This is a genomic window from Maricaulis virginensis, from assembly GCF_027922185.1.
Lineage (GTDB): Bacteria > Pseudomonadota > Alphaproteobacteria > Caulobacterales > Maricaulaceae > Maricaulis > Maricaulis virginensis.
The window spans coordinates 1-95,675 of record NZ_BSFE01000013.1 but is presented as its reverse complement, the minus strand read 5'-3'; the positions used below and the strand labels follow the sequence as shown (position 1 = coordinate 95,675).

89 protein-coding genes and 1 pseudogene are annotated in these 95,675 nt (G+C 66.0%); 42 read left to right on the top strand and 48 right to left on the bottom strand.

Going from position 1 to position 95,675, the window contains the following annotated elements; all coding sequences use genetic code 11:
• Positions 1-252: 252 nt before the first annotated feature.
• Positions 253-1,533 carry a cation:proton antiporter gene (locus PKE71_RS16510; protein WP_271188109.1) on the top strand — a complete coding sequence of 427 codons (1,281 nt, stop codon included), beginning with the start codon at positions 253-255 and terminating at the stop codon, positions 1,531-1,533.
• Positions 1,534-1,641: 108 nt separating this feature from the next.
• On the opposite strand, the gene mutL is transcribed toward PKE71_RS16510, so the two are convergent.
• The 6 genes from mutL to PKE71_RS16480 form a co-directional block, all read right to left on the bottom strand.
• The gene (gene mutL, locus PKE71_RS16505) at positions 1,642-3,534 is read right to left on the bottom strand and encodes a DNA mismatch repair endonuclease MutL (protein WP_271188108.1); all 1,893 of its coding nucleotides are present in this window, start codon (positions 3,532-3,534) and stop codon (positions 1,642-1,644) included.
• A 259-nt stretch (positions 3,535-3,793) separates the two neighbouring features.
• The gene (locus PKE71_RS16500) at positions 3,794-4,342 is read right to left on the bottom strand and encodes a DUF3035 domain-containing protein (RefSeq protein ID WP_271188107.1); all 549 of its coding nucleotides are present in this window, start codon (positions 4,340-4,342) and stop codon (positions 3,794-3,796) included.
• Between the two features lie 74 nt (positions 4,343-4,416).
• Positions 4,417-5,016 (bottom strand): signal peptidase II, encoded by a 600-nt coding sequence (lspA, locus tag PKE71_RS16495; RefSeq protein WP_271188106.1) that lies wholly within the window; start codon positions 5,014-5,016, stop codon positions 4,417-4,419.
• Entirely contained in the window at positions 5,009-7,981 is a 2,973-nt protein-coding gene (ileS, locus tag PKE71_RS16490) for an isoleucine--tRNA ligase (RefSeq protein ID WP_271188105.1), read from the bottom strand. The genes lspA and ileS overlap by 8 nt, the downstream gene beginning before the upstream one ends.
• 181 nt (positions 7,982-8,162) lie before the next feature.
• A complete protein-coding gene (locus PKE71_RS16485; RefSeq protein ID WP_271188111.1) occupies positions 8,163-9,107 on the bottom strand; it encodes a bifunctional riboflavin kinase/FAD synthetase in 945 nt (314 codons plus the stop codon).
• Positions 9,108-9,114: 7 nt separating this feature from the next.
• Positions 9,115-9,558, bottom strand: coding sequence for a MaoC family dehydratase (locus tag PKE71_RS16480; RefSeq protein WP_271188104.1), 444 nt, complete (start codon positions 9,556-9,558; stop codon positions 9,115-9,117).
• Between the two features lie 123 nt (positions 9,559-9,681).
• Here PKE71_RS16480 and PKE71_RS16475 point away from each other — a divergent pair, with 123 nt between their 5' ends.
• Complete coding sequence (locus PKE71_RS16475; protein WP_271188103.1) at positions 9,682-10,068, top strand: response regulator; 387 nt, start codon at positions 9,682-9,684, stop codon at positions 10,066-10,068.
• A 51-nt stretch (positions 10,069-10,119) separates the two neighbouring features.
• Positions 10,120-10,818 (top strand): protein phosphatase CheZ, encoded by a 699-nt coding sequence (locus tag PKE71_RS16470; protein ID WP_271188102.1) that lies wholly within the window; start codon positions 10,120-10,122, stop codon positions 10,816-10,818.
• Between the two features lie 63 nt (positions 10,819-10,881).
• Here the strand turns inward: PKE71_RS16470 and PKE71_RS16465 are convergent, their stop codons facing one another.
• The 3 genes from PKE71_RS16465 to PKE71_RS16455 all read right to left on the bottom strand — a co-directional run bounded on the left by PKE71_RS16465 (position 10,882) and on the right by PKE71_RS16455 (position 14,134).
• Entirely contained in the window at positions 10,882-11,730 is an 849-nt protein-coding gene (locus tag PKE71_RS16465; RefSeq protein WP_271188101.1) for a TIGR01459 family HAD-type hydrolase, read from the bottom strand.
• Between the two features lie 242 nt (positions 11,731-11,972).
• Positions 11,973-13,190 carry an EAL domain-containing protein gene (locus PKE71_RS16460; protein WP_271188100.1) on the bottom strand — a complete coding sequence of 406 codons (1,218 nt, stop codon included), beginning with the start codon at positions 13,188-13,190 and terminating at the stop codon, positions 11,973-11,975.
• Between the two features lie 272 nt (positions 13,191-13,462).
• Positions 13,463-14,134 carry an OmpA family protein gene (locus PKE71_RS16455; RefSeq protein WP_271188099.1) on the bottom strand — a complete coding sequence of 224 codons (672 nt, stop codon included), beginning with the start codon at positions 14,132-14,134 and terminating at the stop codon, positions 13,463-13,465.
• 269 nt (positions 14,135-14,403) lie between these two features.
• Here PKE71_RS16455 and groES point away from each other — a divergent pair, with 269 nt between their 5' ends.
• From groES to PKE71_RS16440, 3 genes are all read left to right on the top strand, one after another.
• On the top strand, positions 14,404-14,694 hold the full coding sequence (groES, locus tag PKE71_RS16450) for a co-chaperone GroES (protein WP_271188098.1): 291 nt from the start codon (positions 14,404-14,406) through the stop codon (positions 14,692-14,694).
• Positions 14,695-14,748: 54 nt separating this feature from the next.
• On the top strand, positions 14,749-16,389 hold the full coding sequence (groL, locus tag PKE71_RS16445; protein WP_271188097.1) for a chaperonin GroEL: 1,641 nt from the start codon (positions 14,749-14,751) through the stop codon (positions 16,387-16,389).
• A gap of 222 nt (positions 16,390-16,611) precedes the next feature.
• On the top strand, positions 16,612-18,579 hold the full coding sequence (locus tag PKE71_RS16440) for a S9 family peptidase (RefSeq protein ID WP_271188096.1): 1,968 nt from the start codon (positions 16,612-16,614) through the stop codon (positions 18,577-18,579).
• Between the two features lie 174 nt (positions 18,580-18,753).
• Here PKE71_RS16440 and PKE71_RS16435 read toward each other — a convergent pair whose 3' ends face one another.
• The gene (locus tag PKE71_RS16435) at positions 18,754-19,851 is read right to left on the bottom strand and encodes a glycoside hydrolase family 3 protein (RefSeq protein ID WP_271188110.1); all 1,098 of its coding nucleotides are present in this window, start codon (positions 19,849-19,851) and stop codon (positions 18,754-18,756) included.
• Positions 19,852-20,196: 345 nt separating this feature from the next.
• Between PKE71_RS16435 and PKE71_RS16430 the strand changes: the two genes are divergently transcribed.
• Entirely contained in the window at positions 20,197-21,363 is a 1,167-nt protein-coding gene (locus PKE71_RS16430; protein WP_271188095.1) for a coiled-coil domain-containing protein, read from the top strand.
• 251 nt (positions 21,364-21,614) lie between these two features.
• Here PKE71_RS16430 and hisS read toward each other — a convergent pair whose 3' ends face one another.
• Positions 21,615-23,099, bottom strand: coding sequence for a histidine--tRNA ligase (gene hisS, locus PKE71_RS16425; protein WP_271188094.1), 1,485 nt, complete (start codon positions 23,097-23,099; stop codon positions 21,615-21,617).
• Between the two features lie 189 nt (positions 23,100-23,288).
• On the opposite strand from hisS, the gene PKE71_RS16420 reads away from it, so the two are divergent.
• Positions 23,289-23,765: a hypothetical protein gene (locus PKE71_RS16420; protein ID WP_271188093.1), complete on the top strand. Its 477-nt coding sequence runs from the start codon at positions 23,289-23,291 to the stop codon at positions 23,763-23,765.
• On the opposite strand, the gene PKE71_RS16415 is transcribed toward PKE71_RS16420, so the two are convergent.
• The 4 genes from PKE71_RS16415 to PKE71_RS16400 form a co-directional block, all read right to left on the bottom strand.
• Positions 23,762-25,885, bottom strand: a complete 2,124-nt coding sequence (locus tag PKE71_RS16415; protein WP_271188092.1) for a protein-disulfide reductase DsbD family protein — start codon at positions 25,883-25,885, stop codon at positions 23,762-23,764. The genes PKE71_RS16420 and PKE71_RS16415 overlap by 4 nt on opposite strands.
• A gap of 157 nt (positions 25,886-26,042) precedes the next feature.
• Positions 26,043-26,828 (bottom strand): SapC family protein, encoded by a 786-nt coding sequence (locus tag PKE71_RS16410; protein ID WP_271188091.1) that lies wholly within the window; start codon positions 26,826-26,828, stop codon positions 26,043-26,045.
• Positions 26,829-26,981: 153 nt separating this feature from the next.
• On the bottom strand, positions 26,982-27,602 hold the full coding sequence (locus PKE71_RS16405; protein ID WP_271188090.1) for an OmpW/AlkL family protein: 621 nt from the start codon (positions 27,600-27,602) through the stop codon (positions 26,982-26,984).
• A gap of 135 nt (positions 27,603-27,737) precedes the next feature.
• The gene (locus tag PKE71_RS16400; protein WP_271188089.1) at positions 27,738-29,900 is read right to left on the bottom strand and encodes a TonB-dependent receptor; all 2,163 of its coding nucleotides are present in this window, start codon (positions 29,898-29,900) and stop codon (positions 27,738-27,740) included.
• 114 nt (positions 29,901-30,014) lie between these two features.
• On the opposite strand from PKE71_RS16400, the gene PKE71_RS16395 reads away from it, so the two are divergent.
• The 6 genes from PKE71_RS16395 (at position 30,015) to PKE71_RS16370 (ending at position 37,366) form a co-directional block, all read left to right on the top strand.
• Entirely contained in the window at positions 30,015-30,443 is a 429-nt protein-coding gene (locus PKE71_RS16395; RefSeq protein ID WP_271188088.1) for a transcriptional repressor, read from the top strand.
• A 29-nt stretch (positions 30,444-30,472) separates the two neighbouring features.
• Positions 30,473-31,399, top strand: a complete 927-nt coding sequence (locus tag PKE71_RS16390) for a thioesterase family protein (RefSeq protein WP_271188087.1) — start codon at positions 30,473-30,475, stop codon at positions 31,397-31,399.
• Positions 31,400-31,658: 259 nt separating this feature from the next.
• The gene (locus PKE71_RS16385; RefSeq protein WP_271188086.1) at positions 31,659-33,356 is read left to right on the top strand and encodes a methyl-accepting chemotaxis protein; all 1,698 of its coding nucleotides are present in this window, start codon (positions 31,659-31,661) and stop codon (positions 33,354-33,356) included.
• A gap of 327 nt (positions 33,357-33,683) precedes the next feature.
• Entirely contained in the window at positions 33,684-35,468 is a 1,785-nt protein-coding gene (locus PKE71_RS16380) for an ABC transporter ATP-binding protein (RefSeq protein WP_271188085.1), read from the top strand.
• A 227-nt stretch (positions 35,469-35,695) separates the two neighbouring features.
• A complete protein-coding gene (locus PKE71_RS16375; RefSeq protein WP_271188084.1) occupies positions 35,696-36,535 on the top strand; it encodes a thioredoxin family protein in 840 nt (279 codons plus the stop codon).
• A gap of 6 nt (positions 36,536-36,541) precedes the next feature.
• Positions 36,542-37,366, top strand: coding sequence for a PhzF family phenazine biosynthesis protein (locus PKE71_RS16370; RefSeq protein WP_271188083.1), 825 nt, complete (start codon positions 36,542-36,544; stop codon positions 37,364-37,366).
• Here the strand turns inward: PKE71_RS16370 and PKE71_RS16365 are convergent.
• Positions 37,363-37,794 (bottom strand): hypothetical protein, encoded by a 432-nt coding sequence (locus PKE71_RS16365; RefSeq protein ID WP_271188082.1) that lies wholly within the window; start codon positions 37,792-37,794, stop codon positions 37,363-37,365. The genes PKE71_RS16370 and PKE71_RS16365 overlap by 4 nt on opposite strands.
• A 204-nt stretch (positions 37,795-37,998) precedes the next feature.
• Between PKE71_RS16365 and PKE71_RS16360 the strand changes: the two genes are divergently transcribed.
• Positions 37,999-39,297 carry a trypsin-like serine peptidase gene (locus tag PKE71_RS16360; protein WP_271188081.1) on the top strand — a complete coding sequence of 433 codons (1,299 nt, stop codon included), beginning with the start codon at positions 37,999-38,001 and terminating at the stop codon, positions 39,295-39,297.
• A gap of 177 nt (positions 39,298-39,474) precedes the next feature.
• Here PKE71_RS16360 and PKE71_RS16355 read toward each other — a convergent pair whose 3' ends face one another.
• Positions 39,475-40,722 (bottom strand): alpha/beta hydrolase-fold protein, encoded by a 1,248-nt coding sequence (locus PKE71_RS16355; protein WP_271188080.1) that lies wholly within the window; start codon positions 40,720-40,722, stop codon positions 39,475-39,477.
• A gap of 67 nt (positions 40,723-40,789) precedes the next feature.
• Here PKE71_RS16355 and PKE71_RS16350 point away from each other — a divergent pair, with 67 nt between their 5' ends.
• Positions 40,790-41,473 (top strand): lysoplasmalogenase, encoded by a 684-nt coding sequence (locus PKE71_RS16350; RefSeq protein WP_271188079.1) that lies wholly within the window; start codon positions 40,790-40,792, stop codon positions 41,471-41,473.
• A gap of 39 nt (positions 41,474-41,512) precedes the next feature.
• Here PKE71_RS16350 and PKE71_RS16345 read toward each other — a convergent pair whose 3' ends face one another.
• From PKE71_RS16345 to PKE71_RS16325, 5 genes are all read right to left on the bottom strand, one after another.
• The gene (locus tag PKE71_RS16345; RefSeq protein ID WP_271188078.1) at positions 41,513-42,625 is read right to left on the bottom strand and encodes a DUF481 domain-containing protein; all 1,113 of its coding nucleotides are present in this window, start codon (positions 42,623-42,625) and stop codon (positions 41,513-41,515) included.
• A 131-nt stretch (positions 42,626-42,756) separates the two neighbouring features.
• The gene (rpoH, locus tag PKE71_RS16340; protein ID WP_271188077.1) at positions 42,757-43,644 is read right to left on the bottom strand and encodes an RNA polymerase sigma factor RpoH; all 888 of its coding nucleotides are present in this window, start codon (positions 43,642-43,644) and stop codon (positions 42,757-42,759) included.
• A gap of 161 nt (positions 43,645-43,805) precedes the next feature.
• Positions 43,806-44,195: a DUF6768 family protein gene (locus PKE71_RS16335; protein WP_271188076.1), complete on the bottom strand. Its 390-nt coding sequence runs from the start codon at positions 44,193-44,195 to the stop codon at positions 43,806-43,808.
• Positions 44,182-44,760, bottom strand: coding sequence for an RNA polymerase sigma factor (locus PKE71_RS16330; protein WP_271188075.1), 579 nt, complete (start codon positions 44,758-44,760; stop codon positions 44,182-44,184). The genes PKE71_RS16335 and PKE71_RS16330 overlap by 14 nt, the downstream gene beginning before the upstream one ends.
• A gap of 65 nt (positions 44,761-44,825) precedes the next feature.
• Positions 44,826-45,227, bottom strand: a complete 402-nt coding sequence (locus PKE71_RS16325) for a hypothetical protein (protein WP_271188074.1) — start codon at positions 45,225-45,227, stop codon at positions 44,826-44,828.
• Positions 45,228-45,396: 169 nt separating this feature from the next.
• Here PKE71_RS16325 and PKE71_RS16320 point away from each other — a divergent pair, with 169 nt between their 5' ends.
• Positions 45,397-46,227: a penicillin-binding transpeptidase domain-containing protein gene (locus tag PKE71_RS16320; protein WP_271188073.1), complete on the top strand. Its 831-nt coding sequence runs from the start codon at positions 45,397-45,399 to the stop codon at positions 46,225-46,227.
• A 302-nt stretch (positions 46,228-46,529) separates the two neighbouring features.
• Here the strand turns inward: PKE71_RS16320 and PKE71_RS16315 are convergent, their stop codons facing one another.
• The 4 genes from PKE71_RS16315 to PKE71_RS16300 all read right to left on the bottom strand — a co-directional run bounded on the left by PKE71_RS16315 (position 46,530) and on the right by PKE71_RS16300 (position 48,996).
• Positions 46,530-46,922 (bottom strand): RcnB family protein, encoded by a 393-nt coding sequence (locus tag PKE71_RS16315; protein ID WP_271188072.1) that lies wholly within the window; start codon positions 46,920-46,922, stop codon positions 46,530-46,532.
• Between the two features lie 88 nt (positions 46,923-47,010).
• Entirely contained in the window at positions 47,011-47,523 is a 513-nt protein-coding gene (locus tag PKE71_RS16310; RefSeq protein ID WP_271188071.1) for a DUF1697 domain-containing protein, read from the bottom strand.
• Between the two features lie 22 nt (positions 47,524-47,545).
• Complete coding sequence (locus PKE71_RS16305; RefSeq protein ID WP_271188070.1) at positions 47,546-48,112, bottom strand: HNH endonuclease; 567 nt, start codon at positions 48,110-48,112, stop codon at positions 47,546-47,548.
• Positions 48,113-48,330: 218 nt separating this feature from the next.
• Positions 48,331-48,996 carry an alpha/beta hydrolase gene (locus PKE71_RS16300; RefSeq protein ID WP_271188069.1) on the bottom strand — a complete coding sequence of 222 codons (666 nt, stop codon included), beginning with the start codon at positions 48,994-48,996 and terminating at the stop codon, positions 48,331-48,333.
• A 171-nt stretch (positions 48,997-49,167) separates the two neighbouring features.
• Here PKE71_RS16300 and gluQRS point away from each other — a divergent pair, with 171 nt between their 5' ends.
• Positions 49,168-50,037, top strand: coding sequence for a tRNA glutamyl-Q(34) synthetase GluQRS (gene gluQRS, locus PKE71_RS16295; RefSeq protein WP_271188068.1), 870 nt, complete (start codon positions 49,168-49,170; stop codon positions 50,035-50,037).
• Between the two features lie 99 nt (positions 50,038-50,136).
• Positions 50,137-51,069 (top strand): hypothetical protein, encoded by a 933-nt coding sequence (locus PKE71_RS16290; protein WP_271188067.1) that lies wholly within the window; start codon positions 50,137-50,139, stop codon positions 51,067-51,069.
• On the opposite strand, the gene PKE71_RS16285 is transcribed toward PKE71_RS16290, so the two are convergent.
• Positions 51,066-51,620, bottom strand: a complete 555-nt coding sequence (locus PKE71_RS16285) for a hypothetical protein (RefSeq protein WP_271188066.1) — start codon at positions 51,618-51,620, stop codon at positions 51,066-51,068. The genes PKE71_RS16290 and PKE71_RS16285 overlap by 4 nt on opposite strands.
• Positions 51,621-51,757: 137 nt before the next feature.
• Here PKE71_RS16285 and PKE71_RS16280 point away from each other — a divergent pair, with 137 nt between their 5' ends.
• Positions 51,758-52,807 carry a Rieske 2Fe-2S domain-containing protein gene (locus PKE71_RS16280; protein ID WP_271188065.1) on the top strand — a complete coding sequence of 350 codons (1,050 nt, stop codon included), beginning with the start codon at positions 51,758-51,760 and terminating at the stop codon, positions 52,805-52,807.
• The gene (locus PKE71_RS16275) at positions 52,807-53,022 is read left to right on the top strand and encodes a twin transmembrane helix small protein (protein ID WP_271188064.1); all 216 of its coding nucleotides are present in this window, start codon (positions 52,807-52,809) and stop codon (positions 53,020-53,022) included. Before PKE71_RS16280 ends, PKE71_RS16275 begins: the two co-directional genes overlap by 1 nt.
• A gap of 5 nt (positions 53,023-53,027) precedes the next feature.
• On the opposite strand, the gene PKE71_RS16270 is transcribed toward PKE71_RS16275, so the two are convergent.
• Positions 53,028-54,113 (bottom strand): serine hydrolase domain-containing protein, encoded by a 1,086-nt coding sequence (locus tag PKE71_RS16270; RefSeq protein ID WP_271188063.1) that lies wholly within the window; start codon positions 54,111-54,113, stop codon positions 53,028-53,030.
• Between the two features lie 63 nt (positions 54,114-54,176).
• Here PKE71_RS16270 and PKE71_RS16265 point away from each other — a divergent pair, with 63 nt between their 5' ends.
• The 4 genes from PKE71_RS16265 to PKE71_RS16250 all read left to right on the top strand — a co-directional run bounded on the left by PKE71_RS16265 (position 54,177) and on the right by PKE71_RS16250 (position 57,458).
• A complete protein-coding gene (locus PKE71_RS16265) occupies positions 54,177-54,752 on the top strand; it encodes a cob(I)yrinic acid a,c-diamide adenosyltransferase (protein WP_271188062.1) in 576 nt (191 codons plus the stop codon).
• A gap of 110 nt (positions 54,753-54,862) precedes the next feature.
• A complete protein-coding gene (locus PKE71_RS16260) occupies positions 54,863-55,447 on the top strand; it encodes a YceI family protein (RefSeq protein ID WP_271188061.1) in 585 nt (194 codons plus the stop codon).
• Positions 55,448-55,776: 329 nt separating this feature from the next.
• Entirely contained in the window at positions 55,777-56,526 is a 750-nt protein-coding gene (locus PKE71_RS16255; protein WP_271188060.1) for an electron transfer flavoprotein subunit beta/FixA family protein, read from the top strand.
• A 2-nt stretch (positions 56,527-56,528) separates the two neighbouring features.
• On the top strand, positions 56,529-57,458 hold the full coding sequence (locus PKE71_RS16250; RefSeq protein WP_271188059.1) for an electron transfer flavoprotein subunit alpha/FixB family protein: 930 nt from the start codon (positions 56,529-56,531) through the stop codon (positions 57,456-57,458).
• A gap of 80 nt (positions 57,459-57,538) precedes the next feature.
• Here the strand turns inward: PKE71_RS16250 and PKE71_RS16245 are convergent, their stop codons facing one another.
• The 4 genes from PKE71_RS16245 to PKE71_RS16230 all read right to left on the bottom strand — a co-directional run bounded on the left by PKE71_RS16245 (position 57,539) and on the right by PKE71_RS16230 (position 61,562).
• On the bottom strand, positions 57,539-58,951 hold the full coding sequence (locus PKE71_RS16245) for an amidohydrolase family protein (protein ID WP_271188058.1): 1,413 nt from the start codon (positions 58,949-58,951) through the stop codon (positions 57,539-57,541).
• An 88-nt stretch (positions 58,952-59,039) separates the two neighbouring features.
• Positions 59,040-60,137 carry a helix-turn-helix domain-containing protein gene (locus tag PKE71_RS16240; RefSeq protein WP_271188057.1) on the bottom strand — a complete coding sequence of 366 codons (1,098 nt, stop codon included), beginning with the start codon at positions 60,135-60,137 and terminating at the stop codon, positions 59,040-59,042.
• A gap of 32 nt (positions 60,138-60,169) precedes the next feature.
• On the bottom strand, positions 60,170-60,514 hold the full coding sequence (locus PKE71_RS16235) for a hypothetical protein (protein ID WP_271188056.1): 345 nt from the start codon (positions 60,512-60,514) through the stop codon (positions 60,170-60,172).
• A 10-nt stretch (positions 60,515-60,524) separates the two neighbouring features.
• Complete coding sequence (locus tag PKE71_RS16230; RefSeq protein WP_271188055.1) at positions 60,525-61,562, bottom strand: phytase; 1,038 nt, start codon at positions 61,560-61,562, stop codon at positions 60,525-60,527.
• Positions 61,563-61,805: 243 nt separating this feature from the next.
• On the opposite strand from PKE71_RS16230, the gene PKE71_RS16225 reads away from it, so the two are divergent.
• Both PKE71_RS16225 and PKE71_RS16220 read left to right on the top strand, forming a co-directional pair.
• A complete protein-coding gene (locus tag PKE71_RS16225; protein ID WP_271188054.1) occupies positions 61,806-64,616 on the top strand; it encodes a TonB-dependent receptor in 2,811 nt (936 codons plus the stop codon).
• A gap of 363 nt (positions 64,617-64,979) precedes the next feature.
• Complete coding sequence (locus PKE71_RS16220; RefSeq protein ID WP_271188053.1) at positions 64,980-66,410, top strand: serine hydrolase domain-containing protein; 1,431 nt, start codon at positions 64,980-64,982, stop codon at positions 66,408-66,410.
• 11 nt (positions 66,411-66,421) lie between these two features.
• Here PKE71_RS16220 and PKE71_RS16215 read toward each other — a convergent pair whose 3' ends face one another.
• Positions 66,422-66,973 carry a TlpA family protein disulfide reductase gene (locus PKE71_RS16215; protein ID WP_271188052.1) on the bottom strand — a complete coding sequence of 184 codons (552 nt, stop codon included), beginning with the start codon at positions 66,971-66,973 and terminating at the stop codon, positions 66,422-66,424.
• Between the two features lie 66 nt (positions 66,974-67,039).
• Here PKE71_RS16215 and argH point away from each other — a divergent pair, with 66 nt between their 5' ends.
• The 3 genes from argH to PKE71_RS16200 all read left to right on the top strand — a co-directional run bounded on the left by argH (position 67,040) and on the right by PKE71_RS16200 (position 71,252).
• On the top strand, positions 67,040-68,446 hold the full coding sequence (gene argH / locus PKE71_RS16210; protein WP_271188051.1) for an argininosuccinate lyase: 1,407 nt from the start codon (positions 67,040-67,042) through the stop codon (positions 68,444-68,446).
• A 35-nt stretch (positions 68,447-68,481) separates the two neighbouring features.
• A complete protein-coding gene (lptM, locus tag PKE71_RS16205; RefSeq protein WP_271188050.1) occupies positions 68,482-68,634 on the top strand; it encodes an LPS translocon maturation chaperone LptM in 153 nt (50 codons plus the stop codon).
• 68 nt (positions 68,635-68,702) lie between these two features.
• Entirely contained in the window at positions 68,703-71,252 is a 2,550-nt protein-coding gene (locus tag PKE71_RS16200) for a DUF4175 domain-containing protein (protein WP_271188049.1), read from the top strand.
• Between the two features lie 52 nt (positions 71,253-71,304).
• On the opposite strand, the gene PKE71_RS16195 is transcribed toward PKE71_RS16200, so the two are convergent.
• From PKE71_RS16195 to PKE71_RS17670, 3 genes and pseudogenes are all read right to left on the bottom strand, one after another.
• Complete coding sequence (locus tag PKE71_RS16195) at positions 71,305-72,483, bottom strand: ATP-binding protein (protein ID WP_271188048.1); 1,179 nt, start codon at positions 72,481-72,483, stop codon at positions 71,305-71,307.
• Positions 72,484-72,560: 77 nt separating this feature from the next.
• Positions 72,561-73,256: a DUF3426 domain-containing protein gene (locus PKE71_RS16190; RefSeq protein ID WP_271188047.1), complete on the bottom strand. Its 696-nt coding sequence runs from the start codon at positions 73,254-73,256 to the stop codon at positions 72,561-72,563.
• Positions 73,257-73,307: 51 nt separating this feature from the next.
• Positions 73,308-73,412, bottom strand: a pseudogene (locus PKE71_RS17670) (MJ0042-type zinc finger domain-containing protein); the annotation flags it as partial.
• A gap of 63 nt (positions 73,413-73,475) precedes the next feature.
• Between PKE71_RS17670 and ftsE the strand changes: the two are divergent.
• The 5 genes from ftsE (at position 73,476) to PKE71_RS16165 (ending at position 77,611) form a co-directional block, all read left to right on the top strand.
• Positions 73,476-74,267 carry a cell division ATP-binding protein FtsE gene (ftsE, locus tag PKE71_RS16185; RefSeq protein ID WP_271188046.1) on the top strand — a complete coding sequence of 264 codons (792 nt, stop codon included), beginning with the start codon at positions 73,476-73,478 and terminating at the stop codon, positions 74,265-74,267.
• Positions 74,260-75,180, top strand: a complete 921-nt coding sequence (locus PKE71_RS16180) for a cell division protein FtsX (protein ID WP_271188045.1) — start codon at positions 74,260-74,262, stop codon at positions 75,178-75,180. The genes ftsE and PKE71_RS16180 overlap by 8 nt, the downstream gene beginning before the upstream one ends.
• Before the next feature lie 93 nt (positions 75,181-75,273).
• Complete coding sequence (locus tag PKE71_RS16175) at positions 75,274-75,861, top strand: YdcF family protein (protein ID WP_271188044.1); 588 nt, start codon at positions 75,274-75,276, stop codon at positions 75,859-75,861.
• A complete protein-coding gene (locus tag PKE71_RS16170) occupies positions 75,861-76,604 on the top strand; it encodes a lysophospholipid acyltransferase family protein (protein WP_271188043.1) in 744 nt (247 codons plus the stop codon). The genes PKE71_RS16175 and PKE71_RS16170 overlap by 1 nt, the downstream gene beginning before the upstream one ends.
• A gap of 2 nt (positions 76,605-76,606) precedes the next feature.
• A complete protein-coding gene (locus tag PKE71_RS16165) occupies positions 76,607-77,611 on the top strand; it encodes a DUF2125 domain-containing protein (protein ID WP_271188042.1) in 1,005 nt (334 codons plus the stop codon).
• A gap of 19 nt (positions 77,612-77,630) precedes the next feature.
• Here the strand turns inward: PKE71_RS16165 and hisC are convergent, their stop codons facing one another.
• A complete protein-coding gene (gene hisC / locus PKE71_RS16160; protein ID WP_271188041.1) occupies positions 77,631-78,719 on the bottom strand; it encodes a histidinol-phosphate transaminase in 1,089 nt (362 codons plus the stop codon).
• Positions 78,709-79,503: a class I SAM-dependent methyltransferase gene (locus PKE71_RS16155; RefSeq protein ID WP_271188040.1), complete on the bottom strand. Its 795-nt coding sequence runs from the start codon at positions 79,501-79,503 to the stop codon at positions 78,709-78,711. Before PKE71_RS16155 ends, hisC begins: the two co-directional genes overlap by 11 nt.
• A gap of 73 nt (positions 79,504-79,576) precedes the next feature.
• On the opposite strand from PKE71_RS16155, the gene gloB reads away from it, so the two are divergent.
• The 3 genes from gloB (at position 79,577) to PKE71_RS16140 (ending at position 82,645) form a co-directional block, all read left to right on the top strand.
• Positions 79,577-80,347 carry a hydroxyacylglutathione hydrolase gene (gene gloB / locus PKE71_RS16150; RefSeq protein WP_271188039.1) on the top strand — a complete coding sequence of 257 codons (771 nt, stop codon included), beginning with the start codon at positions 79,577-79,579 and terminating at the stop codon, positions 80,345-80,347.
• Positions 80,348-80,468: 121 nt separating this feature from the next.
• Complete coding sequence (locus PKE71_RS16145) at positions 80,469-82,205, top strand: SulP family inorganic anion transporter (protein WP_271188038.1); 1,737 nt, start codon at positions 80,469-80,471, stop codon at positions 82,203-82,205.
• A complete protein-coding gene (locus PKE71_RS16140; protein WP_271188037.1) occupies positions 82,202-82,645 on the top strand; it encodes a cupin domain-containing protein in 444 nt (147 codons plus the stop codon). Before PKE71_RS16145 ends, PKE71_RS16140 begins: the two co-directional genes overlap by 4 nt.
• Here the strand turns inward: PKE71_RS16140 and PKE71_RS16135 are convergent.
• On the bottom strand, positions 82,642-83,370 hold the full coding sequence (locus PKE71_RS16135) for a DUF4908 domain-containing protein (RefSeq protein WP_271188036.1): 729 nt from the start codon (positions 83,368-83,370) through the stop codon (positions 82,642-82,644). The two genes, PKE71_RS16140 and PKE71_RS16135, sit on opposite strands and share 4 nt — an antisense overlap.
• Positions 83,371-83,439: 69 nt before the next feature.
• The gene (gene phbB, locus PKE71_RS16130; protein ID WP_271188035.1) at positions 83,440-84,165 is read right to left on the bottom strand and encodes an acetoacetyl-CoA reductase; all 726 of its coding nucleotides are present in this window, start codon (positions 84,163-84,165) and stop codon (positions 83,440-83,442) included.
• 161 nt (positions 84,166-84,326) lie between these two features.
• Here phbB and phaR point away from each other — a divergent pair, with 161 nt between their 5' ends.
• Positions 84,327-84,920, top strand: coding sequence for a polyhydroxyalkanoate synthesis repressor PhaR (gene phaR, locus PKE71_RS16125; protein WP_271188034.1), 594 nt, complete (start codon positions 84,327-84,329; stop codon positions 84,918-84,920).
• Between the two features lie 160 nt (positions 84,921-85,080).
• Positions 85,081-85,413, top strand: a complete 333-nt coding sequence (locus tag PKE71_RS16120; protein ID WP_271188033.1) for a hypothetical protein — start codon at positions 85,081-85,083, stop codon at positions 85,411-85,413.
• Between the two features lie 229 nt (positions 85,414-85,642).
• Here the strand turns inward: PKE71_RS16120 and PKE71_RS16115 are convergent, their stop codons facing one another.
• A complete protein-coding gene (locus PKE71_RS16115) occupies positions 85,643-86,056 on the bottom strand; it encodes a hypothetical protein (protein WP_271188032.1) in 414 nt (137 codons plus the stop codon).
• 138 nt (positions 86,057-86,194) lie between these two features.
• Entirely contained in the window at positions 86,195-86,941 is a 747-nt protein-coding gene (locus tag PKE71_RS16110; RefSeq protein ID WP_271188031.1) for a glycosyltransferase family 2 protein, read from the bottom strand.
• Positions 86,942-87,044: 103 nt separating this feature from the next.
• Between PKE71_RS16110 and PKE71_RS16105 the strand changes: the two genes are divergently transcribed.
• Together PKE71_RS16105 and PKE71_RS16100 are read left to right on the top strand one after the other, a co-directional pair.
• On the top strand, positions 87,045-88,859 hold the full coding sequence (locus PKE71_RS16105; protein WP_271188030.1) for an ArnT family glycosyltransferase: 1,815 nt from the start codon (positions 87,045-87,047) through the stop codon (positions 88,857-88,859).
• A complete protein-coding gene (locus PKE71_RS16100; RefSeq protein ID WP_271188029.1) occupies positions 88,856-89,764 on the top strand; it encodes a hydroxymethylglutaryl-CoA lyase in 909 nt (302 codons plus the stop codon). Before PKE71_RS16105 ends, PKE71_RS16100 begins: the two co-directional genes overlap by 4 nt.
• A 218-nt stretch (positions 89,765-89,982) precedes the next feature.
• Here PKE71_RS16100 and PKE71_RS16095 read toward each other — a convergent pair whose 3' ends face one another.
• The 6 genes from PKE71_RS16095 to PKE71_RS16070 form a co-directional block, all read right to left on the bottom strand.
• A complete protein-coding gene (locus tag PKE71_RS16095; protein WP_271188028.1) occupies positions 89,983-90,993 on the bottom strand; it encodes a glycosyltransferase family 2 protein in 1,011 nt (336 codons plus the stop codon).
• A complete protein-coding gene (locus PKE71_RS16090) occupies positions 90,906-92,129 on the bottom strand; it encodes an O-antigen ligase family protein (RefSeq protein ID WP_271188027.1) in 1,224 nt (407 codons plus the stop codon). The genes PKE71_RS16095 and PKE71_RS16090 overlap by 88 nt, the downstream gene beginning before the upstream one ends.
• Positions 92,130-92,152: 23 nt before the next feature.
• On the bottom strand, positions 92,153-94,087 hold the full coding sequence (gene thrS, locus PKE71_RS16085) for a threonine--tRNA ligase (protein ID WP_271188026.1): 1,935 nt from the start codon (positions 94,085-94,087) through the stop codon (positions 92,153-92,155).
• A gap of 3 nt (positions 94,088-94,090) precedes the next feature.
• Positions 94,091-94,462 (bottom strand): membrane protein insertion efficiency factor YidD, encoded by a 372-nt coding sequence (gene yidD / locus PKE71_RS16080; protein WP_271188025.1) that lies wholly within the window; start codon positions 94,460-94,462, stop codon positions 94,091-94,093.
• Positions 94,463-94,613: 151 nt separating this feature from the next.
• A complete protein-coding gene (locus tag PKE71_RS16075; RefSeq protein ID WP_271188024.1) occupies positions 94,614-95,066 on the bottom strand; it encodes an iron-sulfur cluster assembly scaffold protein in 453 nt (150 codons plus the stop codon).
• Between the two features lie 391 nt (positions 95,067-95,457).
• A partial coding sequence (locus tag PKE71_RS16070; protein ID WP_271188023.1) for a hypothetical protein occupies positions 95,458-95,675 on the bottom strand: 218 nt, incomplete at its 5' end.

The window sequence follows — 95,675 nt, the reverse complement described above, 5'->3', positions numbered from 1 at the left end:
GGGTGACGGTGTTTGGTGCGGCGCTCTCACTCTGTCTTCCACCCTCCAAATTTTTCCCGGACGAAGGCCCGCAGAAGCGGGCCGCAGATCCGGGACCGACCGGGCAACGTGAAGCGTGAGCCGCTTCCAGTCGGTCCCGGACAGCGCTGCGCGCTTCCGGGAAAAACGGGGTGTTGTTCAGGGGAAGAGCGCTCCTCATCGCCAAAAAGGGAGAAGGAAGACGCTGTTCATTCCGCGCGCTAACCTTGAGCTATGGAATCGCCTGCCCTGCTCCTGATCGCGCTGGCCATACTGGGTTACGGCCTGGTGGCGCGGCATCTGCGCCGGATCAGTCTGACGGCGCCGATCGTGTTTGCTGCACTGGGCGTGCTGATCGGCACGGCCGCGCTCGACCTGTTCGATGTCAATATCGCCTCGCACCAGATCGCGGTGCTGGCCGAGCTGACCCTTGTGCTGGTGCTGTTTGCGGACGCGGCCGGGATCGATCTGCGGCTCCTGCATGCCGATCAGGCCGTACCGGCGCGCATGCTGCTGATCGGCATCCCGCTGGCCGTGCTGATCGGGACGGGGGCGGCGCTTGTCTTGCTGCCGGATCTCGACCTGTGGCAGGCGGCCCTCCTGGCAACCATGCTGGCGCCGACCGATGCGGCGCTGGCGCGCTCGGTGCTGGTCGACGAGCGGCTGCCGGTGCGGATCAAACAGACAATCAATGCCGAGAGCGGGCTGAATGACGGGCTCGCCCTGCCGCTGGTCTTCATCTTCCTGGCGCTGGCGGGGGCGTCGGCCGAGACCCCGGACAGCCATCCGCTGGCGCACTGGTCCGGCTTCCTGCTGGCCCAGATCGGGCTGGGCGTTCTGGTCGGCCTTGCCGCCGGCGGGCTGGGCGGGCGCCTGGTCGAGCGCGCGGTGAAAGCCGGCGAGATGGACAAGGTGTTCGAGCGTCTCAGCGCCGTCGCCCTGGCGGTCGCGGCCTATGCCGGGGCCAGCCTGATCGGCGGCAATGGCTTCATCGCCGCCTTCACCGGCGGCATGGCCTTCGGACGGTTTGCCCGGCGCGCCCGCCAGCCCGTGATCTCCTTCGGCGAGACCGAGGGGCAATTGCTGGCCCTCATCACTTTCGTGATCTTCGGCGCCATCCTCCTGCCCGATGCGCTGGAAGCGCCGGACTGGCGCGCTGTGGCCTATGCCCTCGTCAGCCTTGTCCTGGTGCGCCCCCTGGCGATCTGGCTGAGCCTCACCGGAACGGGCCTTCTGACCAGTACCCGGCTTTTCTTCGGCTGGTTCGGCCCGCGCGGCCTCGCCTCGATCGTCTTCGCACTGATCGTGGAAGGCCGGCTGGGCAGCAGCGACGCAGCCCCGCTGGTCGCGGCGGTCTCGATCACGGTGGGGCTGAGCATCATCCTGCACGGGCTGAGCGCAGGGCCGCTGGCCGCCCTCTATGCCCGCCGGCTGGACGCCCGCGGCGACCGCGACGCCCTGGCCGAATTCGCGCAGGTGGAGCACGGTTCGGATCTGAAGCGCTCACGGTTCTAGTGCGCGCTTTTCTAGTGCGCGCTTCGCGCTCCGCGGCGCTTATGCGCCGCCCCCCTCAGTCCGCTTCGCGGACAGCTCCCCCGCAAGCGGGGCGAGCCCTGATTTTGCCTACCGCCGCCCGAACAGGCGTTCGATGTCGGCGAGTTTCAGTTCGACATAGGTGGGGCGGCCGTGATTGCACTGGCCGGAATGGGGGGTGGCCTCCATTTCGCGCAGGAGAGCGTTCATTTCCTCCCCGGTGAGGCGGCGGCCGGAGCGGACGGAGCCGTGGCAGGCCATGGTGCCGACGACGTCTTCCAGCTTTTCCTTCAGCGACAGGGCCTGGTCGGTTTCCGCCAGATCGTCGGCGAGGTCGCGGATCAGGCCCTGCACGTCGAGGCGTTTGAGAAGGGCCGGCGTTTCGCGCACCGCGACAGCGCCCGGACCGAAGGACTCGACCACGAGGCCCAGCTCTTCCAGCTCTTCGGCGCGTTCGAGAATGCGGCGGACCTCGGCCTCGTCGAGATCGACGATCTCGGGCACCAGCAATTGCTGACGCTGTACCCCGGTTTCCGCGATCATCTTTTTCATGCGCTCATAGACAAGGCGTTCATGGGCGGCGTGCTGGTCGACGATAACAATGCCGTCGCGCGTCTGGGCGACGACATAGGTCTCGTGCAATTGCGCGCGGGCGATGCCGAGCGGCCAGTCCGGCGACGGCGCGGCGGCCTGGGCCTGGTGCTCGGCGACCTCGAGACCCGGCTCCGGTGCAGATGGTGAGGACCAGGGCGCATCGGGTTCGACACGGGCCGACATGCCCGGATCGAAAACCTGGCCCTGGACGGGCTCGGCGGGCGCCGGCGGGCGGCCCCAGGCAGCGACATGATGCGCGGCGGACTGGTAGGGCTGGCCCGGCGGCGGCGCCCCTTCCGGACGCACCCGCCCCAGCGCGAAGCCGGCGACAGTGGTCGAGGCCCGGTGGCCGGCGGCAGCCAGCGCATGGCGGAGAGAGCCGACGATCAGGCCGCGCACCAGTCCGGCATCGCGGAAGCGCACCTCGGCCTTGGCCGGATGGACATTGACGTCGACCAGATGCGTCGGCAGGTCGACATTCAGCGCCACGACGGGATGCCGGTCGCGGGCGAGGAAGTCCTGGTAGGCGCCGCGGATGGCACCGTGCAGCAGCTTGTCGCGTACCGGCCGGCCATTGACGAAGAGATACTGGTGCTGGGCGGAGCCGCGCGAGAAGGTGGGCAGGCTGGCAAAACCGTGCACGCGCACGCCCTCGCGCTCCTGGTCGACCGCCAGCGCATTATCGCCGAAATCGGCGCCGAGCATGGCCGACATGCGCGCCTTGCCCGCCTCGGCCTCATCGCCGCGCTCGGCGGCGACACCGAAACGCTTGCGCCCGTCGAGGGTGAGGTGGAAGCCGACATCCGGCCGCGACATGGCCAGGCGTTTGACCACATCGGTGATGGCCTGGTTTTCCGAGCGCTCGCTCTTGAGGAATTTCAGCCGCGCCGGCGTGGCGTAGAAAAGATCGCGCACCTCGATCCGCGTGCCGCCACGGCCCAGCGGTGCCGCCGGGGCGGTGCCATGGGTCTGGCCGCCCTCGACACCGATGGTGAAGGCATCGCCCTCGCCCTTCGCCTGGCTGGTGATGGACAGGCGCGCAATGGAGCCGATCGAGGGCAGCGCCTCGCCGCGAAAGCCCATGGTGCCGATATTGAGAAGATCGTCGCGCCCGTCCTCGCCGACGGGCAGTTTCGAGGTGGCGTGGCGTTCGATGCACAGGGCGAGCTCGGCCTCGCTCATCCCCTTGCCGTCATCCTCGATCACGAGACGCACCAGACCGCCACCCTCGGCGGCGATGTCGATCCGCGTCGCCCCGGCGTCCAGCGCATTCTCGGCGAGTTCCTTGACCACGGAGGCCGGCCGCTCGACCACCTCGCCGGCGGCGATGCGGTTGACGGTTTCCGGCGGCAGGCGGCGGATGATCGGCTTGGAAGCGGTCAGGGACATGGCACCAAGGTCGGCACGCCGCCCGAGTCGGTCAAGGGCGGGGCATGGGCAATTTCGCGCTCCACCCGTAGTATTTTCCCCGGGCTGAACAAGGTGTCAGCCATGTCCCCGGGCTGAACACCTGTTCCGGGGTGTGGTAGCGCGGGCGCGTTTTCACGAAGGTGAACAAGAAACACCGGCGCCGGGACCGGCACCGGTGTCTCTCGTCAACTCGGGCAGGCCCCGGAACAGGTCCGGGGAAACTGCGAGATGTGTCGTCCTAAAGCCCCGGCAGCTTCGGCAGGAGGCGGCGGTCGCGTTCGATTTCGACATTGCCGCCGCCGGTGACGTTCTGGATCCGCTCCTGGCGTTCGGCCTCGTGCTCGGGGTCGAGCGGCGTGGCGTCGACATCCGGCGGCGGGGCGTATTCGCCATCACGCCAGAACAGGATGCGGTCGGCAAAGCTGCGCGACTTGCGCACGATGCTGGCCTCTTCACCGTCGATGATCGAGCGGATGAAGGGATCGGCTGCGCCACCGCCGGCGCGGGCGACAAGGAGGGCTTCGGCGTCGGAACCTTCAAATGCACCGGCAGAGCCGAGCAGCGCGGCGCGCGCCTGCTGGTCCGGATAGATCTCGTCCGGGCGCGGCTGGCCGGGGGCCGGCGGGCGCAGATTGTATTCCGGCGGCACCGTCAGCGGTGCGATCGTGACCGTGCGGAATTCGTCCGGCGTGACCTTGTTGGCACCCAGCGCCGAACGGACGCCGGAACAGCCGGTAAGGGCGAAAGCGGCGGTCGAGGCCACCAGAAGAGCAGTACGCAAACGCATCTCGACGAAGCTCCGTAAAATCGTGAACCCTGTTTTAGCGAAGAGCGGCGTTCATCTCCACCCCGCTTGCCACCCTATCTTACCGCGCGGTCTTTCCGGTCGTTGAGAAGAACGTCGAGAATGACGGCGGCGACGCCCAGATTGATGCCGACATCGGCAATATTGAAGACATAGGGGAAGTAGACGTCGGAAAAATTGAGGAAGTCGACGACGGCGCCATAGAGCGTCCGGTCGACAGCATTGCCGATCGCGCCGCCGATGATGAAGCCGAAGGCGACCGCCTGCAGCCGGCGCGCCGCCTTGACCGGGCCATAGCCCAGAAGTCCGGCGATCAGGAGACAGGCAACCGCAATCGAAAACGCCACCAGGATGAAGCGGCCGAGCGGGCCGTCGGCGCCGAACAGGCCGAAACTCACCCCCTTGTTCCACACCATGGTGAGGTCGAAGACGGGCGAGAGTTCGATATGACCGCAGGTATTGGGCAGAGCGATGCGTTCGACACCGCTGGCCCGCTGGAATTCCAGACAGCCCGGCGGCGAGAAGTGCAGCACGTTGAGGACCAGCCATTTGCTGATCTGGTCCAGAACGATGATGAGAACGGCCAGGCCCAGCCCGATCCGGGGCGCCGGCGACGCCGTCGCGCGACGCCGGATTTCACCCCAAAGATCAGCCATGCGTCGCGTCCCAGTAGGCCACCGCATCGGCATCGCGCGGCGAGAGTTCCGGATAGCGCTTGTCCGCACCGATCTGCGTGGAATATTTCCACGAGCGGGCACACTTGCCGCCTTCGGCGCGGCCCGGCACGACGGCGATGTCCGCGATATCGTCGATGCGGAAGGCTCCCTCCGGCGCAGCCCCGTCGATCAGGACAGCCTGGCTGGTAATGGCGATCTCGGCGAGGAAATCGTCGATATCGCCCGGCGCCTCGGCCTTCATCGCCGCGCGATAGGCCGGATCGGCGACATAGACCCGCGGTGCGGCCTCGAGGCTGGAGCCGATGCGCTTTTCGCGGCGTTCGACTTCCAGCGCGCCCGTCACCACACGGCGCAGGCGGCGCAGGGTGCGCCAGTTCTCGGCCAGCGCGCCATTGTGCCAGTCCTGCGGCGTTTTCGGGAAGGTGCGCAGGTGCACGCTGTCATCCTCGGACGGGAAGCGTGACAGCCAGACCTCTTCCATGGTGAAGGGCATGATCGGCGCCAGCCAGGCGGTCAGGCGCATGAAGACCTCGTGCATCACCGTGCGGCAGGCGCGGCGGCGGTCGGCGTCCGGACGGTCGCAATACAGGCTGTCCTTGCGCACATCGAGATAGAAGGCCGACAGGTCGACGACACAGAAATTGAACAGCGCCGAATAGACTTTCTTGAAGTCGTAGGCGGCGTAGCCTGCCTTCACCACACCATCGAGTTCCTGCAGCCGGTGCAGCACCCAGCGTTCCAGCGAGGGCATGCGCTCGAGCGGCAGGTGCTCCACCGTCTCGTCATAGCCGTGCAGCGCGCCGAGCAGGTAGCGCAGCGTGTTGCGCATCTTGCGATAGGCATCGACCGAGGTCTGCAGGATCTCCTCGGAGATGCGCAGATCGTCGGTGAAGTCCTGGGCCGCGACCCACAGGCGCATGATCTCGATGCCGTACTTCCTCGCGATCTCGTTCGGCGCGAGCGTATTGCCGAGCGATTTGGACATCTTGCGTCCGTCGCCGGCCATCACGAAACCATGGGTGAGCACATTGTCGTAGGGCGCCCGGCCGCGCGTGCCGCAGCTTTGCAGCAGCGAGGACTGGAACCAGCCGCGGTGCTGGTCGGAACCTTCCAGATAGAGATCGGCCGGCCATTTCTGGTCCGCCCGCGGCTCCAGCGCGAAGGCGTGGGTGCAGCCACTGTCGAACCAGACATCGAGGATGTCGGTGACCTTCTCGTAGTCATCGGCCGCGTATTCGTCGCCGAGGAATTCGGAAGCCGGCCGTTCGAACCAGGCATCGGCGCCGTCTTCCGCAACCGCCTTGACGATGCGCGCATTGACCTTGTGATCATTGAGCACGCGCGTGGTGCCCTTCTCCACGAACAGGGTCAGCGGCACGCCCCAGGCGCGCTGGCGCGAGACGAGCCAGTCCGGCCGCTGTTCGACCATGGAGCGGATACGGTTCTCCGCCGCCTTCGGCGTCCAGCCAGTCTCGGCAATGGCCCCCAGCGCCTTTTCGCGCAGCGTGCCGCCGGACTTCATCGGCCGGTCGATGGCGACGAACCATTGCGGCGTGTTGCGGAAGATGACCGGTGCCTTGGAGCGCCAGGAATGCGGATAGGAGTGCTCCAGCCGCCCGCGCGCCAGCAGCATGTTCAGCTCGATGAGCTTGTCCATCACGGCCTTGTTGGCCGGACCGTCCTGGCCCTGCTTCTTGCCGTCCAGGCGAATGATGTGCAGGCCGGCGAACAGCGGGATGTGGTCGTAATAGGCGCCGTCCGGACCGACGATGTGCGGCACGGCCTCGTGCTTGTCATGCCATTCCGGGAAGTCCATCCAGGCGGCATAGTCTTCCGCACCATGGCTGGGCGCGGTGTGCACGAAGCCGGTACCGGCCTCGTCGGTGACATGTTCGCCCGGCAGCAGCGGCACCGGATAATTCCAGTAGCGGTCGGCCTCGGCCAGCGGGTGCGAGCAGACGAAACCGGCCGGGTCGACGGTTTCCAGCCGGTCCCAGCCGACGATATTGGCGGCCTTCGCCGTTTCGTCCCACAGCGCATCGGCGACGATCAGCGTATCGCCGGGCATGGCCCAGGGGGTGAAACCCTCGGCCTCGACGCCGGTCACCTTGTAGAGGCCGTAGCGGATCTCGGGCGAGAAGCAGATGGCGCGGTTGCCCGGGATCGTCCAGGGCGTGGTGGTCCAGATCACCACATGTGCGCCGATGCAGTCCCTCGGGATGGCGGTGCCGTCCTTGCGCACGCCGCGCAGCGGGAATTTGACGTGGATCGTGGTGGAGATCTTGTCGTGATACTCGACCTCGGCCTCGGCCAGCGCGGTCTGTTCGACCGGCGACCACATCACCGGCGCCGAGCCGCAATACACCAGCCCCTGCTCGGCGAATTTCAGGAATTCGGCGACGATTGCCGCTTCGGCGTCAAAAGACATGGTCAGATAGGGATCGTCCCACTCGCCCGACACGCCCAGACGCTGGAACTCGCCGGACTGCACGCCCACCCATTCCTCGGCATAGGCGCGGCATTCGGCGCGGAATTCCTTGACCGGGATATCGTCCTTGTTGCGGCCCTTGGCGCGGAAATTCTGCTCGACCTTCCATTCGATCGGCAGGCCGTGACAGTCCCAGCCCGGACGATACGGCGCGTCGAAGCCCATCATCTGGTGCGAACGGACAACGATATCCTTGAGGATCTTGTTCTGGCCGGTGCCGATATGGATGTGGCCGTTCGCATAGGGCGGGCCGTCATGCAGCACGAAGCGTTCGCGGCCTTCGGCGCGTTGACGCATCTTGCGGTACAGGTCGAGCTTGCCCCAGCGTTCCAGCCATTCCGGTTCGCGCTGCGGCAGGCCGGCGCGCATGGGAAAGTCGGTGGTCGGGAGGAAAAGCGTTTCGCGATAGTCGCGGGAAGCGGTCTCATTGCCGGTTTCGGCGGGGGTATCCGTCATCGGATCGGTCCTTGCGGTCTGGATCGTCTAGGGGTCAAGGCAGGACATATCCCGGCACCGCTCGGATCTATTCCTCGCGGCCCGGGCCGGTAATTCGCCCCGTCGTCGGCGACGGCATCAGCGCCGCGCGGCGTATGAACACATGTGTGCAGACCATGGTCATGGCGTGTAACAGAGCCTGTCAGGCCGGTCCAGACGCGTCGGTCAGCGCCGCCCGCGCGGCCTGGGCATCTTTCGCGATCTGGTCCTTGAGCGCCTCGATCCCGTCGAAGCGGCGTTCCGGTCGCAGGAATTCGTGGAACTCGACCTCCAGCGTCTTGTCGTAGAGATCGCCGGCAAAATCGAAGAGGTGGATTTCCAGCAATTCAGTGGCGCCATCGACCGTCGGCCGCTTGCCGAAATTGGCGACACCCGGCCGCGCCGGCGTCTCGCCATCGATCCCGGCCCGCACGGCGTAGACGCCATAGGCCGGGCGCGCATAATCGCCCAGGGTCAGATTGGCGGTCGGAAAACCGATGGTGCGGCCGCGTGCATCGCCATGCTTCACGACGCCCTCGACAGCCCAGGGGGCGCCCAGCAGCGTCTCGGCGGCTTTCATGTCGCCATCGAGAATGGCCTTGCGGATCCGGGTCGAGGAGACCTTGTCGGCACCATTGCCGTGCAGTTCGGCAAAGGACGTGCGGATGCCGTGTTCCGCACACAGGCGCTCCAGGTCGCCGGTCGAGCCGGCGCGTCCCGCACCGAAGCGGAAATCGGCGCCGGTGACGACACCCTTCACGCCGAGGCCCTCGACCAGCACCGTCTCGACGAATTGCCGCGGCGTCATCTTCGCCATGGCCGCATCGAAGGGCAGGATATGCAGACGCTTCACGCCCAGCGCTTCCAGCGTGAGATTGCGGCGGTGCGCACTCATCAGGCGAAAGGCCGGCGCTTCGGGCGCGAAGAAGCGGCGCGGATGCGGATCGAACAGGGCGACGCCGAGTTCGCCGCCTGTCCCGTCCGCCAGATCGCGCGCCAGCGCGATGACATGCCGGTGCCCCTGATGCACGCCATCGAAATTGCCCAGCGCGATCACCGAACCGCGGGCGTCTTCGGGAATGGATGTGAAACCGTGGACGACCTGCATCAATCGATCAGTCCGCTGTCTTGCGCCGGCGCTTGCGGACCATGACCTCGGCCTCGGCCTGCATGGTCACATTGCCTTTGACCTGGCACACGCACTCCATGACGGCCTTGCGGGCCTTCAGGTCGACGGATTTCACCGAAACCCGGGTGGTCACCTCGTCGCCGATCCGCACGGGATGGAAGAAGCGCATATTGAGACCGAGGAAGATCGCGCCCGGTCCGGGCAGCTCGTTTCCGAGCACGCCGGAAATATAGGATGCGACCAGTGCACCGTGCGCGATCCGGCCGCGGAACGGCGTCGCGCGGGCGAATTCTTCATCCATATGCACGGGATTATAGTCGCCGGAGACCTTGGCAAACATGTCCAGATCGGCCTCTGTGACGGTTCTAACCGCCTCTGCCGATTGGCCAATTTCCATTTCTTCCAGAGCGATACCGAGCACTTCCGCCATGAGCGACTCCCTCTTTGCAACCGCTTTAACCGATTTTTATCGGCGATTGTCTAGGGTCCTCGCTGAAGACGGCAGAACAAGCTGTCACCCTAGTGTAACGCACCGAGTGGATGGAGACTACGCATGGCTGTCGAGATGACGATGCCGATCCTGGTTGTGGACGACTACAAGACCATGATCCGTATCATTCGCAACCTGCTCAAGCAGATTGGCTTCGAAAACGTGGACGAGGCCTCTGACGGCCAGGAAGCGTATGAGAAGATGCAGAAGAACAAGTACGGTCTGGTTATTTCCGACTGGAATATGGAACCGATGACCGGCTACGAGCTGCTTCAGAAGGTCCGGGCCGACGAGTCCATGAAGGCGACCCCCTTCATCATGGTGACCGCAGAGTCCAAGACCGAGAACGTGGTCGCGGCCAAGCGCGCCGGTGTGAACAACTACATCGTGAAACCCTTCAACGCCGGTACGCTGAAGGCGAAGATGTCCGCGGTGCTCGGCGACTTCTAGGAGTCCATGACCGCCCCTTCGCCGATCGAGACCCCAAGGAAGGAGGGCCCCATGCCCGCCGCCAATGTTGCTGCGCAAGTCCGCACGTCCCTGGCTTCCCTGAAAGCCAGCGACCTGAAGGACGCACAGATCATGGAAGTCCTGAAGCTGGCTCACCAGCTGACGGACACGATGAAGCTGTTCTTCAGCTCTCTCGACCAGTCGATCTGTCAGGAATTCAATTATATCGCCGACTATATCTCGCGCACCCGCGACGAGATCGCCGCCCTGCGCCCCAATGACATCAAGACCGAGCGCATCCCCTCGGCCGGTGTCGAGCTGGAAGCCGTCGTGGGCGACACGGAAAAGGCGACCGAGACGATCATGAGTGCGGCCGAAGCCGTGCTGTGCGAGGACGCCACGGATTACGACGAGTACCGGGCCAATGTGGAAGCGCGCATGATGACGATCATCGAAGCGTGTTCCTTCCAGGACCTGGCCGGCCAGCGCGTCTCCAAGGTCGTCAACTCGCTGCGTCACGTGGAAAGCCGCGTCTCGCGCTTTGCCGAAGTGATGGGCGTGCGCGACGCCGACGGATACGAATCCGAAGCCGAGAAGGCCGAAAAGGCCCGGGCCGAGAAGAACCTGCTCAACGGTCCCGCCATCGGCGGTCCGGAAACGAGCCAGGACGATATCGACGCCATGTTCGCCGATGCCGGCGGCGCGGCGCCGGATCTCGACCAGTCCTCGATCGACTCGCTGTTCGACTAGGTTTGCCGGTCGCGTTTTCGAACCGCGAAACCGGTACCCGCTTTCGCTGAAAACGCTCCGGATCTACCAGACAAGTCTCGGCGCCTGCCATCGCGCCGAGACGCCATACTCATCGAGTGCGCGGGCGACGGCTTCTTCATCGAAGCCGTCGCTTTTCATGTCGGCGCCCAGAATGCCGTCGGCAATGAACAGCGCATCGACGCCGATACGGATGGCCCCGGCCACATCGGTTTCCGGCCCATCGCCGATGGCGAGAACCCGGTCCGGCTCGACCGTGAAGCCCCGCTCCTGCAGCGCTGCCCGGGCCAGATCATAGATCGGCTTGTGCGGCTTGCCGGCCACCACGCTCGTCCCGCCCATTTCGCGATACCGCCGTGCAATCGCCCCGGCGCAGAAAATCAGGCGGTCACCCGCCTGCACCACGATGTCCGGATTGGCGCATACCAGGTCGAGGCCGCGCTCGCGCGCGACGGCCAGCCGTTCGGCATATTCGTCCGGCGTGCCGTTCCAGTAGTCGTCCGGCCCTGTGCAGGTGATGAAGTCGGCCTCGCCGACATCGGTGAAGATGATGTCCAGCCCGTCATAAAGGCCCAGATCATGGTCCGGGCCGATCCGCCAGGCGCGGCCCGGCGTGCGCGCGACGAGTTCGGCACGGATCGCATCGCCGGAGGTCACCATCGCGTCGGTCGCATCGTCCGGCAGGCCCATCTGCGCGAGCATGGTCGCCAGGCTGGGGCTGCGGCGCGGCGAATTGGAGACGAGGCAGACCGCACCGCCCGAGCGCCGGAAGGCCTGCAGCGCCTCGACGGCTTCGGGCAAAAGCGCCTTGCCGTCCCGGATCACGCCCCAGACGTCGCAATAGAGAATATCGTAGTGATCGCGCAGCGCACCAAGGCGGGGAAAACCGGTCATGGCGCGCTTGAAGCAGGGGGGAGTTCCGGCGTCAATCGGGCATTGGCGCTGCCGGGACTCCATCCGCCTCCCTACGGTCGTCATCCCCCGGCTTGTCCGGGGGACCTCTGCTAGCCAGTGGGAAAACAGATAAGTCGCGCCGCGGCAGCAATATCGCCCTGCGGTTGGTCGGGGTCCCCCGGACAAGCCGGGGGATGACGATGGGAAAGGGCTGAAGCTAGCAAAGGAGCGGCCCGAAGGCCTCAGCCAGCCAGGCGAACCGCCGGCTGCTGGCCGGTCTCTTCCAGCACGTCGTCACGAACCGGACGCGGCTCGCCGAAGAGGTGGCCCTGACCGTAGGCGACATCGAGTTCGAGGACTTCGACGACCGTGTTTTCGGTCTCGATCTTGTCGACGATCAGCTCGATACCATGGCGCGCAAACAGGCCGGCCAGGTCCTCGTGAGCGATCGAGCCCGCCTCATAGCCGGCGATCGACTCGTAATTATTGATGGCGTCGAGCAGGCGCTTGCCGCCGATCTTCACGAAGCGCACGCCGGCGCGTTCCATCTCGCTCAGGTCGAGATCGACATGATTGATCTGGTCGACGGAGAAGCGGAAACCGAAATCGGCCATGCGGGCCATGTTGCGGGCCGCGATCGCATCGCGCTCCTCGAAGGCACGCTGGGAGATCTCGAAGATCAGAGAGCCGGAGAGATCCTTGTTCTGGCGGACAAAGTCGAGGAATTCGGGGAAGAAGTCCTCGTCCGACAGCGAGTTCAGCGAGACATTGCAGAAGATGCCGACCTTGCGGTCCTGGCCGGTCAGACGGCGCACGATCTGCACGCATCGGAACAGGAGGAGATTGTCGACCTCGGTCATCACGCCGGCCTCCTCGGCGGCGGCGATGAAGGAGGCGGGTGTCAGCACGCGGCCGGTCGCATCGCGCAGCCGGGTATAGCCCTCATAAAAGGCGACGCGGCGCTGCGGCAGGGTGACGACGGGCTGGAGATAGAGATCGACCCGGTTGGCGCTGAGCGCATCGCGCACGGTGTCGATATCGGTCGAGCCGCCGCTTGCGGCCTGTCCGGTACCGGTACGGGCGCCAACCTCGCGGGGACCGCCGACACGGCGGACGAGGTCTTCGAGCACTTTCACCTCGTGCACCAGCGCATTGTCGCGCTCGACCGCTTCGGCGCGCAGCTCGTCGGTGATCGCGTCGATCCGCTTCTGGGCTGCCTCGAACTCCTCGGCGAGCGCCAGGTTGGAGGCCTTGAGATTGTGGATTTCCTTTTCCAGCGTGCGACGCTCCTGCGAGCGCGACGCTGCGGAATGGGCCATGCCGGCGACGATGAACACGATCGCGCCCATCATCCAGGCGGTCATGCCGGACATCAGGCCGAGCCACTCGAAACCGATCGCGGCCACGGTCGCGATGGCGACGTAGGTCATGAGGATAAGAATATCGAGCGCGCGGGGCATGCTGGCCTTCCGATGCAGCGAATCGTCACGAATGCTTGAAGGTTAATCTGCGTCGCTGCCGGTTGTCGTTTGGTTAACGAAGGTAAACCCTGACCCGGCACATCTATCCAACATATTGATCTTTATTGGAATGCATAAACTAAAACGGCCCGCCGAAGCGGGCCGTGTTGTTTCTTCCCCACCACGTGGGGAAGTGGGCCGGTGCGCGGCGCCCCTCCACCGCTGCGCGGTCCCCCTCCCCGCTGACCGCGGGGAGGAGAGACGGCAACGCCCTACGACGTCGTGTGCGGCCGGATTAGGATTTCCACGCGGCGGTTCTGCTGGCGGCCCGACGGCGTGTCGTTCGACGCGATCGGCGAGCGCTCGCCCATGCCGGCGACGTAGAAGCGGTCGCGCATCACGCCCTGGGCGATCAGATAGTTGGCGACGGACAGCGCCCGGTTTTCCGAAAGCGTCTGGTTGTAGTCCGCCGGACCGGTCGAGTCGGCATGGCCGACCACGTCGACATAGGTCGCCGGATAACGGTTCAGCACCGTCGAGACATCGCTGAGAATGCCATAGAACTGGCCCTGGATGTCGGCCGAGTTGGTGGCGAAGGTGACATCGCCCGGCATGATCAGGCGAAGATCATTGCCTTCACGGCGCACGCCGACGCCGGTATCGCTCAGCGCCTCGCGCATGGCCGCCTCCTGACGGTCCATGTAATTGCCGATGGCACCACCGGCCAGCGCGCCGATACCGGCGCCGATCAGGGCGTTGGTGCGGCCTTCCTCGCTGTCATTGGTATTGGTGAGATAGCCCAGGGCCGCGCCTGCGGCCGCACCCAGGAGCACGCCGCGCCCGGTGTAGTTGGGGCGGGTCTCGCCGGTATAGGGGTCGGTGGTGGTGCAGGCGGTTACCGCCAGCGCCGCCAGGGACGTGACGACTGCAGTGCGAAGTTTCATCGGGTTTCCCTCTCAGCTACGCAACCGGTTGCGATCATAACCTGAAATGTGACAGGCGTTGCAACGTCGGATGTATGGTCCATCACATGAACGCGCGATGACCGCAATTCGTTCGCGCCGCACTGCGCGCAGTCGCATTTTTTGCAATCGGCGCCTCTTGACGCTTCGCACCCCGCGCCTTATCTGCCCGCTGTTAGCAGTCGGCCGGGGTGAGTGCTAAGTCCCGGCCCTGCCAGGAACCACAGTCCTCTTTTTGGAGATAGACCAAGATGACCTTTCGTCCTCTGCACGACCGCGTGCTGGTGAAGCGCGTCGAAGAAGAGTCCACGACCAAGGGCGGGATCATCATCCCGGATACGGCCAAGGAAAAGCCCCAGGAAGGCGAGATCGTGGCCGTCGGCGGTGGCGCGATCAAGGAAGACGGCACGGTCCGCCCGCTCGACGTGAAGGCCGGTGACCGCGTCCTGTTCGGCAAGTGGTCGGGCACCGAAGTCACGCTGAACGGCGAAGAACTCCTGATCATGAAAGAATCCGACATCCTCGGCATCATGGGCGCCTAAGGCGGCCGCCCTTCCGAAGATCCCTCGAGACACCCAACACACAGGAATAAAGCAATGGCTGCTAAAGACGTACATTTCGGTACCGATGCCCGCGAGCGCATGCTGCGCGGCGTCGATATCCTCGCCAACGCCGTGAAGGTCACGCTCGGTCCGAAGGGCCGCAATGTCGTGATCGAGAAATCCTTCGGCGCTCCGCGCACCACGAAGGACGGCGTCTCCGTCGCCAAGGAAATCGAACTGGCCGACAGGTTCGAGAACATGGGCGCGCAAATGCTGCGCGAAGTGGCGTCCAAGACCAATGACGTCGCCGGCGACGGCACCACGACCGCCACGGTCCTGGCCCAGTCCATCGTCCGCGAAGGCATGAAGTCGGTTGCCGCCGGCATGAACCCGATGGACCTGAAGCGCGGCATCGACAAGGCCGTCGCCCTGGTCATCGAGGAAATCAAGGCCGTCTCCACCCCGATCAAGGGCTCTGACGAAGTCGCCCAGGTCGGCACCATCTCCGCCAACGGCGCCACGGAAATCGGCGAGATGATCGCCAAGGCCATGGCCAAGGTCGGCAATGAAGGCGTGATCACGGTCGAAGAAGCCAAGTCGCTGGAAACCGAGCTGGATGTCGTGGAAGGCATGCAGTTCGACCGCGGCTACCTGTCGCCCTACTTCATCACCGATGCCGACAAGATGCAGGCCGAGCTGGAAGAGCCCTATATCCTGCTCTTCGAAAAGAAGCTGACCTCGCTGCAGCCGATGCTGCCGATCCTCGAGTCGGTCGTGCAGTCCGGCCGTCCGCTGCTGATCATCGCGGAAGACGTCGAAGGCGAAGCGCTGGCCACCCTCGTGGTCAACAAGCTGCGTGGCGGCCTGAAGATCGCAGCCGTGAAGGCTCCGGGCTTCGGCGATCGCCGCAAGGCCATGCTGGAAGACATCGCTATCCTGACCGGCGGCCAGGTCATCTCCGAAGACCTCGGCATCAAGCTGGAAACGGTGACGCTCGACATGCTGGGCTCGGCCAAGCGCGTCAACATCACCAAGGATGACACGACGATCGTCGACGGCACCGGCGCGAAGGCCGACATCGAGGCGCGCGTCAGCCAGATCCGCCGCCAGGTCGAGGAAACCACCTCCGATTATGACCGCGAGAAGCTGCAGGAACGCCTGGCGAAGCTCGCCGGCGGCGTGGCCGTGATCAAGGTCGGCGGTGCCACCGAGATCGAAGTGAAAGAGAAGAAGGACCGTGTTGACGACGCCCTGAACGCCACCCGCGCTGCGGTGGAAGAAGGCATCGTGCCGGGCGGCGGCGTCGCCCTGCTGAAAGCCTCGGCCAAGCTGGCCGGCCTGGAAGGCGACAATGCCGACCAGACCCAGGGCATCGCGATCATCGCCCGTGCCCTGCAGGCTCCGATCCGCCAGATCTCGGAAAACTCCGGTGTCGAAGGCTCGATCGTGGTCGGCAAGGTCATGGAAAACCCCAGCGCGACCTTCGGCTTCAACGCCCAGACCGAAGAATACGGCGACATGCTGGCCTTCGGCGTGATCGACCCGGCCAAGGTCGTCCGCACGGCCCTGCAGGACGCTGCCTCGGTCGCTTCGCTGCTGATCACGACGGAAGCTGCCGTCGCGGAAGCGCCGAAGGAAGAAGGCGCCGGCATGCCGGACATGGGTGGCATGGGCGGTATGGGCGGCATGATGTAGTCTTGCCGTTCAGCTGAACGCTTAAAGGAAGGCCCGCTCGGATGAGCGGGCCTTTTCTTTTGCTGAATCGAGGGACACGTACCAGAGGTACATGTCCCTCAAAGAGGAAAGGATCAGCAGAGCCGGTTGCCCGGCACTCCGAGCCGCCCCAACGGCCCACTTCCCCATGGGATTGGGAGGAAAGTCGCGCTAAACTCCGCGCAGCTTATCGAGGGGACAGACATGACATACCGGATCACGGGTTCCAGCCTGGTGCTGGCCGGCCTTCTGGCCGCCTGCCAGCCGGCAGATACCGGCACGCAGGCTGCATCGGGCGAAACAGATGCTGCCGGACCGGCTGCCACCGTCACGCAATACGACGCCGCCACCTTCCATCAGACCACGAGTTTCGGTCTCGCCTCCTCGGCGGGCTTTGCCTGGTCGGCGGATGACAGCCGGATCCTGATCTCCTCGGACGAGACCGGCGTGTTCAACGCCTATGCGGTCGACCCGGCCAGCGGGGCGCGTGAGGCACTGACCGCTTCGGAGACGAACGCGACCTACGCCCTGAGCTGGTTCCCGAATGATGATCGCGCCGTGGTCACCGCCGACAGCGGCGGCAACGAGATCAGCCATATCTATGTGCGCGAGCTCGACGGGCGCCTCAACGACATCACGCCGGGCGAGGAGGTGCGCGCGCAATTCCTCGGCTGGTCGCCGGACGGCAATGACATGTGGGTGCTGACCAATGAGCGCGACCAGAGCGCCATGGATATCTACGCCTATGACACGCTGAGCTATGAGAGCGGCGTGGTGTTCCAGAATGACGATGCGCTGGAGATCGGCGATGTCAGCCCGGACGGCCGCTGGCTCGCCCTGGTACGCAACCGCACCTCCGCCGACAGCGATATCCTGCTGGTCGACCTGGCCTCCGGCGATGCCACACCGCGGCTGATCACAGAGCACGAGGGCAATATCGCCCACGGCGTCTACACCTTCACGCCCGACAGCACGGCCCTCGTCTATGCCACCGATGAGCATGGCGAGTTCAACCAGGCCTGGACCTATGATCTGGCGAGCGGCCACACCGCGCCGCTGATCGAGGCCGACTGGGACGTCTCCTTCGTCACCTATTCGCCCTCGGGCCGCTATCGCGTCTCCGGCATCAATGCCGATGCGCGCACGGAAGTCTCGATCATCGACACGCAGAGCGGCGCGGCGCTGGACCTGCCCGAGCTGCCGGCCGGCGATCTCGGCTCGGTGCGTTTCTCGCGCGACGAGGGCCGGATCGCTTTCCTGATCGACAGCGCGACCTCGCCGGCGAACCTGCATGTCGTCGACCTGGCCAGCCAGGATCACGCCCAGCTGACCAATGCCCTCAACCCGGCGATTTCCGAGGCCGAAATGGTGGAAGCCGAAGTCGTTCGCTTTGAAAGCTTCGACGGGCTGGAAATCCCCGGTATTCTCTACCGGCCGCATGGCGCCAGTGCCGACAATCCGGTGCCGGCCCTGGTCTGGGTGCATGGCGGTCCGGGCGGGCAGAGCCGGATCGGCTATTCCGCCACCATCCAGCACCTGGTCAATCACGGCTATGCCGTCTACGCCGCCAATAATCGCGGCTCGTCCGGTTACGGCAAGACCTTCTACCATATGGACGACCGCCGCCATGGCGAGGAAGACCTGCGCGACATCGTTGCCGCAGGCGACTGGCTGCGCCAGCAGGACTGGGTCGATGCCGACAGGGTCGGCGTGATCGGCGGCTCCTATGGCGGCTTCATGACCGCGGCGGCCCTCACCTTCCACCCGGACGCTTTCGAGGTCGGGATCAATATCTTCGGTGTTACCAACTGGGAGCGCACCCTCGCCTCCATCCCGCCCTGGTGGGAAAGCTTCCGCGAGGCGCTGTACGACGAGATGGGCGATCCGGCGACCGATGCCGAACGCCACCGCGCCATCTCGCCGCTCTTCCATGCCGAGAATGTCACCAAGCCGCTGCTGGTGATCCAGGGCGCCAATGATCCGCGCGTGCTGCAGGTGGAAAGCGACGAGCTGGTCGAGGCCGTCCGCGCCAATGGCGTGCCGGTCGAATACGTCCTCTTCCCCGATGAAGGCCACGGCTTCCGCCGCCGCGAGAACCGGATCGCGGCGTCGGAAGCGTATGTGAGTTTCCTGGATACGTATCTGACGGGTGAGGAGACGGTGGAGGAGTAGGTTTTCCACTTTCCTCTCCCACACTTCGTCATCCCCCGGCTTGTCCGGGGGACCTCAACTCACGACGTGGCGATTTCACCGATATAACCGGCCCGCGCGGTCCACAAACGGGATGGACGAGGTCCCCCGGACAAGCCGGGGGATGACGGCAGAGAAGAAAAGGGTATCGCGCCTCTAAGCCACCCGCGCCCGCAGCACATCGAGCCGCGCGACAGACGCGTCGATCCGGGCCTCTGTCAGGCGGCCCTCGGAAATCGCGGCGATGACCCAGTCGACGATGCGCTGGGGCAGTTCCGGATCGGGTGCGGCCGAGTTGGACAGCATGATGATGTCATTGCCGGCTTCGATCGAGCGGATCACGGCTTCGCGCTGATCGTAGTTCTGGCGGATCGCCGCCATGTCGAGATCGTCCGTCATGATCACGCCGCGATAGCCCATACGCTCACGCAACACGCCTTCCAGGATCGGCTGCGACACCGTGACCGGCGCACCGCTGGGATCGAGCGCGCGCAGGGTGAGATGGCCGCCCATGATGATGTGAGCCCGGCCCATCGCGATGAGCTGTTCGAACGGGGCCAGCTCGGCCTCGCTCCAGGTCTGCGAAATATCGACAAACCCGTCATGGCTGTCGCCGCGCGACCGGCCATGGCCGGGGAAATGCTTGATGGCACACACAGTACCGGCGGCCTCGTAGGCCTCGATGAAGGCGCCGGCATAGGCGGCGATCGTGCTGCCATCCGTACCGTAGGCGCGGCCATGGCGGCCGATCACGGCATTGTCCGGATCGTGCAGGTCGGCGACCGGCGCGAGATTCATGTTGAAGCCTGCTGTGCGGAATTCCGCCGCGCCCATCGCATAGAGTTCACCCGCCTCGTCCGGCGTGCGGTTCTCGGCCACCTGCATGGCGCGCGGGATGTGGGTATAGCCCAGATCGCGGGACAGGCGCTGCACCAGCCCGCCCTCCTGGTCGATCGCCATCCAGGCGGCCGGATCGATCTCGCCGAAGCGCCGGGCCGAGCTTTCGGCCCCTTCGCGCGAGCGGACATTGTGGCGCAGGAAGAGCACCCCGCCGATGCGCCGGTGAGCGAGATGGTCGGCGATCACGTCGGCGCCCTCCGTTTCCGCACTCGACCCGATAAAGCCGAGCAGCAGCATCCGGCCGATCCGCTCCGCCAGCGGCATGGCCGCGATATCGGCCAGCGCCGCCGGGCAGGCTGCAGCCATGGCGCCTGCCGCACCCCATTTGAGAATGTCACGCCGGTCCGGTCTCACCAATTCACGCTCCCGCTACGCCCGTAGCCATTGACCATGCAAACCCCGCTCCATGCAGGCAAGCCCCTATGGCCGCGACGTGTCGAATTCGTCATGCTCCGGCATAATTCCGGCATTCTTTGACGCCATAGTATGTCTTGGCCGTTTTCGCTCACGATTGCGGCCCCTAACCATAACTGGCGCGGCGAGCCGAATTCGGCTGCCGCGTCTTTTCTTTTCGGGCGTCTTTTCCCCGATCCGGATTGCGGCAAGAGTGTGACGAAATATTCAGGCGACCGCACAGGCGCCGTAAGGCACGGCCTGCAAGACTGAGCGCTCACAAGGGGCCTTCAGCGAGGGATTAACATGAAACGCATTCTTCTGGCCGGCGGCGCGATCGCCACTCTGGGCGCAGCCGCCTGGGCCATCGACGACGACAAGCAGCACACGCGTATCCTGGTCAGCGACGGCCGCCAGGTCATCATGAATGCCGAAGGCCGCGGGCCGGTGGTCGAGATCCGCGGCGAAAACGGCGAACGCACCATCCACATGGAGCGCGACGGACGCGACACCACACTGCGTATTGACGGTCAGACCGTCGAGATCGCCGATGGCGTTGTCACCGTCGACGGCGAGCGGATCGAGGCCGGCGCCGACAGCGTGATCATCGTCGGCGAGGGCAGTATCCGCGTCGTCGAGCGCGACTTCGAGATGGCCTTCGACACCGAGTTCGCGGCCCATATGGCCGAGCGCGCCGAACACCTGGCCCGTATGCAGACCGAACTCGCCGGCAATTTCGATATCGAACTCGATTTCGACGGCGAGGAAGTACAGGCCGAGGTCATGCGCTCGCTCGAGGAGGCGCTTTCCAACCTGGAGCGCAGCGATTTCCACCATGACGGTGACTGGGACGATCTGTCCGCCGAAGAGCAGGCCGAGGTCCGCGAAGCGCTGCGCGAAGCACGTGAGGAAATCCGCGAGGCGATGGCCGACGTGCGCATCGAACTGGCCGAGGTCGAGCGCGAGATGGAAGGCGAGCGCCGCCGCGTCCGGATCGAGCTGCGCGAAGCCGAGCGTGATATGGCCCAGGCCCAACGCGATATGGTCCGGGCCGAACGCGATATCGCCCGCGCCGCCCGGGACGCCGCCCGCGAGGAACGCCGCCGGGTCGAGATCCACCGCCGGCGCGACGAAGAGGCCGCGCGAGGCGAGGAAAGCCGTCACCGGGCCTTGGCCTGGCGCGAGCGTACAGAACGTCTCGATCTGGACGAGAACCGCAGTGTCCGGATCGAACAGGACAATGACGGCCGCCGCCGCGTCTGGGTCGATGGCGAGGAGCAGACCGGCGACGCCCTGATCGACTGGCTCAATCGTCTGGAAGCCGACCGGCTCGCCGGCAATAGCGAAGGCGACCGCGTACGCCGTCATGTCGAACGCCTGCATCTGGAAGGCGACCGGGAACGTCGGGTGATCGAGAGCGATGACGGCGAACGCGTCGTGATTCTCGAATTCCAGAGCCGCGATGACGAATAGCCGGATCGCGAAATCTGCCATGAGAAGCGGGCCGGTTCTCCGGCCCGTTTTTCTTTTGGCGAGCAAAAAAAAGAGGCTGGCACAGGGCCAGCCTCAAGATAACGGTTGGTCGATAAAGGGCGTCTCCTCCCCGAAACGCCAAAGGGACAGGACGGTCAGGTCCGTGTCCTGTGCCTACGTTTACGTGGCCACCGAGTTACGTCAACCCCAATGTTTGACGTTTTGTCGCAGCCATCCGCAGTTTACCGCAATCAGCCCTGAGCGCGGTCGCGGCCGGAAACCTCTTTGACTGCAGCGATCCAGGCATCCCGGGCGACCGTCTGCTGGGCGGGCTGTTCCTCCCTCCACTGACGATTATCGCTGATATCCGCTGCCAGACGCGCACCGAGCTTGAGGTCCTTGATCGTGACCAGCCCCTGCTCGCGCTCTTCGGAACCGACAATCACGGCGGCCACGGCGCCGCGGCGGTCGGCGTATTTCATCTGCTTGCCCATATTTCCGCCGCCGACGAAGGCCTCGGCCCGGAAGCCCGCCCCGCGCAGTTCGGCCGCCATCTGCAGATAGTCGGCCGAGCGGTCCTTTTCGGAGGCCACGACAATAACCAGCGGCTTTTCCGCCGCCTCGCCCGTCAGGCCGAGTGCGGAGAGCGCCGCAGCAAAGCGGCTGACACCGAAGGAGAAGCCGGTGGCCGGCACGGCCTGACCGGTGAAGCGGGCGACCAGATCGTCATAGCGTCCGCCGCCGCCGACCGAACCGAACTGGATCGGCTTGCCATCCTCATAGGTCGCCTGGGCGAGCAGCTCGGCTTCGAAGACGGGACCGGTGTAATAGCCCAGACCGCGCACGATCGAAGGATCGAACGCCGCACGCGTCTCGTCGACACCGATGGCGCCGAGGACGGCGTGGATTTCCGACAGGGCTGCGAGCCCGGCCTTGCCGGTTTCCGACGCCCCCACCAGCGGTTCCAGGCGGGCAATCACAGCCTCACGGCTGCCGCCCGTCGCATCGAGGAAGTTCAGCACGGTGTCGATGCCGGCCGTGTCCAGCTTCGCACCTTCGGTGAAATCGCCGGATTCGTCCTTGCGGCCCTCGCCCAGCAGTGCGGCGACGCCATCGCGGCCCAGCCGGTCCAGCTTGTCGGCGGCGCGCAGCACGCGCATGCGGCGGTCCGGATCGGACGCACCGATGCTTTCCAGCACCCCGTCCAGCACGCGCCGGTCATTGACGCGGATGACATAGTCGCCGTCCTTCAGGCCGACCTCGCGCATCACCTCGGCGGCCAGGGCGATCATCTCCGCATCCGAGGCCGGATTGGACGAGCCGACCGTATCGGCATCGCACTGCACGAACTGGCGGAAGCGGCCCGGACCCGGCTTTTCATTGCGCCAGACATCGCCCGCCTGATAGCGGCGATAGGGCTTGTTGAGATCCTGGAAGTTCTCGGCGACGAAGCGTGCCAGCGGTGCGGTGTGGTCATAGCGCAGCGCCATCCACTGGCCGTCATCATCCTCCATCGCAAACACGCCCTCATTCGGACGTTCCTCGTCCGGCAGGAACTTGCCCAGCGCGTCGGCATACTCGAAGGCCGGCGTCATCAGCGGTTCGAAACCCCAATCGTCGTAGACCCGGCTTGCGCACTCGACCAGATGCCGCTCGACCCGCAGGGTCGAACCGGTGCGATCCTCGAAGCCGCGCGGGCGGCGGGCCTTCGGACGGAAGGGCTTCTGCTTGCTCATGGTGTCTCTCCGGATGCGGGCGGACCGGGATCGCCCCGGGCCCTGCGCGCCTGACAGCGCTGTTTTCCATACCAAACGGCGCTCTGTGAACCCGTGATAGCAGGACTGGTCCGGGATTTGCGATGCGTTCACGGGAAATCAAGGCCTTACTGCCAAGATCACAGCGATCGCAACCGGAGCCGTGCCATAATGCGCCAGATCCTGCTCGCCGCCCTCGCCGCGACCGTGCTCGGTGCCCATGCCCATGCCGGACCGGGACAGGATTTTGCCGATTTCGCCGCCCGCCTGGGCAGCGAGGCGGCGGCGCGGTCACAGGCGGCCGCGCAACGCCCGGCCGCCCCTGCCCATCCGCTGGATATCGAGGATCCGTTCAGCTTCGAGCTGGAGCAGTTCTCCGTCGAGGCCCTGATGCTGAGCCGTCAGATCGATGCGGCGGGAGGCCCCGTCGATCTGCGCTGCATCTTCCGCGGCATGTCAGCCGACGCAGAACGCCGTCTGGGCGCGCTGAATGCCGCGGAGACGGCAGCCGAACAGGCGCACATCTATTCGGCCCTGGCCGACCTGATGCGCGATGCCAGCGAGATCGCCCCGGCCGTCGACAGCGATGCCGATCTGAGCGGGGTCGAGCTGCCCGCCAGCTGCCCGGCCGCCAGCCGCGCCGGCTAGCCGTTGCGGCGGGAGGCCCGGTCGAGCGCCTGTTCCAGATCTGATTTCGTCAGCACCGTCGGCAGAACCTGCGCCGGACCGCCACCGGCCGGATAAAGCAGGTAGAGCGGCACGCCGGCCTGGCCATGCTCGGCGATCAGCGCGGCGATCGTCTCGTCACGATTGGTCCAGTCGGCCCGCAATTGCGCAACATCGAAACGGTCGAACGCGGCCTGGATGTCTTCGGTGTGCAGCACGCGCAGCTTGTTGACCTGACACGTCACGCACCAGGCCGCCGTAACGTCGACGAAAACAGCGCGGCCTTCGGCGCGCAATTCCTCGACCCGCGCTTGTGACCAGGGCTCGAAACGTTCGCTGCCGGATGCGGTCTGTTGAGCCGCGGCCTCCGGGATGCGCGCGACCCAGACCGTGCTCGCCACGCTGACGGCAAGGGCCACAAAGGCGACCGACTTCCAGACGGCGCCATTGCCGCGATTGGCCCATACGGCCAGTCCCAGCGCGACCATGGCGATCCCGGCCAGCAGGACGCCGGTGGGACCGGACTGGATCGACAGCACCCAGAGCAGCCAGATCACCGAAGCAAACATCGGGAAGGCCAGCGCCTGACGGAAAACCACCATCCACTCGCCGGGCCGGGGCAGGACGCGCAGCATCGCCGGGAAGAAGCTGAACAGCACGAAGGGCGCGGCCAGACCAAGCCCCAGCGCCGCCGCAACGGCCAGCACGACCGGCGTCGGCTGGGTCAGGGCCAGCCCCAGCGCACCGGCGGCGAGCGGACCGACACAGGGTGCGGCCACGACAACAGCCAATACACCGGTGAAGAAGGCGCCGCGCCAGCCCGGTTTCTCGGTCAGGCCGGAGCCCAGCCCCATCAGCCGGGTGCCGAATTCGAAGGCGCCGAGCAGGTTGAGACCGATGGCGAAGAGCAGCAGCGCCAGCACGGCGACCACGACCGGCACCTGCAGCTGGAAGCCCCAGCCGACCGGCAGGCCGAATTCGCGCAGACCGACCAGCAGCGCCGCGAGGCCGACAAAACTGGCGAGAACCCCAGCGAGGAAGAACAGCCCCTGCTGGCGCACCTGTCCGGCATCGGAATGGGCGACCTGGACGAATTTCAGCACCTTGATCGACAGGATCGGGAAGACGCACGGCATCAGGTTGAGAATGAGGCCGCCGCCGAAAGCCAGGACGAAAAGCCAGGGCAGGCTGGGCGGCAGGCTGCCTGCGTCCGCACCCCCCGTATTCGCGACGGCGACGGCCGGCGTCCGGCTGGCCGGTTCGGGTGACACCGCAACGGCGTGGCGCTGCCAGCGACCGCCGACATTCACGTCATAGGACAAGACCCCGCCCCGGGCCGACTGCAGCTTGTCATCGGCCGCATAGCCCGGCTCCATGACCAGCAGAACACGTTCGCCATCGCGCTGGACCTCCTGCGGTCCGGCATGGCGGATCAGTCCGGCTTCGTAGGGGAAGAAGCGCAGATTGCGCCACTCGACGGCGTCGCGGACCAGATCGCCGCCGCCCAGATCGAGCACGACATGGCCGGAGGTCAGCCCCATCTGCGCATCGAGATCGTCAGCAAGCATCGGTTCGGCATCGAGGGCAGCGCGGATCGTCCAGTATCCCGCTTCATCACGCTCCGCGGCTTCTCCGACCGGCACGGTCAGTTCCAGCGTGCGCTCCTCGGGAATGCAGATATCCTCGCACACCAGCCAGGTCGCATCGGCAATCAGGGTCACACTGTCGCCGGCAAAGCCCGGATCAATGGTGACCGGCATGGGCAGGGTGACTTCGCCCTTATAGCCATAGTCCATGATCTCGTCGGTCAGCGGCAGTTCGATCGGCGCCGGCCAGACGATCCCGCCAATGCTCACCCCTGCCGGTGCGGTCCAGTCGATCTCGACCGGCAAGCCGTTGTCACCTGGATTGCGCCAGTAGGTGTGCCAGCCTTCCGGCATGACCTGGTGCAGGCCGATATGGAAGGTGCGTCCGGGTTCGGCCTGCGACAGCTCGGAAACGAGGCGCGCCTCGACAATCGGTTCACCGCTGGCCCAGGCCGGCTGGGCATCGGCCGGCGCATTCAGGCCGAGCAGGATCAGGGCGAACAGGACGAAACGCATGTACGAGACCTCGCAGGATGATCGATGACGCTATCGAAACACCGATATAGGCGGAATTCGACGCAGTTCGAACCAGGCTCCCGAAATGGTGATGTAAAAAGCAAAACGGCCGCACCCCGGGAGGCACGGCCGTCTTGTTGTGAACCGCAGGTTCCGATCAGGCCTGAGCCTGGGCCTGGGCCTGGCCGAGCTGCGACGTACGGCGCAGGATGCGGTCCCAGCGCTGCAGCGAGATCAGGTGGGACATGACGGCGGTCAGGTCGCCATTGTCCATCATTTCCTTGAGCTTGGCCGCCGGCAGAGCTGCGAACTTCTCGTTGGAAACGCCCCAGTATTCCGCGACCGTAACCGGGTTCTGCGGATCCTGCGGATTGGCAACCTTGACGTCTTTCTGCTCGAGCAGGTCGAGCGCGATCAGGCGCTCAACGAAGGCTTCGGTTGCGCGGGCATCGTTTTCGAATGCCGACACGAAATCGATCGCCTGCTTGGTGTAGTCGGTGGGCTCACCCTTCTCGTCGAAGAAGGGGCGCTCCGGGTTTTCGGACACGACGAATTCCGCATCGAGGTCGACACAGACCGTCGAGGCCTGGTCGTTCGGGTTCGTCGCGCTGACGAACGGATAGCGGCGCACATAGGCCGGAATGTAGTGTTCGTTATCGAACTGGCCTTCGCCGGTCACGAAAACATTCGAGCCCTGGCGCAGGCCCATCACCAGCACCGGCATCTTGCGCTCGCCGAGGAAGATGATCGGATAGCTGCCGCAGGCAAACGAGAATTCCGGGCTGATGGCCGGCACGAAATGCCAGTCCTTCAGGAAGGAAAACGGATTGGCGACAGTCTTGACGCCGTAATTCTTGTGCTTCTGCCGGTTCAGCGGCTCGACATTCTTGTAGAGCGGAACGGAACCCGTGAGACGCGGCTCGGTGGCGGGTGCATCGGCCATGGAACAAACCCCTTCAGTTCTTTGGGCGCTAGATAGCGGATATGCCCTGATGCGGCAACGCATCGGCGCAGGCAGATCGACAAACTGCACGCAAGAAAAATGCCGGGCCCGGAGGGAGACGGGCCCGGCACTCGCAATAAGGATCGCTCGATCTTAGAAAGTCCGGCCGATGCCGATGCCGAAGATCACCGGATCGATATCGACGTCGGCGGAAATCGCGCCGTCAATGAGAACGTCGGTATTGATGTCGATGTACTTCACATCGAAGTTCACCAGCCAGCCATTCTCGAGCGCGTAGTCCAGGCCGGCCTGGGCGGCCAGACCGAAGCTGTCGTCATAGTCGATGGTCGACAGCGCGGACCCGTTGGGCAGGTCTTCGTTGAAGAAGGTGGTGTAGTTGACGCCGGCGCCGAGATAGGGCCGTACCTTGCCTGCCGGATTGAAATGGTATTGCAGCGTCAGGGTCGGCGGCAGCAGGGTGACATCACCCAGATCGACATCGCCCACGCTGGTGCCAACGGCGGAGACGTCGTGCGGCGTGACGCCCAGGATAAGCTCGACGGCCCAGTTGTCCTGGATGAAGTAGGAGATGTCCAGTTCCGGCACGATCGAGGTGTCGATGTCGACATCGCCGCCGATCGGATCGATCGTGGCGCCTTCGTTCGGCATGACGTGCAGACCGCGCAGACGGATCAGCCAGTCGCCCTGTTCGGCGGCGGCAGGAGCGGCAGCGAGAAGGCTGGTTGCGATGGCACTCAGAAGGAGGCGTTTCATGGGTCTGTCCTTTCGTCCCTAGAAAACTTGAGGACTTTCTGGACCCACTTCGCGCGTGTCTGAAGTGCGCGTTTCGCCGCGCGTCAGCCTGCCGCGCGGCAGGCTGACGCAGGGGAAAGCCGCAGGCTCAGACGATCAGAAATCCAGTACCAGGGCGGCCCGGAAATTGCGGCCCGGCAGCGGCACCAGATCCTTGAGAACCGAGGTGTGCACACGCGCTTCCTGGTCGGTCAGATTCCGGCCTTCCAGTACGATGCGCATGCCGCGATCGTCGAACGGTTCCATCGTCCAGCGCGCATTCACCAGAACATAGCTCTGGGTTTTCAGCTCCTCGCTGGCGATCTCGTCCTGCACGTCGGCCCATTCGGCTTCCAGGTGCAGATCGTGACGGGCCGTGCTGGCCGTCACGCCGGCCGTGAAGGAGAGCGGCGGGATGCGCGGCAGGTTGCCGCCATCGTCGAGTTCACCGCGGACATATTCGCCCGTCAGCTCGCCGGACAGGTCGAACACGCCGACCGAGCCCAGCGGGCCTTCGATACGGCCCTCGAAACCGCTGAGCACGGCGTCTTCCTGGCGGTATTCATAGACCGGGAAGCCATCCTCTTCCTCGCCCGTCGGGAAGGACGCGATGAAGCCGTCATAGTCGGCGCGGAAGAGCGAGCCTTCCAGCTCCCATTCACCGATCGTGGTGCGCGCGGTGATTTCTGCCGACAGAGCCTTTTCAACGTCCAGTGCCGCATTACCGGTCTCGTAGGAGCGGGTTGCGACGTGCGGACCGTCGGCAAAGAGTTCGACATCCGTCGGCGCCCGCTCGCTGGACGACAGGGTCAGGGCCAGGAATGTATCGCGAACCGGACGGACGAAGACCGACCCCGAGAAGGATTGCGTGTCGAAGTCGCGGCTTTCGGCCGGCGTGTCGAGCTCGCGTGTCTCCAGCCGCAGCCCGCCTTCCAGGCCCCAGGTCTCGCGATCCCAGCGCTCGACGATGAACAGGCCCCAGTCGGAGGTCTCCGACGGCGGGACATAGGCTTCCTCGCCGGCGGCCTCGAAGTCGCGATTGAAGGCCTGCAGGCCGGCTGCGCCTTCCCAGCTGCCGCCCCACAATTCGATCGGGGTGTGGCGGGCCTCGACACGGCCTTCCCAGCCATCATTGGTGAAGCGGGTGCCGACTTCGTCGCCTTCCAGCTCGACATGCTCATAGCTGCCGACACCGAAGGAGAAGCGGATGCGTTCGATATGTTCACCCAGATCGCGCCACTCGCCACGCACATCATAACGGGTCTGTTCCAGGTCGATACGGACATCGCCGTGCTCGCCTTCATGCTCTTCGTCCTCGTGGTCATGATCCTCGTCGTGATCATGATCCTCGTCTTCATGCTCTTCCTCGCCATGCGCATGGGCATGGCCGGGAACGCCATAGAGCGCGTTGGACTGCTTTACCGAGAAACCCAGGAAGCCATTGTCGCCAACCCAGGAAATGCCGGCCGAGGCCGAGGAGAAGTCGAGGCGCGAATTCTCGACGGAGCCGTAGGGATGTTCCTCTTCCTCGTGATCATGATCCTCATCATGATCCTCGTCTTCGTGATCCTCGTCCTCATGCTCGTGCTCGGCTTCCTCGAACAGGCGGAACAGGTCGGACTCGGCATAGCCGGGGATATCGTAATTGTCGGCTGTCCGCGTGAGCGCTTCCAGATTGATGACGAACTCGCCGGCATTGAAACGGACGCGGCCCGCCGCCGTCTCGCCCTCGTCGACCGAGGTCATCGACGCGTAGAAGCGGCCGTCCAGACCGTCTTCGGCACGCTCTTCGGGAATACGGCCGTCGATCACGTTGACGACACCGCCGATCGCGCCGCCGCCATAGGCGATGGCGGCCGGACCACGCAGGATTTCCACGCTCTGGGCTTCCAGGGCCTCGGATGCCACCGCGTGGTCGGGTGAGTTGGTGGAGGCATCGATCAGGCCGACGCCGTTGACCAGAACGCGCACCCGGTCGGAGCCGAGGCCGCGGATCACCGGACGGCTGGCGGCAGGGCCGAAATAGGTCGTCGAAACGCCGGGCTCATGCGCGATCGTGTCGGCCAGGGATCCGGACAGATTGTCTTCGAGATGGCGCCGGTCGACCACTTCCACACCGCCGACAACCTCATCGGCCGTCACGCCCAGCGGCTGGGACGTCACCACAATGACATCGGCGTCTTCACGATCGCCGTCGGTGTGTGTCTGGGCCAGTGCCGGCGCGCCGGTCACGAGACCGAGCACAAGCAGCGAGCTGGTGGAGGCAAGAAGGTTACGCATGGCATCCCCGCAACGTAATAACAACACAATTGCGAATGGTGATATTATAACATCCTTGATGCGACAATCCCCCGGGGTGTGAAAACGGCGGGACTGCGATTAAATATCCGTCAGATGACTCGCGATTCTCTGATCCGGGCCCTTGAGGCCGCCGAAAGCCACTGCGCCGGGCGGGGCGAAAAGCTGACGCCCGTGCGCCGCCGCGTGCTCGAACTCGTTCTGGAAGCCGACGCTCCGGTGAAGGCCTACGACCTGCTCGAGGCGCTCAAGCCCGGGCCGGGCGCTGCCAAGCCGCCGACGGTCTACCGCGCCCTGGATTTCCTGATGGCGGCGGGGCTGGTGCACAAGGTCGAGGCGCTGAATGCGTTTGTCGGCTGTTCCCATGCCCATGACGATGGCGGCGCCGAACTCTTCATCTGTTCCGATTGCGGATCGGTGGAGGAACGGCACGGCGCGCCCGATCCGGTGAACATGCCCGACGGCTTTGTGATCGAACGTTCGGTGGTCGAGCATTTCGGCCACTGCGCCAACTGCAGGCACTGACCCTTTTATCCGGACCGGAACTTCCTGCGATGATCGAACTCTGGCGCGGCACCGTGAATGCCTGGGAATGCGACGAGCTGGGGCACATGAATGTGCGCTTCTATCTCGCCAAGGCAGCCCAGGCCGTCGCCAATCTGGCCGAGGAGGCCGGGCTCAATCCGGTCCATCGCGCCGATGCCCTGGCCACGCTGATCGCGCGCGACATTCATATCCGCTTCCTCGCCGAGGCCCATCCCGGCGCGCCTGTCTATATCGACGGCGGCCTTCTGGACCGTGATGCGTCCGGCGCGACCGCGATGCTGGTGATGCGCCATTCCGGCTCGGGCGCGCCGGCTGCCAGCTTCCGGATCGTGCTGGGCCATGCCTCGCCCCAGGACGGGCGCGACTTTGCCTGGCCGCGGCGCTTTGCCAGCCGGGCCGACCGGCTCGCCGTCGACTGTCCGGACTTTGCAGCTCCGCGCGGCATCATGCTGGATACCCGCCCCGGGACCGAAGCCAGCCTGGCAAGGGCCGACGTGCTGGGCCTCCAGCAGATCGGGCGCGGCCGTTTCGGTATGGAGGAGATGGACGCCTTCGGCCGCATGCGGCTGGAATTCCTGCTCGGGCGCATTTCCGACAGCGTGACCAATTTCGCGGCGGCCTTCCCCGAAGAGTACGCCATGCATGCCCGGGGGGGCGGCGGCAATGTCGGCTCGGCGCTGCTGGAGTGCCGGATCCGGCCCTGGCGCTGGGCACGGGCCGGTGACGGGTTTGTGGTCCGCTCGGGACTCAAGTCAGCCGGCCCCAAGGTGCGCAATCTCGTTCACTGGGTGCTGGAACCGGAGACCGGACGTCCGTGGTGGACCGTGGAGGGCGTCGCCGCTCCCATGGACCTCGACGCCCGCAAACTCCTGCCCGCTTCGCCGGAAATCCAGCAGGCGCTCGAGGCCGCCTGTATCGGCGACCTTGAAGCCTGAGCGGTCAGGACGCAACTTGCAGTTAATGACGCGCTAATGCTTCTGAACGCATCCGTTCTCTTGCATGCAAGGGTTTCCTGACCCTTAATCGCGATGAATTCCTTATACATCGCCTTTCCCTGAAATTGCGCCTAACGACTTCAGGTCGACACCCGGAGTGCCGATCGAGACCTGTTACCGCACACGCTTTGAGGGGACCGGCGGTCTGTGCAATCTGGCATCTGCACCCTCCCGGCCGATTGCGAGCCAAGGAGACACCATGTTCCGGTTTTCCGACCTGTCCATCGCCACCAAGATTCTTGCCATCACCGGCCTTCTTGTGGCGGCCATCGCGACTGTCGCCACGATCGGCATCGTCAGCCTCAATCATGTCGAGCACGACGCGCTCGCGATCGAGGAACTGGCGGTCCAGATCAATCTGGGCGGCCATCTGGGGCAGGACGCGATCGACCTCAACCGGACCGAATACCAGGCAGCGATCGACCCGGGGCATATCGAACGCGCCCGGGCCCATGTTCTCGAAGCCGAAGCGGATTTCGAGCACCTGCTCGCCGAGGCCCGCGCGACCGCCTCTCCCGAGCAGACCCGCATGCTCGACCGCATCGAACAGGCCTACATGGCCTATCTGGTCGACATGGAACACTCGATCCGTACCGCCGAGGAAATCGGCGAGATCGAGATGACGGACGAGCATCGCGCGCTGCTGTCGGCGGTGCACGGCTCGGACGACACGATCGTTGAACTGCGCAGCGCCATAGAGGCCTATATCGAACATGCCGACCACCGCGGCGTCGAGCTGGCCGCCGATGCGGAGGCGACCATGAAGTCTGTCCGTATCGCGATGATCGCGGTCAGCCTCATCTCGGCGCTGGGCGGTTTCGCCCTCGCCCACATCATCAGCCGCAGCCAGATCGTGCAGCCGCTGGACCGTGTCGTCGGCAATCTGACCCGTGTCGCAGAAGGCAATCTCGATGTCCGGGTCGACGGTATCGACCGGCGCGACGAGATCGGCGCGCTGAACCGCACGCTGCAGCACTTCATCACCGTCTCGCGCGAGCGTATCGAGCAGATCCGCAAGGATCAGGAAAACGCCCGCCGCGAACTGGAGCGCGCCGCAACGGTCAAGGAACTGACCGACGCCTTCGAGGCGCAGATCGAGATTTCCATGGCCACACTGGCCAGCGCCGCCGAGGAACTGGAAGCCACGGCGAGTTCGATGGCGACCGCGGCGGAAGAGGGCAATGCCCAGACCCAGAGCGTGTCGGCCATCATGGTGCAGACCTCGTCCAATGTGCAGACCGTCGCTGCGGCGACCGAGGAGCTCGCCGCTGCCATCCGCGAGGTCTCGAACCAGATCGGCCGCGGGGCCGAGATTTCCGAAACCGCTTCCAGCCGCACCTCCCAGGCACTCGCCCGGATCGACGGCCTGGCCAGTGCCGCCCGCGAGATCGAGGATGTGCTCGTCCTGATAGCCAGCGTGACCGAACAGACCAAGCTGCTGGCCCTGAACGCCACCATCGAGGCCGCGCGCGCGGGTGAAGCCGGCAAAGGCTTTGCCGTCGTCGCCGGCGAAGTGAAGAATCTCGCCGAGCAGACCGAACAGGCCACCGCCAACGTCACCGGCCAGATCCGCACCATCCAGCAGAGCACGCAGGACGTCGTCGGCGCCATCCAGGCCATCCATGACGTGGTCGGCCAGGTCGCCGAAATCTCCGCCGCCGTTGCCGTCGGCGCCGAACAGCAGACAGCCGCGACGGACGAGATCAACCGCAATGTTCACGAGGCCGCGGCCGGGACCGAAGAGGTCAACCGGTCCGTGACCATGCTCGAAACGGCCGCCAGTTCGACCTCTGCCGCCGCCTGCCAGGTGGCCGGCACGGCAGAAGAACTGTCCCGCCAGAGCTCCAGCATCCGGTCGGAGATACAGCGCTATCTCCAGGCCGTGGAAGCGGCCTGACCGGGCACGGGGTTCCCCTCCCCCTGTGCCCGGCAGGCCACACTTCTCCCTTCAAACGCGAAAAGCGCGCCGGCGAAACTTGCCCTTGCCGGCGCGAGCGGCTACCCAGCCCTCCCGGATCAATCGGCACAAGTGAGCAGATCCATGACTCGATCCATCTAGGAAAGCAGGTAGCCGGCGCGCTGCCTGGTCCCGTCGACAGCCCGACCCGCGCGATGCAGGAACGGCCCACGGGTTATCCATTGCGCCCGACCTTCGCTTTTCCCGGATGATCAAGTTCATGAGGACGGAACGCCCCACCCTCCGCAAAGGGGCTCCGACGCTGCCATGTCCGACTTTCTCGACGACGAAAATGAAACGCCGCGCACGCGCGAGCTGAAGAACACCCAGGTTCTGGCCTATCTCGGCCGCCAGTGGGCCCGCCGCCCGTGGCTGCTGACCGGTATGATCAGCTTCATGACGCTGGCGACCATCACCGAGCTGATGATCCCGCTCGCCGCAGGCCGCCTCATCGACACGCTGGCCGCCGGGCCGGATGCCGGAACACCCTGGCCCGCCTTCGTGCTCTATCTGGGCGTGGCGGTCGTGTTCTATGCCTTCCGCCAGCTGGCCTCGCGCTGTGAAGTGCCCTTCTCCTCGGCGAACATGGCCGACCTGACCTCGGAAGCCTTTTCCAAGGTGCAGCGCTTCTCGCTGGACTGGCACGCCAACACCTTTGCCGGCTCGGTCGTGCGCAAGGTGACGCGTGGCATGTGGGCCTATGACAATCTGACCATGAACATCATCTTCGGCGTCGCGCCGTCGGTGGCGGTCATGCTCGGTATCGCCGCGGTGATGGCGTTCCGCTGGCCGCTGGTCGGCCTCGTGGTGCTGTGCGTGATGGCCGCCTTCGTGGCGTCCACCCTGGTGCTGAGCCGCTATTATATCCGCCCGCAGAATATCCGCTCGAACGCGCTGGACAGCCAGATCGGCGGCGCGCTGGCCGATGCGGTCGGCGGCATCGCCACGGTGAAGGCTTTCGGCGCGGAGACCCGCGAGGACACGCGCTTCCACGCGCTCGCCTGGCGCTGGCGCGCCGAGGCGAAGAAGACCTGGCTGCGCTTCGTCAATTCCTGGCTGGTCAACATCGTCACCGACCTGTCGATGCAGGCCGCCCTCGTGGGCCTGCTGGTCTGGCAATGGTCGCGCGGAGCGGCGACGGCCGGCGATGTCACGGCAGCGCTGACCGCCTACATGATCGTGGCCGGCTATATGCGGCGCTTCGGCGAACAGGTGCAGCAGGTCCAGAAAAGCATGGACGAGATCCAGGACCTGGCGATTTTCGACCTGCAGGAAAACGAGGTCGAGGACCGTCCGGACGCGAAGGACTTCCGCCCGTCCAGGGGCGCGATCCGTTTCGACCATGTCGACTTCACCTATGCCGGCCAGGACCGCCCGCTCTACACCGACTTCTCCATCGCCATCCGCCCCGGCGAGAAAGTCGCGCTGGTCGGCCCCACCGGGTCCGGCAAATCGACCTTCGTCAAGCTGGTCCAGCGTCTCTACGATGTCGACGACGGCTGTGTGATCATCGACGGCCAGGATGTCCGCGACGTGCGCCAGGACAGCCTGCGCCGCCATATCGCCCTGGTGCCGCAGGACCCGGCCCTGTTCCACCGCTCGATCGCGGAGAACATCGCCTATGGCCGGCCGGGCTGTTCCCTGGACGAGGTGATCGAGGCCGCGAAAGCCGCCCATGCCGACGCCTTCATCCGGCGCCTGCCGCAGGGCTATGACACGCTGGTCGGCGAGCGGGGCGTGAAGCTGTCGGGCGGCGAGCGCCAGCGTGTGGCGATTGCCCGGGCGATCCTGGCCGACGCCCCGATCCTCATTCTCGACGAGGCGACCTCCAGCCTCGACAACGAGACCGAGCGCGACGTGCAGGCGGCGATGGAAGCGGTCATGGCCGGCCGCACAACCATCCTCATCGCCCACCGCCTGTCGACCATCCGCGATGCCGACCGCATCCTGGTCTTCGATCGCGGCCGTGTGGTCGAACAGGGCACGCATGACGAGCTGGCTGCCAATGATGACGGCATCTATGCCCGTCTGGCGGCACTGGCTGCGGGGTAGCGTCTGCGAACCCCATCTTCCCCCTTGATGGGGGAGGTGGGCCGCGGCGCAAGCCGCGGGCCGGAGGGGGTGGGGGCAACGTGTCTGCGAATTCGCGAGCACCGGGATTCACCCCTTCCGCCCGGCTGTGCCGGGCACCTTCCCCGTCAAGGGGAAGGATGGGTGCTCTGCTGGCCCCCGCCCTGTCCCTGTGCTTTTCTGGCGGCACCACAGAATGAGAGTTCCCCATGCGCATCACTGCCGCCGTGCTCGGCTTCCTGCTTTTTCTCATGCCCATGGTCGCTGCGGCCGAGGGCGATCATCCGCGGCCTTTCGACGGCAATTACGACGCCATGCCGGTGGTCGATGCCGCACTGGCTCAGGCGCGGGCCGAGGACAAGCGCCTGCTGCTCGTGCTCGGCGCCAACTGGTGCCATGACAGCCGCGGCCTGGCGCATCATTTCGAGGACCCCGAGCTCGCCGCCACGCTGGAACAGTCCTTTGTCACCCGCTTCATCGATGTGGACTGGCGCAATGAAAACCAGGACGTGGCCGCCCGGTTCGGCATTACCGCGCTCTATGCGACGCCGACCGTTCTGATCGTCGATCCCGAAGAGGAAGTCCTGCTGAACCGTGAGGCCCGAAATGACTGGTCGAGCGCCGCCTCGACGCCGGTCGAGGAAGCGCGCGCCTGGTTTGCCAAATGGGCGGATCAGGGCCCGGCCTCGGCCGGCCTGCTGGAAGGCTCGCTGACCTATCAGGCGATGCTGCTGGAAATCGAGGTGTTCGAGGATGAGGAGGCCGCCCGCCTCGCCCGGGCCTATCGCGACATCGCCACCTGGCGCGCCCTGCCCGCCTCCGAACGGCCGGAGAATTTCGCCGCGCTGGACGGCGAGGTGGAAGCCTGGCGCCGGGCGCTGCCACGCCAGATCAGCCGGCTGCAATCGCGCGCCCGCAGCCTGGTCGCCGAAGCGCTGAGCGAACGGGCCGGCGATGGCCCGGTGACGATCGAGACCGTGGCGGCGCTGGATGCGGACGAACCCGATCTCGCGCTCGATTTCGAGCCGCATGTCTCCTCTGCCTGGTAACGCCCCATGACCCGCCTGCCCTACTATGAAATCCACTCCTTCGCCGATCCGGACGTCCCGTTCAGCGGCAATCCGGCCGGTGTCTGCGTAATGGATGCCTTTCCCGGCGACGCTGTCCTCGCCGGTATCGCCAACTCCAACAACCTGTCCGAAACGGCCTTCGTCGTCCCAAGCGGCAAGGACCGGTGGGATCTGCGCTGGTTCACGCCGGCGGTCGAGGTCGATCTGTGCGGTCACGCCACGTTCGCGGCGGGCGCGGTGCTGCTGGAAACCGGTGCCGTGCGCGGCGAGACCGCGCATTTCCAGACGCGCTCCGGCCCTTTGAGCGTCAGCCGCAGCGCGGCCGGTTTCACGATGGATCTGCCGCAGGTCGGCTTTCATGCCGGCAAGCCGGATACCGCGACGCGCAACGCGCTCGGCCTGTCCGGACACGAGCTGGACGCCATGTTCGATATCGAGCGGATTCACGGCGCGCGCTATCAGATGTGGGTTGTGGCGGATGAGGACACCGTGCGGGAGGTCCGCCCCGATCTCGGACAGCTTCGCACCATCGGCAAAAATGTGATCATCACCGCGCCCGGCGACGCGGTCGATTTCGTCTCTCGCTTCTTCGCGCCGGCTTCAGGCGTTGACGAGGACCCGGTGACCGGCTCGGCCCACTGTTCGCTCGCGCCTTACTGGTCGGATCGCCTGGGTGAGACCCGTCTGACAGCCCGCCAGATCGGCCCGCGCCCCGGCCGGCTCGAGGTGGAACCGGCCGCAGGGCGCGTCACCTTCCACGGTCACGCGCCCCGCTATCTGGACGGTGCGATCATCCTGCCGGACGCCTAGTAGCCTCGGTACGGGCGGCCATGCGGGCGGTCATAGTGACGACCGCGCGGATACTCGATCCGCACATCGATCCACTGGCGGCGGCCATAGCGGTCGGCGACGTAGAAACCGCCATCGCGCGAACGGTAGACAAGGCCGGGCGAGGCATAGCGGCTGCGCTCATAGCGCGGGTGGCCGTAATGGCGGTCCCAGCGGCCGGCTTCATAGCGCCAGGCACGCGGCGGGCAGTCGATCACCCGGCGGTCGCGGAAGTCCTCGCGGCGGTCGCGCCGGCCGTCATAGTGGCGGCGATCGCGGCGATCCTCGCGCAGATCCGGGCAGGCTGCAGCGTTCAGGACCCAGGTGTCAGCCTGGGCAGCGCCGGCCATGGAGATGCTGCCGACGGTCGAGAGTGCCAGGGCAGCGGCTATGGTCTTGATACCGAACATGATCTCAGTCCTTTCCTGTCAGGTCGGTGCCCTCCTCGTCCGCCATCAAGCCACAGCCGGCCCGAACCTGGCTTGAATGCCCTGTTCAGGGGACGGTCATCTTTGTGGCGCTCTGATAGGCAGGGTGACGCTTGGTTTTGCCGCTGAACTGGCGGATAAGCGCCTGAGCACTTGGCCTGAGCACTTGGGGGGAACAGGAAAGTCATGAAACGTCGCGTCTGGATTGCTGCTGCCTTGCTTTTCGCCGTCTCGCCACTGGCCGCTGCCCAGGATGCGCGGGACGAGCCGGCTCTGGCCGGAGCGCCGTCACCGGACGCCGAACGCCTGTCCAGCCGCGACCTGTCCCGCTGGCTCCAGGGCAAGCCGCCCAAGCCCGGCGCCACGCCGGCGGCCGGCCGGTATTCCGGCGATGACACCTGCCAGTGGGCCAATGACGGCGAGTGCGATGATCCCGGCATCGGCACCGGCGCCTGTGAACGCGGCACGGACTATTCCGACTGCTGGCGCATCGTGGAGGGGGTCGAGGACAATTCCTGCCGCTGGGCGAATGATGGCGAGTGCGACGAGCCGGGCTTCGGCACCGGCGCCTGCACCCAGGCGACCGACCTCAATGATTGCGGCGAGATCATCCATCTGCGTTTTCGCAATGACAGCTGCGAGGCCGCCTTCGACGGTGTGTGCAACGAGCCCGGCGTCGGTGACGGCACCTGCGCCGAACGCACCGACCGGGCCGACTGCACCGGCCGTGATCGTCCGATGGGGATCAACGACCATTATTTCGGCCATGACGACCGGGTGTTCATGGATACCTCCGTGTTTCCCTGGAGCGTGATCGGCCAGGTCGATTTCGACGCCGGTGGCGCCTGCACGGCGACGCTGATCGCCGACACGGTGCTGATCACCGCCTCGCACTGCATCAGCGAGGACGGGCGGCTGGATGCGCGCGGCGTCTTCCGCACGGCCTATGCCCGCGAGGGCGGTCCGCTGGAAGCGCGGGTGATCGACTACTTCAATTCCCCCGACTGGGATGAGGAGCGCTTTTCCTCGACCGACGATCTGGACGGGACCGACTGGGCGCTGCTGCGCATCGACCGTCCGCTCGGCGCAGAACTGGGCCATGTCGGAGCCCGCGGCCTGATCGATACGGCCGGCGCGCAGCGGGCCCTGGAAGCGGAGCTGTTCCAGGCCGGCTACAGCTGGGATACCGGCACCCACCTGTCGGGCAATCTGGGCTGCCACATTGTCGAGGTCTTCAACGACAACACCATGGCCCACAACTGCGACACCACCCGCGGGGATTCGGGTTCGCCCTTCATGGTGCGTGAGGGCGACGAGTATTTCATCGTCGCGACGGACTCGAATTTCCGGTCGAACCCCGGCGGCCCGATGATCTATATCGCGACGCGCTCGGAAGGCTGGCTGCCCTATCTGGACGATTTCATCGCCGGCCGGATCGGCAATGACAGCCCCCGCCCGCGCGGTCCCGGCAAGCCGCCGAAATAACAACAGGGCTTCCCCTGCGTGAGCGGGGGAAGTGGCCGAGCCCGGCCTTGGGCCGGGTGAGGTCGAAGGGGGTGAGTCATCCGTGCGCGCTAACGCGCTCTGCGCCACTTCGCGCCGCCCCCCCACAGTCCGCTGACGCGGACAGCTCCCCCGCAAGCGGGGCGAGCCCTGCATTCCTCAATCTTCCCCCAGAAGCGCGACCAGGCCGTCCGCCAGGGCGTGGCGCCAGCCGGCAATGTCGTGGCCACCAGGGAATATCGCCAGCTCCGCTTCATAGCCGGCGGCTGTCAGGGCGGTGCCGAAACGGCGGTTGGCGTCGAGCATGACATGGCCTCCATTGGTGCTGGTCTCGACATATTCCAGCTGTCCCGCGGCCAGATAGAAGCGCGGCGCCCGGGCCCCGGCCGGCCGCAGGTCCCGGCCCAGCCATTCCGCCGCTTCACCCTCCGGCGCCCAGTAGAACGACCCCGACAAGGAGATCACCCCGCCAAACGCCTCCGGCCGCTGCAGCGCGGCCCGGGCGGCAGCGAGGCCGCGGCGGGATGCGCCGGCCAGGATGACCTGACCCGGCGCCGGTTCGAGGCCCTGCTGCGCCAGTGCAGGCAGGAGTTCGTCGGCAAGAAAACCGACCTGGTCGTCATAGCGGCGGGTCTCGCTGAGCGTGTCGAGCTGGTCGATCAGGACCAGGTTCACCGGCGGGATTTCGCCTGCTGCCGCAAGGTTGGCCGCGATCTCCCAAGCGGGGGCACGCACCCCCCACAGAAATGCATCATAGATCACCAATAGCGGTGACATCAGTGTTGCATCAGGGTTGCGGTAGAGCTGCACAGTGACCCGTCTTTCAAGCGCGCCGCTCTCCACGAAGAGGACTTCCGGCTCGCGCTGGCGGCGCGACGGCCAGGGACGCTGCGGCGCCGGATCGGGGGCCCGGTCGAGACGCAGGACGGCCTCGGCGCCGGATCCGCGCAGATGCCGCGGATTGTGCGGATCGGACCGGCGCTGCCAGCGCTCGCCATCGAAGACGAGGAAGGAGTAGACCGCCTCGATCTCGCGCGGCACGTCCAGCGTGGTCCACCAGATTCCGGTCTCGCCGATGCGCTGGAGCGGCAGGGTAAAGTCATCGACATAGTCGGTGACCGGCTGCCGGGCGTAAGGCGCGGCGATGACGCTGTCCAGGCGGACGCCGCTGACCGAAGGTGCCGTCTTGTAGACGAAGGTGACGCGGGCAAGCGCGTCGTCGCCGGGGTGCGGCTCGATGAGGGGCAGGCTGCGCGCCGACAGGCCGCGCCAGGCCTCCTCGCCGGCATGGGGGCGTTCGTCCAGCATCGCGATCGCAGCCGCGACAGCCTGCGGCGGCTGGGCGCGCGACGGCGCCGTGCACAACAGGGCGAGCACGGCCAGACCCCATCCCCATCTTCCCCACATGCCAAAGAAACCTTTTGCCGCCGCACCGGCCAGTCTAGCCTGTTGCAGCCCAGAGGGGAGACAGGCAATGACATCCACGCTTCGCACGCTGGCCGGCGACCGCCGCTCGCAGATCGTCCTGATCCTGTCGGCCCTGTTTGCCCTGACCTATCTGTTTGACGATTTTGGCCTTTCCGCCCCCTACCCCGCCGATGTGGCGATCAAGGCCGCCGGCATCGTGCTGCTGGCCGTGTTCGCCCTTATCCACGGACATCGCATCCTGGCACTGGGGCTCTTCCTGGGATCGCTGGGCGATATCTTCCTGGCGCTGGAGCCGGCGCAGCTGCCGCTGGGCATTGCCGCCTTCGGCCTCGGCCATCTCGTCTACATCTTCCTGTTCGCCCGCATCCGGCTGGAAGATGGCGGCCGCGGCGGCTGGAGCCGGATCGCGGCGCTCGCCCTGGCAGGCTATGGCGTGGTGATGCTGGCCTGGCTGCAGCCCTATTTCGGCGATCTCCAGCTGCCGGCCTCGATCTATAACGGCATCATCCTGGTGATGACCGTGCTCGCCGTGATCGGCCGCGTGCCGCCACTGGCCACGGCCGGCGCCCTCCTGTTCCTGGTTTCCGACAGCGTACTCGCGGTGCGGCTGTTCACCGGCTATCTGGAATGGGCCGGCCCGGTGGTGTGGGTGACATACTATCTCGGACAGGCCGGCATTGCGCTCGGTCTGGCTCTGGACGGCAAGTCGGCAAGGGCCGACCCGAATTAGCGATCCGTCCGCCAGAAGGCAGCCGGAACTCGGGAACGCCTAGAATTCGTGGACGATCGAGAAGTCCAGCCGGCTGTCGGTTTCCTCGCGGCCGGGCTGGGCGTCGAACTCGTGCTTGACGCGATAGCCCAGCTCCAGCCCCCAGTCCTCGCTGATGGCGGTGGTCAGCTTGAAGCGCTGCTCGGCGCGTGAGGCCGGGCCGGCCAGCAGCGTCGTCTCCGAGGAGAATTGCGCGGTTTCCGTCACCGCGAAATCATAGACCGAGCCCAGTTCGAGCACCCATTGCGTCACGCCGCCCTCATCGGTGGGGACGCGGTGGCGGGCACCGGGGCCGGCGCGCAGGACCCAGCTGGTGCGGTCATCGTCGAGGGCGTGCAGCGTCGCACCGGCCGACAGGACAGCGGTATAGTCGAAGCCGGACATGCGGTCCTGCTCGTAGCTGGAGCCGAGATAGAAGCTCCAGGCATCGACCGTCGGCCGCTCGCCGCGGGCCTCGACCAGCCAGCGGTCGCGCGTCACATTGCCGTCGCTCTCGGTGTAGAAATATTCCGTCTTGCCGTCGAAGCCCCAGCCGCCATTGAGCGGCCGGCTGACCTCCAGCGCCATCGAGTAATTGGTCTGGTCGGTATTGCCGCTGTCGACGGCGAGGCCTGCCTTGGCGCGGCCATCCCAGTGATAGGGGTGCAGCCAGTCCATGCGGCCGGGCCAGTGCGCGGTCCGGGGCGCCTCCACCTCGCCGGGCTCGACCGTGTCCGTGCCGCTGTCATGCTCCGTGGTCCCGGCGCCGGACGGTGCGGCCACCGTCTCGTCATCGGTATCCGGCGCATCGACGATGGTAACCTGCGGCGTGCCGCGGCGGGCGGCCTGGACGATTTCCGGCTCCAGCGGGACCGTGTCGCGGGCGGTCTGGTCCCAGGCGCGCAGCACATCGAGACGGCGCGGCAGCAATTCAGCGACAGCCGCGCGGACATCGGACCGGCCACCCGGTGTAACCGTGGCGATCAGATCGGCCGTGGCGAGGAATTCCTCGTCGTCCTGGCGGACATCGGCGGCGGCCAGCAGGGCCCGGTACTCGCGGGACAGTTCGGCATGAGCCGTTGACGGGCAGAGCATTACCGCAGCGCCGAGAAGCGGGGTCAGACGAACACGCATACGCAAACCTTTCGTGTGCCGGCAGACCTAACGGCCGAAGGCCGTCAGGTCCAGACATGCACAGTGCAAAAGGTGCGCAATCACCGCGTTTTCGAAGGATAGACCCGGTGTCTGCTTTCGCGAAAAACGTTCTAGTTGAGAAGACCCTGTTCGGCCGCCATCGACTTCATCGCCTTTTGAAGCTTTTCGAAGGCGCGGACCTCGATCTGGCGGATACGCTCACGCGACACGCCATACTGGTCGGCCAGTTCTTCCAGCGTCTTGGGCTCTTCGGTCAGGCGGCGTTCCTGCAGGATGTGCTGTTCGCGCTCATTGAGCTCGCCCATGGCCGACTGCAGCAGCGTCATGCGCGTATCGAACTCGTCGGACTGGACCAGCTCGTCTTCCTGGCTTTCCGCATTGTCATCGGCCAGCCAGTCCTGCCACTGGCCCTCACCCTCGGTGCCGCGCAGCGGCGCGTTGAGCGAGGCATCGGGTCCGGACAGGCGCCCGTTCATCGACACGACGTCCTCGGTGGTCACGCCCAGCTTGGTGGCGATCGCCTCGACCTGTTCCGGCTTGAGATCGCCCTCTTCCAGGGCCTGCATCTGGCTCTTCATGCGGCGCAGGTTGAAGAACAGCTTCTTCTGGGCCGCGGTCGTGCCCATCTTCACCAGCGACCAGGACCGCAGGATGTATTCCTGGATCGAGGCGCGGATCCACCACATGGCATAGGTCGCCAGGCGGAAACCCTTTTCCGGATCGAATTTCTTGACCGCCTGCATCAGGCCGACATTGCCTTCCGAGATCACCTCGGCGACCGGCAGGCCGTAGCCGCGATAGCCCATGGCGATCTTGGCGACGAGACGCAGGTGAGAGGTCACCAGCTTCTCGGCGGCTTCGGGATCCTCGTGCTCGCGCCAGCGCTTGCCCAGCATGAATTCCTCATCCTTGGACAGCATCGGGAAGCGGCGGATCTCCGCCAGGTAGCTCGACAGGCCCTGTTCGGGCGAGAGCGCGACTGAAAGTGCGTTGGCCATGATGACATCCTATCCCTTCGGCAGCCTGCGGGCATGCGTCATTTTCACGCCCCCCGGATGCCGCGTCCGAAGCCTATTTAGGAACCGATTGCGCCAATTGTTAGTCCCTCACAGTGCTGTGATCTGCATGACTGTCATTCGTGAATGACCGAGCCGGGCGCTCAGGCTTTCTCCGGCAGCCTTGCCCGGGCGATCTGCAGCTCCAGACGCTTGATCTCGCGCAGAGTGCGATTGGTCATCATCTGATTGCCCAGGCTGGACTTCATGAACAGGCCGATCACCAGCGAGGCCAGGATCAGCACCGCCCAGCGGACGGTCATCACCGGATCGGTGGTCTGGAACATCTGCCAGGCGCCCCAGATCGCCAGCCCGGCCCCGGCGATGTTGGTGATATAGGCCACCCACATCACCCAGGCGAGCTTGCCGCGGAATACCGAGAGCGCCTGGCTGAAATAGCCGGGCTCGTCCTCGAACTCGGCCAGCAGGGCCCGGTCGTCGGCATCGAGCGCTTCGGCGATGAGCGCGTCGAGTTCGCTGTCACTGCGTGTCATCACTGTCTCCTTCTCTGTCAGGTTCGAGCGCGGCACGGATTTTCCGCCGCGCATGCATCAGGCGTGTCTTGACGGTTCCGGCCGGAATACCGAGCGCCACGGCGATCTCGGCGACCGAGAAACCGTCCATGTAATGAAGGCCCATGGCTGCCCGCTGGGCCGGCGGCAGGGCCGCAATGGCCCGGGAGACGCGCGCGAGGTCGGACCGGGCTTCGGCCTCGGGCCATTCGACCCGCCCCTGGCCGGGATCGCTGGCCAGGTCGTGAGCGGTGCGGCGGGTGCGCTGGATACGGGAGACGGCCTGTGCAGCCTTGCGCGTCACGATGCGGTAGCTCCAGGCCGGGAAGGCGACCGGGTCGCGCAGACGCGGCAAGCCCCGGACGATATCCACCCAGGCTTCCTGCAGCACGTCGCGCGCCATGTCGGAGGTATCGGTCAGCCGCCGGGCATGGGCGAGCAATCGCGGCTGCCAGCAGGCCGCCAGATGCCCGAATGCCGTGCGGTCGCCTGCCTGCGCGGCAAGCACCTGGCTTTCCTGGAAAATTCTCTGGACGTCGCGCCGCACCGGACCGCTCCTGACCGACGATCACCTGCCGTCAGGTCAAAGGTGCCCGAAATGCGCGAACCGGTTCAATCGCGTTTGGGAACGCCCGCCTGGAAGCGCAGATAGCCGCGTTCCACCATGCGCCGCATGGCCTCATAGGCCTCGCACAGCTCGTCATAGGCCGAGCGCAGATGGGTCAGCCGCTGGACTTCCTGTTCCGACAGGGGCGAGCGCGAGCGTGCTGCCGACATCGCCGCATCCACCCAGGCGCCGCGCGCCTTGGAAGCGGACAGGGCCAGGTTCTGGAAATCCTCGATGGTGACGTGATGGATCGTCTTGCTCATCACGGCCTGATTGGCGGCAAACACCGTATAGTCGATCTGTTCGAGATGGCCGCGGCGCTTGCGCTGCTCGACCGGATCCTCGACCAGGTCCGGCTCGAAATGGTCCGAGATCCGGCGATAGCTCGATGTCATCGTCTTGGCCATGGCGACACCTCCTTATGGGCATCCATGGCCGACGCTAGCACAGGATGCATTAACGCCCGGTGTAAACCGGCCGCCCTGACAAAACCCTCACAAGGCCCCGCCCGCGCCGCAAATTCGCCTGCCCGCGACAGCAAGAGATGGCCGCCAATCAAGCAAGGGGACACTCCACATGCGCACACCCATGATCGCCATCGCCGCCACACTGGCGCTGTTTCACGCGGCACCGGCCGCCGCCCAGCCGGCCTCGCCGGATCTCGACGCCGCGCTCGCCAGCGCCGGGGTCGATACGGACACCGCGACCTTCATCGCCCGCCGTCTCGAGGACGGTGCGGAATGGGTGGTGAATGCGGACCGCAGCGCGATCCGCTTCCCGCCGGCCTCGACCTCGAAAATCCCGCACACGCTGATCGCGCTGGAAACCGGCTTTGCCGAACCGGACACGCATTTCGAATGGGACGGCCGGATGCGTGAATTCGATGTCTGGAATCAGGACCAGACCATGACGAGTGCTTTCCGCGTCTCGGCGGTCTGGGTCTATCAGCGCATGACCGCGACGCTGGGCGGCGGGACCATGGCGGCCTGGCTGGACCGGTTCGACTATGGCAATGAGACGATCGGCGGCGAGGCCGACCTGACGCAATACTGGCTGGACGGGCCGCTGGAGATCTCGGCCCGCGAACAGGTGGATTTTCTGGAACGCCTGGCGCTGGACCGGCTGCCGGTGTCTGCGGAGACGATGGCCGAAGCCCGCGACATCATGCAGGTCGCCACGGGCGAGGACGATCGCGGCCCCTGGACGCTCTATGCCAAGACCGGCTGGCGTTTCCGCGACGCAGCGCTGGATACGGGCTGGTATGTCGGCTGGGTGGAACGCCCAGGCGAGACCTGGGCGTTTGCGCTGAACATGGACATGCCGGAGCGCGCCGATGTCGCCCGGCGCCGGCCGGCCGCCATTGCGGCGCTGATCGCTCTGGATGTTCTGCCCGAGGGGGCTGAATAGCCGGGAGTTGAGAAGGGTATCGGGAAGCGGAAACACCAAGTGGCGTTTGGGACGTAGGGGGCACCGGGCCTTCCCGCTTCCCGATCTGTGTTACGGCGTGGCCGGGCCGCCGCCGAAGATCAGCACGAGAGAACCGCTGACGAAGGCAATGGCGTAGAAATACAGCCGGATTTTCTGCCTCATGGCGGGGCTCTCTTGTCTGCGTCGTTCTTGCCGGAGAAACGGCCTCCCGACACTTTGGTTCCCGGGGTGCTGCAGATTTTTTTGCACCCCGGGAAAGGAGGCCGGGAAACCGGTCCCGGTCAGTCCACCAGATCGGCCACGATACGGGTGGCCGCATCGATCAGCAGCACCTCGTCATCGACGCGCACATAGTAGTGGCCATGCGGCGGGGGCGAGAGCTGATAGCGGCTGTATTCGCGCACCACGACATACTCTTCGCGCTCGAACCGGTCGCCGATGCGCCAGGCATCGCGCTGGCCGTCGCGATAGCCCTGTTCATAGGCCCGCGCCTCGTCACGGCGGTCGTGGCGGTGATGATCGCCCGGCCCGCAGCGCCCCTGACGTTCAAGGCCCGGCGGACAGTGCGGCGGGTCGGCCTGTACGGGTGCGCCGGCCAGCAGGGCCAGCCCGGCAGCCGCCACTGTGCCGCGCAGAATATTCCTGCAAGTCGCGGACGGATGGAAATGTTTCATGTCCAACCTCCTTCACTGGGGACAGGAGGTGAAACGGCCGGACGCGGCCGGAGTTCCCGGGCTGCACGCTGTGCCAGTGCCGGGAGGCTCAGGTCCGGGCGGCCAGGGCGATCAGTTTCGCCACCGTGTTGAGATTGCGGCCGGTGCCGGTTTTCGTTGCCGGAACAACGAGTTTCGACTGCGCCATCCCGTCGCCGTAATGGATGTAGATTTCCCGCTCGCCGGCGGCGATCTGCTCGTCGGCCCGGTGGCGCAGCGTCGCTTCCAGATCGGCCGGCGGCGCCGCGTCGAGGAAGTGCACGATGCAGCGGTTTCCCGCCGCTTCGGGAAACGGGTTGGCGTCGAGCACGGCCTGCATCGCGTCCGGCGAGCGCATCACGACACCCACCGGCTTGCCGGCATAGGCCTCCAGCGCGGCTTCCAGCGCCGCGCGGGCCTCATCGGCCGTCATCGCGCTTTCGAAGACGAGATTGCCGCTGGCAATATAGGTGCGCGGATTGTCGAAGCCGATCTGCCCGGCCATCGCCCGCAGCTCCGCCATGGGCAGTTTGCCGGTCCCGCCGACATTGACGGCGCGCAGAAGGGCGATGTGTGTGGGCATGGCGTCGTCCGGAAACCGCGGCTCAGCGTTCCAGTTCGATATCCCAGTAGAGATAGTCGAGCCAGCTTTCGTGCAGGAATTTCGGCGGGAATTTCCGGCCCTGGGCCTGCAGTTCGTGCATGTTGGGGCGCTGCGGCGGGCGGCGCAGCGGCATGCCGGCCTCGCGCGGGGTGCGGCCGCCCTTCTTCAGATTGCAGGGCCCGCAGGCGGCGACGATGTTTTCCCAGCTGGTCTTGCCGCCCTGGCGGCGCGGGATGACATGGTCGAACGTCAGCTGGTCGACACCCGGCGCGCCGCAATAGGCGCATTTGAAGCCGTCGCGCAGCCACACATTATAGCGCGTGAAGGCAGGCGAGCGGTCCTGGGTGATATAGTCGCGCAGCGCCACGACCGAGGGCACATGCATCTCGAAAGAGGGCGAGTGCACGACCTCGTCATAATGGGAGACGACGGCGACGCGTTCGAGGAAGACGTTCTTGATGGCTTCCTGCCAGGGCCAGGTCGACAGCGGCCAGTAGCTCAGCGGCTGGTAGTCCGCATTCAGCACCAGACAGGGCCATCCCTGCGGCGCCCGGTCAAGCACCTGCATGGCGACCTCCCTCGACAACGCCGCCGGAGCGGCCGCTGAGGGGGTGTGTATTCTGGACAGGCGTCCTGAAAGCTCACCTCCCGTCGCGCTCAAGAGGCGGATTCGTTTCGACGAATCATCTCGCATCCCGAGCTCGGGAGAAGGTTACAGCCATTCGCGTGACACGCCTATGACGGTCTTGAGAATCTTGCGTGTCGGCCCGGCAGGACCTGCCTTCGCTAGAGATAGCGGCCCGACAGGGCCCGGCCCAGAAAGTGGGCGCCCAGTTCCAGGCCGTCTTGGCCGATCGAGTGCGGAATGCCCTGCGAGATATGCCACTGCGCGCCGTGTCCGGCCGCGGCGATATGTTCGAGCGCGTCGAACATGAAGCCCAGCGGCAGCACCTGGTCCTGGTCGCCGTGGATCAGCATGAGGGGCGGTTTCGAGGCCATCTCTTCCTTCAGGCGCGCCCCGCCCGGCAGGGCACCGGAAAAGCCCAGTATCCCGGCCAGCGGCCGCTTGCGCCGCAGGCCGGCATGCAGCGACAGCATCGTGCCCTGGGAGAAACCGCACAGGACAAGGTCCTGCTCGCTCAGCCGGTAGCGGTGCAGTTCCTGGTCGATGAAGGCATCGACGATGGGCCAGGCCGCGCTGGCGCCCGTCTCGATGCGCTGCGGGTCGAGATTGGAGATCGGGAACCATTGATACCCGTCCGGCGCGCCCGGCACCGGGTCCGGCGCATTCGGCGACACCCATTGCACATGCGGCAGATCCTTCGCCCAGTGCTGGCCCAGGGAGATCAGGTCCTGCCCGTTCGACCCGTATCCATGCAGGAAGATCACAAGTTTCTTCGGCGCCTGTCCGTCGCGCGGGGCCAGGCGGGGTCCGTCGATGGGTCGTGACATTAAAGGCTCCGGTATGGTCTGCGTCTCCCGAGATAGCGGGATGCGGGCGCCGGGGGCAAGGGGAATGGGTGTACGGGACTTTTCAGCGGGCCGCTTGCGCTGCGCCCCCTCAGTCGGCTACGCCGACAGCTCCCCCGCAAGCGGGGCGAGCCCTTGTTCAGACCCCGGCCCATGACCTTCACCACGCGTTTCGCCCCCTCACCGACCGGCTATCTCCATCTCGGCCATGCCTTTTCGGCGTGGACGGCCTTCACCGCCGCACGCGAGGCCGGCGGGCGGTTCATTCTGCGGATGGAGGATATCGACACGGTGCGCTGCAAGCCGGAATTCGATGCCGCCATCCTGGAGGATCTGGCCTGGCTGGGGCTGGAATGGGAAGAACCGGTGCGGCGGCAGTCGGCGCATTTCGGCGATTTCGACGGTGTGCTGCAACGTCTGCAGGAACAGGGCGTGGTCTATCGCTGCTTCAAGACGCGGCGGGAAATCCTGGAGGATATCGCCCGCGCGCCGCATGGCGTCGGCGATGTCTATCGCGGACCGGCCGAACCGATGAGCGCGGATGAGGAGGTGGCGCGTGTCGAGGCGGGCGAGGCCTATGCCTGGCGGCTGTCGCTGGCGCGCTGCCGCGACGTGCTGGGCGAACGCTTTGCGGCGATGCGCTTTGTCGAAGAAGGGCGCTTTGTCGAAGAGGGGCGCTTTGTCGAGGAGGGGCGCGGCGAGATCGCCGCCGATCCCGATCCGCTGGGCGATGTCGTGCTGGCGCGCAAGGATGTCGGCACGAGCTATCATATCGCCGTCGTGCATGACGATGCCCTGCAGGGCATCACCCATGTGATCCGCGGCGTCGACCTCTTCGAGCTCACCCCGCTGCACGTGCTGCTGCAGACACTGCTGGACCTGCCCGTCCCGGTCTATCGCCATCACCGGCTTCTGACGGATGCGAAGGGCGAACGCTTCGCCAAGCGCAACAGGGCCGCCACCCTGCGCGCCATGCGGGCGGCCGGCGGGACACCGGCGGATATCCGGGCGCGCTTCGCCTGAACGCACATATAACCGGGATTTAATCCGCCGCCGCGCATCCGGACGGCGGCTGCCACGCATCACCCTCACAGAACGCACGCAATCCAGAACGGGGACATCATGCCACTGCTTTCACTCTCGCTCGCCGCGGCCCTGGCCGCCACGACGCAAGCCGGTCCGGCGCCGTCGCAGGCTTTCGACGAAACGCTGGTGCTCGGCGCCGGCCGGGCGAGCGTCGAACAGGCGCTCGAACCGCGCTGCGACAGCCTGCAGGCCGTCTCCCCGCCAACCGCCGGCTTCCCGCTGGCGCGCGAGCAGGAAACCCATCTCGTCTGCACCGGCTTCACCTTCGACAGCGGCGCGCGGCTCGATGCGGCCGTCTTCACCCTCGCCGACGGCGCACTGGTCCAGATCGAGGCCCGCGGCGACACGGCGCCGCTGACTGCGCACGCCGGCGACAGCGTCACTTTCCAGGACTGGACGGCCTATCCGGCGGCCGGGCTGATGCTCGACAGTGCCGCGGGAACCGCGCACATCCTTTCGGCCGACGGGCTGCACACCAATCTGTTTGCCTGGCACAACCCCTTGCTGGACGGCGAACCGCTGGACTACCCGCCGCTCGATGTGTCCATACCGCCGGAAGTGCGTCCGGGCGCCAGCCTCGAGACCCTGATGCCGGAGATCGAGGCGGCCTGCCCCGTCGTCCAGGTGCGCGAGATCGATCCGCCCGGCCTGCCGACGCAGCCGGCGACACAGACCCAGATCAATTGTTTCGGGTATGCGGTTGCCGGGTTCGAACGCAAGATCGAGTTCGTGTTCGGCGATGGCCAGCTTGTGCTGGCCTGGATCCTGACCGGGCGCGGCGAATCCGATCGCCTGCAGGCAGCGATGGATGCGGCCTATGGCATGCCGGTTTATGCCGGCGACAGTTTCCGCTTCTACGAGGACGGCCGGATCGCACTGCGTTTCGACAAGCCGGAAATCCTGGTCATCGAGCAGTCGCTGGGCGCGGGCTATATCGACCAGCTCAACGGGGCGGAGGCGTCCGACTAGTCGGTCAGGCGCCGGGCCTCGACGCCCTCCACCCACTCGCCGGTGCGCACCAGCCGGCCCTCGCGCCAGGTATATTCGCGCACGGTGATGCCGCCGCCCGGCACACCGCGCGCGCCTTCGCGGATCTCGATCCGGGTCTCGCGATAATGCTGCACGATGCGCGCCTGATTGCCCGACATCAGGGCGACGGTCTGCCAGGCCTCGCCCTGCGATACGATCAGCGGAAAGGCGCAGCTGCCCGTGCCGCAGAAATAGGCCACGGCCGGGCCGTCGCGGCGGGCCTGGCAGTTGAGGCTGCGCGTATCGACCACATAGTCGGGCCGGCGATCGGCATTGATGTCGCCGGACACCGTCGCAGCGGCGGCAATGTCGCCGTCACGGCAGACAAGGGCGCCGCCGCTGATCCGGTCGAGATGATCGTGAAAGGCCGCAAGCACGCCGGCGGGCAGCCCGGCGGCCGGTGTCTCCGCTGCATCCTGCTGCGAGCAGGCCATGGCGGTCAGGGCAGCTGCTCCGGCCAGGCCGAAACGCCGCAAAGCGCGTGTCCACATCGCCGCACCCCGTTTGCGCGCCCCAGCGCTGACATCAGACTAGGGCCCGCATGCGGCGTCCCGCAAGCGGATATGCCGCAGGTTTAATGCGGTCTCCATGCTAGGCAGGCGGCACGGGACACGCTATCAGGCGATGCATGTTCGTGCGTGATCTCTGGTATTTCGGCTGCCTGTCGAGCGAGCTCAAACCGGGCCAGCACCTCCATCGCGAGTTGCTGGGACAGCCCGTACTGTTTGGCCGCGACCATAATGGCAAAGCCTATGCGCTGAAGGATATCTGTCCGCACCGGGGCATCCTGCTGTCCGGCGGCGAAGCCCAGCAGCACAATGGCGAGACGCATGTGGAATGCCCCTATCATGGCTGGCGTTTCCGCACGGACGGGTCCTGCGCCGCCATCCCCTCGCTGACCGCCGAGCAGGCGAAGGCGATGGACCTCACGAAGATCCGCACCCGCGCCTTCCCGGTGCACGAGGACCAGGGCCTGATCTGGATCTATTACGCCCGCGAGGAAGACGCGGACAAACCGCCGGCGGTCGAGCCGCCGAAGCTGGACATTCCGGAAGGCGAAAAGCCGCGCCTCGTCGTGCGCGACGTCTTCAACTGCCATGTCGACCATGCCGTGATCGGCCTGATGGACCCGGCCCACATCCCCTATATCCACCGGCAATGGTGGTGGCGCTCGGCGAAATCCGTGCACGAGAAGGAAAAGAAGTTCGGCCCGGTCGAGCGCGGCTTCACCATGCTGCCGCACACCCCGTCGAAGAATTCCTATCTCTACCGCCTGCTGGGCGAGCCGCAGACCGAGATCCGCTTCCAGCTGCCGGGCCTGCGCACCGAATACGTCCAGGCCGGCGGCAAGCATTTCACCGGCTTTACCGCCGTGACGCCGACCAATGAAAACTCCACGGCCATCACGATCGTGGTCTACTGGAACCACCCGCTGATCCACGCCATCCCGAACTTCCTGCTGAAGACGGGCATCTCCATCTTTGTCGGGCAGGACCGCGATGCGGTGAATGCCCAGCAGGTGGGCCTGGCCTATGATCCCAAGCTGATGCTGATCCACGATGCCGACGTGCAGGCAAAATGGTATTTCGCCCTCAAGCGGGCCTGGGACAAGCACCGCGACACGGGCGAGGCTTTCAGGAACCCCGTCAAGCCCGCCACCCTGCGCTGGAGAAGCTGATGCCGCCGATCGACGATATTCTCACCGGACTGCTCTACCTCGCGATGATCGCCGTCGTGGCCGTGCTGGCCTTCGGCATCATCAATCTCTATCGCGGTGACGAGAAGGCGCGCTCGCGCTCGAACAAGCTGATGCGCCTGCGCATCGTGCTGCAGTTCTCCGCCATCCTGATCATCATCGCGATCTTCCTGGTCCGTCAGAATTTCGGCGGCTGACCCCGTCAGTCGGCCAGGCCCTGCAGCGCGTCGCGTACGGGGCCGGCCACCCGGTCGATGCGGCCGTCATTGACGCCCACCGCCCGCACCTCGCCCGCCACCGGATCTACGGCCACCACGACGAACCACATCGTGTTCGACCCGGCGTGCTGCAGACGGCCGCCCTCGCCGACACCCCAGCCCATCGCATACTCGCCGCCGAAGGGCGGCGTGTGCAGCAGCGCCCAGCTGTCAGCGGAGAGATAGTCTTCCGGCTGGTCGAGATGTGCGTTGAGGAAGCGGGCGATATCGCTCATCGAGGCGTGCACCGTGCCGGCCGGTCCCATCACCGGCGGATTGTCGGCACGCGGCCCGGGCGCCACGGCGTTGAGCCCGCCGAACAGGCCGGCGCGGTGACCGCGCGGCTGGTCGACCGCGTCCGCCGAACCGGGTGCCCCGAAACCGGCGCTGGTCATCCCCAGCGGTTCGAACACTTCGGTGCGGATCAGCTCTTCCCAGCTCTCGCCCGTCACCTGTTCCAGCATCGCCCCGGCGATCACATAGCCGGCATTGGAATAGAGAAATTCCGTCTCGGCCTGCGCCGCCGGTTCGCGGGCGAGCATGTTGGCGGCATAGTCCAGACGCTGCTCACCCAGGGGCGCGTCACTGGTGGCGAAACCGACCAGGGCCAGCATGCCCGGATTGGCATCCAGCCCGGCACGGTGCGAGAGAAGGTGGCGGAAGGTCATGTCGCGATAGGCGGGATGGATTTCCTCGACGCGATTGCCCAGATGCTCCCCGATCGTGTCGTCCCAGCCGATCACGCCGCGCTCGGCCAGACGGGCCACCAGGGTCGCCGTCATCGCCTTGGTATCCGATCCGATATGCCAGAGATCGTCCGGCGCGATCGCGGCATCGCTGCCGCGGGCCCGCACGCCGGCCGTGCCGAGGCGGATATCCCCGCCGCGCGCCACCATGACCGCCGCGCCCGGCGATCCGGTTTCCGCGATCAGCTGTTCGGCCGTCACCGCGAGCGCGGCGTCCTGAGCAGCCGGGGCAACGGCCTGCAGCATGATGAAGGGTGCGGCGGCGAAGCAGAGCGGTGACAGCATGGATATCCTCCGGTTTGCCGGCCGGGCTTTCGCGCGCGGCGCCGGGGCGCTAGACAGGCGGACATGGTCCGACTGACAAAAATCTACACCCGCACCGGCGACGCCGGTACCACCCGGCTCGGCGACATGTCCGAAACAGTCAAGCATGACCCGCGGGTCGATGCCTACGGGGATATCGACGAGACGAATTCCTCCCTCGGCCTTGCCCGCGCGGCGCTGGGCGCCGGGCACGAGCTGGATGAGGATCTGGCGCGCATCCAGAACGACCTGTTCGATCTGGGCGCCGATCTGTGCGTGCCCGAGAGCGATACGCCGCCGGACTTCGAGCCCCTGCGCGTGACCGCCGGGCAGGTCGAGCGCCTGGAGGCGGCGATCGACCGGCTGAATGCGCGCCTGGAACCGCTGAACTCCTTCATCCTGCCGGCCGGCAGCGAAGCCGCCGCGCGCCTGCACTTCTCGCGCACGGTCTGCCGCCGCGCCGAGCGCAGGATCTCCGCCCTGATCGCCTCCGGCGCGCGGATCAATCCGCAGGCGCTGAAATACGCCAACCGCCTGTCCGACCTGTTGTTCGTGATGGCCCGGATCGCCAATCTGGAGACCGGCGGCGATGTGCTTTGGGTGCCGGGAAAAGACCGCTAGCCACGCGATTGTTTCCGCGCAGGAAACACGAAAGTGATATCTGCCCGGTCGACATGCGCTGCAGATCGCCTATCTCTGGGTGCGACAATTCAGCTCATCCGGAGACCCGCATGACCCGCTTTCTGACTGCCACTGCCGCCCTCGTCCTGATCGGTGCCGCCGCCCAGGCCGAACCGGTTTCGTTCGAGTTCGACAAGTCCCACACGATCATCCAGGCCTCCTGGGTGCACCAGGGCTATTCCACCCAGTCGCTCCAGTTCACCGATTATGACGGCACGCTGGACCTCGACCTGGAAGACCCGTCCGCCTCGACGGTCGACATCACCTTCAACCTGGTCGGCGGCATCTGGGCCGGCGCCAACCAGGAGCGCTTCCTGGGCCACCTCGCCTCGGACGACTTCTTCGGCCTGGAGACCAATCCGACGGCGCATTTCGTCGCCACCGGCTTCCAGACCGAGGATGGCGAGACCGGCACGATGACCGGCAATCTGACGATGAACGGCGTCACCGCACCGGTCACGCTCGACGTCACCCTGAACCAGGTCGGCGAGACCCAGGAGGGCAATACCAAGGCCGGCTTCACCGCCACTGGCTCCCTGATGCGTTCGGAGTGGGATATGGGCTTCGCCGTCCCCTACGTCTCCGACGAGATCGAACTCTTCATCTCCACCGAGCTGGTCGCTGCGGCGGAATAACCGCATCGCAACGACACTGGTCGATCGAGGGCGCTTCCGGCCGGAAGCGCCCTCTTTTTATGCCGGGCACGCTGAGCGCAAAACGTACCTGAAGCTCGAATCGAGCCCTTCAGATCACACCGCACCGCAGCATTTCAGCGCTGGCGCAGCGCCGAAAATGCAGCCGCGACCAACCGCACCGGCATACCCGAATCCACATGCCAGGTGCGAATTGACGCACGCGTAAGCCAGCGGGCTGCATTGACTTACCGCACGCGCGAAGGCAGTTTCGCCGCCTGTTCTTTGTAGGTGCGCAGAATATCCCGCGCGCGGCCAACCGGAGCCCCAGCATGAAGATTCTCGTCCCCGTCAAACGGGTCGTCGATTACAACGTGAAGGTCCGCGTGAAGCCCGATCAAACGGGCGTCGACCTCGCGAATGTGAAGATGTCCATGAACCCCTTCTGCGAGATCGCCGTCGAGGAAGCGATCCGCCTGAAGGAAAAGGGCGTCGCGGAAGAAATCGTCGTCGTGTCCATCGGACCGGCGCAGGCCCAGGAGACCCTGCGGACCGCCCTCGCCATGGGCGCCGACCGCGGCATCCTGATCCAGACCGACGAGACCGTCGAACCGCTCGCCGTCGCCAAGCTGCTGAAGGCCGTGACCGACGAGGAGAAGCCGGAGATCGTGCTGCTGGGCAAGCAGGCGATCGACGACGACGCCAACCAGACCGGCCAGATGCTGGCCGCACTGCTGGACTGGCCGCAGGGCACCTTCGCCTCCAAGGTCGAGATCGCCGACGGCAAGGCCACCGTGACCCGCGAGGTCGATGGCGGCCTGCAGACGATCGCGCTGGAACTGCCGGCCGTGATCACCACCGACCTGCGCCTGAACGAGCCGCGCTACGCCTCGCTGCCGAACATCATGAAGGCCAAGCGCAAGCCGATCGACACCAAGGCTCCGGACGATTTCGGCGTCGATATCGCCAAGCGTCTGGAAGTCGTGAAGGTTTCCGAACCGCCGAAGCGCGAAGCCGGTATCAAGGTGGAGAGCGTCGCCGAGCTGGTCGACAAGCTGAAGAATGAAGCGGGAGTGATCTGATCATGACGGTTCTCGTTATTGCCGAGCACGACAACAGCGCGCTCAACGACGCCACCCGCGCCGTGATCACCGCCGCCAGGAAGATCGGCGGCGATATCCACGTCCTCGTGGCCGGCAAGGATGCCGGCGGCGTGGCCGAAGCCGCGTCCAAGCTGGACGGTGTCGCCAAGGTGCTGCACGCCGAAGCCGACGTCTTCGCCTCGCCGACGGCGGAAGCCATGGACGCGCTGGTCACGCCGCTGATGGACGATTATGACGCCGTCCTCGCCGCCGCGAGCACGATGGGCAAGAACTTCATGCCCCGCGTCGCCGCCCGCCTCGACGTGATGCAGATCTCCGACATCACCGCAGTGGAAAGCGCCGACACCTTCGTGCGTCCGGTCTATGCCGGCAACGCGATGATGACGGTGAAGTCCAGGGACGCAAAGAAGGTCATCACGGTCCGCCCGACCACGTTCGAGAAGGCCGGTGACGGCGGCTCGGCCCCGGTCGAGGATCTCGGTGCCTCCTCCGGCCCGTTCAAGTCGGAATTCGTCTCCGAGGAGCTGTCGGAATCGGATCGTCCGGAACTGACCCAGGCCAAGATCGTCATCTCCGGCGGCCGCGGCATGCAATCCGGCGAGAATTTCCACCTGCTGGACAAGATCGCCGACAAGCTGGGCGCCGCCGTCGGTGCCTCGCGCGCCGCTGTCGATGCCGGCTTCGTGCCGAACGACTACCAGGTCGGCCAGACCGGCAAGGTCGTCGCGCCGGAACTCTACATCGCGGTCGGCATTTCCGGTGCCATCCAGCACCTGGCCGGGATGAAGGACTCCAAGGTCATCGTCGCGATCAACAAGGACGAGGAAGCGCCGATCTTCCAGGTCGCCGATTATGGCCTCGTCGCGGACCTGTTCCAGGCCCTGCCGGAACTGGACGAAGCGCTGGGCTGAGCCTCGCCGCACCGGACAAATCAGGAAACGCCCGGCCATCCAGCCGGGCGTTTTCTTTTGGTACTCACGTCAAGGCAAGATTAGCGGATCGCCAGCAGATGCCGGCCCAGGCGCCACCAGGTGCGAAGCGCCGAGGGCTGCCGCCCGGCCTCTTCCAGCGCATCGAGCGCATCGCGGTCGAGCCAGCGCCCGTCACGCATCACACCGCGCGGCGCGTAGAGGATGGACGGGCTGGTCAGCGGGTCACCGTCAACCAGAACCAGATCGGCAAAGCAGCCCACGGCCACACAGCCGATCTTGCCCTCCAGCCCCAGCACATCGGCCGGATGCACGGTCGCCGACCGGATTGCCTCCAGCGGTGTCAGCCCGGCCCGGACCAGAAGCTCGATCTCGCGCACCGTCGAGACACCATGCGGCGAGGCCATAATCCCGGAATCCGAACCGACCGTCAGGCGCACGCCGTCCTCGTGCATCATGCCGGTGAAAGCCTCGTAGAAGGCCTGCATGCGCGTGCGGTCCTCATGGACATAGCGCGACCAGAAGTCGAACGCATCCTGCTCGAAGCCGGCGACCACAGGGTTATAGCCGTCCATCTCGGGGCGCAGCAGATGCCCGCCGCGCGTCTCGACGATGCGCGCCAGGTTCTCGTGCACCACCAGCGTCGGGTCGACCGTGGCACCGGCCGCCGCAATCGTCTGCGCCAGGGCGCGGGCGCTCTCCGGGTCGGTATTGTCGGACAGGCCATGCCAGACGATCGACTCGCTGTGCTCGATCGTGTCGAAACCGGCCGGCAGCGTATCGGTGAAGGGCAGCGGGTCGTCTTCGGTGCCCTCGACCGGGTGACCGCTCATCGTCATACCCAGCGCCGCCGCCTCCTCGCGGATCGCGGCAAAGCTCTCGCCCGACAGGTTGGAATAGAGTTTGAGGTGGCGGAAACCGGCCGCGTGCTGGCGCCGTACGGCCGCGCGCGCCTCGCCGCCACCGCTCACCGCCTCGTGCAGCAGGTTGGCATTGCGGCCGCCGCGTTCATTGATGATCGCGCCTGTGGTGATGAGGCGGGGGCCGTAGAGACGGCCCGCATCGATGCGCCGGGCGAGCGGCAGATGGAAGGGCATGCCGCCCATATTGCGCACGGTCGTGACGCCGCGCGCCAGCCCGGCCGCCAGGTCCACCTCATCGAAAACATGGACGTGCATGTCGATCAGTCCGGGCATCAGGGTGCGGCCCTGCGCGTCGATGCGCGGAATGTCCGGATCGGTGCCGGACATCCCGTCCGGCCCGATACGCGCGATCCGCCCGTCCTGCACCAGGACCGACCGGCCGGCCTGCCGGGTACCGGTTTCCGGGTCGAACAGTGTGGCGTGCTCGATCAGCCAGGTCCGCGATGCATTGCGGTCCGGCACCATGGCGCCGGGCACCCGGGCGATGATGACGGCCGTGGCGGCGATCGCGGCCAGGATGACGGCAAGGCCGCCGGCGAGGATACGAAGCATGAATGTCTCCCGTCTGGATTTCGGGAGAGGTCAGCATGTCCGGCGGACGGGATCGTCCGGAATCCGGATTCCGGACGTGCGGAATTCGTCAAGCGCTGCGGATACCGGATACCGGTCCGTCTTCGCCGCTGCGCAGGCCGGCAGCATAGGCCGAGGGCGTCTCGCCGGTCTCGCGCTTGAAGACGGCGTTGAACACGGATTTCGACGAGAAGCCGGCGGTGAAGGCCAGGTCGATCACGCGCTGGGCTGTGCCGGCGCGGGCGTCCTCCTGCATCATCGCGCAGACATCCTCGATCCGCAGACTGTTGATATAGTCGTTGAAATTGCGCCCCGTCGCCGTCTTGATCGCGCGCGACACGGCGCGCTCGCCCAGCCCTGCTGCCGCCGCGACTTCCGGCCGGGTGAGACGCGGTTCCGAATAGAGCGCCTCGCCGCGCACGACCGTATCGATGCGCCGGAAGTCCTCGGTCGCTGCGGCCTCATCGCCCGGCGCCGGCGTGGCCGGCTCGTCCCGCGGCGCGTCCAGCGCTCCGGGTTCGAGCCCCTCGAACAGCCGGCTGTGGCGGACGGCGATCAGGATCAGCATCACCACGAAGGCCAGCGAGACGCTGATCTGGAAGAGATAGGCGGTCTGGGTCCCCAGCCATGGCCAGTAGGGATGGATCCAGTGCGCATCCATCCGCAGCACGTCGAACACGCCATCGACGACATAGAAACCGATCAGGGCGTAGAGCCCGTTGAGCTGGATCGCCCGGGCATCGGACCGGGTCTCGCGGGTCGCCCTGCGGAAGCGGTGGATGAGCCAGACCGCGGCGGCGGAATAGACGAACAGGCTGATCCGGGCGGCGTGCTCGACCCAGGCGATCTGCGTCGTCAGCGCCAGCGCGATGAGGAAGGGCACGGCATGCGGCCAGTCGCGCCAGGTCAGCGCCGGGCCGGCGATCATGATGCCGCGGACAGTGAGATAGACAAGCGGCGGATAGGCCAGGCGGAAGGCCGGCGTGACGAGCCAGATGTCGCGAAACCCGGCGGTCTCCTCCAGCACGTTGAAGATCATCCAGGTGCAGGACATCGCCATCAGCGCCGACACCGCCCGCAGGCGCGGCTGCGATACGGTCAGCAGCACGCCCAGACCGGCAATGGCGATCAGGGCGATATGGACGAGATTGACCGGCTGGAGCGTCATGGCGGGCAGATTAAGGACTGGAGGCGGCCTGCCTAGCCCTTCCAGCCGCGAAAGTCGCGGTATTCGGCCAGGGCGGACACGGCACGGCGCAAGAGTTGCGGCGCATCGGCGGCCTCGCGTTCGCAGGCATCATAGGCCGCATGCACGCTGTCGAAGATGTGCTGGGGTGCCTTGGTCAGCGCATCGCCGGCCTCGCCCGCGTCGATACCGGGCCCGCCGGCGACCGGCTTCTCGCCACGTTCCAGCAGGACCAGGCGGGCGGCGAGATCACGTTCGATCTCGCCGAGCTGCTGCGCCAGCCCCCGGTCCCGGCTGCGGTGCAGCCAGACCAGGGCAATAATGGCGACAAGAAGAATGAGCGGAAGAAGCAGGGCCATGCGGCCCGGACTACTCCGCCGCGCTCCCGCCTTCCAGCACAACGGTCAGCGAGCGCAGATCGACGAATTTGAAGTTCTGGCCGCCGGTCTCGTTCTCGTCGTCCTGCACGACGAAGATCCCGCCTGGGAAAGTCTCGCCCAGATTGGCGGTGGAAATGTCCAGACCGTCCGTATGGGTCACCCCGTCGACGGCGCCGTCGACGATCCGGAAGCGCGTGACGAATTCGTGCGTTTCCAGATCATAGGCCGCATAGGCATTGTCGCTCTGGGAGGAGACGACCAGCCAGCCGCCGGTCTCGCCGCGCGGCAGGAGGGCGGCGCCCTCGGCATCGGCGCTGAGCTGCTGGCCGTCGACGGCGGCGATCTGCACCGGTTCGGCCGGATCGGTGGGCTCGGCGCCCATCATCCAGACGCCGGCATTCTCTTCATTCATGTAGACCGTGCCGGTGCGCTCGTCCGCAACACAGCCTTCCGCGATCGTGCCCAGCGTGACGCGGCGGACTTCCTCGGCGGTGACGCTCTCGCCATTCCAGCCCACGCGGACCTGAATGAAGGTGCCCGGTTCCTTGTCGGAGACAAAGGCATAAAGCTCGCCATCCTGGCGGCTGCGGTAGAAGCAGAAACCATAGGGCTCGACGATATTGTCCAGCGGCACGGCGCCGGCATAGCTCACATCGCGCGTGTCCGGATCGATGAAGAAGAAGGCGATGCCGATGTTGGAACGGTCGGACGCGCCGGCAATGTCGACGACACGGTCACCGAGCGCGAAGTCGTAGCGGACGTCGACATTGTTAAGCCGGCCTTCGGGCAGGTAGGCATGCTCGGCGCCGGTCAGGGTGTAGACGTAGACGCCATTATCCTTGTCGGTGCCGAAGATCAGGCTGTCGGCCGGCGTGTCCGAGACCCACACGGCCGGATCGTCGGCCGCATCGCCCGTACCGGCGACGCTCGCCGTTTCCAGCACGGCTTCGATCTCGACAGCCGGCAGTCCGCCGCCACAGCCGCCCAGTGCCAGCGAGAATGCCGCAAGGCCGAGAATCCGCTTCATGACTGTCCCTCCAGAAGTCCGGTTCGCAGCGCAATAGCACGGGTCATGCCGCAATGGCACGCGGCCAATCGTGACACTTCCTTGACGGGGTGATGCAATTTCGCACCGTCACAAAACTTCGATCCAAACGACATGGAAGTGCAGCCATAACGTCATCAGCCTGTCGCGGCTTTTCCCCCAATAAGGCGCCGAAATCGGACTGCCAGGCCCGACTCGCCAGTCATTTCCTTGAAGGGGGACATCATGACCAGGACATTCGCCATGCTCGGCACCGCCTCGGTGCTGGCACTTGCTGCTGCGACCGCTGCCCAGGCCGGTACCATTGCCGGCCGCGTGATGGACGGCTCCCGGACCGTCGGTCTGGAGGGCGCCACCATCCGCATCGTGGAAACGGGCCAGACCGTTGCCGCCGGTTCGGACGGCGCATTCCGCATCGTCGGCCTCGCTGCCGGCACCTACACGCTGCGCATCAGCTATGTCGGCGCCGAGCCGGCCGAGACCTCGGTGACGCTGGCCAGCGTCACGGACACCGCGACCCCGGTGATCGTGATCGGCGAAGATGTCGACTATGTCGACAACATCCTGGTGATCGGCCAGCGCGGCGCGCTCAACTCCGCCCTGTCGCGCCAGCGCGCCAATGACGGCAATATCGTCGTCCTCTCCGCCGACGCGATCGGCCAGTTCCCGGACGAGAACGTCGCCGAGGCCGCCCGCCGCGCCGTCGGCGTGAACGTGCTGAACGACCAGGGCGAAGGCCGTTTCGTCTCGATCCGCGGTCTGGATCCGAACCTCGTCTCCACCTCGATCAATGGCGTGCGCCTGACCTCGCCGGAAGCCGAAGACCGCCAGGTCGGCCTCGACGTCATCGATGCCGACGTGCTCTCCAGCGTCGTTATCAACAAGTCGCTGACGCCGGACATGGACGGTGACAGTGTCGGCGGCAATGTCGAGATCGAGACCACCTCGGGCCTCGATGTCGACCATCTCTACGTCCGCGGCCGGGTGGCTTCGCTCTACTCCGATATCGAACAGGAATTCGGCTGGCGCGGCTCGGTGAACTTCGCCAACAACTTCCTCGACGGCCGTCTCGGCGTGGCCGGCTCGCTGTCGCACCAGGAACGCGTCTTCGGCTCGGAAAGCTATGAGGTCGACGGCGGCTGGGAAACGGACGAAAGCGTGCCTTTCCCGAACGAAGTCGAGATGCGCAACTACCAGATCACGCGCGAACGCACGACGGCGGCCCTGAATTTCGACTATCGCTGGTCGAACGAGCTGAGCTTCTACCTGCGCAACACCTGGTCCGATTTCTCCGACCATGAATACCGCAACCGGGTCGAGGTGAAGCTGGAAGATGCCGAGTACAATGATGCCGCGTCCTCCGGCGATCTGGCGGCTTTCGTCGCCGAAGAGATGGAAATCGACCGCGACATCAAGGACCGCCTGGAAACCCAGATGATCTTCGCCACCGATTTCGGCGGCGAATGGCTGCGCGGCAACACGACGGTCGACTGGTCGCTCTCCTATGTCCATTCCGAAGAGGAAGAGCCGAACCGTCTGGACACCGACTTCTCCTACGAATTCGAGGACGACGAGTCCTTCGGCGTCGACGTCTCCAACCCGCTGATGCCACAGCTTGTCTATGGCGGCGGCCAGACGACCGCTTCGGTCTTCGATCCGTCGATCTACGAAAATGCCGGCTTCGAGGTCACCAACGGCCTGGCCCAGGACCGCGAATACGCCGCAGCCCTGAACATCCGCCACGACTTCAACTATGGCGGCATGGCCACCTACATCCAGTACGGCGTGCGGGCCCGCATGCGCGACAAGAAATACGCGCTGGACTTCGACGTCTATGAAGACGACGGCAATCTGACGCTCGACCAGGTCGTGCGCTCGGTCGACTACTCGCAGGACCGCCTCGGCCCGGTGCCGGATCCGGTCGCGGTGCGCGACTATTTCAACGCCAATCTCGGCGCCCTGGAACTGGATCCGATCGCCAGCGACATCGACAGCTATGGCGCGACCTACGGTGTCGAGGAAGACATCATGGCGGCCTATCTGATGGGCTCCATCGAGAACGGCCCGCTCAGCGTGGTCGGCGGCTTCCGGATCGAGCAGACCGACGTGTCGGCCTATGGCTATGAAGCTTTCCTCGCCGAGGAAGACGCCACCGTCGGCGGTGTGACCCTGGACGAAGACACGGTGATCGTCACGCCGCAATACGTCTCGGACGACTATACCGACGTGCTGCCCTCCATCCTCGCCCGCTATGAAGTGGCCGAGAACTGGATTGCCCGCGCCTCCTACTATGCCTCGATCCAGCGCCCGAACCCGGGCCAGTTCGCACCGCGTCTCCTGGTCGAACAGAATGACGACGACGAGATCGAGGGCGAACTCGGCAATCCGGACCTGCAGCGCCTGGAAGCCGACAATTTCGAGGCCTCGCTGGAATGGTATCCGAACAATGACGCCGTCGTTTATCTCGGCTACTTCTTCAAGGATCTGGAAAACGTCATCGGCCCGATCCAGTACGAGAACGAGCTGATCAATGGCCGCCTGTTCGACGAGGCCGACAGCTATATCAACCTGCCGGAAGCGGAAGTGTCGGGCTGGGAGTTCAACTACCAGCAAGCGCTCGACTTCCTGCCGGTGGAAGGCTTCATCGCCGGCTTCAACGCCACCCTCGCCGATAGCGAGGCGACCCTGCCGGACGGCCGTGTCGTGCCGCTGCCGCGCCAGTCGGACGAAGTCTGGAACGCCGTGCTCGGCTACGACCAGGGCCCCTGGGACCTGCGCGCCGTCGTCTCGCACCGCTCCGAATTCCTCGACGAGATCCGCGGCGATGCCGGCGAGGACCGGATCGTGCTCGACCACACCCAGCTCGACCTGTCGGCAAAGTTCCGCTTCAACGACCATCTCCAGATCTTCGGCGATCTGAAGAATGTCACTGACGAACCCTACCGCGCCGTGACCCGTCCGGACGGTGTCGACCGGGTGGAACAGTTCGAAGAATATGGCTGGTCGGCCGTCTTCGGCGTGCGCTTCACCTACTAGGCGAGCATTGCATTCCACACAGGAAACCCCGGGCCTTCGGCCCGGGGTTTTTCTTTTTATTTCCGATAGTTAATTCTCGGCGCGACCGACGCGAAACTGTCTTCCAGGCGTCACCGATCCGTCGCGTTATCGGCGTAGACAGGCGCCGACCCGCTCCTCCCCGACCGGGTGACCTTCCCGCTTATCCCTCCGGGCAAGGTTTCAAACTCACAGGGCCGTCCGCGTTGTGGACGGCCCTTTTTTCTGTCCGGTGCCCCCTTACGACACAGTAAGTTGTTCCGGAGCGGCGGTGCTGCTTGACTGACGGCATCCTGCCAACCGGCTGTTTCTCCAAAAGATGCCGACAGATAACGGACCCTGCCGATGAGTATTCTGGCGCCGTGCCTGGCCGCACTTGCTGCACTCTCCCTGCAGGGCGAGCCCGTGCCCGGGTTGCAGTCATCGCCCGACCGCATCCGGGAAAGCGTGCTTCCCGCCCACTATCTGGAAGGCCATCTCGACGCGAGGTCGATCCCGCAGGCGATGCTGGAGCAGGATATTCCCGGGCTCGGCATGGCTTTCATCGAGGATGGAGAAATCGCCTGGCAGATGACGTTCGGCTATGCCGATCTTGCCACGGCAGCTCCGGTCACGCCCGACACCGTGTTCGCGGCGGCTTCGCTGAGCAAGCCCGTGGCGGCCATGATGGCGCTGCACCTGGTCGACCGGGGCGCGCTGAGCCTGGACGCGGATGTCGACGATTATCTGCACGACTGGCAGATCCCCGCCAGCGCATTCACGGCCGAAGAGCCCGTCACCCTGCGCCGCCTGGTCGGCCACACGGCCGGCATCGCCAATCATCTTTGGTCGGCCTACGATCCGGGCGAACCGCTCCCCTCGATCGAGGCCATGCTGACCGGTGCGCCGCCTTCGGTGGATCCGCCGGCCGCCGTGGAAGCCGTCCCCGGCGCGCGCTACCGCTACTCCAATCCCGGCTATGCCATCATCCAGAAACTGGTGCAGGACGCGACCGGCGAGGATTTCCAGACCGCCGCGGAGCGGATCGTCTTCTCCCCGGCCGGCATGACGCGCAGCACTTTTGCCCAGCCGGCCCCGCCGGCACTGAACGCAGCGGCCGCGACCGGTTATTCCAACGCGCTGCAGCCCTATCCCGACAGGCTGTTTCCCTTCCTCGCGGCCGGCGGCATGTGGTCGACACCGGGCGATCTGGCCCGCTTCATGGGCACGCTGATGGAGGATCGGGCAACGGGCGCGGGCCGTATCCTCTCCCCTGAACTGGCCGCAGAGGTTTTCGCGCACTCCGAAGGCCGGCTGGGCTTTACCCGGACGCCGGGCGCCGATGGCGAAGTGCTGGTCGAGCACTGGGGCAGCAATGCCGGCTTCACCAGCTACATGGTGGGCCATCTGCCCGGCAATCAGGCGCTGGTCGTCATGACCAACAGCGATAACGGTTTCAACCTGATGGCCTCGATTGCGCGGTCGGTTGCGCATGAATACGGCTGGCCTCTGCTGGAGCCCACGGTCTACACGGAGGCCGGTCTGCCCGCGGCGGATCTCCAGCGTTTCGCCGGCACGTATGGCGACGGACTGGTCTTCTCGGTGGCAGACGGTGCCCTCACCCTCACAGCCCCCGGCGACGCGGCGGCACAAACACTTGTCCCCGTCGGCCCCGCGACACTCATCTCGCCATCGCAGAACACGACCTACCAGTTCATCGAAGCGAATGACGGCGCGATCCGATGGGTCCGCATGACGCAGGGGAGCGGCTACAATAATGATTTTCCAAGGAACTAGATGCCGCTCGCTCAAGCGCCCCTTGCAATCGCCGCCCGGATCAGGGCCTTGGCGTCCTCGCTGTCCCATTCGGCCGGCGCTGTGACCCGGCCCAGTTCGCGGCCCTGACGGTCGTAGAGCACCGAGGTCGGCAGGCCGGGCGTGCGGATCTGGGAGAAGCTGGCCAGATTGCTGTCATGGATGATCGGCAGGTTTTCCAGCTCGATCCGCTCGAAGAAGGCCAGCACCTCGTCCATCGAGCGGTCGAGACTGACGGTGACGACCTGGAAGTCTTCGCCGCCAAGATCGGCCTGCAGCCGGTCCAGCGCCGGCATTTCCTCCACGCAGGGCCCACACCAGGTGGCCCAGAAATTCACCAGGATCACCTGGCCGCGATAATCCGACAGGCGCACCTCATCGCCGTTTTCGTCGACATAGACGGCTTCCGGCTGGGGCGGCGCATCGTCGATCTGGGTGAACCGGCGCATCTCGCCGCGGGCATAGCTTTCCAACCCGCCCGCATCGCTCTGGTCCATCGCGCTGAACACCACGACAAGGAATCCCACCACGAGGATTGCGGCCATGCCAAAAATGGCTATTCCAAGTGGAGTCTTCATATCGCTTCGCTCCCAAATCCGCAGGAATCCCCGATGGTCGAGAAATCCCCGCAACCCTCCAAGTCCAGCGCCATGTGGGGCGGACGTTTCGATGCCGGGCCGTCGGCGGTGATGGAAGCCATCAATGCCTCCGTCGATGTCGACCGGCGCATGGCCGAGCAGGATATCGACGGATCCCTCGCCCATGCCCAGATGTTGAGCGAAACCGGTGTGATTTCAAGCGAGGATGCTGCGGCAATCCGCCAGGGCCTGGAACAAATCCGTGAGGAGATCCGCGCCGGCGACTTCACCTGGTCGGCCGCGCTGGAAGACGTGCACATGAATGTCGAGGCGCGGCTGAAGGCGATTGTCGGCGAACCGGCCGGCCGCCTGCACACCGCCCGCTCGCGCAATGACCAGGTCGCGACCGACTTCCGCCTCTGGCTGCGCGATGCCTGCGACCGGATCGATGCCCAGCTGGCAGAATACCAGAAGGCCCTCGTCGCCCAGGCCGAAAAGCATGTCGACCAGGTGATGCCCGGCTTTACCCATCTGCAGACCGCCCAGCCGGTCTCGCTGGCGCACCACCTCCTGTCCTATGTCGAAGTGGCGCAGCGCGATCGCGGCCGCTTTGCCGACGCCCGCAAGCGCCTCAATGAAAGCCCGCTGGGCTGTGCGGCACTGGCCGGCACGGCCTTTCCCATCGACCGCAAGATGACCGCGAAGGCGCTCGGCTTCGACCGGCCCATGGCCAATTCGCTCGATGGTGTCGCGGCGCGCGACTTCGCGCTGGAAGTGCTCTCGGCGGCGGCGATCTGCGCGGTGAACCTGTCGCGCTTCGCCGAGGAGATCGTGCTGTGGTGCACGCGCCGTTTCGGCTTCGCCAGCCTGTCGGACGCCTGGTCGACCGGCTCCTCGATCATGCCGCAAAAGCGCAATCCGGACGCCGCCGAACTGGTGCGCGCCAAGCCGGGCCGCATCATCGGCTCGCTGACCGGGCTGCTGACCGTGGTGAAGGGCCTGCCGCTGGCCTATTCGAAAGACCTGCAGGAAGACAAGGCGCCGGTCTTCCAGGCGATCGACGATCTGGAACTGGCGCTGCTGGCGATGGCCGGCATGACCGCCGATCTCACCTTCCACGGCGCGGCGATGGAAGCGGCTGCCGGCGAAGCCTATTCCGACGCCACGGATCTGGCCGACTGGGTGGTGCGCGAACTGGGCAAGCCCTTCCGCGACGCCCATCACATCTCCGGCTCGATCGTGAAGATGGCCGAGAAGCGCGATATCCCGCTGGCACAACTGTCACTGGACGAGATGCAGAGCGTCGAACCGGGGATCGACGAACGCGTGTTTTCCGTGTTGAGTGCCCGGGCATCGATGGAAAGCCGCACCAGTTTCGGTGGCACCTCGCCGGTGCGTGTGCGCGAACAGGTCGCCGCGTGGAAAGCCCGGCTGGGCTAGCCGTGCAGCGCCGGTCCGGAGTTGAGGGAATGGACATGAAACGACGCCTTGCCGCCCTGGTCCTTGCGACCCTGAGCGCCCTGACCGTCGCCGCCTGCGGCCTGCGCGGCGAACTGGAACGCCCGCCACCCCTGTGGGGCGATCCGCCGCCGCAGGACGAAAACGCCGGCGGCGACAGCGAAAACTAGCGCCCGGCTCTCCAAATCGTAATGCATGTGGCTCTCGTCTATCGCGTTGGCCATGATAGGGTTTGTGCATGCGTCGCCGCTCGCTCATAGCTGCCGGGTGCGCCCTTGTCTGGGAAGCCTCGGTTCCGGTGCTCTGGCCTGTTCTGGCCTGGGCTTCTGCCTTTGCGATTCTGGCTCTTCTGGGCTTGTGGGACCGGATCGGCGATCCCTGGCGCGCGATCTATGCCCTTGCCACCCTGTTGCCCGCGGCCTGGCTGACCTGGCGCGGCATCCGCGCCTTCCGCTGGCCCGATGCCGATGCGCTGGCCCGCCGTGTCGAAGAGGACAGCGGCATCGAGGCACGCCCGCACGAGGCGCTCACCGACAAACCATCCGGCAGCGATCCTGTCGCCCTGCGTGTCTGGCAGGAACACCAGGCCCGCATGCGCCGCCGCCTCGCCTCGGCCCATGCCCGCCGCCCCAAGGCCGCCTGGGCCCGCACCGACCGCTGGGCCCTGCGCGGCACGCTGGGCCTGCTGCTCGTGGTGTCCTGGCTGGTCGCCGGACCGGCGGCCCGCGACCGTCTGGGCGAGGCCTTCGGCCTGACGCCCATTCTGGCGGGCGGTGAAACCCTGAGCATCGACGCCTGGATCGACCCGCCGGCCTATACCGGACGCGCGCCGGTCTTCCTGGCGGAGACCGAGCGCAGCGCCGAAGTGCCGGAAGGCTCGACCTTCATCACCCGTGTGGCCGGCAGCCGGCGCGAGCCGCGCCTCACCCTGCGCAGCGAAGCGGGAACAGAGCGTGGCGAAGTCCGCGAAATCGGCGATGGCGTCTGGGAGGTCCGCGCGCCTGTCACCGGCGATGCCACCGTCCGCCTGGCCGCGCCCGGCACGCGCGAGACCTGGACGCTCGACGCCATTCCCGACACACCGCCACGCGTGCGCCTGCTCGCCGTCCCCGACGCGACATCGGCCGGCGAACTCGATCTGCGCTTTTCGGTGCAGGACGATTACGGCCCCACCGGCTACGCACTCGATATCCGCCCGGAAGAGGATGAGAGCGCCGGCTGGGAGCGCCTGCCGATCGACGCTGTATCCGTCACGCCGCTCAGCGAGGGCGAAGGTCTGGGCACGCTGCTGGAAACCGCCCGCCACCCGCTGGCCGGCTCGCGCGTGACGATCCGCCTGGCCGTCACCGACGCGGCCGGCAATGAGGGCCTGTCGCCGCCCCTGGGCGTGACCCTGCCCGAACGGGTATTCCTGGACGCGCTGGCCCGCGCCGTGGCCGAACAGCGCCGCGGCGTGATGGCGGCCGATGCCGCCTATGCCCCCCTGCCCGAGCGCCCGGTGATGTATGCCGAGGATATCCCGCCCGGCCCGGCCTATCTGGCTGAAGAGCCCGAGCGCCGGATCGAGCGCGCCCCGGAAGGCCTGCAATATGCCGCCCGCGCGCTGGACGCGATTTCCGACGCGCCGATCTATTTCTTCGACGATCCGATCGTCTATCTGGGCATTCGCGAGACCGTGCACCGCCTGCGCCGGGCGCGCGACCAGGTCGACCTGACCGGGCTGGACGACGATCTGTGGAATATCGCCCTGCGCGCCGAGCTGGGCTCTCTGGCCGATGCGGAAGCCGCACTGCGCGCCGCCGAGCGGGCTCTGATGGAAGCCATGGCGCGCGGTGCCGACGAGACCGAGCTGGCCGCCCTGTTCGAGGCCTATGAAGAGGCGATGGACAACTACATGGCCGCCCTCGCCCGCGAGGCCGCCGAAGAAGGCAATTTTGCCGAAGGCGGCGGCGGTCCGCAGCTTGACCAGCAGATGCTGCAGGAAATGCTGAACGCCCTGCGCGAGGCCGCCGAGCTGGGCGATACGGCCGAGGCACGCCAGGCATTGGCCGCGTTGAGCGAGCTTCTGCGCAACATGCAGATGCAGATGGGCCAGGGTACTGGCGGCGAGGGCGAAAGCGACGCCACCTCGGAAGCCATGCGCGAGGCGCTGGAAGAACTCGGCGAGATGATCGGCGAGCAGCGCGACCTGCAGGACCAGACCTTCGGCCTGAACCAGCAGCAACAGCAGGGCGGTGGTGCTCCGCAAAGCGGCGAGCAGTCGGGCCAGCCCTCCGGTCAGGGTTCGCAATCGCTGGCCGAGAACCAGAGCGGCGGTGCGTCGAGCACCCAGCAGCTGGCGGACGCCCAGGGCCAGCTGGCCCAGCGCTTCGGCGAGTCGGCCGAGGCCGTGCCCGGTGAAGGCGAGAGCGGCGAGACGCTCGGCCAGGCCGGCCAGGCCATGCGCGAGGCCGAGGAGGCTCTGCGCCAGGGCAGTACCGAAGACGCACTGGCCGCCCAGGAACAGGCGCTCGCCCAGTTGCGCGAGGGCGCCGAGGAACTCGCTCGCGAGCTGATGGAACGCATGGAAGAGGGCCGGGGACAGGCCATGGGCGAAGGCGAGGAAACCGATCCGCTGGGCCGGCCGTCCGAAGGCGCCTTCGCCGACGGATCCGGTGTCGAGGTGCCCGAGGAGATGAGCCGGGCCCGGGCCCGGGCCATCCTGGAAGAACTGCGCCGCCGGGCCGCCGAAAGCGGCCTGACCCAGGAAGAGCTGGACTATATCGAACGCCTGCTCGACCGGTTCTGAGCCAACGGGCCATTGCCTGCATAAACGCGCACCGCAGCCCGGCGGGATACGGTCAGTTGGCAGCCCGACTTGCCGACACTTCGTTCAACAATTCCCGCAGCCCGATGGCTTCGACGCCATCGGCCAGCGGGTAACGCTCCTGACCGCCATATGCGAAGAACGCCCGCGCAGGCTGCAGGTCCTCGCATGCAGAGCGGAAGCCGCGGGTGAGCTTGGGCGTACTGGTACGCTTGATTTCGATCGCCCAGACTTCGCCGTCCCGCTCGACGAGAAGATCGATCTCCGCTCCGCCCGCCGCCCGGTAGAAGCTGAGCTGATGAGCATCCAGCTGACCGGCTCCGGCGATGTTCTCGACAACAAAACCCTCCCAGCTCCCGCCCAGAACCGGATGCCCCAGCAGGGCGTCGAAACTGTCGATGCCCAGCAATGTGTGGCAGAGCCCGCTGTCGCGGACATAGAGTTTCGGCGACTTGACCAGCCGCTTCTTGGTATTTCTGTGCCAGGGCATGAGCTTGCGGACCAGCAGCAGGTCGATCATCAGATCGCGGTAGTTCGCGACGGTCTTGCTGTCGACGCCCAGTGAACGGCCGAATTCGGACGCATTGAACAGGCCGCCCTGATGATGCGCCAGCATCGTCCAGAAGCGGCGCAGCGTTTCCGCCGGAATGCGTGTCCCGAGCTGCGGAATGTCCCTTTCAAGATAGGTCCGGATGAAATCGCGGCGCCAATTGACGCTTGCCCGCCCTCTGGACGCCAGCAGGCTACGCGGGAAGCCGCCCCGTTCCCAGAGGGTCGAAACCGGGATCCCCTCATCAAGTTCACTGGCCATGACCGGTGCCAGCTCGCGGTACGCCACGCGGCCGGCAAGCGACTCCGAGGACTGGTTCATGAGCTCCATCGACGCGGAGCCGAGCAACAGGTAGCGCCCGTCGCCGCGGCCGAGCCGGCGAGCCTCGTCGATAAGGCCACGCAGCGTTCCGAAGAGTTCCGGAACACGATGAACCTCGTCAAGAACAACCAGCTTGTCCAGATGATCGCGTAGATAGAGTTCCGGATCCTGAAGCTTGGCGATATCCGACGGCCGTTCGAGATCGAGATAGATCGATGGCCGGCCCGATGCGATCTCGCGTGCCAGCGTGGTCTTGCCCACCTGACGCGGCCCGAGCAGGACCACCGCGGGGTTTTCATCCAGCGCCTCGACAATTTCCGCAGTCAGATCGCGCGATATCATCCTAGCAATTTCGTATATAACTTCCGAATCTGCAAGGATAAGATATCCCGTGTCGTCGCCGGACGCGGCCGGTGAAATCAGTGATGACCGCCGTCAGCCGTTTCCTGGTGCTCGGCGACGACCGGCTCATGTGTGGCAGCCGGAGCCGCGGCGTGATCGGGCGCATCGCGGGACGGCTCTGGGTGAGACGGAGCAGCATGCGCATCATCTGCCTCGCCGGCATCCTCGTGCGCCGCATTGCCGGTCGCCGCATGGGCCATCAGCATGACCTCGACCTCGACGGCCGAGGGCGGCGGGTCGGACACGACGGTACGGAATTCCTGGCGCTTGCCTGCACGGATCTGCGCGGCCGGTACCGACACCGTCCATTCCAGAACCGACTCGCCCTGCGCATCGCGCAGCACGGCGCGCAGGCCCGGCATGGCGCGCGAGCGGCGGTCGAAATTGCGCACATCGCCCTCGATCACCAGCAGCGGAACGCCGTGATCCACATCGCGGCGGATATCCAGCTCACCGACCGAGAAGCCGTAGGGGTTCACCTCGGCGCCGACTGCAGCATAGGCCGAAGAGGCGCGCGGCCAGAGCGTGACAACATCGACCCGGAAGATCCAGGCGGTCGTCAGCACGACAGCGCAGGCAACAGCCAAAGCGCCCCAGGCCCCGCCTGCGGCAGCGACCGAGAGGGTGTGACGTTTCTTTTCCTGGCGTTCGCGGAAAGCCTTGTGCGGCTGCTTCTCGACGACGGGTTCGGCCGGGGATTCCGGTGAGACCATGTCTTGCGCCGCGGCCGCTTCCGTTGGAATCTGGGCGTCGGCGGTCCATACATGTCCGCAGGATGCACAGCGCACACGGCGGCCGGCGCTGCCGATTGCGTCGGCATTCGCGCGATACCGCGTAGAACAGGACGGACAGCTCAGTACAATGCTCATCGTGCGTCGTTTTCGTCCAACCAGGTTCACCCGTGTCAGTGGAGGCACTCCATCAACCCGAGTATGACCGCTTCCCCGCACAGCGATCCCGAACCGGTTGTCCGCTTCGACAATGTCGGCATGCGGTACGGACGCGGCCCGGAGATTCTGCGCGATTTGTCGTTTGATTTACCACGGGGTTCTTTCCAATTTCTCACCGGACCATCCGGTGCAGGCAAGACATCGCTGTTGAAGCTCATCTACCTGGCCGCCAAACCCTCGCGCGGACTGGTCTCCTTCTTCGGCCGCGACACCGCGACCCTGCCGCGCCGCGATCTGCCGGACCTGCGCCGCCGGATCGGTGTGGTGTTCCAGGAATTCCGTCTTCTCAATCACTTGAGCGTGTTCGACAATGTCGCCCTGCCGCTGCGCGTGGCCGGAAAGAAGCGCTCGGACTATGCCGAGGACGTGGCCGAACTCCTCGCCTGGGTGGGCCTGGGCGATCGCATGTCGGCCCTGCCGCCGACCCTGTCCGGCGGTGAGCAGCAGCGTGTCGCGATCGCCCGCGCCGTGGTCGGCCAGCCGGAAATCCTCATCGCCGACGAGCCGACAGGCAATGTCGACCCCGAGATGGGCATGCGTCTGCTGCGCCTCTTCGCCGAACTGAACAAGCTGGGCACGACGATTGTCATTGCGACGCACGACCTGCAGCTGGTGCGGATGGTGGACGCACCCGTGATGACGCTGTCGAACGGCCATCTGCATATCCGTCCCTCACGCGGCCGCCGTCAGCGCGAGGCCGATCAGCGTGAAGCCGAAGGCCGTGAGGCGCTGGACGCGATGTCGCCTCCCGATCCGGAGTCCGGCGATGAGTGAGCCCGCCGTTCCCAAACCGCCCGCCGGTGGCAATGGTCGGCTTCTGCCGCCCGATGCAGGCCGCGACCGGCCGCTGTTTCTCGTCGCCGCCATCCTGGTCTTCCTCGCCTGCGTGGCGGCCCTCGGCGCCCGCGGTGCCTGGGTGCAGGCCCAGACCTGGACCAGCGATCTGGAGTCCAGCCTGACCATCCAGATCCGTCCCGTCGACGGGCGTGACGCCACCGCCGATGCCGAAGCGGCTGCGGAGATTGCCCGCTCCCTGGACGGCGTCCGGGATGCGACTGCCCGTACGCGCGAACACGCGCTGGCCCTGCTCCGCCCCTGGCTTGGCGAAGGCAATCTGCCGGACGATCTGCCCCTGCCACTGATGGTGGAAGTCGAGCTGGACAGCGAGACCGTTCGCGCCGGCAGCTTCCAGCCCGAGGCACTACAGGCCCGGCTGGACGAGGCCGGGCTGGCCGCGACCGTCGACGATCATTCGCGCTGGGCAGCAGCCGTGCGCCGCGCCGCGACGACCGCACAGACGCTGGGCCTGGCCCTTCTGGCACTGGTTGCCGGTGCCGCCGCGGCCGTCGTCGCCTTCGCCGCCCGGGCCAGCCTCGCCGCCCGCGTCGACGTGATCGACGCGCTGCATCTGTGCGGCGCCGAGGACCGGTTTATCGCCGGCCTGTTCCAGCGGCGCTTCTTCATGCTGGGCCTGAAGTCCGGAGCCGCCGGCGCGATCTTTGCCGGCCTGGTGTCCATTCTGGTCAGTATCGGCGGATCGCCGGCCGACATGGCATTCTTCCTGCCGCAATGGGCTGCCGACCCGTTCGAGCTGGTCCTGCTGGCCCTGGCCCCCTTGCTGGCCGGTCTGACCGCCGCGGTTTCGGCGCGACTTGCTGTCGCGTCGGACTTGCGGGGACGCTGGTAGCGCGCCACAAAACGGCCGGGTTCGCGAGGACATGCTGATGCAGGTTTCACGGGCGGCAGACGCCGCGCAGCGATACGGGATCGGAAGGACGCGATGAGCCGGGGCTGGATGGCATTGCGCACACTCGCCTTCCTGCTGGTGGCCGGACTGGCCATCGGCTTTCTTGTGTTCGCCGGCCGGATAGCCACCTACGCCACCCCCGATACCGGGCGCCAGGCCGATGCCATCGTCGTGCTGACCGGCGATGCGGGCCGCACCACGGCGGGGATCGATCTCCTGCGTGAAGGCCGTGCGCCGCAGCTGCTGATTTCCGGTGTCGACGCCGCGGCCACGCCGGCCGATATCCAGCGCCATTCCGGCCTGTCCGACGACGAGCTGGACTGCTGCGTCATTCTCGGCCGCGACGCGACGGACACGATCGGCAATGCCCGCGAGGCCGGCGCGCTGGTGCGCGAAAACGGCTATCGGAGCTTGATCATCGTTACATCAGACTATCATCTGCCGCGCAGCCTCCTGGAGATGCGCGCCCTGATGCCCGGTGTCGAACTGATCGCCTATCCCGTCCGCACGACGCCGCCCTGGCGGGATTTCGGGGCATCGCGCCTGTGGCTGCAGGAATATGCCAAATTCACCGCCGTGTGGCTGCGCCAGACCGTTACACCGCGTCCCGAAAGCGTCTGATGACCCTGATCCGCTCGCTCGTCTTCTACATCTACATGTATTCGCTCATGGTCTTCATGGGCCTGGTCGGTCTGCCTCTGCTGCTGGGGCCACGCACCTGGTCGCGCAGCTGGCTTCGGGCCTATCTCAAAATGCTCTGGTTCGGCCTGCGCTGGATCTACGGCATCACCTTCGAGGTGCGCGGCCGCGAACACCTGCCCGCAGGCGGCGCGCTGGTTGCCTCCAAGCATATGAGCATGTGGGAGACGCTCGCCTTCTGGGAAATCCTGCCCGATCCGGCGATCATCCTGAAACACACCCTCACCTACATGCCCTTCTTCGGCTGGTTTGCCGTCAAGCTGGGCAATATCTCGGTGAACCGGAAGAAGGGCGCCAGCGCGCTGAAGGGCATGATGCGCGATGCGGCCCGCCGGGCCGGCGAGGACCGCCAGATCCTGATCTTCCCGGAAGGCACCCGCGTCGAACCGGGCGAGCACCCCGACTTCAAGCCGGGTGCTGCCGGGCTGTATCTGAATATGGGCGTGCCCTGCGTGCCGGTGGCGCTGAATTCCGGTGTCTTCCTGAAATCCTATTGCGGCCTGAAGCGGCCGGGCCGGATCGTGGTCGAGTTTCTCGAACCGATCCCGCCGGGGCTGGGCAAGCCCGAATTCCTGCGCGAACTGCATACGCGCATCAACACCGCATCGGACGCCCTGCAGGCGGTCGATGACGCCGGAATGCCGTTGGGGAGGACAGGCCGGTGACCATGAGAACCAAACTGCTATGGCCGATCGCGGCCATCATCGGGCTGTTTGTGCTGTATTCGGCCTACTGGGTCGTCGCCAGCGGACAGATCCGCAAGGGCGTCAATGAGTGGATCGCCGACAAGGAAAACGCCGGCTATCAGATCGATCACGCCGGTCTGCATATCGGCGGCTATCCCTATCGTTTCCAGATCCGGCTCGTTGAACCGCATTTCCGCGCGCCGCAGAGCGATGGCGGCTGGGATGCCCGGCTGCAGGAACTCAGCGCGAACGCCATGCCGCACGACCTGTCGCACTGGATCGTCGCTTTCGGTGGCCCGCTGCTGCTGGAAGACTATGCCAGCGAAGGCAGCATGATCGAGGTGACGGGATCCGACGCCCGCATCAGCCTGGTCTACAGCGTGACCGGCGAGACCGAACGCGTCGGGGCGGAATTCCGCGATCTTGTAGTAACCACGCATGCCGGCTCACCACCGGATATCCGCTCCGTCGACGAGCTCCTGATGTCCGGTGCTGTGGATGAAGAAGACGGCTTGCGCATGCGCTTGGCTGTTTCCGGTGTCCGCGCGGCGCCCGGCGTGCTGGAGCCCGATGTGGAGCGCGCCTTCGGTGACACCGCCCGCACGGCCCGGGTCGATCTCGAGGTCACGCACTGGTCGGCCCTGGCCGACGGCGCCAACGCCATCGCCTGGCGCGACGCCGGCGGTGCGCTGCAGATCGCCGATGCCGAGCTGGAATGGGGCCCGGCTCACATCACAGGCAATGGCGACTTCACCATCGACAGCCTGGCCCGTCCCGACGGGCGCCTGTCCCTGCGCGTCACCGATCCCGACACGCTGGCCGATGCCTTGGTCGAGGCAGGCATCGTGCCGCGCGAGAACGAGCAGGCCCTGCGCCTCGCCGCCATGCTGGCGCCACGCGGCCCGGACGGTGTCGCCCTGCCCTTCCGCATCCATGACGGCGGCATCTATCTGGGTCCGGTGCGCCTGGGCGCCATCGACGAGTGATCGCCCGACAAGCCGATGTCTAGCCGCCCATGAATTCGGCAAGACCGTCCACCAGGCGGCGATTTTCCGCGGCCTTGCCGACCGTGGCACGCAGCGCATTGGGCAGGCCATAGGGCTCGACCGGACGGATGATCAGGCCTTTGGACGTCAGGAAGGCGTCGGCGTCCCTGGCCGTGCGGCCCGGCGTCTCCGGGAAGTGGATCAGCACGAAATTGCACACGCTCGGTGTCACTTCCAGGCCCAGACCGCCGATCTGCTGACGCAGCCAGGCGACCCATTCCTCATTGTGATCGGCCGAGCGTTTCATGAAGTCGCGATCGGCGATCGCCGCCGTACCGGCTTCGATGGCCGGCAGGTTGACGTTGAACGGGCCGCGCACCCGGTGCAGCACATCGATGATGGACTTGTTGCCATAGGCCCAGCCCAGGCGCGCACCGGCCAGGCCATGGATCTTGGAGAAGGTGCGGGTCACGACGACATCATCGCGCTCGCGCGCCAGTTCGAGACCGGCGGAATAATCGGCATTGCGCACGAACTCGGCATAGGCCGCATCGACCACCAGCAGGGTCGATGACGGCAGCGCGTCGCGCAGGCGGCGCACTTCGGCGTCGGAGATATAGGTGCCGGTCGGATTGTTCGGATTGGCCAGGAAGACGATCTTCGCGTCATCGCCGGCCGCCTCGATCAGCGCATCGACATCGGTGGTGTAATTGCGCTCGGGTGCAGAAACGAGCTCGGCACCGGACTGCATCGCCACGAGGCGATAGACCAGGAAGCCGTACTGCGACTGCACCACCTTGTCGCCCGGATCGAGATAGGCCCGGCCCAGGAGCTGCAGCAGTTCGTCGGAGCCGCAGCCGCAGACGATGTTTTCCGCTTCCAGACCTTCCTCGCGCGCAATCGCTTCGCGCAGCTTGGTCGCGCCGCCATCGGGATAGAGATGCAGGCGCTTGGCGGACGCCTCGAAGGCTGCTGCCGCCTTGGGCGAACAGCCCAGCGCGTTCTCGTTCGAGGACAGCTTCACCGGATCGGCGATGCCCGGCGCTTCCGCGGCACCCGGCTTGTAGGGACGAATGTCGAGAATGCCCGCGCGCGGCTCAATACCCATGAAGCGACCTCTGGTCCTGGAGCGTCCGGTCAGCCCCTTGCCGTCCGGACAGGTGACGGGGAGATAGCGCGGGCTGCGCCTGCCCTTCAAGTGCGCGTTTGCGGACGGGCGCAGTGCGGCGCTGCGGCCGGACTGCACCGGTATGCTTCACGGCCTCTGCCAGGATGACCCCGCCCAGACCGGGCCAGGCGTATTCCCCGACCTCTTCCCACACCGACGCGATACGCCGGTGGGTCGCCCAGCCCCAGGGCGGCGCATAGAGCGCCCGCGACCAGGCTGTGGCCTCCAGCAGCGAATCCTCGAGCAGGCCGGACAGCTGGCCGCGCGTGAAGGGCCGGCCATGACCGAAGGGGGTCTTGTCGGACAGCGCCCACATGCCGCTGCGCGAGGCCGTCACCAGCATCAGCCGCCCCTCCGGGGCCATCACCCGCCAGATTTCACGCAGCAGGGCCGGCAGGCTGTCGGCCTCTTCCAGCGCATGGACCAGCAAGACCCGGTCGAACAGGGCTTCGGGGAAAGGCAGGCGGACCTCGTCGCCCAGCGCTGTCGGCGTGCCTTCGCGGGCCGGCACGACCACCCCCTGCCCGGCGGGCATGAAGGAGATGCAGCGCCGCGACTGGCGGCGATAGGGGTCCAGATAGGGATTGGCAAAACCCAGGCCCAGCACGTCGAGATCGCGCGTCTCGGGCCACAGCGCCCGGATACGCCGCCCGATCATGCGGCGGGCGGTCAGACCCTGGCGGGTCTTGTAGAAGCGATCGAGTTCGGTGGCATCGCGGCGCACTGGCCAGACTCCCCGTTCATGTCCTACACAGTCAGCATTCAAGGTCACACTAACCCAAGCCGCGGCAACGACAATGAGCGACCTCCTTATCCGGCAATTCCCCTGCCTATCGGACAATTACGGCTTTCTCGTGCACGATCCGGAGACCGGCGAGACCGCCACGATCGACACGCCGGACGCCGACCGCATCCTGGCCGAGGCCGACGCAGCAGGCTGGCGCATTACCCAGATCTGGAACACGCACCATCATTTCGACCATGCCGGCGGCAATGCCGCCGTGCGCGCTGCGACCGGCGCCCGCATTATTGCCCCCGGCTATGACGCCCACCGCATCCCGGACATCGACGTACCCGTCAGCGATGGCGACACCGTCGCACTCGGCCGGCACGAGGCCCGCGTGCTGTTCACGCCGGGCCATACGCTGGGCCATGTCTGCTATCACTTCGCCGATGACCGGATCGCCTTTGTCGGCGACACGCTGTTCGCGCTGGGCTGCGGCCGCCTGTTCGAAGGCTCGCCGGAGCAGATGTGGACCAGTCTGAGCCGGCTGGCCGCCTGGCCCGAGGAGACGCGCATCTACTGCGCGCATGAATACACCCAGGCCAATGCCGCCTTTGCGCTGTCGGTCGATCCGGACAATCGCGACCTGCAGGCCTATGCCGCCGCTGTCGAGGCCGAACGCGCCCGCGGCGAACCGACCGTGCCGACCACGATCGGCGCCGAACTGGCCGCCAATCCCTTCCTGCGCCCCGCCGATCCGGCCATCCGCAAACGCCTCGGCCTGGAAGCCGCCGACGACGCCACCGTCTTCGCGGAAATCCGCCGGCGCAAGGATAATTTCTGACCGATCCGGCCCAGTCGTCAGTTTGTCGCGTTGACACACCCCGCCCTTGGGGGTGACAAAAACTGTCCGGCAGTTGGCCTCCGCAATCGGCACGCCGCCGGGCAATGCGGGATGAGCTGCCATGGATCCATCATCGAGCGACCGCCGGTCCGGTCATCCGCCGGCACCGGGTTTCGCCGCCCTGTTCACACCCAAGATCGTCACCGTGCTGCGCGAGGGCTACGGGCTGGCGCACCTGCGCGCCGACATGGTCGCCGGGCTCACCGTTGCCATCGTCGCCCTCCCGCTGTCCATGGCAATCGCCATCGCGTCGGGCGTCTCCCCCGCACAGGGTCTCTATGCCGCGATCATCGGCGGCTTCCTGGTCTCCCTACTGGGCGGCAGCCGCTTCCAGATCGGCGGCCCCGCGGGCGCCTTCATCGTGCTCGTCGCCGCGACCCTGGAGCAGCACGGACCGGACGGGCTGATCCTCGCCACGCTGATGTCCGGCGTGATCCTGATCGCGACCGGCTATCTGCGGCTTGGCACCTATATCAAATTCATCCCCTATCCGGTGACGATCGGCTTCACGGCGGGCATTGCCGTCATCATCTTCACCAGCCAGCTACGCCCGATCCTGGGGCTTCAGCTGGACGGGCCGGAACCCAGCGCCTTTGCGCCGAAGCTGGAAGCCCTGGCGGCCGCCCTGCCGACGCTGAACCTGCAGGCCGCCGGCCTTGCCGTTGCGACCATCGCCATTATCGCCGGCCTGAAGGCCTGGCGGCCCGGCTGGCCGGGCATGCTGGTCGCCATCGTCGCAGCCTCGGCTGCCGCGGCCCTGCTGGACCTGCCCGTCGAGACCATCGGCAGCGCCTTCGGCGGCATTCCGCACGGCCTGCCGGCACCCGCCCTGCCCGCCTTCTCGCTGGACAAGGCGATTGCCGTGCTGCCCAGCGCCTTTGCCTTCGCCCTGCTCGGCTCGATCGAGTCGCTGCTCTCCGCCGTCGTCGCGGACGGCATGACCGGCCGGCGCCACCGGTCCAATTGCGAGCTTGTCGCCCAGGGGGTCGCGAACATCGGATCCGGCCTGTTCGGCGGGCTGTGCGTGACCGGCGCCATTGCCCGGACGGCGACGAATATCCGAGCCGGAGCCCGCAGCCCGGTCGCCGGCATGCTGCACGCCGCCTTCCTGCTCGCCTTCATGCTGATCGCCGCACCGCTCGCCCGCTACATCCCGCTCTCCGCACTCGGCGGCATTCTGGCCGTCGTGGCCTGGAACATGGCCGAGCGGCACCAGTTCTTCGGCCTCTTGCGCGCCTCCCGGGGCGATGCGCTGGTCTTGCTGTCGACCTTTCTTCTGACCGTCTTCTACGATCTGACCGCGGGTATCGTCGTCGGCTTCTCGCTGGGTGCGATCCTGTTCATCAACCGCATGTCGGAGCTGGCGGGCATCGACCGCGACGACGGCCTGGTCCAGCGCGACATCGCCGACAGTGTCGAGCGCGGCGATTATGATGTGCGCCTCGCGACCGATCCAGACATCGTCATCTACCGCATCCGCGGCGTGTTCTTCTTCGGGGCGGCATCGACGGTCGACAGCGTGCTGGGATCCATCGCCGACCGGCACCGCGCCTTCATTCTGGACTTCACCCACGTTCCGGCCATCGACTCGACCGCAGCGCACACGATCGCCGCCTTTGCCCGCAAGGCGGCGGAGCGGCACGCCATCGACATCTGGCTGACCGGTACGAATGCGACGGTGCGCGAGGCACTGGAGCGCCAGGGTGTCACGCCCCCCCTTGCCGCCTACGCCGCATCAATCGAGGATGCCGTCTCGACCGTTCGCCAGAGCAATGCCGCCACCGGGACACCGTCATGAGCCTCGCACCGGAAATCCGCACCCTTATCGACACGCTGGGCATGCAGCCGCACCCTGAGGGGGGCTGGTTTGTCGAGACCTTCCGGGATGCCGACGGACCGGACGGCCGGTCCCGCTCGACGGCGATCTATTTCCTGCTGACCGCGGGCCCCGGCTCGCACTGGCACCGGGTCGATGCGGTGGAGACCTGGCACTGGTATGCCGGCGCACCGCTTGTGCTGTCGATCAGTGAGGACGCACAGACCACGCGCGCGATCGAGCTCGGTCCGGATGTCGCAGAAGGCCAGCGGCCGCAGGGTGTGGTACCGGAAGGGGCCTGGCAGGCCGCCCGCACGACCGGCGCCTGGACCCTGGTCGGCTGCACGGTGGCGCCGGGTTTCGAGTTTTCGGGATTTGAACTGGCGCCCGAGGGCTGGGCGCCGGGGCAGGATTTGCTCTAGCTGGACATCCGCGCCAGGACCTGGGCGATCATCGCCGAGGACGGCCGTCCGGCATGGCCAGCGTCCGGCGCAATCACGATCACGAGCCGGCTCTCTTCGACAAAGGCCGCCGGCCGGTCGCCCAGAACCAGGCTGATTTCCGTCAGATCGCGCAGACGCCGGCGATCGCCGGGCACGAGACCGACGGCACGGTCGATGAGATCGAGCGTGTCGAACTGGATGCCGAGACCGGCCCGCGGCGCCGGGGCGTACTGCACCGAGATATTGCGATCGAGCTGGCGGGCCAGATCGCTGGCCAGACGCTCGGCGCGGCTGCGGACTTCACCCGGAGAGCGCGGGATCGGTGACAGGCCGGCCGCCGGGCTGGCGAACTCGACGATCACACCATCCGGCGCATCGGCCGGGAAATAGGTGGCGCCACCCAGCGGGTTGAGCCGCATCAGCTCGCGTCCGGTATCGGTGATATAGGCGGTCCCGCCCCCCGGCGCACGGTCGGGATAGAGCACGATCACCTCGCTGTCCGGCGCATCGCGCTCGCGCAGCAGGGCGGCCTCGCCGGACCGGTCGAACAGGAAGAAGGCGCCGGTATCGGCCCGCTGGTACCAGCCGGTGCTCTCCTGCGCCCGCTCATTGCGCAACAACCGGTCGCGCAACGGGTTCTGCATTCCCGAAGCGGCGCCGGCAGCGAGTGCGGCGATCAGTATGGCGGTTATCCAGCGTATCATCCCGGTCAGCATCATCAGCGGCAAGACGGCGAATTTGCGGCAGGCACTGCAGCCCGCCGCCGAGCCGCATCAGGCCATGTACTGGCCGCCATTGATGGTGAGGGTGGAGCCGGTCATGAAACCGGCCTCCTCGCTGCACAGATAGACGACGAGCGCGCCGATCTCCCTGGCCTCGCCCAGCCGGCCGGCGGGAATGCCCGCGATGATGCTTTCGAGCACTTTTTCCGGCACGGCGGCGACCATGTCGGTGTTGATATAGCCCGGCGCCACGCAGTTCACCGTGATCCCCTTGCGGGCGGTTTCCTGGGCCAGTGCCTTGGTGAAGCCGATCACGCCGGCCTTCGCGGCGGAATAGTTCACCTGGCCCATCTGGCCCTTCTGGCCGTTGATCGAGGAGATGTTGACGATCCGGCCCCAGCCGCGCTCGCGCATGCCGTCGATCACCGGACGCGTGACATTGAACATCGAGTCCAGATTGACCCGCATCACCTCGCGCCACTGTTCCGCACTCATCTTGTGGAACATGGTGTCGCGCGTGATGCCCGCATTGTTGATCACGATGTCGATCGGCGCGCCGGCTGCCTGTTCGGCCTCCGCAAGGCCGGCAGCGCTGGCATCGGCATCGCCGACATCGAACTTCACCACCTTGATACCGGTTTCCTCGGCAAAGGCCCGGGCGGCCGCCTCATTGCCGGCATAGTTGGCGACGACCGTGTGGCCGGCCGATTTGAGTGCGAGACTGATGGCGGCGCCGATGCCCCGAGTGCCGCCGGTGACGATTGCGGTGCGTGTCATTCCATCCCCCGAAATTCGACATGGCTCATCGGCCATTTGCGTTCGCGCTTGCAGCAGACCACATTAAGCGCGTACACCCTTAGATGAAATAGCTACGCGCTCGTGTCGAGCGAATTGCGGCTCGACCGATAAAAAAACGGCGCACCACAGGGGAGTAAGCGGTGACCAAATCGAACGGAAAGTCGCCCGAGATCATCATCAAGAAGTATGCGAACCGGCGCCTCTACGACACCTCGACCAGCCAGTACGTCACACTCGATTATCTGCGTGACCTGGTGAAGAAGGGGACAGAGTTCCAGGTGGTCGATGCCAAGAGCGGCGACGACCTGACGCGCGGTGTTCTGGCCCAGATCATTTTTGAAGAAGAGTCGCGCGGCGCCAACCTGCTGCCCGTCGATTTCCTGCGCCAGCTGATCGGCTTCTATGGCGACAGCCTGCAGAGCGTCGTGCCCGGCTATCTGCAGATGTCGATGAATTCCTTCGCCCAGCAGCAGGAGGAATTCCGCGAACGCATGACCGAGGCGATGACCTCGCCGCAGGCCTCCATGGCCATGATCGAGGAACAGACCCGCCGCAACATGGAAATGTTCGGCCAGGCCATGCGCATGTTCTCGCCCTTCAATCAACCGGGCGAGACCCCGGAAGAGGCCGGCAAGGCCGCGCCGGAGAAGGAGAGCGAGGATCTTTCCGCCATGCGCGAGGAACTCGACGCGATGCGCGCCAAGCTCGACCAGATCCTCGACAAGAAGACATAGAGCGGTCCCGTACCGTTAAGATTTTCGTATCGATTTGACGCACCCGGCAGTCCCGCGACTGCCGGGTGTATTCATTTACAACCTCTAAACCCTGTTTTCGCACCCGGATCGTGGTTAACCTCTCATTAAGAGTTGGCATCCGCCTTGCGAAGCAGAGGGCATGACCACGATCCGCAGTGCATATTCTGTCCCGACCCCGACCCGCCGGCGCGTAGAGCCGGCCGGTCGTGCACGCGGTTCCAGTGACCATCCGCCCCGGCAGGACCGTGCCCTTGTCACCGTCCCGACCCGGCAGAAGACCGACGGCGATGCCGAACGGTCCTTTGTCCGCACGCGTCCTGCCACGGCGGAGGTCATGGTCCAGATTATCGGTGGCGATATCCCGCGCCGGGGTATCAAGGCCGACCCCAGCGAGGTCGAGCGTTTCCGCCGCACCTACGCCCAGGCCGCACAGCCAAGCGCGCCGGCCCCGAAATGGGAGCGGCGCGCATGAGCCTGTCTCTTGGAACCGCCCGGCGTGTCGGTTTCTGGCTGGATGTCAGCCTGGGCGCCGGACTGGTGTTTTTCCTGGTCTGAAGCGTGATCAGGTGAAGTGGGAACCGGTTCACCGGTTCGATCACGCGACCGCTCAAGACTCCAGAGCAGGACCAATTCCGCAGAAAGCGATCCTGGTCCAGACAAGACGCCCCCGCCCCGCTTGCGCGGGGCGAAAGGGTTTGTGCCTATTCCCCGCCGACCGCGAGGTCGCGGCGGGCGGCGACGATCGTCACCACGAAACCGGCCACCGTATCCATCAGCGCCATCATGGTGATGAGGAAGAAGACCGAGGTGCCGAAACGGCCGACCAGCAGGAAGAGCGCCATGGCGATCACGAAGACGGCCATGGACAGGCCGTGATTGATGATCGTCGCAGTACCCGTGCCGGCCGACTTCACCAGTTCGATGAACATCATGATCAGCGAGAAAATGATCAGCAGGTCGCCGACCTTCATGCCCCAGGGGCCTGAAACCAGCGGCACCTGGAAGACGGTGTTGTCCATCAGCGCGGCTGCCGCCGACGGCTCCCCGCCCGTGAAGATCACCAGCACCGAATACACGATCACCGGGATGATCAGCAGTGGAATGACATTGAACATGGAACTTCCCCCCTTGGATCCGCCGGCGCGCCGAGCCTGGTTCGCCGCCGTCATACCTAGCAATACGCCGTTATCCCCGCCTCCGGACATGTCGCATCCTTTCGTCCCCTGACCGGCGGCCGCGGGCGGGCGCCGGTGTCAATACTCGTCGGTTCCGCGCGGACTGCGCGCCCGCGAATTTAACCACATCATGCCAAGAATGTCTGTCAAAGAGGCGAAAAGACGGCCGAAATTCGTATATTTTGACGAACCGATCGTGCGGTGGCGGTGCGAAACCGGGCGGAATTCGCACAGATAACCCTCGCGATTCATCAGTGCCGGGATGAAACGGTGCTGGTGATCGAAGAAGGGCAATTCCAGATAGGCCTGGCGCCGGAAAGCCTTCAGCCCGCATCCGGTATCGTTGCAATCGTCGCTCAACAGCCCCTTGCGAATGCCATTGCCGACGCGCGAGGCGAATTTCTTCCAGGTGCTGTCCTGGCGGTTCGCCGTGCGGTCGCCACCGACAAGGGCAAGCCCCTCTGGCGCATCGGGCCGCGTCAGGGCGTCGATCACCGTGGGCAGGTCCTGCGGCGGGTTCTGGCCGTCCCCGTCCAGGGTTGCGACGACCGCACCGCGCGCGTGCATCACGCCGGTCCGGATCGAGCGCGACTGACCGGCATTGTGGCGGTGCGACACCACCCGCAGCATGGGCAGTTCGGCCTTCGCGGCGACGAGCTCCTCGCGGGTCGCGTCGGAGGAATGGTCGTCAACAAAGATGATCTCGAAATTCCGGCCCTCGAGCGCTTCGGCGATCTCGCGGGCGAGCGGCACGACATTGCCGGCCTCGTTATAGGCCGGAACGACGACGGAGATGTCCGGCAGGGCGGAGGAGGTCTGGCTCATGGGATGACGGCTTGAGCTTGCGAAACAGGGTCTGCCCGTTACATACCGGGTTTGGTTCGCGACGCGAGGGTTTTCTCATGTCCGGCGTGAACCGGAGAGGTGGATGATCGAGCTTTCCCGGGGCCTGCGCGCCTGTTTCATCATTGCTGCGATAGCGGCTGCGGCGGCCCTGGCCGGGATATTCACCCTGCCACCGCTCGACCGCGACGAGAGCCGCTTTGCCCAGGCGACCGCCCAGATGCTGGAGAGCGGCAATCTCGTCGAGATCAATTTCCAGGACGAGGAGCGCAACAAGAAGCCCGTCGGTATCCACTGGCTGCAGGCGGCCAGCGTCGCTGCCCTGTCGAGCGCCGAGGCGCGCGAGATCTGGGCCTATCGCATCCCCTCCATGTTCGGTGCCATACTGGCAGCCCTCGCCTGTTTCTGGGGCGGCCAGCGCCTGGTCGGCCGCGAGGCGGCCTTTGCCGGCGCGGCGCTTTTCGCGGCGACCGTGATGCTGGGCATCGAGGGCGGTATCGCCAAGACCGACGCCGTGCTGGCCGGCGCCACCACGCTCGCCCTGGCAGCGCTGGCCAATCTGCGCGCCGGCGGCGGCCGCAAGACCGCCCTCCTCTTCTGGTTCGCGCTTGGCCTGGGCGTGCTGATCAAGGGCCCGGTGACACCGATGGTGGCCGGACTGACGGCTGTCACGCTTGTGATCTGGGAGCGGGAATGGCGCTGGCTGAAACCGCTCCTCTTCTGGGCCGGGCCGGTGCTGGCGGTCGTGATGGTCCTGCCCTGGATCGTCTCTATCCAGATCGCCACCGAAGGCAATTTCCTGCGCGAGGCGCTGGGTGTGGACATGGGACCCAAGATCATCTCGGCCCAGGAACGCCATGGCGGCTGGCCGGGCTATTATCTCCTCCTGCTGCCGCTGACCTTCTTCCCGGCCATCCTCTTCCTCGTCCCCGGCCTGACGCGCCTGGTCCCTGCCGTGCGCGGACGGATCGATGCGGATACCGCCCGCACGGCGCGGTTTCTGATCGCCTGGGCACTGCCGACCTGGATCGTCTTCGAACTTATGCCCACCAAACTGCCGCACTATGTGCTGCCAACCTACCCAGCCCTGGCCCTGATCGCAGGCTGGGGGTTTGTCGAGCTGACGAAAACCGCGAACTGGGCCCGCTGGACCGGCTGGGCACTGTTCGGACTGGCCGCGCTGGTCTTTGCGATCTTCGTTCCGGCGATTTTCATGACCTTTGGCGATGGCACGAGCCGGGATGTGCTGGCCCTTGTACAGGCCAGCTTCGACGGCACCGCCGAACCCGGGCTTTCGCCAGCGATGACGGCACTCGTACTCGCTGCGGCCGCAGTCTTTGCCGGCCTGGCGGCTGCGACCCTGATCGCAGGCTGGCTGCGCGCCGGCTCCGTCGTGCTCGTTCTGGCCGTGCTGTCGGGACTGGGCTGGCACGTGATGACACGCGGCGCAGCCCTGCCCGGCGCCGAAGCGGTACGTCTGGCCGAGCGGGTGCGTGCCGTGCGGGAGATGTCAGAGGAGATCGCGCACATCGCGCCGCACGACATCGTTGCGGCCTCATCCTACACCGAACCCAGCCTCGTCTTCTCGCTGGGCACGCAGACCTATCTCGGATCGGCAGAGGATGTGCTGGTCTTTGCAGAAGCGCGCGAAGCCCCCACATTGCTGGTACTGGACCTGTCGCGTGACGAGGATTTGCGCGCGGCTTTTGCCGGTGAAAGCCGGCCCGGCAGCGCCTGGCCGGAGCACGACCTGTTCGACCGCCTCAACACGCTGGGCGACTGCCATCGGGCTTGGCTTCCCGGTACGAATTATTCCAGAGGCAGTGACACGACGCTGGTCGCGGTCTTCACGCGCTGCCAGCCGGACACGCCTCATATCCCGGAGCTTGATGTTCAATGACCCGCAAGATCGAAATCGTTGAAGTCGGCCCGCGCGACGGGCTGCAGAACGACCCGGCGATGATGTCGACCGACACCAAGATCGAGTTCGTCGAACGCCTGATCGCGGCGGGCGTCCGGCGCATGGAGGCGGCCAGCTTTGTCCATCCCAAACTCGTTCCGGCCATGGCCGACAGCGATGATGTGATGCAGCGTGTGCCGCGCCAGGACGGGGTGAAATATATCGGCCTTGCGCTTAACGAACGCGGCATGCGGCGCGCACTGGAGGCCGGCTGCGACGAGGTGAACTATGTCATGGTCGCCTCGCCGGGCTTCGGCCTGAAAAACCAGAACGCCACCCCGGATGAGACCGCCGACCTGTTCGACCGCATCGCCATCCTCGCCCATGACGAGGGCGTGCCCGTCTCGGTGACCGTGTCCGTGGCCTTCGGCGATCCGTTTGACGGCGAGGTCGATCCTGCGGTCGTCGCCCAGCTGGCCGGCCGGGCCCGCGCCGCCGGTGCGGTCGAGTTCGCGATGGGCGACACGATCGGCGTCGCCGATCCGTGGAAGGTCCGCAAGACGCTGGATCTGGTGCGCGCGCAGAGCGGTGACATGCGCCTGCGCATGCACTTCCACAACACGCGCAATACGGCGATGGCCAATATCTACGCCGCCGTCGAGGCCGGCGTAGACGTGATCGACGCCTCGGTCGGCGGGATTGGCGGCTGCCCCTTCGCCCCGGCTGCGACCGGTAATGTGGCGACAGAGGATGTGGTCTACATGCTCGAGCGCGGCGGTTTCGACACCGGGCTCGACCTTGGCAAACTCATCGAAACGGCAAAATGGCTGGAGACGGACGGGCTGAAACACCCGGTCGACTCGGCACTGTCACGCGCTGGTGCATTTCCCGCTCCCGCCCGCTGACCATTGCGACACCATCCTTCCCCTTGATGGGGAAGGTGGGCCAAAGCAAAGCTTCGGGTCGGAAGGGGTGAATCCCGGTGTTGGCCTTTTTAGTGCAAAGCCGCGAACACCCCGCCCTCACCCCATCCACCACGCCTTCGGCGCGGTCCCCCTTCCCCATCAAGGGGAAGGATGGCGTCTGACGCAGTTGCGTGTTTGTGATCTGCCCGGCAGACGGCCTAGCGGCTGCCGCTGGCACGCCGGATGCGGCGCAGGCGGAGCGCCACACGCTGGCGGTGGATGAAATTCTGCACCTGCGCCTTCAGGCGCAGCAGGGTCACCCGGCCCCAGATCGCCGCGAAGATCGGCCCGATCATCGCCATCGTGGCGAGCCGCTGCAGCGGCCCCGGGTAGTGTTTCCAGAAATACTTGATGAAACCCAGCGCCTTGTGGGTCTCCACGAAAAAGGGCGAGGTGCGGCTGGTGCCGCCGTAGTGCAGGATTTCCGCCCGCGGTTCGAAATACACCCGTCCGCCCGCGGCGCGCACCTGGCGGCACAGATCGATGTCCTCGACATGCAGGAAATAGCGCTCGTCGAACCCGCCATGATCGAGAAAGGCCTGACGCGGCACCATCATCGCGGCGCCGGAGACGACCGGTACATCCATCACACCGTCGGCCAGCGGCTGGTTTTCGAAATGCAGATTGCGGGCGCCCGGCAGAAACCGCTCCAGCCCGAGGAAGCTGACCATGGCGGAGACCGGTGTCAGCTCGCCGCGGCGGCCGCCGCGCTGTTCGGTGCCGTTCTCATTGGTGATGCGCGCGCCCAGCACCCACATGCCCGATCCCAGTTCTGCCGCCGAGGCCTTCATCCGCCGCATGGATCCGGGACGCAGGACGGCGTCGGGATTGAGGAACACCACCCAGTCGCCGGAGGCACGCCGGGCGCCGATATTGCACCCTTTGCCAAAACCGAGATTGGCGCCGGTTTCCACCAGGACGAGCTTGTCGCTGCCCGCCGCCATTTCGCGCAGACGCCGGATCATGTCGGGCGGATTGCCGTGATTGACGAGCACGAATTCGTCGACACCGGGGGCCGCCAGGATCGCGGCAACCGCCTCGAGCAGGCGCGGGCCGGTCTGCCAGGAGACAGTAACGACGCTCAGACGCGCGGCACCCGCCCCCGGGGCTGCTTCGCTCCGAGGAAGAAGACCGACGTCGCCGCCAACGCTACTGTCCCTTGGTGCCATTCCTGCCAGACCCCGTAGGAGAACACGATAAGGGATACATAAACCACAAGTATCCAGACCACTCCAACGGCCTGCAGCCGTGAAAGTTGCGGAGCACCTGCAATTCTTCCCCCCATGGCAACCAGACAGGACGCCAGGAGCACAGCTCCGACAGCGCCTGTTTCAAGCCAGATGTGCAAAGTCGCATTGTGCGGATGCAACGGCAAGCGTTCGATTGTGTAACCGGCCAGTTCCATCTCGGCGTTGAGCGGCCGCGAGGCATCCAGCCCGTACCCCGTCCAGGGCTTTTCCCGGATCAGTTCACCCGCGTAGGACCAAATCTCCAGCCGCCAGACCCAGGACAGCGGCATGGCGTCGCGCAGGCCCTGCGGTATGTGCGCGATCACATCCGGCAGGGCCAATGGCATCACGATCAGCATGCCCGCCACTGTCCCGAACACGATGGCCAGCAGCGTACGCGGCCAGAATACGGTCAGAACGGCCGCGATCCCGGCCAGCACGAAGGCGACCGTGTTGACCTCGGTATCGAAGGCAAAGGCCGCAACAGCGGCCAGGCCGACAAAGATCGCGCCGATCAGCGGTCCGCCCTCGCGCCAGGCGATCAGCGCCGCGGGAACCGACAGCAGGAGCAACGGCACGGCCGCATGCCCCAGATTGCGGTTCACATGGATCATCTGGTCCCGTTCGGGCAGGCTGCCCATACCCTCCACGGCAACCTTGAAGCCGCGGGTTGCGCTGCCATCCAGCATGGCTTCGGCAAAGAGATAAAGCCCCAGCCCGGCGACGAGGAACATGATTGCCGCCTCGACACGCCGCTGCCAGGCGCCGCCCAGCTTGCCGATGCGCACGGCAAACAGCGCATAGAGCGGAATGCCCAGACAGGTCCGCCAGATCTGGCCGGGATCGTCATGCGGCGACCACAGGAAGCTCAGCGCAATCCAGACCAGGAAGAGGCCGCCGGCGATCAGCGAGATCGGCACCCGGCCGGGCCGCCAGAAGGACGGCTCGACCGGAAAGGCCACCAGCGCCATGATCGCCACGGCCGGCGCGATCATCAGCGATCCGGCAACACCGAAGAGAAAGGAGAGTGCGAACGCGGCGATGCCGGCTATGCCTGCCCTGGTATCATCGCGCACGTCCGCGTCCCTCCCGTACGCCGCTAGTCCCGTTTCAGGTCCGGCGGGGTGGCATCAGCCGCCAGGCGGGCGATCGCCTCTTCGAACGGCAGGACTTCCTGCTTGTTGCCCTCTTCGCCCAGGAAGCGCAGGGCGAGCGTGCCCTCCTCGGCCTCCTTGCGGCCGACAACGGCGATCACCGGCACCTTGCCGACCGAGTGTTCGCGGACCTTGTAGTTGATCTTCTCGTTGCGCAGATCGGTCTCGACATTCAGCCCGGCCTTCACCATCGCCGCCTTGACCGTTTCGGCATAACTGTCGGCATCGGAGGTGATCGTCGCGATGACGATCTGGCGCGGTGCCAGCCAGAAGGGCAGCTTGCCGGCATAGTTCTCGATCAGCACACCCAGGAAGCGCTCCAGCGAGCCCAGAATGGCCCGGTGCAGCATCACGGGGCGATGTTTCTCGCTGTCATCGCCGACAAAGGTCGCATCCAGGCGTTCAGGCAGGTTGAAGTCGCACTGGATCGTGCCCGTCTGCCATTCCCGGCCGATCGCATCCTTGACCACAAAGTCCAGTTTGGGGCCGTAGAAGGCGCCGTCGCCAGGATTGTGCTCATATTCCAGACCCGAGGCTTCGGCAGCTTCCTTGAGCGCCGCTTCGGCCTTGTCCCAGACCTCGTCGGACCCGACCCGCGTTTCCGGACGGTCGGAGAACTTGATCCGCGGCTCCTCGAAACCGAAATCGGCATAGACCGATTTCAGGAGTTCGCAGAAGGCCTTCACCTCGCCGGTAATCTGGTCGACCGTGCAGAAAATGTGCGCATCGTCCTGCACGAAGCCGCGCACCCGCATCAGCCCGTGCAGCGAGCCGGACGGTTCATAGCGGTGGCAGGAGCCGAATTCGGCCATGCGCAGCGGCAGGTCGCGATAGGATTTCTGGCCCTGGTTGAACACCTGGACGTGACACGGGCAGTTCATCGGCTTGACCGCCAGGACCTTCTCTTCCTGGTCGATCGAGGAGATGAACATGTTCTCCCGGTACTTGTCCCAGTGGCCGGAAGCTTCCCAGAACTTGCGGTCCATCAGCTGCGGCGTCCGGATCTCGACATAGCCCGCCGCTTCCAGCCGCCGGCGCATATAGTCCTGCACCGCGCGATAGAGACGCCAGCCATTGGGATGCCAGAACACCTGGCCCTGCGCCTCTTCCTGGAAGTGGAAGAGCTCCATCTGCTTGCCGAGCCGGCGGTGATCGCGCTTCTCGGCCTCTTCCAGACGGTGCAGATGCGCCTTGAGCTGTTTCTCGTCAGCCCAGGCCGTGCCGTAGATCCGCTGCAGCATGGCGTTGCGATGATCGCCGCGCCAATAGGCCCCGGCCACCTTCATCAGCTTGAACGCCTTGCCCACCTTGCCCGTAGAGGGCAGGTGCGGGCCACGGCACAGGTCGAACCAGTCGCCCTGGCGGTAGATGGTGATCGTCTCGCTCTCGGGCAGATCGCGGATCAGCTCGGCCTTGTAGGCCTCGCCCATCTTCTCGAATTCGGCGATCGCCGCGTCGCGGTCCCAGACCTCGCGCACGAAGGGCAGATCCGCATCGACGATCTCGCCCATGCGTTTCTCGATCGCCTCGAAATCTTCCGGGCTGAACGGCTCGTCGCGGGCAAAGTCATAGTAGAACCCGTCCTCGATGGCCGGGCCGATCGTCACCTGCGTGCCGGGGAACAGGTCCTGCACGGCCTGGGCGAGGATGTGGGCCGCATCGTGGCGGATCACTTCGAGCGCCTTGTCGTCCTTGCGCGTGATGATGGCGACCCGGGCGTCACCGTCCAGCGGCCGGGTCAGGTCCCAGTCCTGGCCGTCCACCTCGGCAATGATGGCCGCCTTGGCCAGCGATTTGGAAATGCCCTCGGCCAGGTCGAGGGGCGTGGCGCCGTCGGGAAGCTCGCGTTTCGATCCGTCGGGAAGCGTCACATTGATCATCGGTCACATGTCCTTGTTGTCGGCGCGGCCCGCCGGCGAAAGCTCGTCCTGCGCTGGTCCCGGCGACCGGGTCCGGAAGGCCCAGACCCGCCACCAGGGAACATGCGTACGCGCCTCCGGAACCGGGTCGAAACCGAACGTGCCGCCCGGGCGGCATCGTCCCAGCCGCCCCAGCGCCAGCCAGAAACCGCGCCAGGGGCCCTGCGCCGTCACCGATCCGATCGCATAGTGCGAGCAGCTCGGCTCGTGGCGGCAGCGCACGCCCAGCGCATAGAAGACCGGCGACAGGGTCCACTGATAGACGCGCAAGGCGCCGATCATCACGGCCCCGGCGAGCGGGCGGTCTGGCGTTTCTTTCCGTTCCGTCGAACGCATATGGATTCAAGCCTTTTAACGCCGCTGGACGCGCTGTCCACCATGGACATCAAGCGCGCACCGCGGGCCGCAGTAAAGCCTGTGGGTGAAGTGTGGAAGCCTTTTCGGACTGCCCGGGCTCGTCCCGCCGGCAAGGCGGGGCCGGACAGCCCTATCCAGTGAGCGAAGTCGGAGTCTGCGCGGTCGCGGCCTGGCGGGCAGCCTCGGTCACCGCCTCGAAGACCAGCATCACCGACTGGTGGCGGGCGGGATAGGCGCGCGCACCTTCCAGCACAGCGAGTTCGCCGAAGCGTCCGCGCGGTGCCGGCTTGCCCTGTTTCAGCATGGCCAGCAGGCTGTCGCGGGCGACTTCCAGCTCTTTCAGCGAAGCACCGACAGCCTGGCGCGCCAGCACCGAGGCCGAGGCCTGGCCCAGCGCACAGGCCTTCACCCGCAGGGCGAGGTCGGCAACACGCTCGCCGCGCATGACGATATCGATCTCGATTTCCGAACCGCACAGGCGCGAAACCTTGCGCACCGATGCCTGCGGACGTTCAAGACGCCCGATGCGCGGAATATCCGCCGCCAGCCGCAGGACGGCATTGGAGTAGAGTTCGTCAGCCATTACGCCCTCTATCTAGTGCGTTTCCGCGCGCTTTGCCATGGGGTTGTACCCCGCTCCCGTCTCCCCGGTGGAAGAGAGGATGCCAAAGCCGCACCCTTACCCTGAACACCCCTCCGCTTTTCCCGGCTGAAAGCCCGGCGCAGGCCGGGCGCAGCGCCGGGATCTACGGGAAGCTCATCGCTTGGAGTGACCCGCGGTTGGTCCCGGATCTGCAGCCTGCCTGCGCAGGCCTCCGTCCGGGAAAAATGTATAGGGTGGAAGACAGAGTGAGAACGCCGCCACAAACACCGTCACCCTGACACCCGCTTTCGCGGGCGCAGGCTTCGGTCAGGGCCCAGTTCGTAGGGCCGGGTGACCGCGAATATGCACTTATCCCGCACATCGCCGCCGCTCAGACCGAGCCCGCCTGGCCAAAATCTCCCTTTGCGATCTGGGTCCTGACCTTCGTCAGGATGACGGTTTGTGGGGCCGGGGCCGGAAACTTGTCCCCGCCCTCCCAGATGCGCGTATGCTCGTCATCGGTTTCCGGGATGGGAGGCATGAGCTCAGTCCCTTGTGCCCGGGAGCGTGCGGAGCTCGTCCGCGCCTGGTGGGTGACAGCATCAGGCT

What these genes read in the sequence shown, in the direction of transcription:
- PKE71_RS16320 (WP_271188073.1), top strand. Translation starts at nt 45,397, where the DNA reads ATGCGCACACCCATGATCGCCATCGCCGCCACACTGGCGCTGTTTCAC.
- PKE71_RS16260 (WP_271188061.1), top strand. Translation starts at nt 54,863, where the DNA reads ATGACCCGCTTTCTGACTGCCACTGCCGCCCTCGTCCTGATCGGTGCC.
- PKE71_RS16365 (WP_271188082.1), bottom strand. Translation starts at nt 37,794, where the DNA reads ATGTTCGGTATCAAGACCATAGCCGCTGCCCTGGCACTCTCGACCGTC.
- PKE71_RS16415 (WP_271188092.1), bottom strand. Translation starts at nt 25,885, where the DNA reads ATGCGTTTCGTCCTGTTCGCCCTGATCCTGCTCGGCCTGAATGCGCCG.
- PKE71_RS16485 (WP_271188111.1), bottom strand. Translation starts at nt 9,107, where the DNA reads ATGCAGGTCGTCCACGGTTTCACATCCATTCCCGAAGACGCCCGCGGT.
- PKE71_RS16200 (WP_271188049.1), top strand. Translation starts at nt 68,703, where the DNA reads ATGCGTCGCCGCTCGCTCATAGCTGCCGGGTGCGCCCTTGTCTGGGAA.
- PKE71_RS16420 (WP_271188093.1), top strand. Translation starts at nt 23,289, where the DNA reads ATGCGCCAGATCCTGCTCGCCGCCCTCGCCGCGACCGTGCTCGGTGCC.
- ileS (WP_271188105.1), bottom strand. Translation starts at nt 7,981, where the DNA reads ATGACGGATACCCCCGCCGAAACCGGCAATGAGACCGCTTCCCGCGAC.
- PKE71_RS16175 (WP_271188044.1), top strand. Translation starts at nt 75,274, where the DNA reads ATGAGCCGGGGCTGGATGGCATTGCGCACACTCGCCTTCCTGCTGGTG.
- PKE71_RS16460 (WP_271188100.1), bottom strand. Translation starts at nt 13,190, where the DNA reads ATGCCCCGCGCGCTCGATATTCTTATCCTCATGACCTACGTCGCCATC.
- PKE71_RS16270 (WP_271188063.1), bottom strand. Translation starts at nt 54,113, where the DNA reads ATGCTGTCACCGCTCTGCTTCGCCGCCGCACCCTTCATCATGCTGCAG.
- PKE71_RS16265 (WP_271188062.1), top strand. Translation starts at nt 54,177, where the DNA reads ATGGTCCGACTGACAAAAATCTACACCCGCACCGGCGACGCCGGTACC.
- PKE71_RS16345 (WP_271188078.1), bottom strand. Translation starts at nt 42,625, where the DNA reads ATGCGTGTTCGTCTGACCCCGCTTCTCGGCGCTGCGGTAATGCTCTGC.
- PKE71_RS16280 (WP_271188065.1), top strand. Translation starts at nt 51,758, where the DNA reads ATGTTCGTGCGTGATCTCTGGTATTTCGGCTGCCTGTCGAGCGAGCTC.
- PKE71_RS16110 (WP_271188031.1), bottom strand. Translation starts at nt 86,941, where the DNA reads ATGAGCCAGACCTCCTCCGCCCTGCCGGACATCTCCGTCGTCGTTCCG.
- PKE71_RS16195 (WP_271188048.1), bottom strand. Translation starts at nt 72,483, where the DNA reads ATGATATCGCGCGATCTGACTGCGGAAATTGTCGAGGCGCTGGATGAA.
- PKE71_RS16465 (WP_271188101.1), bottom strand. Translation starts at nt 11,730, where the DNA reads ATGACCGGTTTTCCCCGCCTTGGTGCGCTGCGCGATCACTACGATATT.
- PKE71_RS16405 (WP_271188090.1), bottom strand. Translation starts at nt 27,602, where the DNA reads ATGAAACGCCTCCTTCTGAGTGCCATCGCAACCAGCCTTCTCGCTGCC.
- PKE71_RS16220 (WP_271188053.1), top strand. Translation starts at nt 64,980, where the DNA reads ATGAGTATTCTGGCGCCGTGCCTGGCCGCACTTGCTGCACTCTCCCTG.
- PKE71_RS16310 (WP_271188071.1), bottom strand. Translation starts at nt 47,523, where the DNA reads ATGCCCACACACATCGCCCTTCTGCGCGCCGTCAATGTCGGCGGGACC.
- ftsE (WP_271188046.1), top strand. Translation starts at nt 73,476, where the DNA reads ATGACCGCTTCCCCGCACAGCGATCCCGAACCGGTTGTCCGCTTCGAC.
- PKE71_RS16275 (WP_271188064.1), top strand. Translation starts at nt 52,807, where the DNA reads ATGCCGCCGATCGACGATATTCTCACCGGACTGCTCTACCTCGCGATG.
- PKE71_RS16245 (WP_271188058.1), bottom strand. Translation starts at nt 58,951, where the DNA reads ATGCTTCGTATCCTCGCCGGCGGCCTTGCCGTCATCCTGGCCGCGATC.
- PKE71_RS16380 (WP_271188085.1), top strand. Translation starts at nt 33,684, where the DNA reads ATGTCCGACTTTCTCGACGACGAAAATGAAACGCCGCGCACGCGCGAG.
- PKE71_RS16510 (WP_271188109.1), top strand. Translation starts at nt 253, where the DNA reads ATGGAATCGCCTGCCCTGCTCCTGATCGCGCTGGCCATACTGGGTTAC.
- PKE71_RS16145 (WP_271188038.1), top strand. Translation starts at nt 80,469, where the DNA reads ATGGATCCATCATCGAGCGACCGCCGGTCCGGTCATCCGCCGGCACCG.
- lptM (WP_271188050.1), top strand. Translation starts at nt 68,482, where the DNA reads ATGAAACGACGCCTTGCCGCCCTGGTCCTTGCGACCCTGAGCGCCCTG.
- PKE71_RS16190 (WP_271188047.1), bottom strand. Translation starts at nt 73,256, where the DNA reads ATGGTCTCACCGGAATCCCCGGCCGAACCCGTCGTCGAGAAGCAGCCG.
- PKE71_RS16230 (WP_271188055.1), bottom strand. Translation starts at nt 61,562, where the DNA reads ATGAAGCGGATTCTCGGCCTTGCGGCATTCTCGCTGGCACTGGGCGGC.
- PKE71_RS16120 (WP_271188033.1), top strand. Translation starts at nt 85,081, where the DNA reads ATGACCACGATCCGCAGTGCATATTCTGTCCCGACCCCGACCCGCCGG.
- PKE71_RS16355 (WP_271188080.1), bottom strand. Translation starts at nt 40,722, where the DNA reads ATGTGGGGAAGATGGGGATGGGGTCTGGCCGTGCTCGCCCTGTTGTGC.
- hisS (WP_271188094.1), bottom strand. Translation starts at nt 23,099, where the DNA reads ATGAGCAAGCAGAAGCCCTTCCGTCCGAAGGCCCGCCGCCCGCGCGGC.
- PKE71_RS16075 (WP_271188024.1), bottom strand. Translation starts at nt 95,066, where the DNA reads ATGGCTGACGAACTCTACTCCAATGCCGTCCTGCGGCTGGCGGCGGAT.
- PKE71_RS16285 (WP_271188066.1), bottom strand. Translation starts at nt 51,620, where the DNA reads ATGTGGACACGCGCTTTGCGGCGTTTCGGCCTGGCCGGAGCAGCTGCC.
- PKE71_RS16240 (WP_271188057.1), bottom strand. Translation starts at nt 60,137, where the DNA reads ATGACGCTCCAGCCGGTCAATCTCGTCCATATCGCCCTGATCGCCATT.
- PKE71_RS16215 (WP_271188052.1), bottom strand. Translation starts at nt 66,973, where the DNA reads ATGGCCGCAATCCTCGTGGTGGGATTCCTTGTCGTGGTGTTCAGCGCG.
- gloB (WP_271188039.1), top strand. Translation starts at nt 79,577, where the DNA reads ATGAGCGACCTCCTTATCCGGCAATTCCCCTGCCTATCGGACAATTAC.
- PKE71_RS16135 (WP_271188036.1), bottom strand. Translation starts at nt 83,370, where the DNA reads ATGATACGCTGGATAACCGCCATACTGATCGCCGCACTCGCTGCCGGC.
- PKE71_RS16410 (WP_271188091.1), bottom strand. Translation starts at nt 26,828, where the DNA reads ATGGCCGATGCACCCGCCACCGAGCCGCGTCTCACGGGTTCCGTTCCG.
- PKE71_RS16140 (WP_271188037.1), top strand. Translation starts at nt 82,202, where the DNA reads ATGAGCCTCGCACCGGAAATCCGCACCCTTATCGACACGCTGGGCATG.
- PKE71_RS16370 (WP_271188083.1), top strand. Translation starts at nt 36,542, where the DNA reads ATGACCCGCCTGCCCTACTATGAAATCCACTCCTTCGCCGATCCGGAC.
- PKE71_RS16480 (WP_271188104.1), bottom strand. Translation starts at nt 9,558, where the DNA reads ATGGCGGAAGTGCTCGGTATCGCTCTGGAAGAAATGGAAATTGGCCAA.
- PKE71_RS16255 (WP_271188060.1), top strand. Translation starts at nt 55,777, where the DNA reads ATGAAGATTCTCGTCCCCGTCAAACGGGTCGTCGATTACAACGTGAAG.
- PKE71_RS16115 (WP_271188032.1), bottom strand. Translation starts at nt 86,056, where the DNA reads ATGTTCAATGTCATTCCACTGCTGATCATCCCGGTGATCGTGTATTCG.
- PKE71_RS16165 (WP_271188042.1), top strand. Translation starts at nt 76,607, where the DNA reads ATGAGAACCAAACTGCTATGGCCGATCGCGGCCATCATCGGGCTGTTT.
- gluQRS (WP_271188068.1), top strand. Translation starts at nt 49,168, where the DNA reads ATGACCTTCACCACGCGTTTCGCCCCCTCACCGACCGGCTATCTCCAT.
- PKE71_RS16455 (WP_271188099.1), bottom strand. Translation starts at nt 14,134, where the DNA reads ATGAAACTTCGCACTGCAGTCGTCACGTCCCTGGCGGCGCTGGCGGTA.
- rpoH (WP_271188077.1), bottom strand. Translation starts at nt 43,644, where the DNA reads ATGGCCAACGCACTTTCAGTCGCGCTCTCGCCCGAACAGGGCCTGTCG.
- PKE71_RS16350 (WP_271188079.1), top strand. Translation starts at nt 40,790, where the DNA reads ATGACATCCACGCTTCGCACGCTGGCCGGCGACCGCCGCTCGCAGATC.
- PKE71_RS16360 (WP_271188081.1), top strand. Translation starts at nt 37,999, where the DNA reads ATGAAACGTCGCGTCTGGATTGCTGCTGCCTTGCTTTTCGCCGTCTCG.
- PKE71_RS16385 (WP_271188086.1), top strand. Translation starts at nt 31,659, where the DNA reads ATGTTCCGGTTTTCCGACCTGTCCATCGCCACCAAGATTCTTGCCATC.
- PKE71_RS16375 (WP_271188084.1), top strand. Translation starts at nt 35,696, where the DNA reads ATGCGCATCACTGCCGCCGTGCTCGGCTTCCTGCTTTTTCTCATGCCC.
- argH (WP_271188051.1), top strand. Translation starts at nt 67,040, where the DNA reads ATGGTCGAGAAATCCCCGCAACCCTCCAAGTCCAGCGCCATGTGGGGC.
- PKE71_RS16100 (WP_271188029.1), top strand. Translation starts at nt 88,856, where the DNA reads ATGACCCGCAAGATCGAAATCGTTGAAGTCGGCCCGCGCGACGGGCTG.
- phbB (WP_271188035.1), bottom strand. Translation starts at nt 84,165, where the DNA reads ATGACACGCACCGCAATCGTCACCGGCGGCACTCGGGGCATCGGCGCC.
- PKE71_RS16105 (WP_271188030.1), top strand. Translation starts at nt 87,045, where the DNA reads ATGATCGAGCTTTCCCGGGGCCTGCGCGCCTGTTTCATCATTGCTGCG.
- PKE71_RS16290 (WP_271188067.1), top strand. Translation starts at nt 50,137, where the DNA reads ATGCCACTGCTTTCACTCTCGCTCGCCGCGGCCCTGGCCGCCACGACG.
- PKE71_RS16170 (WP_271188043.1), top strand. Translation starts at nt 75,861, where the DNA reads ATGACCCTGATCCGCTCGCTCGTCTTCTACATCTACATGTATTCGCTC.
- groL (WP_271188097.1), top strand. Translation starts at nt 14,749, where the DNA reads ATGGCTGCTAAAGACGTACATTTCGGTACCGATGCCCGCGAGCGCATG.
- PKE71_RS16475 (WP_271188103.1), top strand. Translation starts at nt 9,682, where the DNA reads ATGGCTGTCGAGATGACGATGCCGATCCTGGTTGTGGACGACTACAAG.
- PKE71_RS16300 (WP_271188069.1), bottom strand. Translation starts at nt 48,996, where the DNA reads ATGTCACGACCCATCGACGGACCCCGCCTGGCCCCGCGCGACGGACAG.
- hisC (WP_271188041.1), bottom strand. Translation starts at nt 78,719, where the DNA reads ATGGGTATTGAGCCGCGCGCGGGCATTCTCGACATTCGTCCCTACAAG.
- PKE71_RS16235 (WP_271188056.1), bottom strand. Translation starts at nt 60,514, where the DNA reads ATGGCCCTGCTTCTTCCGCTCATTCTTCTTGTCGCCATTATTGCCCTG.
- PKE71_RS16430 (WP_271188095.1), top strand. Translation starts at nt 20,197, where the DNA reads ATGAAACGCATTCTTCTGGCCGGCGGCGCGATCGCCACTCTGGGCGCA.
- PKE71_RS16500 (WP_271188107.1), bottom strand. Translation starts at nt 4,342, where the DNA reads ATGCGTTTGCGTACTGCTCTTCTGGTGGCCTCGACCGCCGCTTTCGCC.
- groES (WP_271188098.1), top strand. Translation starts at nt 14,404, where the DNA reads ATGACCTTTCGTCCTCTGCACGACCGCGTGCTGGTGAAGCGCGTCGAA.
- PKE71_RS16335 (WP_271188076.1), bottom strand. Translation starts at nt 44,195, where the DNA reads ATGACACGCAGTGACAGCGAACTCGACGCGCTCATCGCCGAAGCGCTC.
- PKE71_RS16180 (WP_271188045.1), top strand. Translation starts at nt 74,260, where the DNA reads ATGAGTGAGCCCGCCGTTCCCAAACCGCCCGCCGGTGGCAATGGTCGG.
- PKE71_RS16390 (WP_271188087.1), top strand. Translation starts at nt 30,473, where the DNA reads ATGATCGAACTCTGGCGCGGCACCGTGAATGCCTGGGAATGCGACGAG.
- PKE71_RS16095 (WP_271188028.1), bottom strand. Translation starts at nt 90,993, where the DNA reads ATGGCACCAAGGGACAGTAGCGTTGGCGGCGACGTCGGTCTTCTTCCT.
- thrS (WP_271188026.1), bottom strand. Translation starts at nt 94,087, where the DNA reads ATGATCAATGTGACGCTTCCCGACGGATCGAAACGCGAGCTTCCCGAC.
- yidD (WP_271188025.1), bottom strand. Translation starts at nt 94,462, where the DNA reads ATGCGTTCGACGGAACGGAAAGAAACGCCAGACCGCCCGCTCGCCGGG.
- PKE71_RS16315 (WP_271188072.1), bottom strand. Translation starts at nt 46,922, where the DNA reads ATGAAACATTTCCATCCGTCCGCGACTTGCAGGAATATTCTGCGCGGC.
- PKE71_RS16225 (WP_271188054.1), top strand. Translation starts at nt 61,806, where the DNA reads ATGACCAGGACATTCGCCATGCTCGGCACCGCCTCGGTGCTGGCACTT.
- PKE71_RS16325 (WP_271188074.1), bottom strand. Translation starts at nt 45,227, where the DNA reads ATGGCCAAGACGATGACATCGAGCTATCGCCGGATCTCGGACCATTTC.
- PKE71_RS16470 (WP_271188102.1), top strand. Translation starts at nt 10,120, where the DNA reads ATGCCCGCCGCCAATGTTGCTGCGCAAGTCCGCACGTCCCTGGCTTCC.
- PKE71_RS16250 (WP_271188059.1), top strand. Translation starts at nt 56,529, where the DNA reads ATGACGGTTCTCGTTATTGCCGAGCACGACAACAGCGCGCTCAACGAC.
- PKE71_RS16305 (WP_271188070.1), bottom strand. Translation starts at nt 48,112, where the DNA reads ATGCAGGTGCTTGACCGGGCGCCGCAGGGATGGCCCTGTCTGGTGCTG.
- PKE71_RS16400 (WP_271188089.1), bottom strand. Translation starts at nt 29,900, where the DNA reads ATGCGTAACCTTCTTGCCTCCACCAGCTCGCTGCTTGTGCTCGGTCTC.
- lspA (WP_271188106.1), bottom strand. Translation starts at nt 5,016, where the DNA reads ATGGCTGATCTTTGGGGTGAAATCCGGCGTCGCGCGACGGCGTCGCCG.
- mutL (WP_271188108.1), bottom strand. Translation starts at nt 3,534, where the DNA reads ATGTCCCTGACCGCTTCCAAGCCGATCATCCGCCGCCTGCCGCCGGAA.
- PKE71_RS16395 (WP_271188088.1), top strand. Translation starts at nt 30,015, where the DNA reads ATGACTCGCGATTCTCTGATCCGGGCCCTTGAGGCCGCCGAAAGCCAC.
- PKE71_RS16440 (WP_271188096.1), top strand. Translation starts at nt 16,612, where the DNA reads ATGACATACCGGATCACGGGTTCCAGCCTGGTGCTGGCCGGCCTTCTG.